We start from the raw sequence: 83,282 nt of genomic DNA on the forward strand, positions 1-83,282 counted from the left end.
TCCTTGCGGAGGATCTTGCCCGCGGCGGACTTCGGCACCAGGTCGATGAACTCGACCTTGCGGACCTTCTTGTGCGGCGACACCCGCTCGGCGACGAACGCGATGACCGCGGCCTCGTCCAATTCGGCACCGGGCTGGCGGACGACGAACGCCTTCGGCACCTCCTCACCCTCGTCGTCGAGAACCCCGATGACGGCGGCGTCGGCGATCTGCGGGTGCGTCAACAACAATGCCTCCAGTTCGGCGGGCGGCACCTGGTAGCCCTTGTACTTGATCAGCTCCTTCATCCGGTCCACGATCGTCACGACGCCCTCGGCGTCGACGGTCGCGATGTCGCCGGTGTGCAGGTACCCGTCCGCATCCAGGGTCTCCGCGGTCGCCGCCTCGTTGCCGAGGTACCCGGCCATGATGTTCGGGCCCTTGCACCACAGCTCACCCGGTTCGCTGACCCCGTCGGCCGGGTAGGCGACCTCCTCGCCGGTGGCCGGGTCGACCAGCTTGCATTCCATGTTCGCGATCGACGGCCCCACCGAGTCCAGGGCGATGTCGTCGCGGTCGAATGGAATCGCATGCGAGACCGGGCTCATCTCCGACATCCCGTAGCCCTGCCGCACCCGGCAGCCGAGCCGGTTGGCGACGGCCTTGCCCAGTTCCTGATCGAGCGGGGCGGCGCCGGAGAAGATCGAATGCACGCTCGACAGGTCGTACTCGTCGACCAGCGGGTGCTTGGCCAACGCCACCGCGACCGGTGGGGCGATGAACACATACGTGCACTTCTGCCCGGACACGATCGACAGGAATTCGACCAGGTCGAACTTCGGCATCGTCACCAAGCTCGCCCGGTTGTACAGGGCGGCGTTCAGCAGCACCGTCATCCCGTAGATGTGGAAGAACGGCAACACCGCCAGCAGTTTGTCGTCGGCGCCGATGCCCATCCGCGGGTTGATCTGGCAGACATTCGCCACCAGGTTGCGGTGCGTGAGCATCACCCCCTTGGGCCGGCCGGTGGTCCCGGACGAATACGGCAGCACCGCCAGCTGGGTGGCCGGGTCGAACGACACGTCGGGGGCGGGGGCGCCCTCGGCCAGCAGATCTTTCAGCGACGGGTGCCCGTCGGCGCCGTCGAGGACGATCACGTTCTCTACCGGAATCCCGACCTTCGCGGCCGCGGCCTTGGCCTGCGGCAGCAGCGGGGAGACGGTGAACAGGAACTTCGCCTTCGAGTCGGTGAGCTGCTTGGCGATGTCCTCGGCGGTGTAGAGGGCGTTGATGGTGGTCGCGACACCACCGGCCCGGAGGATCCCGTGGAACACCGACGCGAACGCGGGAACGTTCGGCGAGTGCAGACCCACCACCTCGCCGACGGCGAGACCGCGCGCGGCCAGCGCCCCGGCCACCCCGTTGATCTGGGCGACCAGCGACTGGTAGGTGGTGACCGCGCCGGAGGCACCGTCGATCAGCGCAGGCCGGTCCCCATCGGCCGGATCGACCTGGCCGAAGAGGAAATCGTAGACACTGAGGTTCGGAATCTCGACGTCCGGAAACGGGCTCTTGAAGCTCACTGGGGCCTCTCCCTCGAAGTGTTGCAGCAGCAGTTGTCGGTACAAGTTTCTGTGAACATCAGACACATGTACCTAACCTGTGACAACAGTCACAAGCTCGCCGCAACTCTACCCGCGCGTATTTCCCGTCCGCGGGCGGTCGACCAGCACTCAGGCCTGTGAGTCCTCGATGAGATGCTCGAAGGGTTTCAGGTTCGCCAGCGACTCCCCGCGTGAGACGCGCCACTCCCATTCGCGCTTGATGGACTCGGCGAATCCGAGCTCGAGGAGGGTGTTGAAGTCGCCGTCGGCCGCCTCGAGCACCTGCCCGAGAATCCGGTCCAGTTCGTCCGCGGTCACCGCGTGTTCGGCGATCTGACCGACCAGGTAGATGTCGCCGATCTTGTCGATCGTGTACGCCACCGAGTACAGCCGGCGATTGCGCCGCAGCAGGTACTTGTAGACGCCTTCGAAGTTCTCGTCGGGTTTGCGGCAGACGAACGCCTCGACGCGCAGACCGTGCTTGCCGACGGTCAGGAGCGTGGTGGTCTTGAGCTTGCGCTCGCCGGGCAACTCGACGATGTAGTGCGTCGAGTCCTTCCTGGTGAAGTCCATCTCACGTTCGGTCAGGGCGGACTCGATCACGTCGGCCAGCTCGCTCATGCGCGCACCCCTCCGGCCCTGCGCAGCTTCCACAATCCGCGTCCGCGACGCGGGGAGAATTCGCTGGGGCCGTGTCCGTAGTTGTAGTTGACGGTCGCCATCCGATAGCTCTCGAGGAGGCCGTCGGCGGTGTGTTCCCAGGAGAAATTCTCCGCGTGACGCGGCGCCTCGGCGGCCAGCGCGGCGAGCCTGCCCGGCTCGGAGACCAGCGACTGCAACGCCGTCGCCCAGTCCTCGGTGCGGTGCCCGTCCACGAGAAGCCCGGTTTCGCCGTTCCGGACGGCGACGCCGAGACCGCCCACGTTCGCGGCGATCACCGGAGTGCCGCAGGCTTGCGCCTCGATGGCCACCAGCCCGAACGACTCCGAATAGCTCGGCACCGCAACGAGATCCGAAGCCCGGTACACGTCGACGAGCCGGTCGGGCGCCTGCGGCGGCAGGAACGTCACCCGAGCGGCGATGCCGAGCGAAGACGCGAGTTCGATCAACGCGTCCGGCCGGGCCAGCCCGGACCCGGACGGGCCGCCGACCACGAGCACCCGCAGTGTCGATTCGGGATCTCGGGCGATCAGCTCGGCGGCGGCGCGGAGCAGGACGTCGGGCGCCTTGAGCGGCTGGATGCGTCCGACGAACGTCACGACGGTCTCACGCGGGTCGAGCCCCAGCTTCGCCCGGGCGGCGGCCCGGTCGCCCGGCCGGTACCGCGTCAGATCGGCGCCCGGCGCCACCACGTCGATCCGGTTCGGGTCGGCGCCGTAGTGGCGGACCAGCTGATCGGATTCCTCGGTGGTGTTGGCCACGAGCCGGTCGGACTCGGCGACCACCTGCTGCTCGCCGATCTGGCGGGCGGCCGGTTCGGGAGTGTCACCATCGGCGAGCGACAGATTCTTGACCGCCGCGAGCGTGTGCGCCGTGTGCACGAGCGGCACACCCCAGCGGTCGCGGGCGAGCCAGCCGACCTGCCCCGACAACCAGTAGTGCGAGTGCACCAGGTTGTAGTAGCCCGGTTCGTGGCGGGCCTCCTCGCGGAGCACCCCGGCGACGAACGCGCAGAGCTGCGTGGGCAGATCCTGCTTGTCCAGCCCCTCGAACGGGCCGGCCACCACGTTGCGGACGAGGACCCCCGGGGCCGCTTCCTGGACCGGTGCGTCGGCGGACGACGTGGCCCGGGTGAAGATTTCCACCTCGACGCCGCGACGCGCCATCTGGATGGCGGACTGCAGCACGTAGACGTTCATGCCGCCCGCATCGCCGGTACCGGGCTGCGCCAGTGGTGAGGTGTGGACCGAGAGGACGGCCACCCTGCGGGGGCGCGAATTGTGCATGGGCGTCACCACTCCATAGTGCTCCCTCACCGATCGGCCCCTTTAACCGAGGTTGTCGACGAACTCGCCGACCTCTTTCACGAACCTGTCGGGATCCTCCACGAACGGTCCGTGATCGCAGCCTTCCCAGAACGACGCCCGCGCCTGCGGGATCAGCTCTGCAGCGTGCCTACCAGCTGAGACGTCGACGACGGAGTCCTCGGTGCCGTGCAGGACGAGCACCGGCACGTCGAGCGAGCGGAGCAGCTCGTCGTGACTCGCGGACCGGTTGAAGAGGGCGGCCCGCACCCGGGGCGGGGTGGCGAGGCTGGCCCCGAACAGCGCCTGCGACTGTGCGCCCTTGCCTTCCGGCGGTCCGGTGAGCGCGTTGCCGAACGCGCCCAGCGCGCGGATCGCGTCGCGCGGCTCCTCGGACATCGCGCCGGGGATCGCCGCGCGCATCGCCGCGCCGACCTTGCCGCCTGCCTCCCCGCGACCGATGCTGGTGATGGCTCCGACGAGGACCACGCCGTCGACGGCGGACGTGCCGTGCGACGCCAGGTAGTCGCAGATCACGAGGCCGCCGTAGGACCAGCCGAGGAGCACGGCGCCGGACGTGACGCCTTCGGCCGTGAGTACCGCGTCGACGTCCCCGGCCCAGATCGCGGAGTCGTCGTAGCCGGCGTCGGGTGCACCTGAGTAGCCGTGTCCGCGCAGGTCGACGGCGATGACGCGGTAGCGGGCCGCGAGTTCGTCGAGCACCCTGGGGCCCCAGCACTTCGAGGACTGCGCCCAACCGTGCAGGAGGACCAGGGTCCGCGCGTCGGGGGCACCGGTCACCGAGTAGACGAGGGGCGTTCCGTCGACGCCGACTGTTTCACGAATAGCCATGGGGTCACCATAGAGGCCAGCAGCGCGACGACCGCCGCCACCGCGTAACCCGCGGTCGTGCCGAATTCGTCGATCATCCGGCCCGCGAGTGCCGACCCCATCGCGACGCCGACACCCAGTCCGGTGACGATCCAGGTGATGCCCTCGGTCAGCGCGGCCGCGGGCACGATCTGCTCGACGAGACCGGTCGTGACGATCATGATCGGCGCCACCGTCATCCCCGCCACCGCGTAGGCGACGGCGAGCGCCGGGATGCTGTCGGCCAGAAGCAGCGGAACCGTCAGGACCGCCACCGCGAGGACCGCGACCATCAGCTGTTTCCGGAGCGACGCCGACACCCGGATCGCGCCGAACACGATGCCCGCCACCGCGGAACCGGCCGCGAACAGGGCCAGCACCACGGTGGCGGAGGCGGGTGCGTCGTGGCTTCGGGTGAAGGCGATGGCACCGACGTCGATGACGCCGAAGATCGTGCCCATCGACACCATGACCGCCACGAGGATCCACACGGCGGGCGTCCGGACGACGGACGGGCGGCCGTCGTGCGTTGCGGCATGCACGGGCGGTTCGGTGCCGCGCTGCGCGATGAGCGCGAGGGTGCCGACCACCAGCAGGACGAGGCCCGCGAGCGGTCCCGCCTCGGGGAACACCGTGACGGACAATCCGACGGAGACCACCGGCCCCGCGATGAAGCACAGTTCGTCCACCACCGCCTCGAACGCGAACGCCGTCCGCAGCAGTGGCGTGCCGCGGTACAGCTCAGTCCAGCGGGCGCGCACCATCGCCCCGATCGTGGGCATGCAGCCGGCGGGGACAGCCCACACGAACAGCACCCAGTCCGGCGTCCCGAACCGGACACACAGCAGCATCGCAGCGATGGACGTCGCGCTGATCCCCGACGCGACGGGAAGGACACGGGACTGCCCGTACCGGTCCACCGCCCGCGACACGACGGGGGTGATGAACGCGTACGTCAGTGCGAACACCGCGGCGAGGGCACCGGCCAGTGCGTAGTCGCCGCGCAATTCGGACAGCATCGTGACGATGCCGATGCCGACCATGGCGATCGGTACGCGCGCAACGAATCCTGCGGCGGAGAACGCTGCGGAGCCGCGGGCGGCGAAGATCTGACGATAGGTACCGAGCACGCGTCGAGCCTCACAGATCGTGGCCGCGACTTCCAGCACGTGCAAGTATTGCGCTCATGAGTGTCCTGGTGTGTTTCCACGCCCATCCCGACGACGAAGTGTTCACGACGGGCGGCGTGATGCGTCAGGCCGCCGACGCCGGTCATCGCGTCGTCGTGGTCACCGCGACGGACGGGGCGCTCGGCGAGGCCCCCGACGGAATCCTGACCGACGGCGAATCACTCGCCGAGCGTCGGCGCCGCGAGCTGGAGGAGTCGACGTCGCTGCTCGGCGCCCAGCGCGTGGTGCTGCTGCACTACGCGGATTCCGGGATGGCGGGAACGCCGGAGAACGACAACCCCGCCGCGTTCTGCAACGTCGACGTCGAGGAGGCCGCTGCCCGGCTGGCCGCGATCCTCGTCGAGGAATCCGCCGACGTGATCACCATCTACGACCCCAACGGTGGCTACGGCCATCCCGATCATGTCCAGGTCCATCACGTGGGCATCCGGGCCGCCGAACTGGCCGGTGTGCCGCACGTCTACGAGGCCGCCGTGAGCCGCGACCACATCCGGCGACTCATGGCCGCGAATCCCGAGTGGTCCGAGAACACCCAGCCACCGGACCTCGACACGTTCGGTCTGCCGGACTCCGAGATCACCACGGTCGTGGACGTCACCTCGGCCATGGACGCCAAGCGCGCCGCGATGCACGCGCACGCCACCCAGATCGGGGACTTCGGCCCGTTCCTGCAGATGCCCGAGGAGCAGTTGCGCGCGGCGTTCGGTCAGGAATGGTTCCGCCGTCGCGGGGCGCCCGCCGGGCTCACGGAGTCTTCGCTGCCCCTCTGATCGACCGGCCCGGGTGTCCTCCTGCCGGAGAACCGCTTCCCCGCCAGGGTGAGGACGGCTGCGGCGAGGAGGCATCCGCCCGCCCCGATCCCGGTCACCGTGCCGGGTGCCACGGTGGTCGTCAGACCCACGACGAGCCCGGCAGCGGCGACCACGACGAGCAGCGCACCGAGGACGGTCAGCGACGACTCGCCGAGTACGCCGGCCAACGGCACGAAGTGGACGCCGACGGCGAAGCACACCCAGACCGGTATCCACGCCGACAGACCCGTGTTTCCGAGAACGGCGGCGCCCGCCCAGATCACCGCGAACTCGACCACCACCACGAGGGTGTACCGCCGCCGGACCGCCCGGTCCGCCAACGCGGAACTCTCGGCGGGACTACGCACGGCGAGTACCGCTCCCAGCACGGCGACGACGAGCGCCACCACGATGGCGGCGTCGAGGAGCACAGTGAGGGGGCGGCGAAGGTCGACGGCCATGGCCCAGCCGAACCAGCCTGCGGCGAAGAATCCGACCACCGCGGCGGCGCTCCCCCGCGCCCGGCCCGACCGGCGGGCGGCTTCCGACAGACTGGACATCCCGCCAATCTAGCCCCGCGAACCGCCTGCGCGGGTGTGGTTCCGCGCCTAGCATCCACGGGTATGGATCCCGCTGATCTCGTCGCGACCATGCCGTTCGCCGTGCACACCGGGGTTCGTCTCACCAAGGCCGCACCCGAGGAGGTCGTCGGGCACCTCGAGTGGGAACAGCACCGCACGACCGCGGGAAACGGCATGCACGGCGGGGCGCTGATGACGCTCGCCGACAGCGTCGGAGCCGTCTGCGCGTTTCTCAACCTTCCGGCGGGAGCGTCGACATCGACCACGAGTTCGAGCACGGTGTTCACCCGCGGCGTCCGCAAGGGCACCGTCACCGCGACCGCGCGTCCGCTGCACGCCGGACGAACCACGGTCGCCGTCGTCACCGAACTGCGGGACGACGAGGACCGTCTCGTGGCGCAGGTGACGCAGTCGCAGGCGGTGCTTCACCCCCAGCCGGGAAGCTGACCGATGTCACGACTGCTGCGGGCATACCGCGCCACGGGAGCGGATCTGCCGTTCGGCAACCTCCTCGCCGCGCACGACGTCGCGATGGAAGGCTATTTCTGGCGGTTCACCCAGCCCGCGACGGGACAGGTCGTCATCGCGCTGGCGGGGATCAACCGGGCCGCGGACGGGCACTGGGCGACGCTCGGTCTCGCCGGTCATCCCACCCGGTTCCTGCGGACCGCCGCGCATCCGGAGGGCTACGCCAACCCTGCCGGACTCGGCGCGTTCGCCGGCGACGCGTTCCGCGGGTCCGTCGACCGCGTGCGGGTGGATCTCGGACCGGACGCCCGCCTCGACGTCCGGGTCGGCGCCCAGGTTCCGTGGCCGCGGCGCAGGCTCGGCGGGTCGAGTGTGTTCCAGACCGTGCCCGCACTGAACCAGTACTGGCACCCGTGGCTGCTCGGCGGCCGGGCCGAGGGAACGGCCGTGCTGGGCGGCACCGAGATCGACCTCGACGGCGCCCAGGTCTACGGCGAAAAGAATTGGGGCAAGGGCGGATTCCCCGACTCCTGGTGGTGGGGCCAGGCTCAGGGTTTCGCCGACCGGCAGGCATGTGTCGCGTTCGCAGGCGGCGAGATCACCGCGGGTGGGCTGCGCACCGAGGTCACGGCCGTCGTCGTCGCGCTGCCCGACGGCACGGTGTTCCGCCTCGGCAACCCGGTCACCTCCCCCGTCCGGGCGCACGTCACGGACGATCGGTGGTCGCTGCGGGGCCGCAATCGCACGTGGAGCGTCGAAATCGAGGGCGGTTCCCCGCTGGGCTCGGCGCACGTGCTGCCGGTTCCGCTTCCCGCCGAGCGTCGCAACATTCCCGGCGCCCTCGAGCACCTCGCCGGCTCGATGAGTGTGACAGTCCGCCGTCGCGGTGAGCTCGTCTGGGCCGACGAATCACCACTCGCCGCGTTGGAACACGGCGGTATCGGGCGGGCGCGGGCGGAGCTGCGCAGGCGGGGCGCGCCACCGGACGCGACATCCGCGCCGCCGCTCAGCTGATCACCTCGAGCTCGGGTGGCTGCAATGCCTCGACGATCTCGTCGGTCTCCGCGTGGAGAACCCCTATTCGTCCGGCCTCCTCCAGGTGACGCGCGTCGACGCCCGAGATCGCATCGGCTGCGACGAGCACCTTGTAGTCGCGTTCGCTGGCGTCGACGATCGTGGCGCGCGGGCAGTTGGGGTAGTTGCATCCCGCGATCACCACGGTGTCGACCCGCCACTGGCGCAGGCGGTCGTCGAGTTCGGTGCGGTAGAACGAACTCCACCGGGGTTTGAACAGGATGTGCTCGGTGGACGAGACGGTCTGGAGACCGCCGCCGAGGAGCGACTCGGGGTCGAGCGGCGGCACCCCCAGCTCCGGCGCCACCTGGGAGCCGGCGGTGCCCGGTCGGGCGATGTCGAGTCCGGCCGCGATCACGCGGCGCCGGCACAGGTCCACGTCGTCGCCCTCGTACAACCGGACGACGTGCACGATCGGGGCCGAGGCCTCCCGGTAGGCGTCCACGAGACGCGCGATCGCGGGCAGCACCGCCGAGGTGCCGGGAATCGGGGCGGTCCCGCCGTCCACGAAGTCCACCTGCGTGTCGACGACGAGCAGCGCGGACCGGCCGAGATCGGGGGCGAGGAACGGATCCGAGTTCTGCCGCCAGTGGGTCACGCAGCAAATCTAACGCTCACGCACACCCTGTAGTGGGAATCACAGGGACCGGTTCGTTCGCACGCAACGCGGGTTTGGGACCATGGAGCGGGTGGGGTAGTGCGAGAAGGGTCCCAACCGATGACTGTGAGCGATGAGAACTGGCCGTTGATCGGCGCGACAGGGGCGCGCTTCGGATCAGCCGGCCGGCGCCGCAGCGCCAGGAAAGAGCAGGACCCGAGCCCGACGCAGTCGGCCGAATGGGTGGAGCCCGTCCCGGCCGAGGCCGCTCCCGAGCAGGTCGAACCCGTGCCCGAACCTGCCGATCGGACTCCCGAGGCGGCCGACAGTGCTGCTGTCGAGTCCACCGAGTGGGTGGCGCCCGAGGACACCGTCTCCATCGTCCGGCCGTTCATCCTCACGGGCGGGCGGACCGAGTCCGGGGTCGATCTGCCACTGGAGGCGGTCATCGTCGCCCGCGCGGACGGCGACACCGTGGTGGACGGGATGCTTGCGCCGGACGAACTGCGCCGCGTCTTCGCGCTGTGCGCCGAACCGCGGTCGGTGGCCGAGATCGCGTCGCTCGCGTCGATCCCACTCGGGGTCGCGCGCGTACTCGTCGGCGACCTCGCGGCGGCCGGGGCGGTCACCGTGAACGAGACCGCCGGGTCCACCGGCCCGGACCGGAATCTGATGGAACGCGTCCTCGACGGGCTGCGCAAACTCTGAGATCCACCGGGGAAGTCGGCGCCCGGAGCGATGCACACGAATTCGTCAGCCGCACAGCCTATTGCCTGTGCGGCTGACGAAGTGCTGTGACGCTAGATCGACGTCCGGCGCATCGCTCCGACCGGATCGGAGTAGATGGTGCTCAGCGACACCACCGTCGAGGCATACTCCTGGACCCGGTTGCCGAATCCGGAGATGCGAATGTCCCTGCGTTCCAGCGACGATGCCTGCGCGAAGGCCTCGGCGACGTGCGGGATACCGGCCGGGTACTCGGTGAACGCCTGGCCTCCGAGGATCACCCGGTCCGGGTTGAACAGGTCCCGCAGCATGGCGACCGTCTTCCCGAGCACCTGAGCACGTTCCACCAGAAGTTCGTGCGCGGGAACGGAACCCGACGACGCCGCCTTGTAGAGGGCACTCATCGTCGGCCGCTGGTTCGACTCCGCGAGGATGCCCGCGTCGAGGGCTGCGGAGATGACCGCGCGATCGCTGATCGTCGCCTCGAGGCACCCGCGTGAACCGCACGAGCACTGCGCCGACGAGCCCGTCGGCAAGTGCGCTATGGAACCGGGACCGCTCGATGGAGTGTGAACACGGCCGTCGATGGTGATCGCGATGCCCGCCGTCTCGCGGGCGTAGAAGTACAAACCCGTTTCGCCTTGCGCGACACCGTCTTCGCTGTCCGGGCTCAGCAGCAGTTCGGATGCGGCCATCGCCTCGACGTGCGCCGCGACGGAGACGGGCAACCCGAGTCCTGTCGCGATGATGGCGCCGACCTGGGCGGACTTCCATCCCAGTCGGGGATGGTCGACGACACCGGTCTGCGGATCGACCCGACCGCCGAGTGCGACACCCGCCCACAGCGGGCGACGCCGGTGCCAGCGGGAGGCGAAGGCCCGCGCGCTGCGTGCGATGCCGGCGAGTGCGTCGGCGGACGCTCCCTGCGGGGTGGGTACCTCGACCGCGCCGAGGACCTTCCCTCGCAGGTCACTGGCGATGATGCTGGTCACGACCGCGCCGATGTGGATGCCCACCGTCAGGTAGGGCTCGTGGTTGACCTCGAACGGAACCCGCGGACGACCGATGGCGCCGGACGGCGTGAGGTCGCCGCGTTCGCGCAGCAGTCCGAGGTCGAGGAGCGCCGACACCTGACGGTTGACGGTGGCGATGCTCAGGCCGGTCGCCTTCGCGGCGACGTCCCTGGACAGCGGCCCGCGAGACCGGGCCACCCGCAGTACACCGGCGGCCGGGCCGTCGCTGATCCGCAGCTCAGGGGGAACGATATGGAGACGGGGACGGGACACGGGCCGCTGGAATCGAGATGCGGAGCCGGTCCGGGTGGGGCTGGAAAGAGTGGGGGTAGACACGTGGCAGTCCTTGCAAGCGGAGGCGGTGCGCACCTTCGTCCGAACGCTGCATCCGTCCCAGGCCGAGAGTGGGACGACCGAGGACGATCGATCAGGAGAAGACTGCGCGAATTAGCTGCAGATGCTGAGACAGCGACAACACAGTTCCCGCGCCAAGGGCAGCCGCGAGCCCAGCGCGGAAGTCACATAGGTGACCCGCGGAGCGGTCGACTGGCCTGAAGACATGACACGAAAGTAGCAGCTTCGGTCGGTTTCACCAATCGGAGGGCGCGTCGGCGTGTGAATCCGCGCCGCGCCACTTCCGCAGTTCCCGCCATTGCGAGGCGCCGCCTGCGGCGCACATCGGAGAGCATCGCCACTCTTGACTACAAGAGTGTCTCACCACACGATACGCCGAGATACCAACCGAACGTACGGTTACAGGGGTGAGATGTACCGACGTGATCGCCTCCGCGACGACGCGGATCAGACGGCAGAGATCGCCATCCTGACCGAACAGTCGTTCGCGCCCTCGAAGGAAATCGACATGACCTCCACCCAGATCTCCGTGACACCCCGGGCGACCGTCCGGCCGCTGAAGGTGGCCGGCGCCAGTCTCATCGGGACCGCCATCGAGTGGGACGACTACTTCATCTACGGCATGGCCGCGGCAATCGTGTTCGGCCCGTTGTTCTTTCCATCCTTCTCCTCCATCGCGGGCACGCTGGCGGCGTTCGCGACGTTCTCCGTCAGCTTCATCGCACGGCCGATCGGCGGCGCGGTAATGGTGCTGATGGGGCTCGTCATCCGGTTCACCATCACCGAGAGCCCCGACTTCGAGAAGGTCAAGAGCACCCACCGCGATCAACGACTGCCGATCGTCACCGTACTGCGGGAGAACCTGCGCGAAGTGCTGCTGGCGGCGGGCGCGTTCATCGGCATCAACACGGTCGGATACATCTTCATGGCGTACCTGCTGTCCTATTCGACGAAGGTCCTGGGCATGAGCAAGACACTGGTGCTCGTCTTCACGCTTATCGCCTCGTTCGTGTGGCTGATCGTCATCCCCGTCGCGTCGATGCTGTCGGACCGGTCTACCTCACCGCAGTCACACTGCTCAGCCTGCTCTGCGTCGTCGCGATCACACGGAAGGTCCGCGGCCCGTTGCGATCAGGGTGACGCAAATCCTTCCGGCGACACACCGCCCGATGGTTCGGTTACGGGACTCCACACCGTCTCCGGTATCCGAAAGGCTCACCATGTCCATCGATTTCGCGCCCGAGCACGTGACAGACGCCGAGGGTTCCCCGAACGCGGCGAGCGTCGTCAAGCTCGGTGCACACATCGGCGCCCGGATCGACGGCGTCCGGCTCGGCGGCAACCTCGACCCCGCCACCGTGTCGCTCATCCGTCAGGCCCTGCTCGAGCACAAGGTGATCTTCTTCCGTGGCCAGGAACATCTGACCGACGACTCGCAGTACGCGTTCGCGGAGCTTCTCGGCTCCCCCACCACCGCGCATCCGACCGTCACGTCGCGTGGCACCAAGGTGCTGCCCATCGACTCCGACTACGGAAAGGCCAACAGCTGGCACACCGACGTCACGTTCGTCGATCGCATCCCGAAGGCGTCGATCCTGCGCGCCGTGCAACTCCCCACGTACGGCGGATCCACCACCTGGGCGTCGGGTGTCGCCGCCTACAACGCGCTGCCCGAGCCGCTGAAGGTCCTCGCCGACAACCTGTGGGCGACGCACACCAACGTCTACGACTACGCGGCGACCAGCGCGGAACGCGCGCAGGACGACAAGGCGAAGGAGTACCGCGCCGAGTTCCAGTCCACCTACTTCGAGACGGAGCACCCGGTGGTGCGGGTGCACCCCGAGACCGGCGAGCGCACACTGCTGCTCGGTCACTTCGTCAAGAGCCTGGTCGGCCTGAGCAGCACCCAGTCGCAGGCACTCTTCCGGGTTCTGCAGGATCACGCGATCTCGCTCGAGTTCACGACCCGGTGGAATTGGCAGTCGGGCGACGTGGCGATCTGGGACAACCGTGCCACTCAGCACTACGCCGTCGCCGACTACGACGATCAGTACCGGCGACTCAACCGCATCACCCTGGCCGGCGACGTCCCCGTCGACATCCGGGGCGAGCGCAGCCGCAGCGTCGCCGGCGACGCGAGTGGCTACTCCGTCATCGACGAGCCCTAACATGTCGGCATGACCTTTTCACCTGACACCCGCATCGCCGTCGTCACCGGGGCGAGCTCCGGAATCGGAGAAGCCACCGCCCGCACCCTGGCCGCGCAGGGATTTCATGTGGTCATCGGGGCCCGGCGACTGGATCGTCTGGAGAAGATCGCCGAAGACATCGGCGGTACCGCCCTCGAACTCGACGTCACGGACCAGGATTCCGTGGACGCGTTCAGCGCGGTACTGCCGAGGGTCGACGTGCTGGTGAACAATGCGGGCGGCGCCAAGGGACTGGCCACCGTCGCCGAGGCCGATCTCGACGACTGGCGGTGGATGTGGGAGACCAATGTCCTGGGCACCCTTCGGATCACCAAGGCGCTGCTGCCGAAGTTGATCGAGTCGGGTGACGGTCTGGTCGTCACCATCACGTCGCTGGCCGCGCTCGAGGCGTACGACAACGGTTCCGGATACACGACCGCCAAGCACGCGGAGGGCGTCCTGCACCGCACGCTGCGCGGAGAACTGCTCGGCAAGCCGGTCCGTCTCACCGAAATCGCGCCGGGCGCAGTAGAAACCGAGTTCTCGCTGGTGCGTTTCGAAGGCGACCAGGAGCGTGCCGACAAGGTCTACGAGGGCATCACCCCGCTCGTCGCCGCGGATGTCGCGGACGTCGTCGGGTTCGTCGCCTCGAGGCCCTCCCACGTGAACATCGACCAGATCGTCGTCAAGCCACGAGATCAGGCTTCGTCCGGGCGTTTTCACCGCACGACGTAGACGCGTTCGCGGCTGTCCGCCGGTCCTGGTGCTCGAGCACCAGGACCACTGTCCACAGTCCCGCCACGATCGTCACGACCCCCAGCAACATCCATCCCATCCCACAGCCCCCTGCCGATCAACGACTTTCGACCGAAACGGACTGTCGGGGTCGTCCGTCGACCCCTCGACAGCGGACGACTCCCCACAGTTGTGTGAACCGAGAACACGGCGCCGTCGACGCGTCCTCATTCAGGTAGACGCAGCGGCCCCGGTTTCGGTTCCACCGGGTGTGAAGAAAGTTCGCTCGCCTATGCGAGGGCCGACATGGACTGCCATTCGGACCAGCTGAGGGCCCAGTCGTAGATGTCACCGTCAGCGGCCGACAGGTCGATGGACGTTCCGGTCACCTCGACGGGATCGCCGTACATCGCGGTGCCGAAGTACTGCTGGGCGTCCGCGAGGGACAGGTTGATGCAGCCGTTGGTGACGTTCGACGAACCCTGGACGCCGATGGTCTCGGGGTTCGCGTGGATGAACTCGCCGTTGTTGGAGATGCGGACCGCCCAGCGCTCGCGCACGTTCTCGTAGAACGGCGGGTTGGACATGAGGAAGTCCTCGTGCTTCTCGGTCACCATGTGGATGCCACTGCGGGTGACGTTGCGGGCCTCGTTGCCTTCGCCGTAGCTGACGGGGATGTCCATGATGGTCTCGCCGGCGCGCACCACCTGCATGCGGTGGCTGGGCGCGTTCGCGATCACGATCTGGCTGCGCCCGACGGTGAAGTTCAGCGACAGATCCTCCGCGCCGTACGCGCCGCCGCCGAAGTCCAGTCCGTACAGCCGGGCGTCGAGGCTCACGGTGGTGCCGGGCGCCCAGTAGTTCTGCGGACGCCAGTGCGCGCGCGACCCGTTGTCGTCGGGCAGCCACGCCCACGAGCCCGGTGTCGGCGGGTTGGTCGTGACGGTCATCGCCTTCTCGACCGCCGCCTTGTCCTCGACGGACTCGTGGAACTGGACGATGATCGGGGCGGCGATCCCGACTTCCTGACCGTCGCCGATGTTGAGTGTGGCGCCGATGGTCTCGTCGGGGTCGACCGTGGTGAAGCTGCCGTCGACGGCAACGGACTTGCCGTCCGTGCCGAGCGCCGTGCCCTTCCACGTGTACGTGGCGCCGTAACCCAGTGCCTCCCCGACGGTGAACGTGGTCCGGTCGGGTGACAGCACACCCTGCACGGCACGCCCCTCGGCGTTGACGAGGGAGATGTCGGTGAACGTGCCCTGCGACGCGGTCGCGGAGATCGGCGCCACCGGATTGACGTCCTCGGTGCCCGACGCCGGATTCTGGGTGACCTCGACCGCCGGTTCGGGCGGCGCGGTGGCGGTTCCCGACTCGGAGCCGACCGTGCATCCGGTCAGCACAACGAGAAACGCGATCAGCGCCGCCGCGATCAACGCGACGCGCGACCGACTTGTCCGAGAACCCAGTTCATGCACAGCTAACAGGTTACCTGCGCTACGGACCTGTCTCAGATCGCGCAGCCCACCGTCACGGGTTCGGGTTCGAGCCGGACACCGAACGCCGCCTGGACGCCGTCCCGGACGTCGCGAGCCAATGCCAGCAGGTCCTCGCTCTTCGCGGCACCTCGATTGGTCAACGCGAGAGTGTGCTTGGTCGACAGCCGCGCGACGGCGTTCTCGCCGGGATACCCCTTCGAGAAGCCGGCCCGCTCGATCAGCCACCCCGCAGACAACTTGGTTCCGCCGTCGGCCGGGTATTGAGGAACAAGCACGTCGCCGAGGCGGGTCTCGATCGCGGCGAGGACACCCGCCAACTCGCCGTCCGCAACGACGGGGTTGGTGAAGAAGGAGCCCGCGCTCCAGGTGTCGTAATCCTCGGGATCGAGCACCATGCCCTTGCCCCGCCGCAGGTCCAGCACGGCGTCGCGGACCTGCGCCGACGGCAACCGGTCGCCCTCGGCACTGTTCAGCGCCGACACCAGTTCGCGGTAGCGCAGCGGCTCGCCGAGCCCGTCGGGATGCACGGTCAGTTCCACGGCCAGCACCAGGGCGGCATCGGAGTGCTTGAGGACGCTCGTGCGGTAACCGAGACCGAGGGCCTCGGGTTCGACCCAGCGCGCCTCACCGGTGCGTCGATCGAGGAGGTGGACCCGCCGCAGCATCGACCCCACCTCGACGCCGTACGCGCCCACGTTCTGCACCGGGGTGGCCCCGGTCGACCCGGGAATCCCCGACAGGCATTCCAGCCCGCCCAGCTCGGCGGCGACGGTCTGCGCGACCACCTGATCCCACTCGGCGCCCGCCTCGGCAGTGACGAATCCCTCCTCCAGACCGACGGTGGTGTTGCACACACGCACCACCACACCGTCGAATCCGCCGTCCCCGACCACCAGATTGGAGCCGCCGGCGAGGATCAGAGTCGGAATGTGCGCGGCATCGAGGAGACGCACCACGTCGACGAGGACCTGCGTGGTCGGGCACTCCGCCACGATCCGCGCCGGCCCGCCCACGCGCAGCGTGGTCATCCCCGACAGTTCGAGGTTCTCGGACACGAAGGCGCCCGAATCGACGAGTTGACTGACAATGCTCACGTCCCACACAACCGCAAACGGTAGCCTGCGGATCGTGAGTCGCCGCATCGAGCATTCGTCGTCCTATGAGTTTCCCGTCGCCCAGGTCCATGCGGGCCTGATCACCGAGCAGTACTGGCGCGACCGTCTCGACCGGGTGGGAGGACCGGGGGCAACCCTGGACGAGGTCACGACCGGCCCCGGCACCATCTCGGTGGCCATGTCGCAGTCGATTCCCGCGGAGCACCTGCCCAGCATCGTCTCGAAGGTCCGTTCCGGCGATCTGGTGATCAAGCGCACGGAGACGTGGGGCACGCTCGACGGCGATCACGCCGAGGGCACGTTCACCGCCGAGGTCGTGGGTGCGCCCGCGACGATCTCCGGGACCCAGACGCTGACGGAGGACGGTTCCCGGTCGAAAGTGCAGGTCGAGGGCAAGGCCGACGTCAGGATCCCGCTGATCGGCGGCAAGATCGAGAGCGCGATCGCGGACGAGGTCCTGCGCCTGATCGAGAAGGAGCAGGGCTTCACGCAGCAGTGGCTCGGGGCCTGACCTGGGGCGGGTGTCCCTTGTGTTCCGTCACAGCCGGTAACCTTGGCGATCATGGCTCGCCGCATCGACTACTCAGCCCGTTACAAGCACACCCCGAAAGAGGTGTACAACGCGTTCACCAACCGTGACTACTGGGATGCGCGCATCGAGGAGATGCGGAAGTACTCCGAGAACCACATCGAGCACTTCGACGTGAACGACGACGGGATCGACATCGTCCTGCACCACATCCTGCCGCGGTCGGAACTCCCCGAGATCGCGCAGACCGTGATGAAGAAGGACATGGTCATCACACGCAAGGAGTCGTACACGCCCTTCGGTGAGCCGACCACGGGCACGTACGAGGCGTCGATCCCCGCAGGCCCGGGCAGCCTCACGGGCACCATGAAACTGTTCGCCACCGAGACGGGCTGCACGTTCCGCACCTCGTCCGAGGCCAAGGTGTACCTGCCGTTCATCGGCGGGAAGCTCGAGCAGCTGATGCTCGTCAACCTGATCGACCTCTTCCGCGCCGAGGCCGAGATCACCGAAACGTGGTTGTCGCAGCACTAGCAACCACCGCACGGATTTCCCATGACTTCAGCGACGCTGAAGCGGCCTCACGGTGTCATCACCCGGGGTACGACAGGCATCAATCGGCTGCGACGCAGCGACCGCTGGCTCGTCCACGACGCGCTGGTGCGCCGGACGCTGCACGCATCCGCCGACCCGCTCGTCGTCGACCTCGGGTACGGCGCCCGACCCCACACCACGTTCGAGCTCGCCGACCGGTTGACCGCCGTGCGCGGCGACCGCCGGGTGGTCGGGCTCGAGATCGATCCCGAGCGTGTGGTCGAGAGCAGGAACGGAGTGAGTTTCGCCCGCGGCGGGTTCGAGCTCTCCGGACTGCGACCCGTCCTGGTCCGCGCGTTCAACGTGCTGCGTCAGTATCCCGAGGATGCGGTCGGGCCGGCCTGGGCGCGGATGCAGTCCGGGCTCGCACCGGGCGGGCTGATCGTCGACGGCACGTGTGACGAGCTGGGCCGCCGCTGTGCGTGGGTGCTGCTCGACGCCACCCGCCCGCTGTCGCTGACGCTGGCATGGGATCCGTTCGCCGTGGAGAAGCCGTCGGACATCGCCGAACGGCTCCCCAAGGCACTGATCCATCGCAACGTCCCGGGTGAGCCGGTCCACGCCCTCCTCGCGGCAGCGGATCGCGCGTGGGCCACTGCGGCGCCGCACGGCTCGTTCGGACCGCGGGTGCGGTGGCGGGCCGCCCTCGAACTGCTGCGCGCGCAGGGACTTCCCGTGCAACCCCAGCGCCGCCGGCTCCGCGACAACATCCTCACCGTTCCGTGGCACCTGGTCGCGCCCGGTTCCGGCACGAATTAATTCACGCGACATCCCCCACAGCGCCCCGTAGAGTCACTTCACGAAACATGTTGTGCCGGTGCGCAGGCGAGGGCTACTTCGACTGTGGATCGCGTGGTCGCCGGTTCGAATCCGGTCAGGGACGCAGGTCCCTGTAGCTCAGTGGTAGAGCACGTCCGTGCCTCCGCCGACTCCGAACTCGGCACGACATGCGTGCGCGCCACCCGGTGCGCAGACGACGGATACTTCTCTGGCGAAGTGCGCAAGCACGCGGTTCGACTCCGCACCCCGTCGTCGCCTCGATCTCGGGTGGCGCGCACCCCACGAGCACCGACACCTCCTGGAAGGAGGAACAACCTATGAGCAAGTTCAACCTGAAGACGCTGCGCCGCACCAAGGTACAGAGCCCCATCACGTCGGAGACGCAACCGGCCGGCCGCACGTTCGAGGGCGGCAGCGGCTACGCCCGCGACGCGAAGAGCGAGCTGTTCCTCCTCGCGGTCACCAACATGGTGGGTGAGCACACGTTCTACGAGTCGGCTCCGGACCGCGACGGCCGGTTCGTCCAACTCGTCCACCAGGTCACTCTGTCGGACCCGGAGTGGACCGCCCGCCTGATCGGGTGGCTGCGCCGCGACGCGCATCTGCGTTCGGCGTCGGTGGTGGCCGCGGCCGAGTTCGTCCGTGCCCGGCTGGGCGCCGGTCTGCACGGCGGCAACCGCGCCGTGATCTCCTCGGCGCTGGAGCGGGCCGACGAGCCGGGTGAGATCCTCGCCTACTGGATTGCGCGCCACGGTCGTTCGATCCCGAAGCCGGTCAAGCGCGGTGTCGCCGATGCCGCTGTCCGCCTGTACTCGGAACGCTCACTGCTGAAGTGGGATTCCGATTCCAGGGACGTCCGCTTCGGCGACGTCCTCGAGCTCACCCATGCGTCGCCGTCGGCGACGTGGCAGGGCGAGCTGTTCCGGCACGCGATCGACCGGCGGCAGGGACGCGAGAACACGATCCCCACCGGCCTGCGGATGCTCACGGAACGGGCGGCGCTGGCGGTGCTCCCGCCGGAGGATCGGCGTGCCGTCCTCCGGACCCCGGAGCGGCTGTCGGCGGCCGGCATGACGTGGGAGTCGCTCGCCGGCTGGCTGCAGGGACCGATGGATGCGGCAGCATGGCAGGCGGTGATCCCGTCCATGGGGTACATGGCTCTTCTGCGCAACCTGAGGAACTTCGACGAGGCCGGGATCCCCGACCACGTCGCGGAACAGGTAGCGGCCCGGATCGCCGATCCGGGGGAGGTCGCGAAGTCGCGGCAGCTTCCGATGCGGTTCCTCGCGGCCTACCGGAACGCGCCGAGCCTGCGGTGGGGACACGCACTCGAACGGGCACTCGGGGCGTCGCTGTCCGCGGTCCCGTCGCTACCCGGCCGCACCCTGGTGCTCGTCGACCGGTCCGGATCGATGTTCTACAGCCGCGTCTCGGCGCGGTCGGAACTGACGCGGGCGGACGCGGCCGCGGTGTTCGGCACCGTACTGGCGGCGCGCGCGGAGCGGGCCAACCTGGTCGAGTTCGGCTCGGACAGCCGGTTCGTGCCGTTCAAGCACCAGCCGGTGCTGCGGGTCGTCAACAGTTTCGGCGACCTGGGCGGCACGGACACGGCGTCGGCGGTGCGGAAGCATTACCGCGACCACGACCGCGTCGTCATCGTCACCGACGAGCAGGCGGCGTGGGGCGATCCGACCCGGCACGTCCCGGCCGACGTCCCCGTGTACACGTGGAACGTGGCGGGCTACCGCCACGGACACGGTCCGACGGGGTCCGCGAACCGCCACACGTTCGGCGGACTGTCGGACGCCGGATTCTCGATGATCCCGCTCCTGGAGGGCACCCGGGACGGCGAGTGGCCGTTCTGATCCCGGAGCGGTGATCCGTCAGGTGCAGGTGGCCAGTGCGTGTTCGACGCGCTGCGCCACCTGCGCCGGCAGGGATCCGCACTCCCCGTGCAGTGCGCGCGCATTCAGTCGCCCGATCGCGACGCCGTCGGCGACCACCTCGTCGAGCAGTTCCTGCGAGATGCCGCTCGCGGCGAGGTCGAGTGCCGTGCACAGCGGCGTGGTAATGCGCAGGGGGCCCACCTGCTCGCAGTCCTCCGGGCGGAGCGACCGCCGGTGCAGCGCCAGCTGCTGCGTCGGCGACGGCGGTGACAGCACCGTCGAGAGGTGGATGAACCGCGGGTACAGGTGCCCGAGGCCGTGAAGTTCGGCGGCACTCTGGTGGGAGACCGCGGCGGCGGCACCGAACCAGGTGCACCACTTAGCGAACTCCTCGAGATCGGAGTGCGGACAATCCTTCAAGCGGAACAGATCTCGCTCGACCTTGACCCACGAGCCGTCGGCGACGCGCTCATCGATCTCGTCGGCGGCGAAACCGAGGCGCAGCACTTGCGCAGTGGTGAAGAAACCCGCCTGAGCCGTCGCGACGCGTGTCAGCTCTTCACCGACACCTTCGCGCTCCGGGTCACCGGGACGTGGAGCCAACCATCCGGACATTCCCCTAGATTACTGGGCGTTTGTGGCACGCATCACAATTTCTGCGGATCTCGGCGACCCGCCGCGGGCGCATTCACAGAAATTGTTCAGAGTTGTCGGGAAGAATCCGTGTAATGGCAGCCCGAACGAACTCCGCACCCCGAAGTAACCGTGTGCTCGTCATCTCTCTTGTCGTCATCGCCGCGCTCGTGGCGGTCCTCGTCGGCGGCGAACTCTTCGTGCGCAACAGAGTGAAGACCTGCATGGCAGACCAGTTCGAGAGCCAACTCGGCTCGCAGGTGGACGTGGGCCTGAGCTGGAAGCCGGTCCTGCTCCAGTCGGTCGACAAGAACGTCCCGTACATCACGATCGACAGCGACGACACCAAGTTCGGCCCCGCCCAGGGGATGCAGGTGCACGCTCAGGTCAACGACATCCGGCTCGAGAACACCGCGGACAGCAGCGGCACCATCGGCAGTTCCGACGCGGACATCACCTGGTCCACCGCGGGAATCCTCGCGACGCTGCAGCAGCAGGCGTTCGGCTCGCTCATCAGCGGTGTCACCGCCGATTCGAGCGCGGGCACCCTGCGGTTCTCCGTCGGTCCGGCCGGGCTCGCGGACCTGACCGTCAAACCGGAGGTCGTGAACGGGACCGTGAAAGTGGAGACGGTGGGTGCGGCGATCCTCGGTATCGGCCTCCCCACCGACCTGGTGGACGGGGTCGTCCAGATTCTGACTTCGAGCCTGCAGACCTACCCGCTGGGCATGCAGCCGACGTCGTTGAAGGTCACCGACGACGCCATCGAGATCACCCTCGAGGGTGGCGCCTATACGATGCCTGCCGCCGGCACCCAGCAACAGCAGCAGGAACAGCAGAGCAGCTGCGGCCTCCTGGTCTGATCGACCGTCGGGTCAGTCGGGCAACCCGTCCAGGACGGCACGGGTTCCCGACAGTCCCAGCCGCGTCGCACCGGCCGCGATCATGTCGAGCGCGGCCTGTGCGGTGCGGATCCCGCCGCTTGCCTTCACGCCGATTCGCCCTCCGACGGTCTGCGCCATCAGCCGCACCGCCTCCACGGTCGCTCCCCCGGCCGGATGGAATCCGGTGGACGTCTTCACGAAGTTCGCCCCGGCCCGCTCGGCGGCCCGGCACGCTTCCACGATCGCCTCGTCGCTGAGCGCGGCGGTCTCGAGGATCACCTTCAGGACCGTGTGGTCGCCGACCGCCTCGCGGACCGTGAGGACGTCGGCCAGCACCGCGTTGAAGTCGCCGGCCACGGCGGCCCCGATGTCGATCACCATGTCGATCTCCTGCGCGCCCTGGTCCACGGCGAGCCGAGCCTCGGCCCCCTTGACCAGCGAGTGGTGCTTGCCCGAGGGGAACCCGACCACCGCGGCGGTCACCAGACCCGGCGCCTTGACCGGCAGCATCGACGGCGACACGCAGACGGCGAGCACCCCGAGCGAGCGCGCCTCGGCGATCAGCGCCGTCACGTCGTCGGTGGTGGCCTCGGGCTTGAGGAGCGTGTGGTCGACGAGGTCGGCCACCTGGGAGCGGGTCAGTGCAACGTCGGACATACCTGTGAGCTTCGCACAATGCCTTCCAGGGCTTGCGGCACGGCCTAGCATCGCCGTATGAGCGATCCGGGATCGATCTTCGACGAGGCGCGGCTGGAGTTCGACCGGCTGACGACGGCCGTGTGGACGCCGGCCGGGCAGTCACTCGCCTTCCAGCTCGGACTGCGTCCCGGCGACGCCGTCCTCGACGTGTGCTGCGGCGCAGGCTCTTCGGCGCTCCCCGCAGCCACCGCCGTGGGTCCGTCGGGCCTCGTCCACGGCGTCGACCTGGCCGACGAACTGCTCGAGCAGGGGCGGCTGAAGGCGTCGGAGCGTGGATTGCAGAACATCGAGTTCGTCTGCGCGGACGCCACCACCTGGGAGCCGCCGAGCACCGTCCCGGAAGCGGGCTACGACGCGCTGGCCTGCTCGTACGGCGTGTTCTTCCTGCCCCACATGGATGCCGCGTTCACCCGGCTCGCCGGCCTCGTCCGGCCGGGCGGCAAGGTCGGGATCACGGTGTGGCGGCGGGGCGCGTTGCGCGACTTCGCGAGCGCGTTCCAGGACGCCGTGGCCCGGCACCGGGAACCCGAGCCAGAACCGGCCGGGTCGCCGTTCGATCCACTCGAACGCATCGACACCCCGGACGCGCTCCACCAGTGGCTGGGCGAGCTGGGCGCGCACTCGACCGAGGTCCGGGAGCTGTCCAACATCATTCCCGCCACCCCCGAGTTCGCCTGGGACCTCGTCCTGGGTGGGAACTTCCGTCGCGCGCTCGCCCCGTTCGACGCCGGGACGGTCGAGCAGATTCGTCTCGATCTCCTGCAGCTGCTCACCGAACGCGCGATTCACGACATCGACGCCGGCACCCTCGTCGGCACCGCCGTGGTGAACGGCCGGAGCGCGACCTGAAAGACTGTTGCCCATGAGCGCTGCTTCGACCGAGGACCACCGGTACGTTCTTTCTCTCGGCTGCCCCGACCGCACCGGCATCGTCGCCCGGATCTCGACGTTCCTCGCCGAGGTCGGCGGCTGGATCGTCGAGGCGGCGTACCACGCCGACGCCGACACCGGCTGGTTCTTCACCCGGCAGGCAGTGCGTGCCTCCTCGGTAGACATGTCGATCGAGGAACTCCGGGAGCGCTTCGCGGCCGTCGCCGCCGAACTCGGCCCCGAGACCGAGTGGACCGTGTCCGACACCGGTGAGCGAAAGCGGGTGGTGCTGCTGGTGAGCAAGGAGGCGCACTGCCTCCACGACCTGCTCGGCCGCGCGGCCGGAGGCGAGTTGCCGGCCGACATCTGCGCGGTGATCGGCAACCACCGCGATCTCGAGACCGTCACCAGGCAGCACGGCATCGACTTCCATCACGTCCCGTTCCCGAAGGATCCCGCCGAACGCGGGCCCGCGTTCGAGCAGGTGCGTGAACTGGTCGACGCCCATGACCCCGATGCCGTCGTGCTGGCGCGTTTCATGCAGGTGCTGCCCTCGGCACTGTGCGAGCACTGGGCCGGCCGGGCGATCAACATCCACCACAGCTTCCTGCCGTCCTTCGTCGGGGCCCGCCCCTACCACCAGGCATTCGCCCGCGGTGTGAAGCTGATCGGCGCAACCTGCCACTACGTGACGGCCGAACTCGACGCGGGCCCCATCATCGAGCAGGACGTGATCCGCGTCGACCACGCAGACGAGGTCGCGGACATGGTCCGGCAGGGTCGCGACATCGAAAAGCTCGTGCTGTCCCGTGGCCTGCGCTGGCATCTCGAGGACCGCGTCCTTGTCCACGGCCGTAAGACGGTGGTGTTCAGCTAGTTTCGTCGTCCCGCTACTGGGACGGCAGCAACGCCAGCACTTCCGGGACGGGCCGCAGGTGGGCGGTGAGGATCTCCAGCGCCTGGTCGGCGTCGACGGCGTCGAGTGCGGCGACGAGCGCCCGATGCTGCGCGTTGATGGTGTCGAGCCGCTGGGGTCCGACGTTCAACGCGCGGACGGCGACGCGTTGCTGCCGCGACCGCAGCGAATCGTAGAGTTCGGTGAGCACCGAGTTCTGCGCTGCGCTGACCATGGTCAGGTGGAATTCGCGGTCGAGGCCTGACACCGCGAACCAGTCCTGTTCGCGGCCCGCGGCTTCCATCGGCTCGATCAGATCGACCATGTGCGCGGGTGCGCCGACTCCCCGCGCACACAGGGTGGACACCGCATGGCCTTCGATCAGCAGCCGGGTCTGGTAGACCTCTTCGAGTTCGCGACCGGTGACCGTGCGCACCTGCGCACCCTTGCGCGGAAGCAGCGTGATGAACCGTTCGGCGGCGAGCCGGTGAAACGCCTCTCGCACCGGGGTGCGTGAGACTCCCATCGTCCCGGAGACCCAGAGCTCGTCGAGGAATCGGCCGCCTTCGATGGACCCGCGGATGATCTCGTCCCGCAACCAGACATAGACCCGATCTCGTGCCGGTCCGGATTCACCGGTGGGCCCGGCGAGCGTCGATGCCGACATCTCGATCCCTTCGTCGAACGGTCCATCGGATTGACGGACTCGTAACAAATTGATCATACAAGCTATGGACACACCAAGTATTCTCTGTGTATACATGACATATACAGAGCGATGTGGGGGCGGTCACAGCGCAGTGACCGCCGAGAGCCACCCGCTTCCGGCAAGCGACCCCCCGAAAAAGGAGACCACCAGCATGTACAGCACCCCCGCCGATCGGCGTTACGCGATCTGGCTGTCCGACCCGAGCTTCGCCGCAGCGGAGATCGCGCGCGGCATCGGCTACGGCGCCGTGGTCCTCGACATCGAGCACGGATCCTTCGACCTCGCGGATCTCGAACGGTTCATCCCGTTCCTGCGCAGCCTCGGCATGGAGGTCCTGGCGAAGGTGCTCGGACCCGAACGCGGCCCCATCCAGCAGGCGCTGGACTTCGGCGCGACGGCTGTCGTCATCCCCCACATCGAGAATGCGGCTCACGCAAAGGAAGTCACGGCATTCGCGAAGTTCCCGCCACTCGGCGACCGGAGTTTCGCGGGCGGCCGCACCACCAACTACGGCGGTTTCACCGACGAGTGGGTCACGGAGCAGGACACGTTCACCCGGTGCTACCCGATGATCGAGGACGCCGGAGCGATCGAGAACATCGCCGAGATCCTGGCACTCGACACCGTCGACGGCGTGTTCGTCGGACCGTCCGACCTCTCCCTCCGCCGCGAACGCGGGGCATACTCACGCGAAGAGGGTGACTTCACCGACCTCGCCGCGGTGGCCACGGCCGCCGCCGAGGCGGGCAAGCCCTGGGTGCTCCCGGCATGGAGCGTCGAAGAGAAGGAGTTCGCGCTGCATTACGGGGCCGACCAGATGGCGCTGATCATGCAGCACGGCGCACTCGCCGCAGGATTTGCGGCACCGTTCGAGCAGATCAAGCAGATCAGGGAGTCACGATGACGACCCAGACGTCGGGACCGGTATCCCCCGACAGCGCGGAAGCGGCGGCCCACCCCAAGGTGGGCCGTGCCCGGTGGACCATCGCCGGCGTTCTCGGCGTCGGCATGTTCGTCAACTACATCGACCGCGTCAACCTCTCGATCGCCGCCCCGGAGATCATGCGCGACTTCGAGATCAGTGCGTCGCAGATGGGCATGGTGTCCTCCGCATTCCTCTGGACGTACGCCATGCTCCAGATGCCGATCGGATCGTTCATCGACAAGATCGGCGTCCGGTGGGTCAACCGGGCGGCGGCGTTCCTGTGGGCGGTCGCCTCGTTCGCGTCCGCCGCCGCAGGTGGTCTCGGCATGCTGCTCGTCGCCCGTCTGGTCCTCGGCGTCGGCGAGGCGCCGACGGTGCCCGCAGGCTGGAAGGCCATCGGTCAGTGGTTCCCCCGGCAGGAGCGTGGAACCGCCACGGCCATCTTCGACGGGTGCGCGAAGATTTCCAACGTCATCGGCATCCCGATCATGGCCTTCCTCGTCACCACGTTCAGCTGGCACGCGGCGTTCATCTTCACCGGCATCCTGTCCGTCGGTTACCTGGCCGTGTGGTGGCTGCTCTATCTCACCCCGAAACAGGCTCTCGCCAAGGGCCGCCTCAGCCAAGCGGAATTCGACTTCATCCGGGCCGGCGGCGCGGAGGACGAAGACGCCGAGACGGCCGGGTCGCTCAACGGACTGGGTTACCTGCTGCGCCGGCGCAAGACGTGGGGCCTGGCGCTCGGCTACGCGTCGTACACCTACGCCTACTACGTCCTGCTCACCTGGCTGCCGGCCTATCTGGAGAAGCAGTTCGGGGTGAATCTGCTCAAGGGCGGCATCTACACGATGATTCCGTGGCTGGTCGCCGTCATCGCGCAGTTCCTCATCGCGGGCATCCTGATGGACCGATGGCTGGCGCGGACCGGCGACGTCACCAAGGTGCGCCGAACCGTGCTGGTGGTCAGCCTGCTCGCGTCCCTCGCGGTGACGGGCGCAGCGTACGCGGGATCGATCGCCGTCGCGCTGATCTTCCTGTCGATCGGCGCAGCCGGACTGGCTGTGTCCGTTCCCGCCGGTTCCAGCATCGTCGCCCTGATCGCCCCGCAGGGGTACACAGGATCGCTCGGCGGAATAGTCAACTTCGTCGCCAATCTCCTCGGGATCGCGGCGCCCATCGTGACCGGCATGGTGGTCGACTCCACGGGCTCGTTCGCGGGGGCCTTCCTCGCGACCGGAGCGGTCTTGATCGGCGGAATCTTCTGTTACACCGTGGTGCTCGGCAAGATCGAACGGATGCCGGCACCCGTCACTTCGGAAAGGCACTGACATGGTCGACATCGCAATCGCTCAATTCGCACCGGGTTCGGACAAGCAGGACAATCTCGGCCGAATCGCGAAGTTCGCCGAGGAGGCGGCGGCGGGCGGCGCCCGGGTACTTGCAGCACCCGAATACGCGATGTTCACGGTCCCGACGATGGACGAGCGGTTCGTGGACTCCGCCGAATCCCTCGACGGCGAGTTCGTCACCGGGCTCGGCGAGATCGCCGCCCGCCACCGGTTGATCCTCGTCGCGGGAATCAACGAAGCGATCCCGGGCGAGCGCCGCATCTTCAACACCCTCGTCGCGGTTGCCCCCGACGGCAGTATCGCCGCCGCGTATCGGAAGCTGCACCTGTACGACGCATTCGGTTACAAGGAGTCGGACTTCGTGCAGGCCGGCTCGATCGGCGAACCCGAGACGTTCACCGTCGACGGCGTCACCTTCGGCATGCAGACGTGTTACGACCTGCGGTTCCCGGAGGTGACCCGGCGCATCGTCGACTCGGGCGCGGACGTCCTGGTCCTGCCCGCCGAGTGGGTGCCCGGCCCGCTCAAGGAAGACCACTGGACCACGCTCGTCCGCGCCCGGGCCATCGAGAACACCATCTACGTCGCCGCGGCCGACCAGAGCGCCCCGGCCGGTTCGGGTGCGTCGATGATCGTGGATCCCATGGGGGTGGTGATCGCGTCCCTCGGTGAACGGGTCGGGACCGCGATCGGCACCGTCTCCCCCGAGCGCATCGCAGAGGTCCGCGCCAAGAACCCGGCGCTGTCGCTGCGCCGTTTCGGTGTGGTCGCCAACCAGTAGATGCCGACGAATTGGTCAGGCTCACAGGCTATTGCGTGTGAGCCTGACCAATCCGCATGCAACTGTCGGATCAGAGATTGCGGAGCCGGACGATCTCCTTGTCGAACTCGTCGATGCTCTCGACGGAGCTCATGTGGCCGACGCCGGGCAGGACGATGAGCCGCTCGAGGTGACCGGCCTCGTCCAGGACGCGAGCGAGCTTGCGGGCGTGGACGGGTGGGGTCAGTCGGTCCATGGAGCCGACGAGCACCGTGGTCGGGACGTCGAGGTTGTCGAGAGCCTCGTGGATGTCGAGGCCGCTGAGCGCGGCGCCCCAGCCGCCGCGGATGCGCGGCTTGCAGTCCCGGACGATGTTCTCGCAGAACTGGACTTCGGCGCGGGAGGCGTTCGGCGACATCGACACGTACTGGAGTGCGCGCGTCATCACCGGCGACGACACCAACGGAACCGGGGTACTCAGGACGGCGCGGCCGACCGGAACCGGCACGCGCGGAAAACGATTCGGCAGCGGGATGACGGTGGTCTCGGCGATGAGCCGATCACAGGCGGTGCTGGCGAGCAGAACTGCCGACGCGTACTTCTTCACCTCGTCGGGGTGACGGCCTGCCCACGCCATGATGCTCATGCCACCCATGCTGTGACCGACGAGCACGGCCTTCTTGTCGTCACGCACCGTCGCCTTCAGCACCTCCGACAGGTCGTCGGCGAGGACGTCCGGGCCGAGCGGGAGCGAGCCGACGGTGCTGCGGCCGTGCCCACGCTGGTCGTAGGTGATGACCCGGTACTCGTCCGCCAGCGCGTTCACCTGCGGGTACCAGTATTCGGTGGAACAGGTCCAGCCATGGCTCAGCACAATGGGATCGCCGTCCACCGGACCGTAGGCGCGGACGTACAGCGTCGCTCCGTCGTCGGTGAGGATCTCCGTCACGTCCGGGCGCAGGTTCGGGGTGCGCAGCAGCTCGTTCGGCGCCACCTCGGTCGACAACGTCAACCCGCGGGTGGCGCGCTTGTGGCGGATCGCCGCTGCCGCGGCGACGACGGCGCCCACTCCGGCTGCGCCGGCGAGTGCCCGGAAGGCGATGGTGCGCGAACTGCTGGTCATTCCTGCCCCTGTCCTGTCTAACTTGCTCTGTTGGTGTCTGTGCTCGTCGCCGGGCCCGGTGTCTCACCGAGTTGCCGGGCCGCCCGTTCGAGTGCCTTGGAGATCTGTTCCTCCATCGCCTCTTCGAACAGCGACTGGACGGCATCGCGCGTGAGGGGACGCATCTGGTCGACGAGCCGCGCGATCTCCGAGACTTTCGCCTCGTCGAGTTCGAGCGGCTCGCCCTCGGCGGCGAGGTAGCGGTCCGCGACGACGGCGACGAACCGCGCGGCGACGTCCGAGAGGTCTCGTCGCACCGCCGCGGTCTGTTCGAGGACGTCCTCGAGCGGGATGCCGGCGTCGACGAGGACCTGCGCCGCCTCGACCAGTCGTGGATCGTTCACCGAGTAGTCGTCACCGGCGGGAACGAGCACTCCGAGTTCGGTGCCCAGGGCGATGTTGGCCTCGGTGGTCTGCGCACCGAACATGCGTTTCAGCTCGGCGATCGTGAGGCGGGCCGCTCGCCTGCGCTTCTTCCACCGGCTGCCCGGATCGTCGGTCTCCAGAACGTCCTTGACCTGGAGGCCGTAGTGCGCAGCCGTGAGAAGTTCGCTGATGGTGGCGAACGTATAGCCGCGATCGAGCATGCGCCCGATCAGGTGCAGACGGGCGAGGTGCGATTCGTTGTACCACCCGGTGCGCCCCTGCTTCCGTGGCGGCGGGAGCAAGCCGCGGTCCTGGTAGACGCGCACGTTTCGTACGCTCACCCGCGCCTCGCGCGCGAGGTCGTCGATCCGGTATTCCTTCATCGGACGATGTGCGCCCGTCGGAGCAGCAGCCGCGACGGGCCGCCGACGAGTCCCGCGGCCGGGTGGGCATCGCTCACTGAGTCACGCAGATGGACGACGGACATGTCAGCTCCTCGGTAGCCGTGTCACCACAATAGCATTGTCACAATGCCCATTGTCATCGTTTGGGTGCACGAGGGCCACGCCTTCACGTGCTCATGGGGTGGGGAGCGGCTACCAGCGAGGCCCGCGCTGCACGTCGTCGACGCGCGGGCGCACGTCCACGAGATAGACGCACACCGCGACGACCGCGACGATGCCGAACAACTGCACGGCCGGGAACAGCAGGAGGACGAGGAACGCGACGGCGAGAATGCTCAGCCAGATCGGTTTGCTCAACTTGTCCACGGCGGTGAACGCGTCTTTGCGCTGGCGAGCCGCGTGGAACAGCGCGTATGCAGCACCGCCCAGGGCGACGATGCGAATCACCAACAAGATCACCGAGACGACGCCGTCAACTTGAATCACAGCCCCATCCTACGAGGTCGACACGCAAACGGCCCCCGCACCGAACGTGCGGGGGCCGAAAAGCGTGAAGGATCAAGCCTTCTTGGCCGGAGCAGCCTTCTTGGCCGGAGCGGCGGCCTTCTTGGCCGGGGCCGGGGCCGGAGTTGCCGCAGCCTTGGCCGGAGCAGCCTTCTTGGCGGGAGCGGCGTGCTTGGCCTGGGCAGCCTTGTCGGCCTGAGCCTGGACGTCGGCAGCGGTGGCGTCGACGCGATCGGCGGCGTCCTTCGACGCTTCCTCGGCCTGGTCGCCCAGGTCGAGAACCTTCAGGGCAGCCTCGTCGCCGGCGTCGGCGATGGCTTCGCCGAGTCCCTCGGCGGTGTCGGAGATGCGACCCGAAGCGCGGCCCGCGAGCTTCGCGGCCTGCTCGCCGACGGCGCGCGTCTGGCGTGCAACGGTGCCGAGAGCTTCCTCGGTCAGCTCGACGGCGTCGCCGAAGGCGGTCTCGGCGCGGCCGATGCCCTCCTCGACGACCGGCTGCTTGCGGATGCGCTCGACGGTGTCTTCGCCGCGCTCCGCGAGAGACGTGTACAGGTCGGACGCGACCTTCAGGTAGGCCTCGGCGACCTTGCGCAGCTCGTCGGCGGTGAACTTCTCACGCAGCTCGGCAAGCTCCTCGGGCAGCTCGGACGGCAGTCCGGCGAGGCGGTCGCGAAGGTTCTCGACACCCTCGGTGACCTCTTCCTGGAGTCCGGCGATGCGCTCCTTGGCGCCGCCGACACGCTCTTCGACGTCACCCTGGGTGGACTCGGCGCGCGAGCGGACCTGGGCGACGACGTCGGCCACGGCCTGCACGACGACGTCTCCGGCGCCTACGGCCGCGTACAGCGAGGTCTTGACGCTGTCGATGGTCTTCTGGTCAGTCATCGGCTTTCTCCTGTTCAACGGTGGGGGGTTCTGGTTCCGGCGTCTGGGAATCAGAACGCTGGTGTTCTTCTGTCCGAAGCTCGGACGTCCGGGATTCGGCCGCTTCCGCCGATTCGTTCTCACGACAGAACGACTCGTAGATCTCGAGCAGCACTTGCTTCTGCCGCTCGGTAATGGCCGTATCCGCGAGCAGAGCGTCACGGAGTGGACCGTGTGGCCGCTGCTCGAGGTAACCCGCCTGGACGTACAGGACCTCCGACGACACCCGGAGACCCTTGGCTATCTGCCCAAGCACCTCGGCCGAGGGCTTGCGCAACCCACGTTCGATCTGACTCAGATACGGATTACTGACACCGGCCAGCTGCGCCAGCTGCCGCATCGACACCTGGGCCGCTTCGCGCTGGGCACGAATGAAACCTCCGATGTCGTGAGCGGCGTTGCTGACTACGCGAGCTGCCAGATCTCCTGCACCGGCCGCGTCGCGATCATCGCTTGCCATCAGTCCTCCGTGTTGCTGGGCAGAACCAAGCCTAAAGCAGGGTGCTAGCAATTGCAAGCACTCTGTTAGCACCCAGCTAGCGGACCCTCCGCCGAGGCCGATGTCAGCCGAACAGCAACGTCGAGAACGTGTAGATCAGCAGCCCCGCGATCGACCCGACCACGGTGCCGTTGATGCGGATGAACTGGAGATCCCGTCCCACCTGCAGTTCGATCTTCTTGGACGCCTCCTCGGCGTCCCAGCGCTCGACGGTGTCGGAGATGATCGCGGTGATCTCGTCGGTGTAGTGGACGACGACGTAGCGCGTACCGGCGAGCACCCACCCGTCGACCTTGGCCCTCAGCTCGTGGTCGTCGCGCAGCCGCTCACCGAATCGCACGACGTTCTCCGCGACCTTCGTGCGCAGCGTGCTGTTCGGGTCGTCGACGGATTCCATGATCAGGCGCTTGGCGACCGTCCACGTCGCGGCGGCGAGACCGGTCACCTCCTCGCGCCCCATGATCTCGGCCTTGATCTTCTCGGCCTTCTCCATGGTCGCGGGGTCGTTCTGCAGGTCGTCGGCGAAGTCGACGAGGAAGCGGTTGGCCGCCTGCCGCACCTCGTGCTCCGGGTTGGATCGCACCTTCCAGGTGAATTCGACGAGCTCGCGGTGGATCTTCTCGCCGAGCATGGCGTCGACGAACTTGGGCGACCAGGCGGGCGAATCGCGGCTGACGATCCGGTCGATGGTCTCCTGACTCCCGAGCGCCCACTGGTGCGCCCGCTCGGCGAGCAGATCCAGGATCGGCAACTGCCGGTTCTCGCGCAGGAGTTCGCCGAGCACGCGCCCGATCGGCGGCCCCCACTGGGGCTCGGCCAGCCTGCGCACCAGCGTGCTGTCGATGATCTGCTGCACGTCCTCGTCGCGCAGGATCTCGACGAAGCCGCGCAGGATGGTGGCCGTCTCGGCAGCGACGCGCGCGGCATGCTTGGGCTGCGCCATCCACCTGCCCAGCCGCAGCGGGATCTCCGCGGCCTCGACCTTGGCGGACACCACCTCGGGAGCGAGGAAGTTCTGGCCGACGAAGTTGCCGAGGCTCGCCCCCAGCTGGTCCTTCTTGCGCTTGATGATCGCGGTGTGCGGGATCGGCAACCCCAGCGGATGCCGGAACAGGGCCGTCACCGCGAACCAGTCGGCCAGCGCACCGACCATGCCTGCCTCCGACGCGGCCCGAACGTAGCCGACCCACGCCCCCGCGCCCCGCGATTCCTGCCACCTGCACACGAGGTAGACCACGGTGGCGAACACGAGGAAGCCCGTCGCGACAGCCTTCATCTTGCGGAGATCGCGGCGCTTCGCGTCGTCGTCGAAGGCGGAAAGGCTCAATTGGTCCACAGCGCCATTGTGCCCAAGGTCGGCGCGGAGGCGGCCACCCCGCCGCCGGAGCCGCGCCCGCACAGGCGGCGTTGTGCCGGGCGACAAGACCCGAGCACTAAGCTGACAGGAGATCGCGACACGAAACGGATGTGAAGAGAGTCAGTGGCGAACGACGGCGTGAAGGATCCTGAGCAGGTGACCGAGTCGATGACGAAGCTGGACAAGGCGGCAAAGCCCGATGGGCGCAAGCGCCGCTGGCGTGAGCACAAGATCGCACGCCGAGAAGAACTCGTCGACGGAACGATCGCCGCCATCCGCCTGCGTGGACGGGACATCGGCATGGACGAGATCGCATCCGAGATCGGTGTCTCCAAGACGGTGCTGTACCGCTATTTCGCGGACAAGAGCGATCTGACGAACGCGACCATGGCGCGCTACGTGGAAACCACACTCGCCCCGCGGATCTACGAGGCGATCGGCGGAGACCTCGACGACTTCGAGCTCACCCGCGCCACCATCACGGCGTACGTCGAGACGGTGGCGTCGGATCCCGACGTCTACCTGTACATCATGGCCAACGGCTCCGGCCCGGGCCGCGAAACGGTCGCCGACTCGGAACGGATGATCGCGGAGGTGCTCTCCACCGTTCTCGGCGAGCGGCTGCGGCAGATGGAGATGGACTCCGGCGGCGCCGTCCCCTGGGCGTACGGAATCGTCGGCGGTGTGCAGCTGGCGACGCACTGGTGGATCTCCAACCGGTCCATGTCGGTCGAGGATCTGATCAACTACCTGACGATGATGACCTGGGGTGGCGTCACCGGTATCGCCGCCGTCAACGGCTCGCCCGCGCGATTCAATGCGATCCCGCACCCGCTGCGCCCGCCTGCGGCCGAGGCCGACTAGCGCCGAACGATTCTTGTGTAACTATCAGTTACAGGTAAACTCGCCTGTGTGAACGAACACGAGGAAGAAGAGGGCTACCGCGGCCCCGCCGACGTCGTCGTCGGCGACCGTCCCGCCGTGACCGTGCAGGTCCAGTTGGCGGGAAACTTCGAACCCATCAGCGGTCGGTACGTCTGGCACGGCCGCGTCCGCACCCTGACCGACGTCCTCGGCGCCGATGCCGACCTGTCCGCGGGCACCGAGCTGCAGATCACGGGCCCGGATGGCACGGCCACCGCCCGGATCACCGGGATGGACCTCTGGGGAAGCCATCTCGTCGACGGAGTGACGCCCCCGCCGTTCAGCCGGGTGTGAACTCGAAGTCCGCCGGTTCGACCGACCGCGTCCGTCGCCAGTAGCGCACGGTCGAACCCGGCCAGATAGTGCGGTTGACGCCGTGCGAGTCCAGGTACCAGCTCACGCACCCGCCGGTGGACCACACGCCCTTTGCCAGTTTCCGTTGGATGTCGGTGTTGAAGCGGCTCTGCACAGCGGGCCGGACGGCCGCGGAATCGGCGCCGCGCCGGTCGACGAGATCCATCAACTCCAGTGCATAACGAATCTGCGACTCGATCATGAAGACCACCGAATTGTGACCGAGCCCGGTGTTGGGGCCGAAGAGGAAGAACGCGTTGGGGTAACCCGCGACGGTGATACCGAGGTGGGTGCGGATCCCGTGTTCCTCCCATTCGTCGGCGAGGCGCCGGCCCTCGACCCCGGTGAGGTCGACATTGTCGAAGCCGTCGGTGACGTGGAATCCGGTGGCGTAGATGATCGCGTCCACCGCCCGCTCAGCCCCGTCGTCCGCGACGATACTGTGCGGGCGTACCTCGGCGATGCCCTCGGTGATCACGACCGTCTTCGGTGAGATCAACGCCGGGTAGTACACGTCCGACCCCAGGATCCGCTTGCAACCGATGCGATAGGACGGGGTCAGCTTCCGGCGAAGTTCGGGATCGGTGACGGTCCTGTTCAGGTTCTTCCGCGCCGCGCTCTCGATCGGCCGCATCAGACGGGAGTGCCCGTTGAACCCGAGCGCGAGCGATTCGTAAGTCCAGTAGACCGCGGCACGCACCATTCGACGGGCCAGCGGGACCCGGCCCAACAGGCGCCGCGCCTCCGGCGGAATGCCGAAGTTCAGGCCGGGTATCACCCAGGGCGGCGTCCGCTGATACAGCTGCAACTCGGCTACGTCGCCCACGATCTCGGGAACGAACTGGACTGCGCTGGCACCCGTGCCGATCACCGCGACTTCCTTGCCCCGCAGGTCGTAGTCGTGGTTCCACTGCGCCGAGTGGAACGCCGTTCCCTCGAAGGTGTCGGCGCCGGGCAGATCCGGGACGTTCGGGATGTGGAGGGCGCCGATCCCGGACACGACGAACTGGGAGACGTACTCGTCGCCCGACTCGGTGTGGACGTGCCACCGTTGCCGTTCGGCGTCCCAGTGCCCGCCCGTCATCGTGCGGCCGAAATGAATGTTGCGCCGCAGGTCGTACTTGTCGGCCAGGCCGCGCAGATAGTCGAAGATCTCCTCCTGTCCCGACCACATCCGCGTCCAGTCCGGGTTCGGCTCGAACGAGAACGAGTACAGGTGCGAGGGCACGTCACACGCACAACCCGGGTACGTGTTCTCCCGCCAGGTGCCGCCGACCTCCCGCGCCTTCTCCAGCAGGATGAAGTCGTCGCGTCCCCGCTTGCGGAGCTGGATGGCCGTGCCCAGACCCGAAAATCCCGTCCCGATCACCAGGACACGACACCGGTGCACCTCGCCGCCCACGACTCCATGTAACGCTCCTGTGGCACTGTTTGTACATGGCAGACAAGGCACGCGGATTGTGGAAGACGCCGGCGATCGAGGCCCTGCGATCGCGCCCGGGTCAGCGGATCGCCGAACTCGATTGCGGGAGCACACCGGGGTTCGTCGGCGACAAGTCGGACGGGGTCGCGCTGCTCGAGGAACGCGGTGCGGTGCTGTCGTCCCTCCAGGAGAAGCTCTACGCCAACGGACGATCCGGCGACGGCCGGTCGGTGCTCCTCGTGCTGCAGGGCATGGACACCGCGGGTAAAGGCGGGATGGTCCGCCACGTCATCGGGCACGTGGATCCGCAGGGCGTGGATCACGCGTCGTTCGGCGTGCCCACACCCGAGGAGAAGCGCCACCACTTCCTGTGGCGGATCGACAACGCCCTGCCCCGCGGCGGGCAACTCGGCGTGTTCGACCGGTCGCACTACGAGGACGTGCTGGTGGTCCGGGTTCACGATCTCGTGCCCGCCGAAATCTGGAGCGGCCGCTACGACGAGATCAACCATTTCGAGAAGGAACTCGTCGCCGGCGGCACGACGCTGGTGAAGGTCGCGATGTTCGTCTCACTCGACGAACAGAAGTCGCGGCTGCGCGAACGGTTGGAACGCCGGGACAAATACTGGAAGTACAACCCCTCGGACGTCGACGAGCGCAAGCTCTGGCCCGCATACCAGGACGCGTATCAGGCGATGCTCGACGAGACGTCGACCGATTACGCGCCGTGGTACGTGGTTCCGTGCGACCGCAAGTGGTACAGCCGGATCGCGGTCAGCGAGCTGCTGATCGACGCCCTGGAGAAGCTGGACCTCGACTGGCCGCCCGCCACTTTCGACATCGACGCGGAGAAGCGGAGGCTCGCGGACTCCTGAGACCTTCCGGAAATGCCGCCGTCAGAAGAGGTGCGGCGTTTCGTGGTGCAGCCTGTGATCGTGACGCACGGCTCCTCCGTACAGCGCCATCGCTCCGGCCAGCGCGACGACGCACAGAGATCCGGAGATCACCGCCCAGCCGCCCTGCCCCGAGCCTGCGGCGACGAGGAATCCGCCGAGACAGACCACCGACAACAACACGAGAGCGAAGCTGACCCAAGCAGCGAAGAGATTGAGTTTCACGGCACTCACCTCACCTTCGAGAACGTGGTCCCGACGCTACGCCCGACCTGCATCGACGACAAGGCAGGCCGGTTTTCTTCGCGCCGCCCTGGGTAACCGGGAGTCATGAACCTCGAGAGCCTGTTCCGGAAAGCGGAATCCGCCGGGTTCCTCGACGGCGGCAGCCGGTTCCTGCAACAGCGGATCCAAGGGGCGCTCGGTTCGTCCGGCGCGGGTGCGATATTGCGCGGATCCTGGCTCGGGCACCCCGTGCATCCCGTTCTCGTCAGCCTCCCCATCGGTGCGTGGGTCGGCGCGACCGTCTTCGATCTGGCGTTCCGCGATCACGTCGGCGCACGCAGGCTGATCGGCCTGGGACTGCTCGCCACTCCCCCGACGTTGGTGACCGGCTGGGCGGACTGGGCCGAACGCGATACGCGTCAGCGCCGCGTCGGCCTGATCCACGCCGAGGCCAACGCCATCGGCATCACGGCCATGCTCGCGTCCTACCTTCGCCGCAGACACGGAACGGACGCACGCGCTGTCGTCACGAGCACCGCGGGACTACTCGCGATCGGTGTCGGCGGCGCGCTCGGCGGCCATCTGACCTACGCAATGGGCGCAGGAGTCGACGGGGTGCGGGAGGGTCCGGGATCGGACTCTCGCCTCGCCCCGGTGGGATGAAGAATCGAGGAACGTCATGATCGTGCTCGGACTGATCTTGCTCCTGATCGGATGGCTCACCGGCCTCACTTGGCTGTGGACCATCGGCATCATCCTCCTGGTGATCGGCGCGATCTTGTGGATTCTCGGCGCCACTGGTCGTGCGGTCGGCGGTAGGCGGCGTTGGTATTAGAACGCAACACCGGCCTGCCTGTGCCACCTGTCCTGTGACAGAGTGCTAGCCGGTCGGTTTACAAACCCGAAGTTCGGGAATCCCCGTGGCATGACGGCCATTCATCGCGAACCCAGACCTCCCGTGTGCGGCGGGCAACCGATGAGAACGGCAGCCGTCGGCACCTCGAGACGATTGAGGATTTCGATGGTCTCGGCCAACGCCAGTCCTCTCGACGTCTCGGACGGCGCCGATGTCGGGGGGCAGAGCATTCACCTCGCCGAACTGTCGGCAGCCCTCACACGAGAGGGTCACGACGTCACCGTCTACACCCGGGCGGAGAGCGAGGACGCCCCGGCGCGGGTCACGACCCCCGGCGGATACACCGTGGTGCACGTGCCGGTCGGGCCTCCGCGGCGGATGTCCGAGGCCGAGATCCTGCCGCTGATGGGGGCGTTCGGCAGCGTTCTGAAAGCCGAATGGGAAGCCGAACGGCCCGACATCGTCCACGCCCACTACTGGATGTCCGGGATCGCGACGCAACTCGCCGCCCGCACCATGGGCATTCCGGTGGTCCAGACGTTCCATGCGCTGGGGGTGGTCGAGCAGCGGTTCGAGCGCGCGGATTCGTCGAGCACCCACAACCGAATTCACTTGGAACAGTTGATCGCCCGCGGCGCCACCCGGGTGGTGGCGACGTGTACTGACGAGGTCTTCGAACTCTCCCATCTCGGCCTGCCGCGCTCGCGCACGTCCGTGGTTCCGTCCGGCGTCGACGTCGCCGAGTTCACGCCCGACGGGCGCGCCGACGAGAAGGGCAAACGCCATCGACTCGTCATGGTCGGCCGCTTGGCGCCGAGCAAGGGGTTCGACACCGCGATCGAGGCGCTCTCCCACTTCCCCGACACCGAACTCGTCATCGCGGGCGGGCCGGCCGCCGACGACGTCGCCGACGACCCCGAAGCGTCGCGATTACTGACCCTGGCCCGGGAGACGAAGGTGCGCAACCGGGTACGGATCGTCGGGCGCGTGCCGAGGAACGCCATGCCCTCGCTGCTGCGCTCGGCGGATGCCGTCGTGTGCACCCCCTGGTACGAGCCGTTCGGCATGGTTCCGCTGGAGGCGATGGCCTGCGGCACACCGGTGGTGGCGTCCGCCGTCGGTGGTATGCGGGACACGGTGGTCGACGGCATCACCGGGCGCCTCATCTCACCGCGCAACCCGGTCCGCCTGGCCGAAGCCCTGCGACAGATCTTCGACGACGACGCCCTGCGCACGGGATACGGCATGGCGGGCTGCGATCGCGCCCGCGCCCGCTACTCGTGGGACCGGGTCGCCACCGATACCCTCCGCGCCTACGGCCGCTGCGTGTCGGCCCCTCCGCGCACGAGTCGAACCGGCGCCCACTGACGTCGGGCGCCGGTTCGGACGGTCAGGCCGTTCGGCCGTGCCAGGCCCCGAGGGCACTGTCCACGGAAGCGAAGCAGGGGTAGCTCGACTCCTGGCCCGCGGCTCTGAGCAGCCGATATACCGGCCGACCGCAGATCATCGCCCACGTCCGCCCGTCCCGGACGTTCGCCGCGTGGACGGTGTCGAGCACCGACAGCCCCGCGGTTCCGATGAAATCCACCTTCGACATGTCGAGGATGAACTGCCCCTCGGGCGAAATCCGCGTGCACACGTAGTCGCGGAACCCCGGTGCACTGAACAGGTCGATTTCGCCTCGCACCCCTACCAACATCACCCCGGACCCGACTCGCTCGGAAGTGAATTCCGCGCTCGCACAGCGTGTCGGAGCGGAACCGACAGCCGAGAGCGTTACCCTCGGCTTGTACGTGGTACCGAACTCCGTGCCCGAACACGCCATTTCAGGTTCTGGGACCCCTGGACCAACAGACATGGCTCACCCCATCTCGAACATTGAGAGGGGAAGCGGAGCACCTGCAGACAGACCCGACCTCGGACACATGACACCGTCTGCTACGGCAGCGCTTCCCGACATCGGCTGTGTGTTCAACCTCGGTTCGAGACTACTCCCGCCTGTGGTGTGTCACAAGGAAATAACAGATACTCGAGCTCTCATTTGCCCTGGTGAGCGATTACAAACCGTTACGCACGGTTGTCCGCGCCGAAACAGCCGCGACGACACGTTCTGCGACCACGCGCAGTTTGACGTTCTCCCGCTGCGAACGCGTGACGAGGACGTCGAACGCGGTCTCGGCGTCGAGACCCCGCAACGCCATCACGATTCCCTTCGCCTGATCGATGACAGCGCGGGACCGGAGGGCGATACGGAGTTGCTCGATCAGATTCCTCGCCTCGCCGTACCGCCGGGCATTGCGCACCGCGACCGCAGCCGCCTCGACGTACAGCTCCAGCACCGACTCGTCCATGCGATGGAAGGCGTGCGGCAACAGTCCGTACAGATTCAGCGCGGCGGACTGCTCCGCGACGGGCAGGGGTACGGACAGATAGCTGTGGACGCCTGCCGGTTCGGAACTCGCGGCGTACGCCGGCCACCTCTCGTACGCCGCGGCACGGTCGGCCCGCACGGTCTCGCGGGAGCGCACGGCGTCGAGCGCAGGCCCCTCACCGAAGCGGTACTGCAACTCCTCGAGCACCGCGAGCTCGTCCGACGTCGCGGCCACCGTGACGGGACCCGTCGGCCGGAGAACGGTGATCCCGGCCATCGCCGCACCCGGGAACACCTCGACCACCCGACGGCACAGCGTGTGCAGCACCACGTCGGTCTCGTCCACGGGTTCGAGCAACTCGAGCACAGCGTCGAGCGACACGGTGACCGCGTCGGCGTCCGCGGTCTCGACGTCATTCGTCAACGTGTGCAGGTGAATCTCGTCAGGCATCCCACTCGTCTCCCGTGACCACCATGACCCTGCCGAGGGCCTCAGGAACGCTGATCGTGCCGCCAACACTACTCGGGCAAACGTACTGATCGGACTGGTTTGATCGGTCCTGTTCTGCGGTATTCCACCTGCGGTGTCGCCGGATCGCTACCCTGACTTCTCAGCAGCGCGGGCCGACCCACCGCCCGCCGACAGCACGGTACGCCCGACCCGGAGGTCTCATGGCCATCGCCAAGACAATCGAACCCGACCAGGATCACACACATCCCGTCGTCGAACTGCGCGTGCGAGCAACGCCCGATCAGCTCTCCGTACTGCGCGCCCTGGCAGCAACCGTTGCCATTCACGAAGATTTCGACCTCGACTCCATCGCCGACATCAAACTGGCCATGGACGAGATCTGTACCCAGCTGATCGTCCGCGCGACACCGGATGCGGTCTTGGTGTGCCGGCTGCAGTATCTCGACAACACCCTGCGAGTCGACGTATCGAGCACCACCACCTCGGTCGACTCCCTCGGCGAGCGTTCGTTCGCCTGGCACGTGCTCAACGCCCTCACCGATTCGGTCGATCTGAAACAGGAGCCAGACTCCGCCACCGCGGGTTTCGTGACCACCATGGAATTCACCAAGGTGAAGAACGGCCTGAGTCTGTGACGTCCCATACTCACAGTGGGGGGCACACGGCCCGTTGGCCGGACGAGTATCAGGACGTCACAGCACTCTTCGAACAGATGGCAGCCCTCGACGAGGACGATCCCCGGCGCAGCAGACTGCGCGACGCCGTCGTGACGCGCTGTCTCCCGCTCGCCGAGCACATCGCACGCCGCTTCGACGGTCGCGGTGAGGCGCACGACGATCTGGTTCAGGTCGCGCGCCTCGGCCTGGTCAACTCGGTCGACCGGTTCGACGTGGAGCGGGGATCCGACTTCGTGTCCTTCGCGGTCCCCACCATCATGGGCGAGGTGCGACGGCACTTCCGCGACACCGGGTGGGCCGTGCGGGTGCCCCGCCGGATGAAGGAACTGCACCTCGCGCTGAGCCAAGCCGTCGCCGAACTGTCCCAGAGTCTCGGCCACGCTCCCACTGTCAGCGAACTCGCCGAGCACCTGGACCTCGAACAGGAGGAGGTGGCGCAGGGGCTCCTCGCCGGCAACGCGTACCAGACCGTCTCCGTCGACAACACGTCGTCGGACCGGACCGGCGAACTGTCCATGGTGGAGACGCTCGGCGACTACGACGCCGCGATGGACGACGTCGAGAACCACGAAACCCTGCGCCCCCTGCTTCAATCCCTCCCCGAACGGGAGCGGACCGTCCTCATGCTGCGATTCTTCGGCAACATGACACAGACCCAGATCGCCGACCGGGTCGGTATCTCGCAGATGCACGTGTCCCGGTTGCTGGCGAAGACACTGGCATCACTGCGAGATCAACTCGGTGACGCGTAGGTCAGATCGTTGCCGTGTCGATCACGAATCGGTACCGCACGTCGCTGCCGACCACGCGGTCGTAGGCGCCGTCGCGTGCTGCCCCACTCGTGGCGGCCTACACCTCGACATGTTTGCGCGACCGAAAGCCCGTTCGGGGCCACCGCTGAGGCGGTGACCCCGAACACGCCGGAGAAATCAGGCCTCGGATTCTTCCTTCTCGGCCCGCCTGCGGAGTCGCTTCGCCGCCGCCACCATATTGCGCAGCGAAGGCTCGAGCTGCCAGTAGTGACGCGTCTTCAGACCGCCGTCCGGGTTGGCCCACAACCGTTCGAGTGAGACCGACTCGCTCGCCTCCGTGAGCAGTTCGTCCAACTCGTCGATGTCCGGAATCCGGGCCGACCGGCTCTCGTACACACCCGGACCGACACCGTGGGTCAGCGCCCGCTCCTTGATGGCACCGAGCACCCACGTGATGGAGCGCGTCGCCACGATCGCCGTCACGTCCGCGTCGAGCCGTTCGATGGCGTCGACCACCGACGCCCGGCTCGTGTACGTGATATGCGTGTGGATCTGCGTCTCCGGCTTCGCCCCGCCCGTCGCGAGACGAAATGCGTCGACCGCCCACTCGAGATACGCCTCGCGGCCGTTCTCGCGCAACGGCAGCAGTTCCCGGATCGCCGGCTCGTCGACCTGGATGATCGCGATGCCCGCCGCCTCGAGGTCGGCGATCTCGTCGCGGATCACCAGCGCCAACTGGTCGGCCGTCTCGTACAGCGGCTGATCCTGGCGGACGAACGACCGCGCGATCATCGTCACCGGACCCGTGAGCATGCCCTTGACCGGCTTGTCCGTCAGCGACTGCGCGTACGAGATCCACTCGACGGTCATCGGCTTCGGCCGCGACACGTCCCCGTAGAGGATCGGCGGACGTGTACACCGCGAGCCGTAAGCCTGCACCCACCCGTTGTGGGTGAAGGCATACCCCTCGAGAAGCTCCGCGAAGTACTGCACCATGTCGTTGCGCTCGTGCTCACCGTGCACGAAGACGTCGAGCCCGATGTCTTCCTGCAACCGGATCGTGCTTTCGATCTCGGCCTGGATCCGCTTGTAGTATTCCTCCCACTCGAGGCGTCCCTCACCCAGCTCGTACCGCGCCTGCCGGATCGCGTCCGTCTGCGGGAACGAGCCCAGCGTCGTCGCCGGAACCAGCGGCAGGTTCAGTCGCTCCTGCTGGGCGACCCGCCGCTCCTCGTACGGAACCCGGAAGCGGTCGCCCGGCTTGATCGCGTTGACCCGTGCCCGCACCGCGTGCTTGAGCTTGAAGTGCACCGACGTGGGACGCTTGCGCCACTTGTCGGACGGCCCCTCGGTGAGCGCCTTGGCCAGCGAGACCACCTCGCCGACCTTCTGCTTCGCGAACGCGAGCCGGTCTGCGACATCACCCGGGATGTCGTACTCGGACAGCACGTCGTACGGAACGTGCAGCAACGACGTCGACGTCGAGACCACGAGATCCGGCACGACGTCCTTCAGCGTGTTCAGGTACGTCAGCGTGTTGTACCGGTCGACGCGCCACACGTTGCGGCCGTCGACCACACCGGCGTAGATGCGCTTGCGCTTCATGCCCGGGATCTTCGCCAGCTCGTCGGCGCTCAGCCGGTGACTGACGAGATCGAGGCCCAGAGCCTCCACCTTGGTGGAGGCGAGGATGGCGAGCGCCTCCCCGAGATGCCCGTACGGACCGGTGACGAGGATGCGGGGCCGCAGCGGTGCGTGCGACAGCTTCTCGTACGCCTTGGCCAGCGCTGCCAGTTCTTCCGCTGTGCGGTCCTCGGTGAACGACGGCTCGTCCAGCTGGACGCATGTGGCGCCGGCCTTCGCGAGCTGCTCGAACAGCCGCTCGTACTCCGGCAGCACCTTGTCCAGCAGGTCGAGGGTCGAGAAACCGTGCCGCTTCGACGTCGGACCGACCTTCGACAGCATCAGCAGCGACACGGGCCCCAGCACGACCGGACGCAGTTCGATCCCGCGGGCCTTCGCCCGCTCGAACTCGTCCATCACGGTCTCGGACCGCAGCGAGAACTCGGTGTTCTCGTCCAGTTCGGGCTGACGGTAGTGGTAGTTGGTGCCGAAGAACCGCACCAGCTCGAGCGGCGGGAAGTCCGGCCGGCCACGCGCCAGCGTGAAGTAGAAGTCCAGCGGATCGAGCTGACTCTCGAGCGGCTTGAACCGCTCGGGCACGGCACCGAACAGCAGCGCGTTGTCGAGTACGTGGTCGTAGTAGGAGAACGTGTTGCCCGGGACCTGGGTCAGACCGGTCGCGGCGAGCTCACTCCACGTCTCCTCCTGAAGGTCCCGGGCGACGGCGACGAGTTCTTCCTTCGTGCTCGTGCCGTGCCAGTAGGACTCGAGGGCACGCTTGAGTTCGCGGCGAGGTCCGATGCGGGGATACCCCAGGATGCTGGATCCGTATGCTGCGGTGCTGGACATGCGGTCGACCTTTCTGGGCTCAGTCCAGTGGCTGAGAATGCCTCTGGGCTCGATGCACCTGTGCGCCTCTCACAACCGCCAGTGGTCGTGAAAGGCGCACAGGCGTAGTCGCCTACCTACCTACTAGCTGGCCTTCTTGCTGGCACGACCGTTGTCGCCGTACTCGTAGAAGCCCGCACCGGACTTCTTGCCGACCAACCCGGCCTCGACCATGCGAAGCAGCAGCGGCGGCGCCGAGTACAGGGGCTCCTTGAACTCTTCGTACATCGAGTCGGCGATGGACTTGACCGTGTCCAGGCCCACCAGGTCGGTCAGCGCGAGCGGACCCATCGGGTGTGCGAGGCCGAGAACCGTTGCCTTGTCGATGTCTTCCTTGGTGGCGAACCCGGACTCCACCATGCGGATCGCGGAGAGCAGGTAGGGCACCAGAAGGGCGTTGACGACGAACCCGGAACGGTCCGCGGAACGGACGACCTGCTTGCCCAGCACATCGCTGGCGAAGGCCTCAGCCCGCTCGGACACCGATTTGCTCGTCTTGAGCGTGGTCACCAGCTCGACGAGGGGAAGCACCGGAACGGGGTTGAAGAAGTGCATCCCGATGACCCGTTCCGGGGACTTCGTGGCGATGCCCAGCTTCATGATCGGGATCGACGACGTGTTGGACGCCAGTACGGCGTTCGGATCCGTCACGACCTGGTCGAGTTCGGTGAAGATCTCGCTCTTCACCTTCTCGTCCTCGACGACGGCCTCCACGACGAGCTGCCGGTCCGCGAAATCACCGAGATCGGAGGTGAACCGCAGCCGCCAGGCGGCCTGCTCACGTTCCCGCTCGGTGATCTTGCCGCTGCTCACTCCGCGGTCGAGCGAACGGAGGATGCGCGAACGCCCCGCCGCCGCAAGCTCGCGGGTTTGCTCGAACACCAGAACGTCGACGTGCGCGCGAGCACACACCTCAGCGATTCCGGCACCCATGATCCCGGCGCCGATCACGCCGACGCGCTGAATCTTTTCGCTGGTCACGTCAGCTCCTTTTTCGTCTAGTGGAGTCGTCGCCCGGGGAGGGGCCCGGTTACAGGCCCCTCCCCGGGGTCGGGTTGATCAGGTGAAACCGTGATCGGTCGAAGCCTTGGAGGACAAGGCTCAGTGGAACTGACCCTCTTCGGTGGATCCCTTCAGAGCAGCCGTCGAGGTGTTGGGGTCGACCGTGGTGGCGATGCTGTCGAAGTAGCCGGCACCGACCTCACGCTGGTGCTTGATGGCGGTGAAGCCACGCTCCTCGGCGGCCTTGAACTCGCGCTCCTGCAGGTCGACGAAGGCGGTCATGCCCTCGCGGGCGTAGCCGTGGGCCAAGTCGAACATGCCGTAGTTGAGCGAGTGGAAGCCGGCCAGGGTGATGAACTGGAACTTGAAGCCCATCGCGCCGAGCTCCTTCTGGAACTTCGCGATGGTCGAGTCGTCCAGGTGCGCCTTCCAGTTGAAGGACGGCGAGCAGTTGTAGGCGAGCAGCTGGTCCGGGAACTCGCTTCGAACGGACTCGGCGAACTTCTTGGCGACCTCGAGGTCCGGCACGCCGGTCTCCATCCAGATGAGGTCGGCGTACGGGGCGTAGGCCTTGGCGCGAGCGATGCAGGGCTCGATGCCGTTCTTGACACCGAAGAAGCCCTCGGCGGTGCGGGTGCCGTCCAGGAACTGCTGGTCGCGCTCGTCGACGTCGGACGTGATGAGGGTCGCGGCCTCGGCATCGGTGCGGGCGATGACCACGGTGGGAACGTCCGCGACGTCGGCCGCGAGGCGAGCCGAGGTCAGGGTGCGGATGTGCTGCTGCGTGGGGATGAGGACCTTGCCACCGAGGTGGCCGCACTTCTTCTCCGACGCGAGCTGGTCTTCCCAGTGCGAACCGGCGACGCCGGCCGCGATCATGGCCTTCTGCAGCTCGTAGACGTTGAGCGCGCCACCGAAGCCTGCTTCGCCGTCGGCGACGATCGGGGCGAGCCAGTTGTCGACGGAGGTGTCGCCCTCGACCTTGGCGATCTCGTCGGCGCGCAGCAGGGCGTTGTTGATGCGGCGCACGACCTGCGGGACCGAGTTGGCCGGGTAGAGGCTCTGGTCGGGGTAGGTGTGTCCGGACAGGTTCGCGTCACCGGCGACCTGCCAGCCGGACAGGTAGATGGCCTTGAGGCCTGCACGGACCTGCTGAACGGCCTGGTTACCGGTCAGCGCGCCCAGCGAGTTGATGTAGTCCTCGTTGTTCACGAGGTCCCAGAGGATCTCGGAACCACGGCGTGCGAGGGTCTGCTCTTCGACAACGGTGCCCTGGAGCTTGGCGACCTGCTCCGCCGTGTAGTTGCGGGTTACTCCCTTCCAGCGCGGGTTGGTGTCCCAATCCTGCTGGATTCCAGCTGCGGTCTTCGGGGTGCCGGTGGTCGACATCAAGACTCCACTCTCTTCGATCTGCTGGTCCGGTACGGATGTACTGCTTCACATCCTTGCCAGGCCCTTCGTATGTACTTACCCAGAGTGACACAAGCAAAAAGTGCCGTCTACCTGTTGCTACTGCCAATCTTGGCTAGCTTTTCACAGCACCTTGCAAAGACTGTTAAGAAAGTTCGGCGCCATACCTGCCCGATCGGAGAGGAAAAATACTCGCCAGTAGCAAAAAGCCGCAGGTGGTGAACCAAATGCACGCAACTCGTCGTACACAGACAGTTCCGCCCCTGCGCCCCTCGCCTTCCCGCCGCCGCACACCCCTCGACGCGCCCGTTGTGACTGCAATCACCAATAAGGTCGGTTACCGTGACCTCGAATGGTCTCCTCCGGCGAAGGGCACCAGATGCCGCTGTACGAATTCCGATGCGCCGCCGACTGCGGCCCGTTCGAGCGGTCGTTCCCCATGGCCGACGCACCCGGCACCACCCGCTGCCCCCGATGCGACCGCGACGCCGTCCGGCGCGTGTCCTCGCCGCGGCTCGGACACGGGTCGTCGTCCGCGATGAACCTCCTCGACAGCACGAAGAGGTCGGCTCACGAACCGGACGTCGTCACCGGTCCGCCGCCCCGGACCACGGCCGGGCGTTCACCCGTCACGAACAACCCGCTGCACCGCCGACTTCCTCGTCCCTGACCGGTCACCGAAGGAGCGCACATGCCCGAACTGCTGTTTCCGCTCGATTCCTCGAAGAAGTTCACCGATCAGGCGATCGTCGGCCACAACCGCTGGCACCCCGACATCCCGGCCGCGGTCACGGTGAAACCGGGCGACTCCTTCCGCGTCCACTGCCGCGAATGGTTCGACGGCGCCATCCACAACGACGACTCCGCCGACGACATCCTGAACGCGCCCCTCACCACGGTCCACACATTGTCCGGGCCGTTCGCCGTGGAGGGCGCGAAGCCCGGCGACCTGCTGATCGTCGACATCCTGGACGTCGGACCGATCCCCCAGGAGGATTCCGGCCCGCTGGCAGGCCAGGGATGGGGGTACACCGGGATCTTCTCCCGCCACAACGGCGGCGGATTCCTCACCGAGCAGTTCCCCGACGCCTACAAGGCCGTCTGGGATTTTTCCGGTCAGACCGCCACGTCGCGGCACGTCCCGCACGTCTCGTTCACCGGCATCGTCCACCCCGGACTGATGGGCACCGCGCCGTCGGCCGCCCTCCTGTCGAAGTGGAACGCGAGGGAGGGCGCGCTCATCGCCACCGACCCGGGCCGGGTTCCCCCACTCGCCCTGCCGCCCGAACCGCAGGACGCCGTCCTCGGGTCCCTGTCGGGCGCCGACTTCGACCGCGTCGCCGGCGAGGCCGCCCGCACCGCGCCCCCACGCGAGAACGGCGGCAACCAGGACATCAAGAACCTCACCAAGGGCAGCCGCGTCTTCTACCCGGTGTTCGTCGACGGCGCGAACCTGTCCGTCGGCGATCTGCACTTCTCCCAGGGCGACGGCGAGATCACGTTCTGCGGCGCCATCGAGATGGGTGGCTTCATCGACCTGCGCGTCGACATCATCAAGGGCGGCATGGACACGTACGGCGTGTCCGAGAACGCGATCTTCATGCCCGGCAACACCGACCCGCAGTACTCGGAGTGGCTCGCGTTCTCCGGAACGTCCGTCACCCTCGACGGGGAACAGAAGTACCTCGACTCGCACCTGTCGTATCAGCGGGCCTGTCTCCACGCGATCGACTACCTCACCAAGTTCGGGTACAGCCCCGAGCAGGCCTACCTCCTCCTCGGCGCCGCACCGATCGAGGGCCGGCTGTCGGGGGTGGTGGACATCCCGAACTCCTGCTCGACGGTGTACCTGCCGACGGCGATGTTCGACTTCCCCGTCGCACCGTCCGCGTCGGGTCCGTTCCAGATCGACCCGGGTGTCGGCGCGCCGCGCTCGGAGAACAAGGCCTGAGCGCGGGCGAATGATGTACCTTTCAGCACCTCCAGTGCGCCCAGAGGTACATTCACCCCGCGTCACCGTGTCCCGACCCGCGCGAGTAAATCTTGCGAAGGTTCCGTTCGCAGATCTGACCTGCGCCGGTACCATTGCCGTATGTCCAAGACCTTCGTCGGCACCCGGTTGCGTCAGCTCCGAACCGAGCGTGGACTGAGCCAGGCGGCGCTGGCGAAGACGCTGGAGATCTCCGCCAGCTACCTCAACCAGATCGAGCACGACGTGCGGCCGCTGACGGTGCCGGTGCTGCTGCGGATCAGCGAGGTGTTCGGCGTCGACACCACGTTCTTCTCATCCCAGGACGACACTCGCCTGATCGCGGAGATGCGCGAGGTGGCGCTGGACCAGGAGATGGGCATCGACGCGGACGCCCAGGAGATCGCCGAGATGGTGGCGTCGCATCCGGGCCTGGCGAAGGCGATGGTCAACATGCACCGCCGCTTCCGTAACACCACCGCGCAGCTGGCTCTCGCCACGGAGGACCGCTACAGCGACGGCAGTGGTAGCGGCTCGATCACGATGCCGCACGAAGAGGTCCGCGACTACTTCTATCAGCGGCAGAACTATCTGCACGAACTGGACACGGCGGCGGAGGAACTGACCGCGCGCATGCGATTCCACCGCGGCGACGTCGGCGGTGAGATCGCCCGCAGGTTGCAGACCGTGCACGACGTGCAGATCGTCAAGCGCATCGACCTGGGCGAGAACGTCCTGCACCGGTACGACCCCGAATCCCGGCTGCTGGAGATCTCGCCGCACCTGTCGGGCGGCCAGCAGGTGTTCAAGTTCGCGACCGAGCTGGCGTTCCTCGAATACGGCGACCTGCTCGACAAGCTGGTGGCCGAGGGCGGCTTCACGAGCGACGAGTCCGTGGCGCTCGCCCGGCTCGGGCTGGCCAACTACTTCGCTGCGGCCACGGTGCTGCCGTACGGCCAGTTCCACGACGTGGCCGAGGACTTCCGGTACGACATCGAGCGGTTGTCCGCGTTCTACTCGGTGAGCTACGAGACGATCTGCCACCGCCTCTCGACGCTGCAGCGTCCGAAGTTGCGCGGCGTTCCGTTCATGTTCGTCCGCGTCGACCGGGCCGGGAACATGTCGAAGCGGCAGTCCGCCACCGGGTTCCACTTCTCCACCAGCGGTGGCACGTGCCCGCTGTGGAACGTGTACGAGACGTTCGCGTACCCCGGCAAGATCATGAACCAGATCGCGCAGATGCCGGACGGCCGCCGGTATCTGTGGATCGCCCGGACCGTCGAACGTCGCGCCCAGCGCTACGGCCAGCCGGCCAAGATCTTCGCGATCGGGCTCGGCTGCGAGATCCGGCACGCCCACCGGCTCGTCTACGGCGACGGTCTCGACCTCGACGATTCCAACCCGGGCACCCCGATCGGCGCCGGTTGCCGGGTGTGCGAGCGCGTCAACTGCCCGCAGCGCGCGTTCCCGCCGCTCGGCAAGCAACTCGACATCAGTGAGCACCAGAGTTCGGTCTCCCCGTACCTGATCCGCTGACTCGCCTTGTGTCACATCGGTTCAATCCGACTGAACCGGTGTCACATTGGCCGCAGCGGCAGCAGCCTCCGGCCCCGCCGGGAGCGCTGTGAGCGGTTGTTCACGTAACCGTAATTCGCGTCACGAACACGTCACCGACAGACATTCAGGCGCAACAACGGCCGCTTAATGTTCGCCCCACGAATACACCTCTGTATACGTGGGGCGGATACATGTCCCGGGTTGCGGAGGTCCCCAAGTCCTCCGACGGAAAGGCCCGTACATGCGCACCTTCTCCAAGCGCGCCCTCGCTGCACCGACCGCGCTCGCCGCCATCGGGCTCGTGCTGACCGGTTGTGGCAGCAAGGCGTCCGACACGGCCGGCGAGTCCATCGCGGCGTCCTGTGTGGACACCTCCGGAGACACGATCAAGGTCGGGTCGCTGAACTCGCTGTCCGGCACGATGGCCATCAGCGAGGTGACCGTCCGGGATTCGATCGCGCTCGCGGTCGACGAGATCAACAACTCGGGCGGCGTGCTCGGCAAGAAGATCCAGATCGTCGCGGAGGACGGGGCCTCGGAGCCCACCGTGTTCGCCGAGAAGGCGGAGAAGCTGATCAGCAGTGACTGCGTCGCAGCCGTGTTCGGCGGTTGGACGTCGTCGAGCCGCAAGGCGATGCTGCCCGTGTTCGAGGACAACAACTCGCTGCTCTACTACCCCGTGCAGTACGAGGGCCTCGAGGATTCGAAGAACATCTTCTACACCGGGGCCACCACCAACCAGCAGATCGTGCCCGCACTCGACTACCTGAAGGAGAAGGGCGTCAAGTCGCTGTACCTGGTGGGCAGCGACTACGTGTTCCCGCAGACCGCCAACCGCATCATCAAGGCGTACGCGGAGGCCAACGGCATCGAGATCAAGGGTGAGGACTACACCCCGCTCGGCTCCACCGACTTCTCGACCATCGTCAACAAGGTCCGCTCCGCCGATGCGGACGCCGTCTTCAACACCCTCAATGGCGACTCCAACGTCGCGTTCTTCCGCGAGTACGCGAACGTCGGCCTGAAGCCCGCCGACATGCCCGTCGTGTCCGTGTCGATCGCCGAGGAGGAGGTCGGCGGTATCGGCGTCCAGAACATCGAGGGCCAGCTGACCGCCTGGAACTACTACCAGACCATCGACACGCCGGAGAACAAGAAGTTCGTCGACGCGTACAAGGCCCGGTACGGCGCGAACAAGCCGACGTCCGACCCGATGGAAGCCGCCTACACGTCCGTGTACCTGTGGAAGAACACCGTCGAGAAGGCGAACTCCTTCGCCACCAAGGACATCCAGGACAACGCGGACGGCGTCACGTTCGCCGCACCGGAGGGACTGGTCACCATCGACGGGTCCAACCACCACATCACCAAGACCGCGCGCATCGGTGAGATCCGGAACGACGGCCTGATCTACACGGTCTGGGATTCGGGCACCCCGATCCAGCCGGACCCGTACCTGAAGTCCTACCCGTGGGCCGAGTCGCTGGGTAGCTAGAACACGGTCCGACGAGCACGAGGGAAGAGAGAGGACATACATCGATGGATGTAGTGATCGGACAGCTGTTCACCGGGTTGAGTATCGGATCGATTCTGTTGCTCGCGGCGCTGGGGCTGTCGTTGACGTTCGGCCAGATGGGCGTCATCAACATGGCCCACGGCGAATTCATCATGGCCGGCTCGTACACGGCGTACGTGGTGCAGCAGGTGGTATCGAGCGCCACCGGTTCTCTGTTCATCTCTCTGCTCGTCGGTTTCGTGGTCGGTGGCGCGATGGGCGTCCTCCTCGAGGTCACCCTCGTCAAGCGGATGTACCACCGGCCGCTGGACACGCTGCTGGTGACGTTCGGGGTGGGGTTGATCCTGCAGCAGCTGGCACGGGACGTCTTCGGTGCGCCCGCCGTCAACGTCGCCGCACCGGAGTGGCTCTCCGGTGGTGTGGAGATCCTGGGCGCGGTGGTGCCGAAGACGCGCCTGTTCATCCTGGTGCTGGCCGTCGTGGCCGTCGTCGCGCTGTCGCTGGCGATGCAGAAGTCCCCGATGGGACGCCGCATCCGCGCCGTCGTGCAGAACCGCGACCTCGCGGAGACGAGCGGGATCTCCAGTCGCCGAACCGATGTGACGACGTTCTTCATCGGTTCCGGTCTGGCGGGTGTCGCCGGTGTGGCGCTCACCCTGATCGGCTCGACGAGTCCGACCATCGGGCAGAGCTACCTCATCGACGCGTTCCTGGTGGTCGTGGTCGGCGGCCTGGGTCAGATGAAGGGCGCGGTGATCGCCGCGTTCGCACTCGGCATCCTCAATTCGTTCGTCGAGTACTCGACCACGGCGTCGATCGCCAAGGTCATCGTGTTCGTGGTCATCGTGGTGTTCCTCCAGGTTCGGCCGCAGGGCCTGTTCGCCGTCAAGACGAGGAGTCTCGTATGAGCATCCTGACGAGTGGCCGCTACCGCGCGTGGGCGGGATTCGCACTGGCCGCGCTGCTTCTGTTCGTCGTCGCCCCCGCGGTTCTCAGCGACTTCCGGCTGAGTCTGCTCGGCAAGTTCCTGTGCTTCGCGATCGTCGCGGTCGGTATCGGCCTGGCGTGGGGCCGCGGCGGCATGCTCACCCTCGGCCAGGGTGTCTTCTTCGGGCTGGGTGCCTACATGATGGCGATGCATCTGAAGATCGCCGACGCCGAACTCCGCGGAGACACGGTGCCCGACTTCATGCAGATCGCGGGCATCCGGGAGCTGCCGGGCTACTGGGTGCCGTTCACGTCGCCGATCGTGACGATCCTGGGAATCCTGCTGATCCCGGCGCTGGTGGCGTTCGTCCTCGGGCTCGGGGTGTTCAAGCGCCGCGTCAAGGGCGCCTACTTCGCGATCCTCAGCCAGGCGCTCGCCGCCGCATTCGCCATCCTGCTGGTCGGCCAGCAGAGCACCGGAGGAAGCAACGGCCTCAACCGGTTCCGCACGTTCTTCGGTTTCAACCTGAACGATCCGGCCAACAAGCAGATGCTGTTCTTCATCGCCGCCGGCGTGCTGCTGGCCGTGGTCGCGATCACCCGGCAGCTGATGAACAGCCGTTACGGCGAACTGCTCGTCGCCGTCCGGGATCAGGAGGAGCGCGTCCGCTTCCTCGGGTACGACCCGGCGAACATCAAACTCGTCGCCTACGTGACGGCCGCGTTCTTCGCGGGCCTCGCCGGCGCGCTGTTCGTTCCGATCGTCGGCATCATCTCCCCCGCCGATGTCGGGATCGTCCCGTCGATCGCGTTCCTGATCGGGGTGGCCATCGGCGGACGTTCCACGCTCCTCGGCCCGGTCCTCGGCGCCATCGGGGTGGCGTGGGCGCAGAGCGCGTTCTCGGAGTCGTTCCCGTCCGGCTGGACGTACGCGCAGGGTCTGCTGTTCATCGTGGTCGTCGGCTTCTTCCCGGCCGGTGTCGCGGGGCTGTTCGCGCTGCTGAAGCGGAAGAAGAAGGCCTCCTCCGACGAACCTGCCCCGCCCGGACCGGAAGACGAGACCGAGCCGACGGAACGAATGGAGATGGCCCGATGACGATTCCTGCCACGGCCAAGGAGCCGGTGCTCGGCGGCAACGCCGGAATGTCCAGCGAGTACCTCGAGGTCCGGGACCTTCGGGTCAGCTTCGACGGCTTCAAGGCGGTCGACGGCGTCGACCTCACCCTGATGCAGGGCGACCTGCGGTTCCTCATCGGTCCCAACGGCGCCGGCAAGACCACTCTCGTCGATGCCATCACCGGGCTCGTCCCCGCGACGGGATCGGTCACGAAGTCCGGTGTCGAGTTGATCGGCAAGAAGGTGCACCGCATCGCCCGGCTCGGTGTGGGCCGCACGTTCCAGACCGCGAGCGTGTTCGAGGAGCTGACGGTTCTCCAGAACCTCGACATCGCGGCGGGCGCGGGCCGGTCGGCGCTCACACTGCTGCGCCGACGCAAGACGGTGCTCCCTGCCATCGAGGAGGCGCTCGACGTCACGGGTCTCGGCAAGCTGCGCGACACCCCGGCCGGAATCCTCGCGCACGGACAGAAGCAGTGGCTGGAGATCGGAATGCTGCTGGTGCAGAACTGTTCCGTCCTGCTGCTGGACGAGCCGGTGGCCGGCATGAGCCACGAGGAACGCGACGAGACGGGAAACCTGCTGCGCCGAATCGGCGGTGAGCGGACCGTCGTGGTGGTCGAGCACGACATGGACTTCATGCGCGCGTTCGCGACGTCGGTGACCGTGCTGCACGCCGGGAAGGTGCTGAGCGAGGGAACCGTGGAGCAGGTGCAGGCCGATCCACGGGTGCAGGAGGTGTACCTCGGGACCGCCGCGGCCGGTGCCGCCCCCGAACTGCAGCCCGAGGTTTCGAAGGAGGACAGTGATGCTCGAGCTTGAGAACATCCGGGCCGGGTACGGCCGAACCGAAGTGATCCACGGAGTCTCGCTGACGGTCCCGTCGGACGGTGTGGCCGCGGTGATGGGACACAACGGAGCGGGCAAGACGACGCTTCTGCGGGCGGCGGTCGGACTGATCAAGGTCGATTCCGGGCGGGTGCTGTTCGACGGCGAGGACGTCACGGCGTTGCGGCCGAGCGCCCGGGTGGCGCGCGGCCTCGCCTACGTGCCGCAGGGCCAGCAGTCGTTCGGTCAGCTGACCACCGCGGAGAACCTTCAGGTGGTGGCCGACGGCCGCAAGCGCGGAAAGGAACTCGTCGGCGAGGTGCTGGATCTGTTCCCGGCTCTACGCGGCCTGCTCGACCGGCGTGCCGGTCTCCTCTCCGGTGGGCAGCGTCAGCAACTTGCCATCGCGCGGGCCCTGATCACGGAACCGAAGATGCTGATCCTCGACGAACCGACGGAAGGCATTCAGCCGTCCGTCGTGGCCGAGATCGAGCGCACCATCATGGAACTCACCCGCCGCGGCGGACTCGGAGTCCTGTTGGTGGAACAGCACATCGGGTTCGCTCTCGAATCCGCCGAGAGCTACTACGTCCTCGAGTCGGGGCGGGTCACGTCCTCCGGCGCCGGTGGCGCCGCACCCGGTTCCGACGTCCGTACCGCGGTCTCCGACGTCCGCGCGGCGATGGCGATCTGATGGCACGCCGAGAACCGGCCGGCTCCCTCAGCGATCACGTGTATCTGTCGCTGCGCACCGACCTGATGAGCGGCCGGATCCCACCGGGACAGCGTCTCGGCGAGGAGCGTCTCGCCGACACCTACGGGGTGTCGCGGACGCCGGTGCGGGAGGCCCTGGCCCGGCTCCTCGCCGACGGACTCGTCCAGCGCGACGTGGGCGGGTTGTTTCCGTACCGCCCCCGCATCGACGAGCTGGCCGGACTGTACGAACTGCGCATCACGCTCGAGCTCCAGGGAATCGCCCGGGTCCGCGCCGACGAGTCGCTGTCGCACGACCCGGACGTTCTCGGACCCGAGCTCGACCGGTGGTACGCGTTGCGGAAGGAGAACCCCGAGCCGGACGCCGGGTTCGTGGCGCTCGACGAGCAGTTCCACACCGTTCTGCTGCGGTCGGCGGGCAACCGGGCGCTGTCCGATGCGCTCGTCAACGTGAACGCGAAGGTGCGGCCGGTCCGGATGTTCGACTACCTCACCCCCGACCGCATGAGCGCGACCGTCGATGAACACATCTCGGTGGCCGAGCTCGCCCTCGACGGCAAGCTGGATTCCGCGTACGACACGCTGCTCGCGCACATCAGCGAGTCGCGTGAGGTGGTCATCGAGCGTGCTGAGCAGGCACTTTCCCTCGCACGCATGGCGTGGGCGATCCGCGATTGAGACAGTTGTCCAACTCGGTTGGACATTTTTCCCACCAATGAACCGAGCGGGTGCTAGCGTCTTGCTACCGCTCGGTAACACAGGTTGGGAACTCGCTTCATGTCACGCACTCTCGAAGAGAATCTGGTCGGACGCCGCGTCCTGATCACCGGCGCAGCCCGGGGTATCGGCGCCGGACTCGCCAGACGACTTCACGAGCGGGGCGCCCGTGTCGGGCTGCTCGGCCTCGAACCCGAACTCCTCGAACAGACGGCCACCACGTGCGGCCGGGCGCCGTGGCGTCGCTGCGACACCCGCGACCGGCGAGCCGTCGAGGACTCGTTCGACTACCTCACCGACCGGCTCGGCGGCCTCGATGTCGTCGTCGCCAACGCGGGCGTGACGCCCCCGGCGCACATCGTCGAGGGTGATCCGGAGGTGATGCGGTATGCCATCGAGGTGAACGTGATGGGGACGTACCACACGCTGCGGGCCGCGGGACCGTACATCGGGCACCGCAACGGGTACGCGCTCGTCGTGGCGTCGTCGACGACGTTCAGCCCCCTGCGTGGTGTCCACGGCGCCACGAGAGGCGGTGCCGAGGAACTCGGCGAGGCCCTGCGGGACGAGATGAAATCGCTGGGGACCCGGGTCGGCATCGCCCGGCTCGGCGAGATCGACACGGACCGCACCCTGATCGATTTCGACGGCGTCGCGGTTCCCCCACCCCGCGGCAGCGCACTGACCCGGACCTCCTCGATCACGGTGGCGGTCGACGCACTCGAGCGGGCAATCGCGGGACGGAAGAATCGGATATACGCACCTTCCCGGGTACCCGGGAAGGATTCTGTGCGTATGCTCGCACTTCGGGCCACGGAGATGACCCGTTCAATCGAACTACGCGCGCACGCAGCCGTTCCCACGAGGGGACGAGTAGAAGGAGAGGGGGCGGCGTGACCGCACGCATTCCACCCGGACGTCTGAAGGAACTCGGCCCCGTCAACTGGGTGTTGTGGCGAATCCTCTCCCGTGTCGCCGGTGTGCCGGACGCTCATCTGTTCAGCACGGTGGGCCGCACGGGCGGCCTCTTCCGTGCGTGGCTGCAGTACTCCGGCAAGCTGATGCCGGGCGGGCAGATCTCCCGGTACGAGACCGAATTGATCATCCTTCGCGTGGCGCACCTGCGGAAGTGCGCCTACGAGATGGATCACCACGTGCGCCTCGGACGCCGGGCGGGCGTCACCCCGGCGCTCCTCGAACAGGTGCTGGAAGGTCCCACCGCGGAAGGCTGGGACGCGCGCCGTCGCGCCATCCTCACCGCCGTCGACCAACTCGCCACCACCGACAACCTGGACGATGCCGCGTGGTCGGCGCTGAGCACCCACTTCGACGACCGCCGGATGATCGAATTCTGCTTTCTGGTGACCCAGTACGACGCCCTGGCCACCACCATCGGGACTCTGAGGATCGAACGCGACTATTCGTAGGTTCCGCATCGCGTAGAGAAGAGGAACGGCCGCATGACATCCGCTACCGAAGAAGTCCGTTCCGAGAAGGGACTGGCGCGGGTCGCGCAGTCGCTGGCCGGCTGGACGGAAAAATGGTTTCCGGACGCCTACGTCTTCGCGCTCGTCGGCGTCTTCGTCGTCTCGGTGGCCGCATTGGCCAACGGTTCGTCTCCGCAGACGGTCGTGGACGCGTTCGGTGACGGTTTCTGGGATCTGACGGCGTTCACCCTGCAGATGGCGATGGTGGTGCTGACCGGGTACGTCGTCGCCACCTCCCCGCCGGTCGCCCGGCTGATCGATCGTCTGGCCATGGTGCCTCAGTCGGGGCGCACCGCAGTCAGTTTCGTCGCATTGCTGTCCATGTCGGTCTCCTTCCTGAACTGGGGGCTCAGTCTGGTGTTCGGCGGGCTGCTCGCCCGGGCGATCGCCCGCCGATCCGACCTGAGAGTGGATTACCGCGCACTCGGCGCGGCGGCCTTCATGGGTCTGGGCGCCGTGTGGGCGCTCGGCATGTCCTCGTCCGCCGCGCAACTGCAGGCCACCGCCGCGTCCCTGCCGCCCGCGCTGCTGGAGATCACCGGCGTCCTCGACTTCGGGACCACGATCTTCACCTGGCAGTCGCTGCTGATGTGCGTCATCATCATCGCCCTGACCGTGGGCATCGCCCACTTCTCCGCGCCGAGGGGTGCGGCCGTCACCACCGCCGAGGATCTGGACGTCGACCTCGACGACCGGCCGAAGGAGGTGGCACCCCGATCGCGACCGGGAGAGTGGCTCGAATACAGCCGGATCCTGCCGGCGCTGGCCGGTCTGATGACGTTGGGGTGGCTGATCTCCCAGCTGGTGACCAAACCCGTGCTCACCGTCGTCAGCAGCCTGAACGCCTATCTGCTGGTCTTCCTCATGCTGGGGCTGGTGCTGCACGGGACGCCGCGCAAGTTCCTGCAAGCCGTCGCGCTGGCCGTCCCCGCCACCGCAGGCATCCTGGTCCAGTTCCCGCTGTACGCCGCGATGGCCGCGATCCTGACGAAGGCCGAGGGCAGAAACGGCCTCACCATCTCCGAGCACCTGGCCGATTTCTTTACGAACATCGGCAGCGGCGGCGGCTTCACCGTCGTCATCGCCCTCTACACGGTCGTGCTGGGCCTCTTCGTGCCGTCCGGAGGCGGAAAATGGCTGGTCGAGGCGCCCTACGTCATGCAGTCGGCCACCGACGTCGGGATGAACCTGGGCTGGACGGTCCAGGTGTACAACGTCGCCGAGGCCCTGCCGAACCTGATCAACCCGTTCTTCATGCTGCCCCTCCTCGCGGTGCTGGGACTCAAGGCGCGCGACCTGGTGGGATTCACGTTCCTGCAGTTCATGTTCCACCTGCCGGTGGTCCTGCTCCTGGTGTGGCTGCTCGGAACGACATTCGAGTTCGTACCCCCGGTGCAGCCCTCCTCGCCGTGACCCCGAACCGCGCGGGCCGTGAGAGGTCTTACTAACCCACGCTTTACCTCGAGAAATCTCGGCGAAACACCCCGTCCTTAGCGTATACAACCATGTCCACAGGGATGAATACGCCGCCGATCGAGTACTCCTTCGACACTCTGCTCGTCGCGAACCGGGGCGAAATCGCCTGCCGCATCATGCGATCCGCGCACATCCTCGGACTGAAGACGGTCGCGGTGTACTCCGACGCCGATTCGGCGGCCGCGCACGTCGAGATGGCCGACGTCGCCGTCCGGCTGGGCCCGGCTCCCGCCCACGAGTCGTATCTGCGGGCCGACGCCGTCGTCGAAGCCGCACTGGCGACAGGCGCGGGCGCGATTCATCCCGGATACGGCTTCCTCTCGGAGAACGACACGTTCGCCGCGGCGGCCGAATCCGCCGGGATCGCGTTCGTCGGCCCCACCCCCGAACAGCTCCGCACGTTCGGGAACAAGCACACGGCGCGCGAGGCCGCTCGCGCCGTCGGCGTCCCGCTCGTCGCGGGCAGCGGGCTCCTCGACTCCGTCGACGCCGCCCTGTCCGCGGCCTCCGACATCGGCTATCCGGTGATGATCAAAGCCGTCGGTGGCGGCGGGGGCATCGGGATGCAGGCGTGCTTCGACGCCGCCGAACTCCGCGAGGCCTACGACCGCGTCCAGCGCCTCGCCCAGGCCAACTTCTCCTCGTCCGGGGTGTTCCTCGAACGCTTCGTCGCCCGCGCCCGCCACATCGAGGTGCAGGTGTTCGGCGACGGACTCGGCCGCACGCTGAGCCTCGGCACCCGCGACTGCTCACTACAGCGCCGCAACCAAAAAGTGGTCGAGGAGGCCCCGGCGCACGGACTCTCCGACGACGTGGTGGAACAACTGCTCAGCTCGTCCCGCAGTCTCGCGTCGTCGGTGAACTACCGGTCCGCGGGAACCGTCGAGTTCGTCTACGACGTGGACCGCGGGGAAGCGTCGTTCCTCGAGATGAACACGCGACTGCAGGTCGAACACCCGGTGACCGAGGAAGTCACCGGGGTGGACCTCGTCGAGTGGATGCTGAGACTCGCCCGCGGGGACGGTTCCATGCTCGACGGGCTGCCCGACTCCGGACCCGAGATCAGGGGAACCGCCGTCGAGGCCCGCATCTACGCCGAGGACCCCGGCCACGACTACCGTCCCAGCGCCGGACGACTCACCGGGGTCGAGTTCCCGGCTCACACGCGGGTCGAGACGTGGGTCGAGACGGGCACCGAGGTGAGTGCCTACTACGACCCGATGCTGGCGAAGGTGATCACCCGCGGGCACCGGCGCACGGCGGCGTTCGCCGCCCTCGCGGAGGCACTCGCCGACACGCACATCTACGGGGTCCAGACGAACCTGCCCCAGCTGCGGCGGATCTGCGTCGCCGACACGGTGCTGGCCGGCGAGCACACCACGCAGTCGCTGGCCGATCTGCGGCCGACCGGCCGACGCGTCGACGTGCTCCGCGCCGGGACGATGACCACCGTGCAGGATCACCCCGGCCGAATCGGACTGTGGGAGGTCGGTATTCCGCCGTCGGGACCGATGGACGACCTGTCGTTCCAGTTGGTCAACACCGCGGTCGGTAATCCGGTCGGCGCGCCGGGTCTCGAATGCACCCTGCAGGGGCCGCGCCTCGTGTTCTCGGACGCCACGGTGATCTGTGTGGGCGGCGCCGACGCCCCGGTCACGCTCGACGGCGAACCGATCCCCTTGTGGGAACCGGTGGAAGCGCCGGCCGGGTCGGTCCTCGACGTCGGCACTCCGGCGGACACCGGCCTGCGCACGTACGTCGCGTTCCGGGGCGGCATCGACGCTCCGCTGTACCACAGCAGCGCGTCCACGTTCACGCTCGGCGGGTTCGGCGGCATCACCGGCAAGGCCGTCACCACCGGTGACGTGCTGGGCCTCTTCGACGACTCGCTGTTCGAGAACACCACGGGTCTCGGCGCGCCGCACCCCGTCCCGGAGGACTCGCGTCCCGAGTTCACGCACGTGTGGCATCTCGCCGTCACCGAGGGACCGCAGCCGGCGCCCGCCTACTTCACCGACTCCGACATGGCGCAGTTCTACGACACGACCTGGAAGGTCCAGACCCACGCGAACCGGACCGGCCTCCGACTCGACGGCCCCAAGCCGGTCTGGTCGAGGACCGACGGCGGCGACGCCGGGCTGCACCCGTCGAACCTGCACGACAACCCGTACAGCGTCGGAGCGCTCAACGTATCCGGCGACACCCCGATCCTGCTCGGCCCCGACGGACCGAGCCTCGGCGGCTTCGCGTGCCCCCTCACCGTGGTGAAGGCGCACCGGTGGAAGCTCGGGCAGATCAGGCCCGGCGACGAAGTGCGGTTCGTCGCCGTCTCCGACGACGGTGCGCACGTGCTGCGGGCGTCGGATTCGTCTCGCAGACTGGATCTTCCGCCTACCGCAACCCACTCGGCGAACAGCGACGGCGGGGTCCTGCGCCGCATCCCGCCCGTACTGGACCGTCCCGAGGTCGCGTACCTTCGCGGCGGCGACGACAACATCCTCGTCGAGTACGGTGACCGGGTACTCGACCTCGGACTCCGCATGCGCGTCCACGCGCTGTCGGAAGCGCTGATCCGGCGTCGAGTCCCGGGCATCATCGACATCACTCCGGGTGTGCGCTCCCTGCACCTGCATTTCGACGCCGACGAACTTCCCGCCGGCCGGTTGCTGGACATCCTCCAGGACATCGAGGAACTGCTGCCCGCGACACACGATCTGGTGGTGCCGAGTCGCACGGTCCGGTTGCCGCTGTCGTTCGACGACCCGTCCATCGCCGAGGCCATCGACCGGTACCGCAACGGTGTCCGCGACGAAGCGCCGTGGCTGCCGTCGAACACCGAGTTCATCCGGCGCATCAACGGTTTGGACAGCGTCGACGACGTGCGCGACGCCGTGTTCGACGCCGAGTACCTGGTGCTGGGGCTCGGCGACGTCTACCTCGGCGCACCACTGGCCGTGCCCCTCGACCCGCGGCACCGCCTGGTCACCACCAAATACAACCCGGCGCGCACGTGGACGCCGTCCGACGCGGTCGGGATCGGCGGCAAGTACCTGTGCGTCTACGGCATGGAGTCGCCCGGCGGTTACCAGTTGATCGGGCGCACCGTCCCGATCTGGTCCGGCTACCGGCAGCACCGCCCCTTCGACGAGGGCACCCCGTGGATGTTCCGGTTCTTCGACCGCATCGTGTGGGAACCCGTCACCCCGGAGCAGCTGCGCGAATACCGCGAGCAGGCCGTCGCGGGGCGGTTCGACGCCGAGATCTCCGACGGCACGTTCGCGTTCGCCGACCACCTGAAGTTCCTCCGGGACAACGCCGAATCCATCGCCGAGTTCGACTCCCGGCAGTCCGCGGCGTTCGAGGCGGAGAAGTCCGCGTGGCGCGCGTCGGGCGAATTCGACCGCGTCGAGCAGGCGCCCGCACCCGAGCCGTCGGCACGGGTCGACGTTCCGCCCGGGGCTGTCGTCGTCGAGGCTCCCATGGTCGGCAGCGTGTGGCGTGTCGAAGTCGAAGCCGGGCAACGCATCGAACCGGGCCAGAACGCCGTGGTACTCGAGGCGATGAAACTCGAGATGCCGGTTGCGTTCACCACGTCCGGAACAGTCCTCGAAGTCCTCGTGTCACCGGGCGCGATCGTCGAACCGGGCACCCCTCTCGTCGTGATTGGAGCAGAAAACTGATGACTGTCGATGCCGTGAACCGCGGACAGACCACCCTCTCCCCCACCGCCCGTGTCGAGGATGCCTTCCGGCGGATCGCCGAGGTGGACCGTCCGGAAGTGTGGATCACCCTCCGGCCCGCCGAGGACGTGCACGCCGATGCCCTTGCCGTGCAGGCCCGTCTCGACGCCGGCGAAAACCTCCCCCTGGCCGGGAAGGTCGTGGCAGTCAAGGACAACATCGACGTCGCGGGACTGCCGACGTCGGCAGCGTGCCCCGAGTTCGCCTACCTCCCCGACGTCACCGCGAGCGCTGTGCGCCGCCTCGTCGAGCAGGGCGCTGTGGTGCTGGGAAAGACGAACCTCGACCAGTTCGCGACCGGGCTGGTCGGGACACGCAGTCCGTACGGCGCCGTCCGGTGCTCGTGGGACCCCGACCGGGTGTCGGGCGGATCCAGCTCCGGTTCCGCCGTCGCCGTCGCCCTCGGCATCGCCGACATCGGAATCGGCACCGACACGGCAGGTTCCGGGCGGGTCCCGGCCGCGTTCAACGGTCTCGTCGGCATCAAGGCGACACTCGGCGTCATCCCCGCCGACGGCGTCGTTCCCGCCTGCGTCGACTACGACTGCGTCACCGTCTTCGCCACCGAACTCGACACGGCCGTGACCGCCGCCCGCATCATGTCGGGCCCGGCGAGCGCGGACCCGCGAAGCCGCGCGTGGCCGTCCGACGTCCGCCTGGCGGCGCCCGCGCAGCCGAGGGTCGCGATTCCCGCGGAACAGAATCTCGATCTGCTGACACCGGAGTACCGTGCGGCATTCGTCGCCACGGTGGGGTCGTTGGCGGACCGAGGTTTCTCCGTCGAGGCGATCGACATCTCCCCACTCCTCGACGCCGCCCGCCTGCTGTACGACGGCGCCGTCGTCGCCGAGCGGTACACCGCTGTCGGGAAATTCCTCGACACCGCACCGGCGGGTGCCGATCCGGTGGTCACCGCCATCGTCGAGTCGGCGAGGAAGCCGGCGGGCCACGAGTTCGCCGCCGACCTCGACACGCTCACCCGCGTCAAGGCGCAGACGCGGGAACTGCTGGCCGGTTTCGACGGCCTCCTGCTGCCCACCACCACCGAACACCCGACCATCGCTGCCGTACAGGCCGATCCGATCGACATCAACCGGCGGATGGGCACCTACACGAACTTCTGCAACCTGCTCGATATGGCCGCCGTCGCGGTCCCGGGCGCCCCGACCGCCACCGGCGACCCGTTCGGTGTCATGTTCGTGGTGCCTGCGTTCGCCGACCAGGTGGCCGTGGACCTCGCGGCCCGTCTCGTCGGTGCACCGGCGCCCACCCTCGTCGCGGACGGTGTCGAACTCGCCGTGTTCGGAGCCCACCTGCGCGGACAGCCCCTGCATTTCCAGCTCGAGGACATCGGCGCACGGTTCGTGGACACCATCACCACCACGGACGCCTACCGGCTCACCGCGCTCGCCACGACACCGCCCAAGCCCGGCCTCGTCCGTCGCGGCCCCGGCGCGGGGGCGGCGATCGCCGGGGAACTGTTCCGGGTGTCGCCCGCCGGGCTGGGCGCCTTCCTCGCCGCACTGCCCGCCCCGATGGCGCTGACGAGCGTCGAATTGTCCGACGGCCGCGCCGTGGTCGGCTTCAGTTGCACCCACGACGCGGTCGACGGGGCCACGGATATCACCGAGTTCGGCAGTTGGGTTGCCTACACCCGTGAGTACTTGTTAACCGCCCGCGGTTAATAAGTACTCACGGCAAGGACGGCGGCGGCGCGAGTCGAGTTGCGCCCGATCAGCTTCTGCAGGTCGCCGCTCTCGGTGTCGAGGGCGCCGACCGCGACTCCCGCATCGGAGTCGGCGAGCATGCTCGCGATCGGTGCGGGCAGTCCGGCCCCCTTGAGCACCGCGGCGTACTCGGCCTGTGGAAGATCCTTGTACGACACCGACTTTCCGAGGACGGAGGAGATGACCTCCGCCAGTTCGCTGTACGTCAGGCGCTCGTCGCCACCGAGCTCGTACACCTTGCCTGCCTGCCCGTCGGCGAGCAGGACCGCGGCGGCGGCCTCGGCGTAGTCCTTGCGGGCGGCAGCGGCGACGACACCCGTTCCGGCACTGCCGAACAGCGCACCGGTCTCGGCCGCGGCGGGAATGCTGCCGAGGTAGTTCTCCCAGTACCAGCCGTTGCGGAGCAGCGCGAAGTCGATTCCGGACTGCGTCAGCCGGTCCTCCGTGGCGCGGTGTTCGACGGCCAATCCGATCAAGCTGTTCTGCGCGTCGAGGACGCTGGTGTACGCGACGAATCCGACCCCGGCGGTCTTCGCGGCGTCGATGACGTTGGTGTGCTGGGCAACCCGCTGACCGACCTCGCTGCCGGAGACGAGCAGCAGCTTGTCGACGCCAGCGAAGGCCGACTGGAGTGCGGCGCGATCACCGTACTCCGCCTGCCTGATCTCCACGCCCTTGTCGGCGAGGTCCGCGGCCTTGGCCGGGGTGCGGACGACGGCGACGATGTCGCCCGCGGGGGTGCCCTTGTCGAGCAGTGCCTCGACGACGAGTCGACCGAGGTGTCCGGTTGCTCCTGTGACGGCGATGGTCATGACGAACTCCTAGCACATGAGGGGGCGAGTTGACTTTTCAAGCTCACTTTCCATCATGCACTAATTTTTCGTAAGTGCAAATGTTTCAGTAAGCACTTCCTTCATGTGGGGTAGGCTGGACGCATGTCCGAGCTCGCACAGCCAGCACAGGAAGCCGAGGACCCCACCCTCGAGGCCGACGTCTTTGCACGCAACTGCGCGTCGCGCGAGACCCTGCAGACCATCACCGGTCGCTGGGGGGTGCTCGCACTCGCGGCGCTGACCGAGGGGAACTACCGATTCAGCGCACTCCGCCGACGCGTCGACGGCGTCAGCGAGCGCATGCTGTCGCAGACGTTGCAGGCCCTCGAACGAGACGGCCTCGTCGTTCGCGAGGTGCTCGAGGCCATTCCGCCCAAAGTCGAATACAGCCTGACACCGCTCGGCGCCGAGGTCGGTTCACGCCTCATCGGCCTGATCGAACTGGTCGAATCGCGCGTGCCCGACGTTCAGGCAGCACAGGAGAAGTACGACGCCGGACGCGGCGTCAGCTGAGTTCGTCGAGTTCGGTTTCCTCGTCGACGATGTGGACCGCGGCCTCTTCGGCCGACGCCGCTCCCCCGTCGATGCCGATGTCGGACGCCACGAGGTCCTTCTCCTCGTCCTCGCCCACACCCTCGTCCTCCGCGACGAGCCGGCCCGACCGCAGCCGCCCGACCTCGTTGTCGTCGAGGATCTCCGCGTTGTCGTCGTCTTCCAGAGCCGGGTCCGGCTCCTCCTCCGCGAGCCGCTGATCGAGGGTCTCACCCTCGCGCTGCTCGGCGGCCGTCGTCCCGTACGCGTCGAGCCCGAGCGGCCTCTCCGGAGGCGAATAGCCCTCGTCGAGAACGTCGTCCACACCTCGGTCGACCAACGTGTCTTCCGGCTGCAACTGGTCCTCTTCGTCCAGGCTGTACTCGCCCTCGGATCCTTCTGGCGTGCTGTCCGGCATGGTCATCTTCCCCACGATGCCACCGGAACGGACACTTCGCCATCGGATCGCGGAAGCAACCCGGTGAGAAACGAGAAGGGCCCGCACAGAGACTGTGCGGGCCCTCTCGGTGTTCGGGTCAGAAGTTGATCATGTGCCCGGCGAGACCGTGGATGGCCTCCTGCAGGGCTTCGCTGAGCGTCGGGTGCGTGTGCACGTTCCGGGCCAGCTCGTTGACCGTGAGGTCCCACTTCTGCGCGAGGGTCAGCTCGGGCAGCAGCTCGGACACGTCCGGGCCGATGAGGTGTCCGCCGAGCAGTTCGCCGTACTTCTTGTCGGCGATCAGCTTGACGAAACCGGTCGGGTCACCGAGGCCGTGCGCCTTGCCGTTGGCGGTGAACGGGAACGTCGCGACCTTCACGTCGTACCCCTCGTCCTTGGCCTGCTGCTCGGTCAGACCGAAGCTCGCGACCTGCGGCTGGCAGAACGTGGCCCGCGGCATCATCCGGTAGTCCTCGATCGGCAGCGTCTCGACGCCGGCGATCGTCTCGGCGGCCACGACGCCCTGCGCCTCGGCGACGTGCGCCAGCTGCAGCTTCATCGTCACGTCACCGATGGCGTAGATGTGCGGCACCGACGTCTGCATCGTGTCGGTGATACCGATCGCACCACGATCGAGCTGCACGCCGGTCTTCTCGAGGCCGAAGCCCTCGACGCGGGGCGCGAATCCGACCGACTGCATCACCTTGTCGACCACGACGGTCTCGATGTCGCCGGACTTGTTGTTCTTGATCGAGACGGTGACCTTGCTGCCGTCGTCGTCGATGCTCTGGACGGCGGCACCGGTCTTGATCGTGACGCCGAGCTTCTTGTACTGCTTCTCGATCTCCTTGGAGACGTCCGCGTCCTCGTTGGGCAGCGCACGGTCGAGGAACTCGACGATCGTGACGTCCACTCCGTAGTTCTTCAGGACGTACCCGAACTCCATGCCGATCGCGCCGGCACCGACGATGAGGATCGACTCCGGGAGATCGCGGGTGAGGATCTGCTCCTCGTAGGTGACCACGTTCTCGCTGAGCGAGGTGCCCGGCAGCAGCTTGGTGGTGGAACCGGTGGCGATGATGGCGTTGTCGAACGTCACCGTCTCCGTCCCGCCCTTGGACAGCTCGACCGAGAGGGTGTTGGCGTCGGTGAACGACCCCTTGCCGTCGTACTCGGTGATCTTGTTCTTCTTCATCAAGAAGTGAACGCCCTTGACACGCCCGTCCGCGACCTTGCGGCTGCGGTCGTAGGCGGCGCCGAAATCGAAGGACGCCTCTCCCGAGATGCCGAACGTCTTGGCCTCTTTTGTGAAGAGATGCGCAAGTTCGGCATTGCGGAGAAGTGCCTTGGAGGGGATGCAGCCGACGTTCAGGCACACACCGCCCCAGTACTTCTGCTCGATGATGGCGGTGCTCAATCCCAGCTGTGCCGCGCGGATAGCAGCGACGTACCCACCGGGACCGGCTCCGAGGACAACGACGTCATAGTGTGAGGTCACGGTTGTTCAGGGTAGTCCCGTCCGGAATCGCTGTCTCCACGCGGTCGTATTACCCGCGAGTAGCCTCATCCGTCACACCTTTGCCGCCGCGACCAGGCACGACACCGCCTGCAAGAATGGCGCCATGACGGATCCCTTCCTCTGGCTCGAAGATGTCACCGCGGACCGCTCACTCGACTGGGTGCGGGAGCGCAACGCCCGCACTCTCGCCGAGTACACCGAGACCGCCGAGTTCTCCGCGCTCGAGAGCCGGATCCTGGACGTGCTCGACACGGACGACCGGATCCCCTACGCCGGCATGCGCGGCGAGTACCTGTACAACTTCTGGCGCGACGGCGACCACAAGCGCGGCATCTGGCGGCGCACCACGCTCGAGCAGTACCGCACCGAGAACCCCGAGTGGGACGTCCTGCTCGACGTCGACGCCCTCGCCGAACGGGAGGGCGAGAACTGGGTGTGGGCCGGGGCCAGCGTGCTGCGACCCGAGCAGTCGCGTGCCCTGCTGTCGTTCTCGCGTGGTGGCGCCGACGCGTCCGTGGTGCGCGAATTCGACATCGAGAAGCGCGAGTTCGTCGGCGGCGACCACGCATTCGACGTCCCCGAGGCGAAGACCAGCATCAGCTGGATCGACACGGACACCGTGTACGTCGGGACCGACTTCGGCGAAGGCTCGATGACCGATTCCGGCTACCCGAGAATCGCGAAGCGCTGGCATCGCGGCACCCCGCTCACCGAGGCGGTCACCGTCTTCGAGGGCGAGACCACCGACGTCTCCGTCGGCGCCTCGTACGACGACACACCCGGATACGCGCGGCACTTCGTCGGCCGGTCCATGGACTTCTACAATTCCGAGCGCTACCAGCTGCTCCCGGACGGCTCGAAGGTCCGGATCGACACACCCGACGACGCGGGCTCGTCCGTGTACCGCGACTGGCTGACCATCCGTCCGCGCACCGACTGGGACGTGGACGGCACCGTCTACCCGGCCGGGTCGCTGCTCGCCGTGAACTACGCCGACTTCCTCGCCGGGTCCCGCGAGCTGACGCCACTGTTCACCCCGGACGAGCACACGTCCCTCGAGCAGGGAACGTGGACCCGGAACCACCTCCTCCTCGTGCGACTGTCGGACGTGCAGACCAAGCTGTCGGTGCTCACACCGAACGACACCGGGTGGGAGGAGAAGCCTCTCGACGGCGTACCGGAACTCACGGCGAGCGGGATCATCAGCACCGACCCCCGCAACAGCGACAGCTTCTTCGTCAACTCCAGCGGATTCACGACACCGGCGACACTGCTGTACGGCACGGTCGGCGGACCGCTCGAACCCGTCAAGCAGGCGCCGTCGTTCTTCGACGCGGACGGCATGTCGGTGGCGCAGCACTTCGCGGTGTCCGACGACGGAACCGAGATCCCCTACTTCGTAGTGCGCCGTGACGACGTCACCGGACCCTGCCCCACCATGCTGTACGGATACGGCGGCTTCGAGAATTCGATGGTCCCGGGCTACAGCGGTTCGGTCGGGTTCGCGTGGCTCGAACGCGGTGGCGCGTACGTGGTGGCGAACATCCGCGGCGGCGGCGAGTACGGCCCGTCGTGGCACACCCAGGCGGTGCGGGAGGGTCGCCACAAGGCGTTCGAGGACTTCGCCGCGGTCGCTCGCGATCTCGTGGCCCGGGGCATCACGACGTCGAAGCAGCTCGGGATCCAGGGCGGCAGCAACGGCGGGCTCCTCATGGGTGTCATGCTCACCCGCTACCCGGAACTGTTCGGGGCGATCGTGTGCCAGGTTCCGCTCCTCGACATGAAGCGGTACCACCTGCTGCTCGCCGGGGCGTCGTGGATGGCCGAGTACGGCGATCCGGACAACCCGGACGACTGGAAGTTCATCAGCGAGTACTCGCCGTATCAGAACACCGACGCGACCGCGGACTACCCGCCGATCCTCGTCACCACGTCCACCCGCGACGACCGCGTCCACCCCGGCCACGCCCGCAAGATGACGGCACTGCTCGAGGAACAGGGCCACGAGGTCTGGTATTACGAGAACATCGAGGGCGGGCACGGCGGGGCCGCGGACAACGCACAGGCCGCATTCAAATCGGCGCTCACGTTCACGTTCCTGTGGGAGCAGCTCACCCGCCCGTGAGTACTTATTAACCGCGGGCGGTTAATAAGTACTCACGGGTCAGGTGTGGTCGTGGATCCACTCGACGATCCGGTCGACGGTGCCGGCGGGGTCGCGGATCCACCCGTTGTGCCCCAGCGGCTGCGGCTGGTGCCACAGCGTGACATCGGCGTTGGGGAGCTTCGCGAGGAGGTTTTTCGCCGAGGACTCCGGCGCCAGATCGTCTCCTTCGACGGTCACGGACAGCACCGGCAATTTCAGCCGGGCGATGCGTTCCTCGTAGTCGATGTCGGCGCCGTCGGGTTCGATCCTGCCGGTGCGGGCGAATCGCGACCAGTCCGTGATCAGCGCCTTCGACTGCCGCCCGAACCCGCCGATGTCGAGTTTGTCGCCGGGCCAGAACCCCGCAAGGTTGGCCGTCATCGACATCGCCGCGGCGCCCACCAGCATCCGCGGGGCATGGATGCCGGGGAACCCCCGGTGATACGGCGACCCGGACGCGACGAGCACGATCCCGCCGAGCCGGCCGCGGATCCGGGCCGCGTACATCACACCGAGCTGACCCCCCATGCTGTGTCCCAGCAGGAAGGGCGTGGCGGCGGGAAAGCGCTCCCGCACCACCTCGAAGATCGCGGGGAAGTCGAGGGCCACCAGTTCGTGGTAGCCGTACGTGCTGGCGCTGCTCGGACGGGGACGGCTGTCGCCCTGGCCACGGAGTTCGCCGATCGCCGCGTTGAACCCCCGGGACACGAGCTCCTCGGCGAAGGGTTCGTAGTAGCCGGCGGGAATTCCCAGGCCGGGAAACACCACGATGACGGGGGCCTCGTCCGGGCCGGGAAACAGGCGTACCGGAGTGGTGGTTCCGTCGGGCATCTGGATCGGTACTGTCTCCACTTCGTCAGACTAGACGGCTCGACCCCCGCAGATCCGGGATCTGCGGGGGTCGAGTCTCTTCCGAGACCGGTGTTTACAGGCCGATCGACGCAGCGAGCATCGGCCACGACTTGTGCAGGTCTTCTTCCCAGTAGGACCACGAATGCGTGCCGACGGGCCGGAAGTCGAACGTGGCGGGAATCTGCAGTTCGTTCAGCTTGTCCGCGAGGGCGTGGGTGCACTGGTTGGTGGCCGCCTCGATGGCGCCGCCGAGGAGGATCTGGTTGGCGAGCGTTCCGACGTCGCCGTTGATCCCGGGTCCGTTCAGCTGGTCGCCGGGCCCGGGCAGTCCGGATCCGTTGCTGACGTAGATGTCGAGTCCGCGCAGCTTCTCCGCGTTGACGTACGGGTCGTTGGCCGTCCAGCCGGGGCCGTCTTCCGGCCCCCACATGTTGGAGGTGTCGCCGCCGCCGCGGCCCTCGACGACCAGCTGTACGTACGTGCGGCCGGGGTCCGTGCTGGTCATCGCGCAGCCGCTGTAGGCGCCGACGCTCTCGTACAGGCCCGGAGCCGACTGTGCCAGGCTCAGCACCGAACTACCCGCCATCGAGATACCGGCGATCGAGTTGACGCCGTTGGTGCCGAGCGCGGAGTCGACGATCGGCGGAAGTTCCTGCGTGAGGAACGTCGTCCACTTGTTGTTGCCCAGTTCAGGGTCGGTCTGCTCCCAGTCCGTGTAGTAACTGAACGCGCCCTCCATGGGCGTGACCACGTTGACGTTCTTGTCAGCGAAGAAATCGACGACATCGGTCCTGGCCTGCCACGTGGCGGAGTCCTCGCCGCCGCCCGCCCCGTTGAGCAGGTACAGCGTGGGCCTCGGCTCGCTCGTGTCCGCGGGGGTGATGACCCGCAGCGGGATCTCCCGGTCCATGGAGGCCGAGTACACCTGCATGGTCAACTGCCGGTCGTCGATCTCGTCGGTGCTCACCAGGTGGGAACCACTGTCCGCGACAGTGGCGTCTCCGGTCGGATCGGCGGAAGCGGACGCCTGGACTCCGAGGCACGGAATCGCCGCCGTCAGGGCGACCGCGAGTGCAAGCCGCACCCCGTACCTACCCGCTGCAGTGCGGTTGACCATCGTTCTCCTTCGCTGCGACGTCACCTGCCCGACTCCGAAGAGGCGAGAGCTGGAGCCCACATGATGTCATGTGGGCTCCAGCTCTCGTCGAGAAGTGGGGTCGAAACGGGGGTGTCCCTATTCCGCGACGGACCCGATGAAGTCGATCAGTGTGGTGAGCGCTTCGAGCAGAGTCAGAAAGCTGTCGGACATAGTATTACTCCTTTTCGACGCAGTGGATTTCGAACTTCCCCCCGCGATCAGGGGCTCCGTCATTTGTACCCGAGTTTTCTCCTCGAATAAGCACAAAGTGGTAAACATTTGCGATCGTTGACTTAACGACGAACCCGCAAATCAGTACTGGCTACTTCTCAATTATCTGCAGAGCATGCCTATCTAGCTGGGGATATGCGATGGATACGATCTCCGAATCCACGTTCTCGTAATCGAATAGCGACGGAACATACCTCACTGCATTGTTTCCGGACTTTTTCTTGTCGCCGCCCTTGAATTCCCCCGCGGAGTAACGAGGCGTGAACGAATTCGAACATCCCTTCTTTGCCCCGGTGAACGCATCGATTTGTCTCGAATCAGCAATTCGATGGCAAAATTTTCCATTGTCACATCGAATTGACACGAAGTGTGGGATATCGAGTTTTTCGGCGCGGCGCGCCACGGGAGACGCCGAACCGACGCGCGGCCTCCGGCGGTATGGAGCGGGCACTCAGGGTCGAAGACCAGGGTCGAGATCGGGGAACATCCCGATGTGCCGGCAGATGCCGCCGAACAGAATGGACGCATGACATTCGACAGCAACACTCCCCGCCAGTTCACCCGTTCCGACAACCAGAAGGTGCTCGCAGGCGTCTGCGGCGGCATCGCCGAATACTTCTCGGTGGACGTCAACCTCGTCCGACTGCTCACCGTGGTCGCCACGCTGGTCACCGGCGGCACCGCGGCCCTCGTCTACCTCGCCGCCTGGATGCTGATGCCGGCCGGACACTGACACAGGCGGCAGCAGCCGAAAGCACTGTGGCCGTGGAACGATTCCACGGCCACAGCCGACACGAGATCTACCGACGCGCACACGGGAAGGGGCGGGTCACCGACAAGAAAGAGCCCGGGACACCAGATGGTGTCCCGGGCTCTTTGAGCACTTCGTGCCCGTGAGTGGCGGGCGAGTCCGAGGACTCCTCGACCACTCACGGGAGGCGTAGCCGCCTTTAGAAGTCCATACCGCCCATGCCGCCGGTCGGGTCGCCCACGGGCGCTCCGGCCTTCTCCGGCTTGTCGGCGACGACGGCCTCGGTCGTCAGGAACAGAGCCGCGATGGACGCTGCGTTCTGCAGCGCGGAGCGGGTGACCTTGACCGGGTCGTTGATGCCGGCTTCGAGCAGGTCGCCGTACTCGTTGGTCGAGGCGTTGAGGCCGTGACCTGCGGGCAGGTTGCGAACCTTCTCGGCAACGACGCCGGGCTCGAGGCCCGCGTTGAAGGCGATCTGCTTCAGCGGTGCTTCGAGGGCGACGCGAACGATGTTCGCACCGGTGGCCTCGTCACCTTCGAGCTTCAGGTCGTCGAGCGCGGGAGCCGACTGCAGCAGAGCCACGCCACCACCGGCGACGATGCCCTCTTCGACGGCAGCCTTGGCGTTACGCACGGCATCTTCGATGCGGTGCTTGCGCTCCTTGAGCTCCACCTCGGTGGCAGCGCCGGCCTTGATGACTGCAACGCCACCGGCCAGCTTGGCCAGGCGCTCCTGCAGCTTCTCGCGGTCGTAGTCGGAGTCGCTGTTCTCGATCTCGGCGCGGATCTGCGACACGCGACCGGCGATGGCCTCGGGGTCTCCCGCGCCTTCGACGATGGTGGTCTCGTCCTTGGTGATGACGACCTTGCGTGCCTGGCCGAGCAGCTCGAGTCCAGCGGTCTCCAGGGAGAGGCCGACCTCTTCGCTGATGACCTCGCCACCGGTGAGGATGGCGATGTCGGCGAGCTGAGCCTTGCGACGGTCACCGAAGCCGGGGGCCTTGACGGCCACGGACTTGAAGGTGCCACGGATCTTGTTGACCACCAGGGTGGACAGGGCTTCGCCCTCGACGTCCTCGGCGATGATGACCAACGGCTTGCCGGACTGGATGACCTTCTCCAGCAGCGGCAGCAGGTCCTTGACCGTGGAGATCTTGGAGCTCACGAGCAGGATGTACGCGTCCTCGAGGACTGCTTCCTGACGCTCCGGGTCGGTGGCGAAGTACGCCGAGATGTAGCCCTTGTCGAAGCGCATACCCTCGGTGAGCTCGAGCTGCAGGCCGAAGGTGTTGGACTCCTCGACCGTGATGACGCCTTCCTTGCCGACCTTGTCCATGGCCTCGGCGATGAGCTCGCCGATGGACGGGTCGCCTGCGGAGATACCAGCGGTAGCAGCGATCTGCTCCTTGGTGTCGATCTCCTTGGCGGTCTCGAGCAGACGCACGGTGACGGCCTCGACGGCCTTCTCGATGCCGCGCTTCAGACCCAGCGGGTTGGCGCCGGCAGCGACATTGCGGAGACCCTCACGGACGAGAGCCTGGGCGAGAACGGTAGCGGTGGTGGTTCCGTCGCCGGCGACGTCGTCAGTCTTCTTGGCGACCTCCTTGACCAGCTCGGCACCGATCTTCTCGTAGGGGTCCTCGAGCTCGATCTCCTTGGCGATGGAAACACCATCGTTGGTGATCGTGGGGGCGCCCCACTTCTTCTCGAGCACGACGTTGCGACCCTTGGGGCCCAACGTCACCTTGACTGCGTCGGCGAGGGCGTTGAGTCCCCGCTCGAGGCCGCGACGGGCCTCTTCGTCGAACGCGATGATCTTGGCCATTGCGAAGTGATCCTCCGGATTGGGGGTGACACACAAGGCGACCGCTAGTCGGGTCGCCTCATTTACGCCTTCGGCCGAGTTCGGTGCCCGCGACGGACGACCAGGGGTGTCTTTGGTTCCCGGTCTCACCGTCCCGACCTGGCACTCACGCGTCGTGAGTGCCAAGTGCATTTTTAGCACTCGGACAGGGTGAGTGCAAGGTCGGGACGGAACCGGTGAGCCCGGGCGATCAGCGCATCGCGCAGACCTGGCCGGTGTTCACGTTGAACGCGAGGGACAGGGCACCGACGCAGTCGACGCCGTTCGCGTCGGCAGTCGCGCCCGAACCCCAGCCGGCGATCGCGACGGTGGTGGTGCCGTCGGCCGCACCGGAGCGAGCGATGCCGCCGCCGAGCGCGAGGGCGTAGGCCTGACCCGAGCCGGTCGACGCACCGAGCGACGTTCCGTATCCGTTGGCGTACGTGGTGGCGCCGCTGTGTCCGTTGGCGACACTCACCGCGGTGCCGCTGTCCGCGGCCATCGCGTGGGCGACGCCGGCTTCGGACGCCTTGGCGCCGCAACTCGCGGTGTCCGACACCTGGACGTCGTTGGCCGACGGCGGGGAGACACAGTTGACGGGGGCGGCACCGGCGACGCCTGCACCAGCCACCGAAATTCCCGCCGCGACGCCCAGACCCACGGCCATCGCCGCTCCCACACGTGCCAGCCGTCGGCCGAACAGAGACGAGATACGAGTACGAGATGCCGAGGCGGTCGAGGTGACGGGCGTGGAGACAGCGAGCATGGAAGCTCCTTCTGGGAACGACGAATTGGAGGATTCGCCGCGAGAGTACCCGCTCACGGCCGGTTAGTCCCGGACCGCGGTCAGGCGAGTTCGTCGAGGAGCTTCGGCAGCTGCGCGACCGAGTCGACGACGTGGTCCGGTCGCTGCGGGGCGAGGTCCAGAATCGACTGGCGGAACTTGCCCGTCCGCACCAGCACGCCGGTCAGTCCCACCCGCTGTGCGGCCAGGACGTCATTCGTCAGGTCGTCACCGACCATGACCGTCACGTCCGGTTCCGTGCCCATCAGATCGGTGGCGGTGAGGAACGCCGCGAGCGACGGCTTGCCCACCGAGACGACGTTGGTTCCCGCGACCTCCTCCATGCCGGGGAGGTAGGTGCCCGTGTCGATGCGCAGCCCGTCATGGGTGGCCCATGTGGTGCCCCGGTGCATCGCGACGACGGGGACGCCGTCGAGCATCAGCTCGACCACGCGGCTCAGAGCGTCGTGGGTGAATTCCGGCCCGGCGCCACCGAGGATCACCACCTCGGGGTCCTCGTCGTCCAGTTCGATCCCGGACAGATCGGCTGTGATGTCGCCGCTGTTGAGGACCCAGGCCCGCGACCCGGGGTAGGTCGACCGGACGTATTCGGCGGTGAGCCGGGCCGCCGTGACGATCTCTCCGGAGTCGGCCTCGATGCCCGCCGACCGCAGGGCGTCGGCGATCTCGTCGCACGTCCGGGACGTCGTGTTGGTGAGGTAGGCGCACGCGAGTCCGCGCTCGCGCACCTCCCGCACCGCGGCGACGGCACCGTCGATCGGATGCCACGAAGTAACCAGCACCCCGTCGATATCGAGCAGGACACCCTCGACCCCAGCCATGACAGGAGCCTATCCGCGCGGCTCGGACGGTGTCACTGCCGAGCCCGGCTCGGACGGTGTCACTGCCGAGCCCGGCAGACGAGGACGGGGCAGGGTGCGTGGTGCACCAGATTCTGGCTGACGGATCCGAGCAGGGCACCCATCACTTTGCCCCGGCCGTGGCTTCCGACCACCAGCAGCTGCGCCGTCGTCGCGTGCCGCAGGAGGACGTCGGCGGACACCCCCTGTGTCGTCACCTCGTTCACCGGCACGTCCGGGTACTCGTCCCGGATGCCGGCGAGGCATTCGGACACGACGGCCTTCTCCCCTTCCTCGTAGGCGGTCCAGTCCACGTACTTCGACGCATGGGCGAGGCCGTGCTGCTTCTCGCCGCTCCACGCGTGCACCACGTCCAGACCGACGTCGAACGCGGACGCGAGCGCGAAAGCCTCCTCGACGGCCTTCTCGCTGACCTGGCTGCCGTCGACGCCGACGACGATCGGGCGGGTGTCCGGTGAGGCCGTCGTGGACGCTCCCCGGACGACCGCGACCGGGCTGTGCGCGTGGTTGACCGTCCGGAGCACCGTGGACCCGAGGAGGTAGTCGGTGACCGCGCCGGCGCCCTGCGCGCCGAGCGCCACTATCCGCGCCGCCCTCGACAACTCGATCAGGTGGGACGCCGCCGTCCCGGATCGGACGTCGCGCTCGACGGCGAGTCCGGGGTGGTCCTGCAGGACGGCGGCGGTGGTGGCGTCGAGCATCGAGTTGCCGTCCTCGCGCAGTTCCTGGATGAACTGGGCGTCGATCATCATCGCGGTGCCGTTGTAGAACGTGGCCTCGTCCGGGTAGGTGTGGGCGAGCAGGAGTGGGGCGTCGAGCCGGACCGCCGTGCCCGCGGCCCAGCGCGCCGCGTCGAGCGCGGCGCGTGAACCATCGACACCGACGACCACGGGCGCCCCTGCATGTTCGCTCATATCTCTCTCCCTCTAAGACTCGAGAACTGCTGCACCGCTGAACTTTCCGCCGGCCAGGTCGCGCAGGGCCCGGTCGGCGCGGTCGAGTGGGTACGGGTGGATGTCGATACTCAGCCGGTGTTCCGCTGCGATGCGCAGGAATTCGACGGAATCCGAACGGGTATTGGCGGTGACGCTGCGGATCTGCCGTTCCCGGAACAGATGCCTCTGGTACTCGAGCGCGGGAATGTCGGTGAGGTGGATCCCCGCGACGGCGAGGGTGCCGCCGTCGGCGAGCGCCTCCATGGCGACGGGCACCAGATCGCCGACCGGCGCGAACAGAATCGCGGAGTCGAGGGGTTCGGGCGGCACGTCGCGCACACCCTGCACGGACGTCGCCCCGAGTCGCTGCGCCAGCGCACGGGCCTCCGCCCCACGCGTCATGACGTGCACGCGGGCGCCGCGGATCGACGCGACCTGGGCGGTGAGGTGCGCGCTGCCACCGAACCCGTAGAGGCCCAGTGCGCCGCCGTCGGGGACCGCGGCACGTTCGAGTGCGCGGTAGCCGATGATCCCGGCGCACAGCAGGGGTGCGAGTTCGGTGTCCGAGTAGCCCTCCGGCAGGTGCAGCGCGTAGTCGGCCGGGACCGTCGCGAATTCGGCGTATCCGCCGTCCGCATCCCAACCCGTGTACTGCGACTGCCTGCACAGGTTCTCCGAACCGCGCAGGCAGGCCGCGCAACGTCCGCAGGTGTGACGCAGCCAGGCGATTCCCACCCGGTCGCCGACAGCGAAGGAACCCGACACCGAATCACCCAGTGCGGCAACCTCCCCCACCACCTCGTGGCCGGGAATCACCCGGGGCCGGTGCACGGGCAGATCCCCTTCGGTCACGTGCAGGTCGGTGCGGCACACTCCGCACGCCAGCACCTTCACGAGAAGTTCGCCCGGTCCCGGCCCGGGAACGGTCTCGCGTCCGAGTTCCAGCGGGTGGCCCGCGACGGGGCCCGGCGCGACCACGCGCCACGCGGCCATCGTTCCGGTTCCGCCCTGCGCCGCCGCCATACCCCCCACAATGCCCGTGTGAGGTGGCCACCGCCAGGACCCGGAAGCCCGTGTCTCGAGGACACGGTGTCGCGGCGAAGACCGGGCCGGACCGTTCCCGGCAACTAGGCTCCCAGACATGGACCTGCGCGGTGAAGACCTGTTCACGGTGGCGGGGTCGCTGGCCGAGCTGATCGGTGCGCCGATCACGATCGAGGACGAGAACTCGACGGTTCTGGCCTATTCGAGCGGCGAGCAGGCCGTGGACCAAGCCCGCATCGAGACCATTCTGGGACGGCAGGTGCCCGGGAAGTACCGGCAACTCCTCGCGGACGCCGGTGTCTTCGAGCGCCTGCACCGCGACACCGACGTCTTCTACGTGGACATGCGGATGCCGAACATGACTCCCCGAGCGGTGATCGCGGTGCGGGACGCGGGACGGTCGGTCGGGTCCATTTGGGCGGCGATGACGTCCGCCCCCACTCCGGAACAGGAATCGATCCTGCGGTCCGCGGTGCCGGTCGTCGCCGAACACATCGCGGCGGAGCGCGAACGGGTGGACGTGACGCGCCGGATGCAGGTGGATCGGGTGCGTGCGCTGATCAACGGCGGCGAGCCCGCCTTCCGCGCCGCCGACGACCTCCGGCTGGAGGGAAGGCTGACCGTCGCGGCGGCCGCCCCGGTCGCGATCGGGCGCTCGCTGCCATCCGGTTTGCTCGCTTCCCTCGGCCTGTACCTCGACACGTTGGCGGTCGATTCGGTCGCCGCCCAGCTCGACGACGTCATCTATGTGGTCATCGCCGCGTCGGAGAAGGACGTCCGGCGCCTCGCCGAGAATTTCCTCGGTCGCGCCCGCAGCGGGGCGGCGTTCGTGGTCGCCGTCGGACGCGAAGTGACCACGGCCAGCCAGGCTCACCTGTCGCGAGGGGACGCCGATCGGGTTCTCACCGTCCTGCAGCACGCCCGGTCCGGCGGTGTCGTCGGGACGATGCGGGACAGTCTCGCGTCCGTGCTGGCGTTGCGTGTGGCAGACATCTTCGACGGCCTCGGCGAGCTCACCCCACTCGCCGCGCTCACCCGGCACGACGAGCAGCACGGGACCGATCTCGTGGCTACGGCCCGCGCCTTTCTCGCCTACGGCGGCGACGTCGCCGATGCGGCCGCCGCGCTGCACGTGCACCCCAACACGCTGAGGAACCGGCTGCGACGCTGCGTCGATTCGTGCGACGTGGACCTGTCCGACGCGGACACCCGGCTCATCCTGATGTTGCATCTGAAGCTGACAGGACTGCGGGGCATGTGACCCCTGGCCGATTGCACAGGGGGCACTGTCGGGGACTGGCCGAACGGCTACTCCCCCGGCGCCGTCGCCGACCCATGATGGAGTCATGAGCACAGTGCAGCGCCCTGACCATGTCGCGATCGTCGGAGCAGGCGTCGTCGGATTGTCCACGGCGTGGTTCCTCCAGGAGCGCGGCGTGCGCGTCACGGTCGTCGATCGTGAGAGTGTCGCGTCGGACGCGTCCTGGGGCAACGCGGGTTGGCTCGCACCGGCATTGACGCTGCCGCTGCCCGAGCCCGCCGTGTTGAAGTACGGGCTGCGCGCAATGCTGAATCCGTCGTCGCCGGTCTACGTTCCCTTCACGACCGATCTGCGCCTGGTGCGTTTCCTCGTCGGCTTCGCCCGGCACTGCACGCCCTCCCGGTGGGAGGACGCGATGAAGGTGTACGCCGAGGTCAACCGGATCTCCCTGGGCGCCTACGACGAACTCGCGGACGGCGGCGTGCGGGAGCACACGCATCTCGCCGACCCGTTCCTCACCGCGTTCAAGTCGGACGAGGACCGCGAAGCGCTCGTCGACGAGTTCCGTCACGTCGAGGCCGCGGGCGGCGAGGTCGAATACGACCGCGTCGACAGGGACGAGATCCACTCTCTCGAGCCGAGTCTCGGCAATGGCGTGCACTCCGGTCTGAGGCTGCGCAACCAGCGCTTCATCGATCCGCCGCGCTTCGTGCACTCACTCGCCGACGCCGTCCGGGCCCGTGGCGGCGACATCAGGTCCGGTTTCGACGTGGCCAGTGTGCAGGATCGGGGACAGTCCGGGGTCAGCCTGGTCTCGGCCACCGGCGACGCTGTCGCCGCCGATGCCGTCGTCATCGCCAGCGGCGCACGCCTCAATGCTCTCGCCCGCCCGTTCGGTGTCCGCGCCCTGGTGCAGGCCGGCCGCGGCTACAGCTTCAGCGTCCAGCCCGAGCAGATGCCGAAGAACCCGATCTACTTCCCCACGCAGCGAGTGGCGTGCACCCCGCTGCACGACCGTTTCCGTGTCGCCGGAATGATGGAATTCCGCAGTCCCGACGCGCCTCTCGACCCGCGTCGGGTCCGGGCGATCATCGAGGCCGCGACGCCCATGTTCACCGGCATCGACTGGGAATCGCGTCAGGAGGAGTGGGTCGGATCCCGGCCCTGCACCACCGACGGACTTCCGCTCGTCGGCGCCACCCGCTCCCCCCGCGTGCACGTGGCGGGCGGTCACGGAATGTGGGGCATCGCCTTGGGCCCGCTCACCGGGCGCATGATGGCCGACTCCATGACCGGCGGCGAGGTTCCCGGCGTCATGCGGCATTTCGACCCGCTGCGCTGAGCGCGGCTCACGAACGGGCTGCCCAGAATCTGCGCAGTTCGACGACCAGTTCGCGCGCACGTTCGTCGGGGAAGAACAACTTGCCACCCCGGATCTCCACGACTTCCCGTGCTCCCGGGATGAGGTCGCGCAGCCAGTAGGCCCACTTCGTCCGGAAGAACACGTCCCCGGTTCCCCACACGACGAGTGTGGGTACCTCGAGTGCCGCGAGGTCCGACTCGACCGCGAGTAGGTCGCGTGGATGGAGGGACGCGATCCAGCGCTGGAACAGCAATGCCCGGTCGTGGGTGCCGAGCAGCGGCTCGACGTACGACGCCACGACTTCCTCCGGCAGTGATCGCACGTTCTGATACCCACTGCCGTACAACAACTTACGAGCCCTCGACACATTCCTCGCCAGCGGTCGCGCAATCCGGGCGAGCAGTCCCGCCCGGGCGAGCAGCACGGCGGGAAGGAATGCCTTCGGCGGCACGTTGTCATGGGTTTCGCAGTTCGTCAACGTCAGCGACGACAACCTGTCGGGGTGCCGGGCCGCGAAGATCTGCGCGACCGCTCCGCCGGTGTCGTTGGCAACCACGTCGACCTCGAGCAGCCCCAGGGCGTCGCACGTGGCCGCGACGACGTCGGCGAGCGCGCCCAGCGTGAAGTCCTGATCGGGCGCGGCGGGGGTGTGACCGTGCAGCGGAAGATCGAGGGCGACGCACCGTCTTTCGCCCTCGAGCTGACGGATCACGTTGCGCCAGAGGTAGCCGGAGGTCCCGACGCCGTGGATGAAGAACGCCACACGGCCGGTGCCGGAATCGAGGTAGCTGACCGGACCACGGTCCGTGTCGACGGTCTTCCTGCGTGTGTCGAACTCCGCGAGAGTCATGAGGACCATCTCCTGCATTCCACGGTAGTTCGCAAGCCTCGAGACATCAACGGGGCCGTCGAGCGCCCCGGTCAGTCCAGCTTTCCCACCACCGACTCCGCGCTCGCGACCAGCGCGCCGGACGAGGCGAGGATGACCGCGGCCTCGATCTCCGGCGCGAGGTGACGATCGGCCCCCGGTCCGGCGACGTGCTCGCGGATCGTGTCCCGCACCGCACCCGTCGCCGGCGACGGTGCCAGCGGGGCACGCAGGTCGAGCGCACGAGCGGCCGTCAACGCCTCGATCGCGAGTACCCGGGTCAGTCCGTCGATCGCCCGGCGCAGCTTCCGGGCCGCCGACCAGCCCATCGACACGTGATCCTCCTGCATCGCCGACGACGGAATCGAGTCCACACTCGCCGGCGCCGCCAGCCGCTTCAGCTCCGAGACGATCGCGGCCTGGGTGTACTGGGCGATCATGTGGCCGCTGTCCACCCCGGGGTCGTCGGCCAGGAACGGGGGCAGCCCGTGATTGCGGGCGACGTCGAGGAAGCGGTCGGTGCGACGCTCACTCATGCTCGCCACGTCCGCGACGACGATCGCCAGAAAGTCCAGCACGTACCCGACCGGCGCCCCGTGGAAATTGCCGTTCGACTCCACCCGCCCGTCCAGCGTCACCACCGGATTGTCGACGGCGCTCGCCAGTTCCCACGACGCCACCCGCTCGGCGTGCGCGAGCGTGTCCCGCGCCGCCCCGGCGACCTGCGGGGCGCACCGCAACGA

82 protein-coding genes are annotated in these 83,282 nt (G+C 67.6%); 43 read left to right on the plus strand and 39 right to left on the minus strand.

Annotated elements, in window-relative coordinates; genetic code table 11:
* The 5 genes from ACNJ7E_RS28825 to ACNJ7E_RS28845 all read right to left on the minus strand — a co-directional run.
* The coding region (locus ACNJ7E_RS28825) for an AMP-binding protein (RefSeq protein WP_418340093.1) at positions 1 to 1,562 on the minus strand (1,562 nt) is incomplete at its 3' end.
* 150 nt (positions 1,563 to 1,712) lie between these two features.
* On the minus strand, positions 1,713 to 2,204 hold the full coding sequence (locus tag ACNJ7E_RS28830; RefSeq protein WP_280779875.1) for a type III secretion system chaperone family protein: 492 nt from the start codon (positions 2,202 to 2,204) through the stop codon (positions 1,713 to 1,715).
* Entirely contained in the window at positions 2,201 to 3,559 is a 1,359-nt protein-coding gene (mshA, locus tag ACNJ7E_RS28835) for a D-inositol-3-phosphate glycosyltransferase (RefSeq protein WP_179443231.1), read from the minus strand. The genes ACNJ7E_RS28830 and mshA overlap by 4 nt, the downstream gene beginning before the upstream one ends.
* 12 nt (positions 3,560 to 3,571) lie before the next feature.
* Complete coding sequence (locus tag ACNJ7E_RS28840; RefSeq protein ID WP_280779874.1) at positions 3,572 to 4,399, minus strand: alpha/beta fold hydrolase; 828 nt, start codon at positions 4,397 to 4,399, stop codon at positions 3,572 to 3,574.
* Positions 4,345 to 5,547 (minus strand): MFS transporter, encoded by a 1,203-nt coding sequence (locus ACNJ7E_RS28845; RefSeq protein ID WP_418341590.1) that lies wholly within the window; start codon positions 5,545 to 5,547, stop codon positions 4,345 to 4,347. The genes ACNJ7E_RS28840 and ACNJ7E_RS28845 overlap by 55 nt, the downstream gene beginning before the upstream one ends.
* 56 nt (positions 5,548 to 5,603) lie before the next feature.
* Here ACNJ7E_RS28845 and ACNJ7E_RS28850 point away from each other — a divergent pair, with 56 nt between their 5' ends.
* Positions 5,604 to 6,377: a PIG-L family deacetylase gene (locus ACNJ7E_RS28850; RefSeq protein ID WP_280779872.1), complete on the plus strand. Its 774-nt coding sequence runs from the start codon at positions 5,604 to 5,606 to the stop codon at positions 6,375 to 6,377.
* Here ACNJ7E_RS28850 and ACNJ7E_RS28855 read toward each other — a convergent pair.
* The gene (locus ACNJ7E_RS28855; protein WP_280779871.1) at positions 6,314 to 6,958 is read right to left on the minus strand and encodes a hypothetical protein; all 645 of its coding nucleotides are present in this window, start codon (positions 6,956 to 6,958) and stop codon (positions 6,314 to 6,316) included. The two genes, ACNJ7E_RS28850 and ACNJ7E_RS28855, sit on opposite strands and share 64 nt — an antisense overlap.
* Positions 6,959 to 7,021: 63 nt before the next feature.
* Here ACNJ7E_RS28855 and ACNJ7E_RS28860 point away from each other — a divergent pair, with 63 nt between their 5' ends.
* The gene (locus ACNJ7E_RS28860; protein WP_005251933.1) at positions 7,022 to 7,426 is read left to right on the plus strand and encodes a PaaI family thioesterase; all 405 of its coding nucleotides are present in this window, start codon (positions 7,022 to 7,024) and stop codon (positions 7,424 to 7,426) included.
* A gap of 3 nt (positions 7,427 to 7,429) precedes the next feature.
* Positions 7,430 to 8,461 (plus strand): tocopherol cyclase family protein, encoded by a 1,032-nt coding sequence (locus ACNJ7E_RS28865; protein ID WP_280779870.1) that lies wholly within the window; start codon positions 7,430 to 7,432, stop codon positions 8,459 to 8,461.
* Here ACNJ7E_RS28865 and ACNJ7E_RS28870 read toward each other — a convergent pair.
* Positions 8,454 to 9,119: a cysteine hydrolase family protein gene (locus tag ACNJ7E_RS28870; RefSeq protein WP_418341591.1), complete on the minus strand. Its 666-nt coding sequence runs from the start codon at positions 9,117 to 9,119 to the stop codon at positions 8,454 to 8,456. The two genes, ACNJ7E_RS28865 and ACNJ7E_RS28870, sit on opposite strands and share 8 nt — an antisense overlap.
* 120 nt (positions 9,120 to 9,239) lie before the next feature.
* On the opposite strand from ACNJ7E_RS28870, the gene ACNJ7E_RS28875 reads away from it, so the two are divergent.
* Entirely contained in the window at positions 9,240 to 9,827 is a 588-nt protein-coding gene (locus ACNJ7E_RS28875; RefSeq protein ID WP_283352844.1) for a DUF742 domain-containing protein, read from the plus strand.
* Positions 9,828 to 9,919: 92 nt separating this feature from the next.
* On the opposite strand, the gene ACNJ7E_RS28880 is transcribed toward ACNJ7E_RS28875, so the two are convergent.
* Positions 9,920 to 11,194 (minus strand): ROK family transcriptional regulator, encoded by a 1,275-nt coding sequence (locus ACNJ7E_RS28880; RefSeq protein ID WP_009474758.1) that lies wholly within the window; start codon positions 11,192 to 11,194, stop codon positions 9,920 to 9,922.
* 633 nt (positions 11,195 to 11,827) lie between these two features.
* Complete coding sequence (locus tag ACNJ7E_RS28885) at positions 11,828 to 12,022, minus strand: hypothetical protein (RefSeq protein WP_418341592.1); 195 nt, start codon at positions 12,020 to 12,022, stop codon at positions 11,828 to 11,830.
* 410 nt (positions 12,023 to 12,432) lie between these two features.
* Here ACNJ7E_RS28885 and ACNJ7E_RS28890 point away from each other — a divergent pair, with 410 nt between their 5' ends.
* Positions 12,433 to 13,380 (plus strand): TauD/TfdA dioxygenase family protein, encoded by a 948-nt coding sequence (locus ACNJ7E_RS28890; RefSeq protein WP_418341593.1) that lies wholly within the window; start codon positions 12,433 to 12,435, stop codon positions 13,378 to 13,380.
* 9 nt (positions 13,381 to 13,389) lie between these two features.
* Positions 13,390 to 14,136, plus strand: a complete 747-nt coding sequence (locus tag ACNJ7E_RS28895) for an SDR family NAD(P)-dependent oxidoreductase (protein WP_037237881.1) — start codon at positions 13,390 to 13,392, stop codon at positions 14,134 to 14,136.
* A gap of 290 nt (positions 14,137 to 14,426) precedes the next feature.
* Here ACNJ7E_RS28895 and ACNJ7E_RS28900 read toward each other — a convergent pair whose 3' ends face one another.
* Both ACNJ7E_RS28900 and ACNJ7E_RS28905 read right to left on the minus strand, forming a co-directional pair.
* The gene (locus ACNJ7E_RS28900) at positions 14,427 to 15,611 is read right to left on the minus strand and encodes a L,D-transpeptidase (protein ID WP_280779864.1); all 1,185 of its coding nucleotides are present in this window, start codon (positions 15,609 to 15,611) and stop codon (positions 14,427 to 14,429) included.
* Positions 15,612 to 15,643: 32 nt separating this feature from the next.
* The gene (locus ACNJ7E_RS28905) at positions 15,644 to 16,735 is read right to left on the minus strand and encodes a UDP-N-acetylmuramate dehydrogenase (RefSeq protein WP_280779863.1); all 1,092 of its coding nucleotides are present in this window, start codon (positions 16,733 to 16,735) and stop codon (positions 15,644 to 15,646) included.
* Positions 16,736 to 16,760: 25 nt separating this feature from the next.
* On the opposite strand from ACNJ7E_RS28905, the gene ACNJ7E_RS28910 reads away from it, so the two are divergent.
* The 4 genes from ACNJ7E_RS28910 to ACNJ7E_RS28925 all read left to right on the plus strand — a co-directional run bounded on the left by ACNJ7E_RS28910 (position 16,761) and on the right by ACNJ7E_RS28925 (position 20,515).
* Positions 16,761 to 17,258 carry a DUF2505 domain-containing protein gene (locus tag ACNJ7E_RS28910; protein WP_280779862.1) on the plus strand — a complete coding sequence of 166 codons (498 nt, stop codon included), beginning with the start codon at positions 16,761 to 16,763 and terminating at the stop codon, positions 17,256 to 17,258.
* Between the two features lie 51 nt (positions 17,259 to 17,309).
* Positions 17,310 to 17,810: a DUF2505 domain-containing protein gene (locus ACNJ7E_RS28915; RefSeq protein ID WP_005560412.1), complete on the plus strand. Its 501-nt coding sequence runs from the start codon at positions 17,310 to 17,312 to the stop codon at positions 17,808 to 17,810.
* A gap of 21 nt (positions 17,811 to 17,831) precedes the next feature.
* Complete coding sequence (locus ACNJ7E_RS28920; RefSeq protein ID WP_009474768.1) at positions 17,832 to 18,629, plus strand: hypothetical protein; 798 nt, start codon at positions 17,832 to 17,834, stop codon at positions 18,627 to 18,629.
* 338 nt (positions 18,630 to 18,967) lie between these two features.
* Positions 18,968 to 20,515: a TROVE domain-containing protein gene (locus tag ACNJ7E_RS28925; protein WP_418341594.1), complete on the plus strand. Its 1,548-nt coding sequence runs from the start codon at positions 18,968 to 18,970 to the stop codon at positions 20,513 to 20,515.
* 18 nt (positions 20,516 to 20,533) lie between these two features.
* Here the strand turns inward: ACNJ7E_RS28925 and ACNJ7E_RS28930 are convergent, their stop codons facing one another.
* Entirely contained in the window at positions 20,534 to 21,151 is a 618-nt protein-coding gene (locus tag ACNJ7E_RS28930; RefSeq protein ID WP_105416033.1) for a type IV toxin-antitoxin system AbiEi family antitoxin domain-containing protein, read from the minus strand.
* A 113-nt stretch (positions 21,152 to 21,264) separates the two neighbouring features.
* Here ACNJ7E_RS28930 and ACNJ7E_RS28935 point away from each other — a divergent pair, with 113 nt between their 5' ends.
* Positions 21,265 to 22,032: an LmeA family phospholipid-binding protein gene (locus tag ACNJ7E_RS28935; protein ID WP_418341595.1), complete on the plus strand. Its 768-nt coding sequence runs from the start codon at positions 21,265 to 21,267 to the stop codon at positions 22,030 to 22,032.
* A 12-nt stretch (positions 22,033 to 22,044) separates the two neighbouring features.
* On the opposite strand, the gene deoC is transcribed toward ACNJ7E_RS28935, so the two are convergent.
* Positions 22,045 to 22,710 carry a deoxyribose-phosphate aldolase gene (deoC, locus tag ACNJ7E_RS28940; RefSeq protein WP_009474772.1) on the minus strand — a complete coding sequence of 222 codons (666 nt, stop codon included), beginning with the start codon at positions 22,708 to 22,710 and terminating at the stop codon, positions 22,045 to 22,047.
* A 57-nt stretch (positions 22,711 to 22,767) separates the two neighbouring features.
* On the opposite strand from deoC, the gene ACNJ7E_RS28945 reads away from it, so the two are divergent.
* A complete protein-coding gene (locus tag ACNJ7E_RS28945; RefSeq protein ID WP_283352837.1) occupies positions 22,768 to 23,601 on the plus strand; it encodes a class I SAM-dependent methyltransferase in 834 nt (277 codons plus the stop codon).
* A 13-nt stretch (positions 23,602 to 23,614) separates the two neighbouring features.
* Positions 23,615 to 24,499 carry a formyltetrahydrofolate deformylase gene (purU, locus tag ACNJ7E_RS28950; RefSeq protein ID WP_007301369.1) on the plus strand — a complete coding sequence of 295 codons (885 nt, stop codon included), beginning with the start codon at positions 23,615 to 23,617 and terminating at the stop codon, positions 24,497 to 24,499.
* Between the two features lie 13 nt (positions 24,500 to 24,512).
* On the opposite strand, the gene ACNJ7E_RS28955 is transcribed toward purU, so the two are convergent.
* A complete protein-coding gene (locus ACNJ7E_RS28955; protein ID WP_280779857.1) occupies positions 24,513 to 25,184 on the minus strand; it encodes a GntR family transcriptional regulator in 672 nt (223 codons plus the stop codon).
* A gap of 193 nt (positions 25,185 to 25,377) precedes the next feature.
* On the opposite strand from ACNJ7E_RS28955, the gene ACNJ7E_RS28960 reads away from it, so the two are divergent.
* From ACNJ7E_RS28960 to ACNJ7E_RS28970, 3 genes are read left to right on the plus strand one after another with little or no spacing between them, the layout of a single operon-like run.
* Complete coding sequence (locus tag ACNJ7E_RS28960; RefSeq protein WP_418341596.1) at positions 25,378 to 26,130, plus strand: HpcH/HpaI aldolase family protein; 753 nt, start codon at positions 25,378 to 25,380, stop codon at positions 26,128 to 26,130.
* Positions 26,127 to 27,479: an MFS transporter gene (locus tag ACNJ7E_RS28965; RefSeq protein ID WP_009474777.1), complete on the plus strand. Its 1,353-nt coding sequence runs from the start codon at positions 26,127 to 26,129 to the stop codon at positions 27,477 to 27,479. Before ACNJ7E_RS28960 ends, ACNJ7E_RS28965 begins: the two co-directional genes overlap by 4 nt.
* Before the next feature lies 1 nt (position 27,480).
* Positions 27,481 to 28,281, plus strand: a complete 801-nt coding sequence (locus ACNJ7E_RS28970) for a carbon-nitrogen hydrolase family protein (protein ID WP_280779855.1) — start codon at positions 27,481 to 27,483, stop codon at positions 28,279 to 28,281.
* A gap of 70 nt (positions 28,282 to 28,351) precedes the next feature.
* Here ACNJ7E_RS28970 and ACNJ7E_RS28975 read toward each other — a convergent pair whose 3' ends face one another.
* The 6 genes from ACNJ7E_RS28975 to ACNJ7E_RS29000 all read right to left on the minus strand — a co-directional run bounded on the left by ACNJ7E_RS28975 (position 28,352) and on the right by ACNJ7E_RS29000 (position 33,455).
* Positions 28,352 to 29,383 carry an alpha/beta fold hydrolase gene (locus ACNJ7E_RS28975; RefSeq protein ID WP_280779854.1) on the minus strand — a complete coding sequence of 344 codons (1,032 nt, stop codon included), beginning with the start codon at positions 29,381 to 29,383 and terminating at the stop codon, positions 28,352 to 28,354.
* A gap of 17 nt (positions 29,384 to 29,400) precedes the next feature.
* Positions 29,401 to 30,171 (minus strand): MerR family transcriptional regulator, encoded by a 771-nt coding sequence (locus ACNJ7E_RS28980; protein WP_418341597.1) that lies wholly within the window; start codon positions 30,169 to 30,171, stop codon positions 29,401 to 29,403.
* 213 nt (positions 30,172 to 30,384) lie between these two features.
* Entirely contained in the window at positions 30,385 to 30,678 is a 294-nt protein-coding gene (locus tag ACNJ7E_RS28985) for a DUF2516 family protein (RefSeq protein ID WP_005251878.1), read from the minus strand.
* A gap of 72 nt (positions 30,679 to 30,750) precedes the next feature.
* Positions 30,751 to 31,581 carry a major lipid droplet protein TadA gene (tadA, locus tag ACNJ7E_RS28990; RefSeq protein WP_418341598.1) on the minus strand — a complete coding sequence of 277 codons (831 nt, stop codon included), beginning with the start codon at positions 31,579 to 31,581 and terminating at the stop codon, positions 30,751 to 30,753.
* Positions 31,574 to 32,080: a helix-turn-helix domain-containing protein gene (locus tag ACNJ7E_RS28995; RefSeq protein WP_005261063.1), complete on the minus strand. Its 507-nt coding sequence runs from the start codon at positions 32,078 to 32,080 to the stop codon at positions 31,574 to 31,576. Before ACNJ7E_RS28995 ends, tadA begins: the two co-directional genes overlap by 8 nt.
* A 103-nt stretch (positions 32,081 to 32,183) precedes the next feature.
* Positions 32,184 to 33,455, minus strand: a complete 1,272-nt coding sequence (locus tag ACNJ7E_RS29000) for a DUF445 domain-containing protein (RefSeq protein WP_280779852.1) — start codon at positions 33,453 to 33,455, stop codon at positions 32,184 to 32,186.
* Positions 33,456 to 33,599: 144 nt separating this feature from the next.
* Between ACNJ7E_RS29000 and ACNJ7E_RS29005 the strand changes: the two genes are divergently transcribed.
* Positions 33,600 to 34,340 (plus strand): TetR/AcrR family transcriptional regulator, encoded by a 741-nt coding sequence (locus ACNJ7E_RS29005; protein WP_009474782.1) that lies wholly within the window; start codon positions 33,600 to 33,602, stop codon positions 34,338 to 34,340.
* 48 nt (positions 34,341 to 34,388) lie between these two features.
* Positions 34,389 to 34,694, plus strand: a complete 306-nt coding sequence (locus ACNJ7E_RS29010; RefSeq protein ID WP_280779851.1) for a DUF4873 domain-containing protein — start codon at positions 34,389 to 34,391, stop codon at positions 34,692 to 34,694.
* Here the strand turns inward: ACNJ7E_RS29010 and ACNJ7E_RS29015 are convergent.
* Positions 34,681 to 36,156 carry a flavin-containing monooxygenase gene (locus tag ACNJ7E_RS29015; RefSeq protein ID WP_418341599.1) on the minus strand — a complete coding sequence of 492 codons (1,476 nt, stop codon included), beginning with the start codon at positions 36,154 to 36,156 and terminating at the stop codon, positions 34,681 to 34,683. The genes ACNJ7E_RS29010 and ACNJ7E_RS29015 overlap by 14 nt on opposite strands.
* 35 nt (positions 36,157 to 36,191) lie before the next feature.
* On the opposite strand from ACNJ7E_RS29015, the gene ACNJ7E_RS29020 reads away from it, so the two are divergent.
* Complete coding sequence (locus ACNJ7E_RS29020; protein ID WP_280779849.1) at positions 36,192 to 37,052, plus strand: polyphosphate kinase 2 family protein; 861 nt, start codon at positions 36,192 to 36,194, stop codon at positions 37,050 to 37,052.
* Between the two features lie 21 nt (positions 37,053 to 37,073).
* Here ACNJ7E_RS29020 and ACNJ7E_RS29025 read toward each other — a convergent pair whose 3' ends face one another.
* Positions 37,074 to 37,304: a hypothetical protein gene (locus ACNJ7E_RS29025; protein ID WP_016882734.1), complete on the minus strand. Its 231-nt coding sequence runs from the start codon at positions 37,302 to 37,304 to the stop codon at positions 37,074 to 37,076.
* A 96-nt stretch (positions 37,305 to 37,400) separates the two neighbouring features.
* Here ACNJ7E_RS29025 and ACNJ7E_RS29030 point away from each other — a divergent pair, with 96 nt between their 5' ends.
* The 3 genes from ACNJ7E_RS29030 (at position 37,401) to ACNJ7E_RS29040 (ending at position 39,519) form a co-directional block, all read left to right on the plus strand.
* Entirely contained in the window at positions 37,401 to 37,958 is a 558-nt protein-coding gene (locus ACNJ7E_RS29030; RefSeq protein WP_280779848.1) for a DUF2231 domain-containing protein, read from the plus strand.
* 16 nt (positions 37,959 to 37,974) lie between these two features.
* On the plus strand, positions 37,975 to 38,130 hold the full coding sequence (locus ACNJ7E_RS29035; protein ID WP_005251863.1) for a DUF6131 family protein: 156 nt from the start codon (positions 37,975 to 37,977) through the stop codon (positions 38,128 to 38,130).
* Positions 38,131 to 38,304: 174 nt separating this feature from the next.
* A complete protein-coding gene (locus tag ACNJ7E_RS29040; protein WP_411194622.1) occupies positions 38,305 to 39,519 on the plus strand; it encodes a glycosyltransferase in 1,215 nt (404 codons plus the stop codon).
* 22 nt (positions 39,520 to 39,541) lie between these two features.
* Here ACNJ7E_RS29040 and ACNJ7E_RS29045 read toward each other — a convergent pair whose 3' ends face one another.
* A complete protein-coding gene (locus ACNJ7E_RS29045) occupies positions 39,542 to 39,850 on the minus strand; it encodes an STAS domain-containing protein (RefSeq protein WP_418341600.1) in 309 nt (102 codons plus the stop codon).
* Positions 39,851 to 40,208: 358 nt separating this feature from the next.
* Positions 40,209 to 40,973 carry a GAF and ANTAR domain-containing protein gene (locus ACNJ7E_RS29050; RefSeq protein ID WP_418341601.1) on the minus strand — a complete coding sequence of 255 codons (765 nt, stop codon included), beginning with the start codon at positions 40,971 to 40,973 and terminating at the stop codon, positions 40,209 to 40,211.
* Between the two features lie 221 nt (positions 40,974 to 41,194).
* On the opposite strand from ACNJ7E_RS29050, the gene ACNJ7E_RS29055 reads away from it, so the two are divergent.
* Positions 41,195 to 41,629 (plus strand): ATP-binding protein, encoded by a 435-nt coding sequence (locus ACNJ7E_RS29055; protein ID WP_009474792.1) that lies wholly within the window; start codon positions 41,195 to 41,197, stop codon positions 41,627 to 41,629.
* Positions 41,626 to 42,423: an RNA polymerase sigma factor SigF gene (locus ACNJ7E_RS29060; RefSeq protein ID WP_005251853.1), complete on the plus strand. Its 798-nt coding sequence runs from the start codon at positions 41,626 to 41,628 to the stop codon at positions 42,421 to 42,423. Before ACNJ7E_RS29055 ends, ACNJ7E_RS29060 begins: the two co-directional genes overlap by 4 nt.
* 177 nt (positions 42,424 to 42,600) lie before the next feature.
* On the opposite strand, the gene metE is transcribed toward ACNJ7E_RS29060, so the two are convergent.
* The 3 genes from metE to aceA all read right to left on the minus strand — a co-directional run bounded on the left by metE (position 42,601) and on the right by aceA (position 47,325).
* Positions 42,601 to 44,895: a 5-methyltetrahydropteroyltriglutamate--homocysteine S-methyltransferase gene (metE, locus tag ACNJ7E_RS29065; RefSeq protein ID WP_280779844.1), complete on the minus strand. Its 2,295-nt coding sequence runs from the start codon at positions 44,893 to 44,895 to the stop codon at positions 42,601 to 42,603.
* A 123-nt stretch (positions 44,896 to 45,018) separates the two neighbouring features.
* Positions 45,019 to 45,915: a 3-hydroxybutyryl-CoA dehydrogenase gene (locus ACNJ7E_RS29070; RefSeq protein ID WP_005261077.1), complete on the minus strand. Its 897-nt coding sequence runs from the start codon at positions 45,913 to 45,915 to the stop codon at positions 45,019 to 45,021.
* A 120-nt stretch (positions 45,916 to 46,035) separates the two neighbouring features.
* Positions 46,036 to 47,325, minus strand: coding sequence for an isocitrate lyase (gene aceA / locus ACNJ7E_RS29075; RefSeq protein ID WP_418341602.1), 1,290 nt, complete (start codon positions 47,323 to 47,325; stop codon positions 46,036 to 46,038).
* A gap of 373 nt (positions 47,326 to 47,698) precedes the next feature.
* Between aceA and ACNJ7E_RS29080 the strand changes: the two genes are divergently transcribed.
* The 14 genes from ACNJ7E_RS29080 (at position 47,699) to atzF (ending at position 65,078) form a co-directional block, all read left to right on the plus strand.
* The gene (locus tag ACNJ7E_RS29080) at positions 47,699 to 48,016 is read left to right on the plus strand and encodes an FmdB family zinc ribbon protein (RefSeq protein WP_172651491.1); all 318 of its coding nucleotides are present in this window, start codon (positions 47,699 to 47,701) and stop codon (positions 48,014 to 48,016) included.
* A gap of 21 nt (positions 48,017 to 48,037) precedes the next feature.
* Positions 48,038 to 49,297 (plus strand): formamidase, encoded by a 1,260-nt coding sequence (fmdA, locus tag ACNJ7E_RS29085; RefSeq protein WP_005563337.1) that lies wholly within the window; start codon positions 48,038 to 48,040, stop codon positions 49,295 to 49,297.
* Between the two features lie 141 nt (positions 49,298 to 49,438).
* Entirely contained in the window at positions 49,439 to 50,851 is a 1,413-nt protein-coding gene (ramB, locus tag ACNJ7E_RS29090; RefSeq protein WP_007301354.1) for an acetate metabolism transcriptional regulator RamB, read from the plus strand.
* Between the two features lie 262 nt (positions 50,852 to 51,113).
* Positions 51,114 to 52,367, plus strand: a complete 1,254-nt coding sequence (urtA, locus tag ACNJ7E_RS29095; RefSeq protein WP_418341603.1) for an urea ABC transporter substrate-binding protein — start codon at positions 51,114 to 51,116, stop codon at positions 52,365 to 52,367.
* Between the two features lie 44 nt (positions 52,368 to 52,411).
* Complete coding sequence (gene urtB / locus ACNJ7E_RS29100) at positions 52,412 to 53,296, plus strand: urea ABC transporter permease subunit UrtB (RefSeq protein WP_005251836.1); 885 nt, start codon at positions 52,412 to 52,414, stop codon at positions 53,294 to 53,296.
* Positions 53,293 to 54,411 (plus strand): urea ABC transporter permease subunit UrtC, encoded by a 1,119-nt coding sequence (gene urtC / locus ACNJ7E_RS29105; protein ID WP_005261082.1) that lies wholly within the window; start codon positions 53,293 to 53,295, stop codon positions 54,409 to 54,411. Before urtB ends, urtC begins: the two co-directional genes overlap by 4 nt.
* The gene (gene urtD / locus ACNJ7E_RS29110; protein WP_005261083.1) at positions 54,408 to 55,253 is read left to right on the plus strand and encodes an urea ABC transporter ATP-binding protein UrtD; all 846 of its coding nucleotides are present in this window, start codon (positions 54,408 to 54,410) and stop codon (positions 55,251 to 55,253) included. Before urtC ends, urtD begins: the two co-directional genes overlap by 4 nt.
* On the plus strand, positions 55,240 to 55,953 hold the full coding sequence (urtE, locus tag ACNJ7E_RS29115) for an urea ABC transporter ATP-binding subunit UrtE (protein ID WP_283330982.1): 714 nt from the start codon (positions 55,240 to 55,242) through the stop codon (positions 55,951 to 55,953). Before urtD ends, urtE begins: the two co-directional genes overlap by 14 nt.
* The gene (locus ACNJ7E_RS29120; RefSeq protein WP_011594949.1) at positions 55,953 to 56,651 is read left to right on the plus strand and encodes a GntR family transcriptional regulator; all 699 of its coding nucleotides are present in this window, start codon (positions 55,953 to 55,955) and stop codon (positions 56,649 to 56,651) included. The genes urtE and ACNJ7E_RS29120 overlap by 1 nt, the downstream gene beginning before the upstream one ends.
* A gap of 99 nt (positions 56,652 to 56,750) precedes the next feature.
* Positions 56,751 to 57,587: an SDR family NAD(P)-dependent oxidoreductase gene (locus tag ACNJ7E_RS29125; protein ID WP_280779840.1), complete on the plus strand. Its 837-nt coding sequence runs from the start codon at positions 56,751 to 56,753 to the stop codon at positions 57,585 to 57,587.
* Entirely contained in the window at positions 57,584 to 58,117 is a 534-nt protein-coding gene (locus ACNJ7E_RS29130; protein WP_418341604.1) for a carboxymuconolactone decarboxylase family protein, read from the plus strand. The genes ACNJ7E_RS29125 and ACNJ7E_RS29130 overlap by 4 nt, the downstream gene beginning before the upstream one ends.
* A gap of 33 nt (positions 58,118 to 58,150) precedes the next feature.
* The gene (locus tag ACNJ7E_RS29135; protein ID WP_418341605.1) at positions 58,151 to 59,590 is read left to right on the plus strand and encodes a short-chain fatty acid transporter; all 1,440 of its coding nucleotides are present in this window, start codon (positions 58,151 to 58,153) and stop codon (positions 59,588 to 59,590) included.
* 92 nt (positions 59,591 to 59,682) lie between these two features.
* Positions 59,683 to 63,333, plus strand: a complete 3,651-nt coding sequence (gene uca / locus ACNJ7E_RS29140; protein WP_280779837.1) for an urea carboxylase — start codon at positions 59,683 to 59,685, stop codon at positions 63,331 to 63,333.
* Complete coding sequence (atzF, locus tag ACNJ7E_RS29145) at positions 63,333 to 65,078, plus strand: allophanate hydrolase (RefSeq protein WP_280779836.1); 1,746 nt, start codon at positions 63,333 to 63,335, stop codon at positions 65,076 to 65,078. The genes uca and atzF overlap by 1 nt, the downstream gene beginning before the upstream one ends.
* On the opposite strand, the gene ACNJ7E_RS29150 is transcribed toward atzF, so the two are convergent.
* Complete coding sequence (locus tag ACNJ7E_RS29150) at positions 65,075 to 65,932, minus strand: SDR family oxidoreductase (protein WP_418341606.1); 858 nt, start codon at positions 65,930 to 65,932, stop codon at positions 65,075 to 65,077. The two genes, atzF and ACNJ7E_RS29150, sit on opposite strands and share 4 nt — an antisense overlap.
* A 123-nt stretch (positions 65,933 to 66,055) precedes the next feature.
* On the opposite strand from ACNJ7E_RS29150, the gene ACNJ7E_RS29155 reads away from it, so the two are divergent.
* Positions 66,056 to 66,466 carry a winged helix-turn-helix transcriptional regulator gene (locus ACNJ7E_RS29155; RefSeq protein ID WP_280779834.1) on the plus strand — a complete coding sequence of 137 codons (411 nt, stop codon included), beginning with the start codon at positions 66,056 to 66,058 and terminating at the stop codon, positions 66,464 to 66,466.
* On the opposite strand, the gene ACNJ7E_RS29160 is transcribed toward ACNJ7E_RS29155, so the two are convergent.
* Together ACNJ7E_RS29160 and lpdA are read right to left on the minus strand one after the other, a co-directional pair.
* Positions 66,459 to 66,908, minus strand: coding sequence for a DUF5709 domain-containing protein (locus ACNJ7E_RS29160; RefSeq protein ID WP_016882725.1), 450 nt, complete (start codon positions 66,906 to 66,908; stop codon positions 66,459 to 66,461). The genes ACNJ7E_RS29155 and ACNJ7E_RS29160 overlap by 8 nt on opposite strands.
* Positions 66,909 to 67,020: 112 nt before the next feature.
* Complete coding sequence (lpdA, locus tag ACNJ7E_RS29165; protein WP_005251816.1) at positions 67,021 to 68,421, minus strand: dihydrolipoyl dehydrogenase; 1,401 nt, start codon at positions 68,419 to 68,421, stop codon at positions 67,021 to 67,023.
* Positions 68,422 to 68,488: 67 nt separating this feature from the next.
* Between lpdA and ACNJ7E_RS29170 the strand changes: the two genes are divergently transcribed.
* Positions 68,489 to 70,567, plus strand: coding sequence for a prolyl oligopeptidase family serine peptidase (locus tag ACNJ7E_RS29170; protein WP_418341611.1), 2,079 nt, complete (start codon positions 68,489 to 68,491; stop codon positions 70,565 to 70,567).
* A 39-nt stretch (positions 70,568 to 70,606) separates the two neighbouring features.
* On the opposite strand, the gene ACNJ7E_RS29175 is transcribed toward ACNJ7E_RS29170, so the two are convergent.
* Both ACNJ7E_RS29175 and ACNJ7E_RS29180 read right to left on the minus strand, forming a co-directional pair.
* On the minus strand, positions 70,607 to 71,440 hold the full coding sequence (locus tag ACNJ7E_RS29175) for an alpha/beta hydrolase family protein (protein ID WP_005251814.1): 834 nt from the start codon (positions 71,438 to 71,440) through the stop codon (positions 70,607 to 70,609).
* Positions 71,441 to 71,513: 73 nt separating this feature from the next.
* Positions 71,514 to 72,557 (minus strand): alpha/beta hydrolase, encoded by a 1,044-nt coding sequence (locus ACNJ7E_RS29180; RefSeq protein ID WP_280779833.1) that lies wholly within the window; start codon positions 72,555 to 72,557, stop codon positions 71,514 to 71,516.
* A gap of 778 nt (positions 72,558 to 73,335) precedes the next feature.
* On the opposite strand from ACNJ7E_RS29180, the gene ACNJ7E_RS29185 reads away from it, so the two are divergent.
* Complete coding sequence (locus tag ACNJ7E_RS29185; RefSeq protein WP_280779832.1) at positions 73,336 to 73,542, plus strand: PspC domain-containing protein; 207 nt, start codon at positions 73,336 to 73,338, stop codon at positions 73,540 to 73,542.
* A gap of 217 nt (positions 73,543 to 73,759) precedes the next feature.
* Here the strand turns inward: ACNJ7E_RS29185 and groL are convergent, their stop codons facing one another.
* The 5 genes from groL to ACNJ7E_RS29210 form a co-directional block, all read right to left on the minus strand.
* Positions 73,760 to 75,385: a chaperonin GroEL gene (gene groL, locus ACNJ7E_RS29190; RefSeq protein WP_005251801.1), complete on the minus strand. Its 1,626-nt coding sequence runs from the start codon at positions 75,383 to 75,385 to the stop codon at positions 73,760 to 73,762.
* Between the two features lie 229 nt (positions 75,386 to 75,614).
* Complete coding sequence (locus ACNJ7E_RS29195; protein WP_280779831.1) at positions 75,615 to 76,169, minus strand: DUF6764 family protein; 555 nt, start codon at positions 76,167 to 76,169, stop codon at positions 75,615 to 75,617.
* An 80-nt stretch (positions 76,170 to 76,249) separates the two neighbouring features.
* Positions 76,250 to 77,029: an HAD-IIA family hydrolase gene (locus ACNJ7E_RS29200; RefSeq protein WP_280779830.1), complete on the minus strand. Its 780-nt coding sequence runs from the start codon at positions 77,027 to 77,029 to the stop codon at positions 76,250 to 76,252.
* A gap of 59 nt (positions 77,030 to 77,088) precedes the next feature.
* Complete coding sequence (locus ACNJ7E_RS29205) at positions 77,089 to 77,982, minus strand: universal stress protein (protein WP_418341607.1); 894 nt, start codon at positions 77,980 to 77,982, stop codon at positions 77,089 to 77,091.
* A 12-nt stretch (positions 77,983 to 77,994) separates the two neighbouring features.
* A complete protein-coding gene (locus ACNJ7E_RS29210; protein WP_418341612.1) occupies positions 77,995 to 78,996 on the minus strand; it encodes a zinc-binding alcohol dehydrogenase family protein in 1,002 nt (333 codons plus the stop codon).
* A gap of 148 nt (positions 78,997 to 79,144) precedes the next feature.
* Here ACNJ7E_RS29210 and ACNJ7E_RS29215 point away from each other — a divergent pair, with 148 nt between their 5' ends.
* Together ACNJ7E_RS29215 and ACNJ7E_RS29220 are read left to right on the plus strand one after the other, a co-directional pair.
* Positions 79,145 to 80,308, plus strand: coding sequence for a helix-turn-helix domain-containing protein (locus tag ACNJ7E_RS29215; RefSeq protein ID WP_280779828.1), 1,164 nt, complete (start codon positions 79,145 to 79,147; stop codon positions 80,306 to 80,308).
* Positions 80,309 to 80,393: 85 nt separating this feature from the next.
* Positions 80,394 to 81,650, plus strand: a complete 1,257-nt coding sequence (locus ACNJ7E_RS29220) for an NAD(P)/FAD-dependent oxidoreductase (protein ID WP_418341608.1) — start codon at positions 80,394 to 80,396, stop codon at positions 81,648 to 81,650.
* 7 nt (positions 81,651 to 81,657) lie between these two features.
* Here the strand turns inward: ACNJ7E_RS29220 and ACNJ7E_RS29225 are convergent, their stop codons facing one another.
* Positions 81,658 to 82,521: an alpha/beta fold hydrolase gene (locus ACNJ7E_RS29225; RefSeq protein ID WP_418341609.1), complete on the minus strand. Its 864-nt coding sequence runs from the start codon at positions 82,519 to 82,521 to the stop codon at positions 81,658 to 81,660.
* Positions 82,522 to 82,592: 71 nt separating this feature from the next.
* A partial coding sequence (locus ACNJ7E_RS29230; protein WP_418341610.1) for an aromatic amino acid lyase occupies positions 82,593 to 83,282 on the minus strand: 690 nt, incomplete at its 5' end.

Source organism: Rhodococcus mengyinensis (genome assembly GCF_048381435.1).
Lineage (GTDB): Bacteria > Actinomycetota > Actinomycetes > Mycobacteriales > Mycobacteriaceae > Rhodococcus_F > Rhodococcus_F opacus_D.

Coding starts and splice junctions, on each gene's coding strand:
- ACNJ7E_RS28830 (WP_280779875.1), bottom strand. CDS start 2,204: ATGAGCGAGCTGGCCGACGTGATCGAGTCCGCCCTGACCGAACGTGAG.
- ACNJ7E_RS28840 (WP_280779874.1), bottom strand. CDS start 4,399: ATGGCTATTCGTGAAACAGTCGGCGTCGACGGAACGCCCCTCGTCTAC.
- ACNJ7E_RS28850 (WP_280779872.1), top strand. CDS start 5,604: ATGAGTGTCCTGGTGTGTTTCCACGCCCATCCCGACGACGAAGTGTTC.
- ACNJ7E_RS28855 (WP_280779871.1), bottom strand. CDS start 6,958: ATGTCCAGTCTGTCGGAAGCCGCCCGCCGGTCGGGCCGGGCGCGGGGG.
- ACNJ7E_RS28860 (WP_005251933.1), top strand. CDS start 7,022: ATGGATCCCGCTGATCTCGTCGCGACCATGCCGTTCGCCGTGCACACC.
- ACNJ7E_RS28865 (WP_280779870.1), top strand. CDS start 7,430: ATGTCACGACTGCTGCGGGCATACCGCGCCACGGGAGCGGATCTGCCG.
- ACNJ7E_RS28875 (WP_283352844.1), top strand. CDS start 9,240: ATGACTGTGAGCGATGAGAACTGGCCGTTGATCGGCGCGACAGGGGCG.
- ACNJ7E_RS28890 (WP_418341593.1), top strand. CDS start 12,433: ATGTCCATCGATTTCGCGCCCGAGCACGTGACAGACGCCGAGGGTTCC.
- ACNJ7E_RS28895 (WP_037237881.1), top strand. CDS start 13,390: ATGACCTTTTCACCTGACACCCGCATCGCCGTCGTCACCGGGGCGAGC.
- ACNJ7E_RS28915 (WP_005560412.1), top strand. CDS start 17,310: ATGGCTCGCCGCATCGACTACTCAGCCCGTTACAAGCACACCCCGAAA.
- ACNJ7E_RS28920 (WP_009474768.1), top strand. CDS start 17,832: ATGACTTCAGCGACGCTGAAGCGGCCTCACGGTGTCATCACCCGGGGT.
- ACNJ7E_RS28925 (WP_418341594.1), top strand. CDS start 18,968: ATGAGCAAGTTCAACCTGAAGACGCTGCGCCGCACCAAGGTACAGAGC.
- ACNJ7E_RS28930 (WP_105416033.1), bottom strand. CDS start 21,151: ATGTCCGGATGGTTGGCTCCACGTCCCGGTGACCCGGAGCGCGAAGGT.
- ACNJ7E_RS28935 (WP_418341595.1), top strand. CDS start 21,265: ATGGCAGCCCGAACGAACTCCGCACCCCGAAGTAACCGTGTGCTCGTC.
- deoC (WP_009474772.1), bottom strand. CDS start 22,710: ATGTCCGACGTTGCACTGACCCGCTCCCAGGTGGCCGACCTCGTCGAC.
- ACNJ7E_RS28945 (WP_283352837.1), top strand. CDS start 22,768: ATGAGCGATCCGGGATCGATCTTCGACGAGGCGCGGCTGGAGTTCGAC.
- purU (WP_007301369.1), top strand. CDS start 23,615: ATGAGCGCTGCTTCGACCGAGGACCACCGGTACGTTCTTTCTCTCGGC.
- ACNJ7E_RS28955 (WP_280779857.1), bottom strand. CDS start 25,184: ATGTCGGCATCGACGCTCGCCGGGCCCACCGGTGAATCCGGACCGGCA.
- ACNJ7E_RS28960 (WP_418341596.1), top strand. CDS start 25,378: ATGTACAGCACCCCCGCCGATCGGCGTTACGCGATCTGGCTGTCCGAC.
- ACNJ7E_RS28965 (WP_009474777.1), top strand. CDS start 26,127: ATGACGACCCAGACGTCGGGACCGGTATCCCCCGACAGCGCGGAAGCG.
- ACNJ7E_RS28970 (WP_280779855.1), top strand. CDS start 27,481: ATGGTCGACATCGCAATCGCTCAATTCGCACCGGGTTCGGACAAGCAG.
- ACNJ7E_RS28975 (WP_280779854.1), bottom strand. CDS start 29,383: ATGACCAGCAGTTCGCGCACCATCGCCTTCCGGGCACTCGCCGGCGCA.
- ACNJ7E_RS28980 (WP_418341597.1), bottom strand. CDS start 30,171: ATGAAGGAATACCGGATCGACGACCTCGCGCGCGAGGCGCGGGTGAGC.
- tadA (WP_418341598.1), bottom strand. CDS start 31,581: ATGACTGACCAGAAGACCATCGACAGCGTCAAGACCTCGCTGTACGCG.
- ACNJ7E_RS28995 (WP_005261063.1), bottom strand. CDS start 32,080: ATGGCAAGCGATGATCGCGACGCGGCCGGTGCAGGAGATCTGGCAGCT.
- ACNJ7E_RS29020 (WP_280779849.1), top strand. CDS start 36,192: ATGGCAGACAAGGCACGCGGATTGTGGAAGACGCCGGCGATCGAGGCC.
- ACNJ7E_RS29030 (WP_280779848.1), top strand. CDS start 37,401: ATGAACCTCGAGAGCCTGTTCCGGAAAGCGGAATCCGCCGGGTTCCTC.
- ACNJ7E_RS29035 (WP_005251863.1), top strand. CDS start 37,975: ATGATCGTGCTCGGACTGATCTTGCTCCTGATCGGATGGCTCACCGGC.
- ACNJ7E_RS29045 (WP_418341600.1), bottom strand. CDS start 39,850: ATGTTGGTAGGGGTGCGAGGCGAAATCGACCTGTTCAGTGCACCGGGG.
- ACNJ7E_RS29050 (WP_418341601.1), bottom strand. CDS start 40,973: ATGCCTGACGAGATTCACCTGCACACGTTGACGAATGACGTCGAGACC.
- ACNJ7E_RS29055 (WP_009474792.1), top strand. CDS start 41,195: ATGGCCATCGCCAAGACAATCGAACCCGACCAGGATCACACACATCCC.
- metE (WP_280779844.1), bottom strand. CDS start 44,895: ATGTCCAGCACCGCAGCATACGGATCCAGCATCCTGGGGTATCCCCGC.
- aceA (WP_418341602.1), bottom strand. CDS start 47,325: ATGTCGACCACCGGCACCCCGAAGACCGCAGCTGGAATCCAGCAGGAT.
- ACNJ7E_RS29080 (WP_172651491.1), top strand. CDS start 47,699: ATGGTCTCCTCCGGCGAAGGGCACCAGATGCCGCTGTACGAATTCCGA.
- fmdA (WP_005563337.1), top strand. CDS start 48,038: ATGCCCGAACTGCTGTTTCCGCTCGATTCCTCGAAGAAGTTCACCGAT.
- ramB (WP_007301354.1), top strand. CDS start 49,439: ATGTCCAAGACCTTCGTCGGCACCCGGTTGCGTCAGCTCCGAACCGAG.
- urtA (WP_418341603.1), top strand. CDS start 51,114: ATGCGCACCTTCTCCAAGCGCGCCCTCGCTGCACCGACCGCGCTCGCC.
- urtB (WP_005251836.1), top strand. CDS start 52,412: ATGGATGTAGTGATCGGACAGCTGTTCACCGGGTTGAGTATCGGATCG.
- urtC (WP_005261082.1), top strand. CDS start 53,293: ATGAGCATCCTGACGAGTGGCCGCTACCGCGCGTGGGCGGGATTCGCA.
- urtD (WP_005261083.1), top strand. CDS start 54,408: ATGACGATTCCTGCCACGGCCAAGGAGCCGGTGCTCGGCGGCAACGCC.
- urtE (WP_283330982.1), top strand. CDS start 55,240: ATGCTCGAGCTTGAGAACATCCGGGCCGGGTACGGCCGAACCGAAGTG.
- ACNJ7E_RS29120 (WP_011594949.1), top strand. CDS start 55,953: ATGGCACGCCGAGAACCGGCCGGCTCCCTCAGCGATCACGTGTATCTG.
- ACNJ7E_RS29125 (WP_280779840.1), top strand. CDS start 56,751: ATGTCACGCACTCTCGAAGAGAATCTGGTCGGACGCCGCGTCCTGATC.
- ACNJ7E_RS29135 (WP_418341605.1), top strand. CDS start 58,151: ATGACATCCGCTACCGAAGAAGTCCGTTCCGAGAAGGGACTGGCGCGG.
- uca (WP_280779837.1), top strand. CDS start 59,683: ATGTCCACAGGGATGAATACGCCGCCGATCGAGTACTCCTTCGACACT.
- atzF (WP_280779836.1), top strand. CDS start 63,333: ATGACTGTCGATGCCGTGAACCGCGGACAGACCACCCTCTCCCCCACC.
- ACNJ7E_RS29150 (WP_418341606.1), bottom strand. CDS start 65,932: ATGACCATCGCCGTCACAGGAGCAACCGGACACCTCGGTCGACTCGTC.
- ACNJ7E_RS29155 (WP_280779834.1), top strand. CDS start 66,056: ATGTCCGAGCTCGCACAGCCAGCACAGGAAGCCGAGGACCCCACCCTC.
- ACNJ7E_RS29160 (WP_016882725.1), bottom strand. CDS start 66,908: ATGACCATGCCGGACAGCACGCCAGAAGGATCCGAGGGCGAGTACAGC.
- ACNJ7E_RS29180 (WP_280779833.1), bottom strand. CDS start 72,557: ATGGTCAACCGCACTGCAGCGGGTAGGTACGGGGTGCGGCTTGCACTC.
- ACNJ7E_RS29185 (WP_280779832.1), top strand. CDS start 73,336: ATGACATTCGACAGCAACACTCCCCGCCAGTTCACCCGTTCCGACAAC.
- groL (WP_005251801.1), bottom strand. CDS start 75,385: ATGGCCAAGATCATCGCGTTCGACGAAGAGGCCCGTCGCGGCCTCGAG.
- ACNJ7E_RS29195 (WP_280779831.1), bottom strand. CDS start 76,169: ATGCTCGCTGTCTCCACGCCCGTCACCTCGACCGCCTCGGCATCTCGT.
- ACNJ7E_RS29200 (WP_280779830.1), bottom strand. CDS start 77,029: ATGGCTGGGGTCGAGGGTGTCCTGCTCGATATCGACGGGGTGCTGGTT.
- ACNJ7E_RS29205 (WP_418341607.1), bottom strand. CDS start 77,982: ATGAGCGAACATGCAGGGGCGCCCGTGGTCGTCGGTGTCGATGGTTCA.
- ACNJ7E_RS29210 (WP_418341612.1), bottom strand. CDS start 78,996: ATGGCCGCGTGGCGCGTGGTCGCGCCGGGCCCCGTCGCGGGCCACCCG.
- ACNJ7E_RS29215 (WP_280779828.1), top strand. CDS start 79,145: ATGGACCTGCGCGGTGAAGACCTGTTCACGGTGGCGGGGTCGCTGGCC.
- ACNJ7E_RS29220 (WP_418341608.1), top strand. CDS start 80,394: ATGAGCACAGTGCAGCGCCCTGACCATGTCGCGATCGTCGGAGCAGGC.
- ACNJ7E_RS29225 (WP_418341609.1), bottom strand. CDS start 82,521: ATGACTCTCGCGGAGTTCGACACACGCAGGAAGACCGTCGACACGGAC.